Genomic DNA, 110,379 nt, shown 5'->3' on the forward strand with positions numbered 1-110,379 from the left:
CAAGACCATCACGCCTGACAGCGGCGGTGGTGGTGGTGTGGTGATTGACAAGCCGGGCGGCCCAGGCGGCCCCGTGCAGCCCACTGATACCCAGCCGCTGCGTTTCCGTATGGACATGGGGATCATCGTGGGCGGCACGCCCCAGGCCACATCGGGCTACGTGATCCTGGAGTCCGTGGGCACCTTCGCGGGCGTCGTGGCCGCTACAGACGCCATGAACACCGCAGCCGCTGCAGGCTACGTGCCTGCAGGCACCCGCGTGGGCGACACGCTCACCATCGCAGGCATGCCGATGCTGGTGGTGCAGACGCGCGAGCCCGCAGGCCAGCCGACCGAGCTGGACGCCAACTGGGTGCGCATGACCACCTTGATCTACCCCAGCTCCGGCAGTCCCTTGGGGGGCGCTGCCTGGGGCCTGCCTGCGTAAGACCCGAGAGCCACGCACATGACCACCACCTACACCCCCGCGCCCATCTCCATCAGCACCGACCCGGGCAGCAGCGCCTCCATCACCGAAGAGTGCACCACCACCGAGGACGGCCGCCTGATCGCCCTGCGCACCGTCACCGACAACGGTGCGGGCAGCTTTCTGGGCAGCATGGGCACCGTCAACTACACCACCAAGCAAGTGCAGCTCAAGGTGGTGACGTATGCGCGCACCACCGAGAGCTACAAAAGCGACCATGAGCAGCCCACGGATTTTGGGCAGTCGCTGGAGGGCGATGGCACCACCACCACCGCCCTCAAGGGCGCGCAGTACAGCACCGCCAGCGTGGGCGAAGAGCTGCTGGCGGGCAGCTCGGTGGTGGCGCGATATCGCGTGGGCGCATCCGTGCCCCGCCCGCACACGCAAAGCTACACACCCAGCTCCGTCAAGATTGACCTGTGCCCCTATACCAACCACCGCATCGTGCCGGGCAGCGTCCAGTTTCGGTGGATGGGGCAGGTGTACAGCGACTTTGAGGGCGTGATCTACCGGGGCCGCACCGACAGCACCCCCGGCATCGCCAGCGGCACCATCAGCTACGCGGCAGGCACAGCGCTCATGACCGACTATGTGGTGGGCGGCACCGGCCCCACCGACTTCCAGCTGCTGAGCCTGTGGACGCAGGCCATCCCCTGGTCCACCGCCTGCATCTTTTTCCGCACCCAGGCGGCGCCCATCAAGCCCACGGGCATGGTGCTGACGCTGCTGGACCTGGAGGGCAACGCGCTCACCGCCACGGGCGACCTCAGTGGCAACCTCATCGGCACCCATATGTGGGGCAAGTTCGACTACCAAACCGGCCTGGGCGAGCTGATGTTTGGCGACTTTGTGCTCGACAGCAGCCTGACCGCCGAACAAAAAGCAGAGTGGTGGTACGACCCCGCCGACGTGGGCGCCGTGCAGGCGGGCAAAATCTGGCGCCCCTGGCCCGTGGACCCCACCACGCTGCGCTACAACAGCGTGGCGTACCTTTACCTGCCGCTGGACGCGGACATCATCGGCCTGGACCCAGTTCGCCTGCCACCCGATGGCCGCGTGCCCATTTACCGCGTGGGCACCTATGTGGTCATCGGCCACACCGGCGTGGTGCCTGCCGCCACTTACACCGCAGGCCAGACCATCAACTGCGCCCGCGAGCGCCTGTCGCGTGTGTACCTGATCGGCGCCGATGGCCAGCTCATCCGCACGGGCTACGCGCTGGATCTTGATGCAGGCACCATCAGCGTCACAGACGTCACTGGCTGGGTGCAGCCCGTCACCGTCAAGCACCGCATCGAGCAGATGGCCCGCGTGGCTGATGTGCAAATTGACGGCACGCTCAAGCTCACCAAGCAACTGGCGCACGATTTCCCTGTGGGTAGCGTCGTCAGCAGCGCCATCATGGCGGGCAACCTGCGCGCCCGTGCCTTGCCCGTGTTCGACCAGCAAACCTGGGATGGCGTCACCTGGTCCGACGTCACGGTCGGCAACCCAGCGCCAGCGACTTACAACGACGGGGCCTTCCCGGTGGTGGTCACCAACAAAGGCGCCATCACCGAGCGCTTTGCACTGCGCGTGCTCACCGGCGGCACTGACGTGGAGGTGATCGGCGAGCACGTCGGCAACCTGGGCACCTTCAGCCGCAACACTGCCATTGCGCCTATCAACCCCATTTCTGGCGTGCCTTATTTCACGCTGGCCGCAGCGGGCTGGGGCGCTGGCTGGGTGCCGGGCAACACGCTGTTTTTGCCCACCGTGGGCACCTACTACCCCATGGCGGTCATCCGCGCCACGCAGCCCAGCGAGGCCATCGGCACCGACTACGCCTTTGAAATCACCGAGCGCGGCGATATCGACCGCGCACCCGTCAACCCCGTCATCTAACCCGCCACCATGATCTATACGTTTGACTCCGCAATGACGGGTGCACCCGTCCTCTCTGGCACTGCCGGTGCCCTGCGCGCCGTGTTCAAAGCCTGCCTGGTTGACGGCTTTGGCGCTGGTGCTGTGGCCACACTCACCGTGGCCTCGGGCATTGCCACTGCCACTTTTCCTGGGGCGCACCCGTACCGCATCGGCACAGTTTCGCAGTTCGGCGGGGCCACGCCAACGGGACTCAATGGGCAAAAGCGCATCCTCACCACCACCACCAACTCCGTCACGTTTGATGCCACCGGCATTGCAGACGGTACCGCTACCGGCACCATCACGCACAAGGTGGCGGCAGTGGGCTGGCAAGAGCTTTTTGCGGGCACCCTAACCAATGTGCTGTGCGTCAAACCCACCGTACCCGAGGCCACGGGCTGCGTGCTGCGCATTGACGACACCGGCACAACCAACGCCCGTGTGCGCGCCTTTGAGGCCATGACCGACGCATCGACCGGCACCGGCCCAACGCCCCTGGACAGCCAGCTCTCTGGCGGCCTGTTCTGGCCCAAGAGCGGCACTGCCAACAGCACGGCCCGCCCCTGGTACATGGTGGCCGATGAGCGTGGCTTCTACCTGGCAGTGTCCCCCCAGGGCACGAACCGCTACACGCTGCTGTATGCAGGCGATATCGCCAGCCTTAAAAGTGGCGACGCCTACGGCTATCTGCTCACCGGCAACCAGGCCGACCAGACGGCTTTGACCACGGTGCCCGATGGCTGCTGCGGCTGGTCGCACCGCAGCGCGCGCAATGGGGCGTACATGATGCGGTCGCACACGGCCATCGGGCAGTCCATCGCGGTGCAGCGCCTTGGCGCGCACCACAACGGCAGCACGGCAGACGTGTACGCGGGCACTGCGGGCTATTCGCTCGGCACGTACCCCAATGGCCCCAACAACGGCCTGATGACCGGTGTGCTGGAGCTGCACGCGCTGGGCATCCGGGGCACCTTGCCTGGTTTGCTGCACCCCGTCCAGGACTGCGGCAGTGCGTTTGCTACGGGGGCCATCGTGGACGGTACCGACGATCTTGCCGGGCGTCGGCTGATGGCCATCCGCACGGCACCACCGGATGGTGCCGTGGTTGCGGGCACGGCGTTCATCGACGTGACTGGTCCTTGGAGCCGCTGATGCCGTCGGCCACTCATTGGCGTGTGCGGGTCCAGTCCTCTGTGGGCGGTACATGGATCGTGTTCACCGAGGTTGCATTCTTGGATGCGGCGGGCAACGACTTGTCAGTTGGCGGCACGGCAATTGCCAGCTCGCAATACAGTGCAGCGTTTGCAGCTTCCAAAGCCTTTGACAAAGTGCTCAATTCTGGAAGCCGATGGTGTAACGTTGATAACCAGTTTCCAGCGTGGATCGGCTACGCCCACCCTGCTGCGGTGGACGTGGCCTTCGTGCGCATCTGGTGCGACTCGCTGACCAATATTGGCACGGCACAGTGCCCTCCGACCACATCTGCGGTCAGCCTTGAGTATTCGACCGACAGCGGGGCCACATGGATCAGCGCCGGTGTGAGTGTCCGCCATGAAGGCGCGTGGGTTGAAAGCGGTGTCGTACTGCTGAGCGCAGCCGCGTCGATCGCGGCGCCTCGTTTGTCAGCTGCGCAGGTGGCGGCATCTGCGCCGGTGCCGGGACATGAATGTCCGCGCGGGGTGAGGGTGAGTAGTGCGCGCGACATAGAGTTTGGTGGTGCTGGCACCATCTACGGCACCACCAAGACCAAAGGCACGCCCAACACCCCCACCCACGCCCGCGTAGTGCTGCTGCACCAGCGCAGCAAGCTGCCCGTGCGCGAGACGTGGAGCGACCCGACCACGGGCTACTTTGAGTTCCGGGGTATCGATGTCAATCAGCAGTTCCTGACGCTGGCAGAGGATGCTGACGGCACATACCGACCAGTGGCGGCCAACCGGCTCACGCCCGAGGTGCTGGCATGAGCGGAACCTGGCGCGTTGGCCCCGTGACAGCTCTGGCCCAGCTGCAGGCCACCATCGAGGCGGCTGATGCAGGCCCCGGCCCCAGCAAGATCCAGCTTTACACCACCGCGCGGCACACCGAGCTGGACGGCGCAGGGAGCGACACACCCCAGGCCGAGGTGGTGCTGGCCGTGCCGTGCGCGTCCATCGTGGATGGCGCCCTGGTGCTGCACGTGGCCAACCCCGACGGCACGTTGGTCACCGCTACGGGCCTGCCGCGCTGGGGCCTGTGGGTCAACGGTGCGGGCGCCATCGTGGCCGAGGGCAGCGTGACGGACGAAGCCAACGGCGGCGACTTCTGGGTAGCTGGCGGCGCCACGCCCCCCGGTGAAACCAGCCCACTGCTGCAGGCCGGTGGCCTGGTGCTGCTGGGCACTACATCGCTGACATGAGGGCCAGCGTGTGGCAAGTACCGATCTGCTCTTTGGCCAGCTACCCAACCCACCAGGTGGCCCGGTCGAGATCGTCTTTGGCGACGACAGCGGCCTGCCACCGGGCGCGGTCGAGCTGCTGGCCAGCGGCACCATCACCGGCCTGCGCGGGCACATCGTTGCCCGCGTTGTGGCCAAGCTGCGGGCGGCGGGCAGCATCACCGGTTTGCGTGGGCGCATCGGCGCGCTGTATGACGTCAACGTGGAGCGCCCCGTGGCCTCCACAGTCCGCTCGGGCTGGCAAGAGGCGCAGCCCCTGCGCGTCGGCACGCAGGTGCGCTACGAGCAGGCCAGGCCCGTGCATGCCCCTGTGCAGGTGGCGTGGCAAGACGGGCGCAGCCTGGGCGCCGTGCACCAGTCGCGCTGGCAGCAGGCCCAGCAGCTGCGGGCGCTGGTGCGCCAGCAAATGCAGCAGGCGCAGCCTGTGGGCAGCGCACCCACCTTGCAGCGGTTTGAGGATGCGGATCGCCTGCGCAGCATCGTCCTGCAGCGCATGCAGCAGGCACTGCCCGTGGCAGCGCCTCCCACGGCCCAGCGGTTTGAGGACGCCACCCGCCTGCGCCACCTGGTGCGCAGCAGCTTTGAACAAGGCCAGCGCCTGCAGGCTGCAGTCAGCGATAGCTTTGGCCGCGGAGTGCCGCTGTCGCGCGTCATCGCTGTGCGCTACGAGGAGGCCCGCAAGCCCCCGCCAGGCATCAGCAAGCCGGTGCAACCGCCTGCGGCGGACCCGTGCTATGTGCCCAGCCTGCCTGCGCACCTGGTCTTTGACGAGCTGGCAGACAGCAGCCAGCCGGTCAACCTGGTGTTCGTGTGCGAGCGGCATGGGCCGGGGCCGCAGCCGGGCGAAATCATCGTTGTCCCAGTTCGGAGGGCCTATATCGTGATCAACAGCATCACCCTGCACCGGGTGGACACGGGCGCCGAGCTGCACGCCTACAGCTTCAACATGTCGCTGGACTACCAGTCGTGGACGTGGGCCTGGAACGCATCGCTGCATGCAGATGCCGCGCCGCACCTGGGCCGCGACAGCGCGGGCGACCCGCCCGAGCTGGCCGTGTTCGTCAACGGCGTGGAGTTCCGCCTGCGGCTGGAGCGCAAGTCGCGGGACCGTCGTTTCAGCCCAACGCGCTGGGCGGTGTCTGGCCGGGGCAAGGCCTCGGTGCTGGGGTCTGACGACGCGCCCCGGCAGTCCTTCCGCAACACGACAGACCGCACGGCGCAGCAGCTCATGGCCGACGTGCTCACCGTCAACGGCGTGCCCATGGGCTGGACCATTGACTGGGGCCTGGACGACTGGCTGGTGCCTGCTGGCGCCTGGGCCATTCAGGGCAACTACATCGACGCCATCAATGACATCGCGGGCGCAGCGGGTGGGTACGTGCAGCCCCACAACACGGCGGCCACGCTGCGGGTGCTGCCGCGCTACCCCCTGGCGCCTTGGGAGTGGGGCAGCGTCACGTCATACGTGCAAATCCCCGACGACGCGGCCGAGGTGGAGGGCACCGAATACGTCGACAAGCCCGCCTACAACCGCGTTTTCATCGGCGGTATCGGCGCAGGCGTGTTTGGCCCCTTCACGCGGGCGGGCACAGCGGGCAACGTCATCGCGCCGCCTGTCAACCACGCGCTCATCACCCACCCTGATGTGCACCGCCAGCGCGGCATAGCCGAGCTGTCAGACACCGGCCGGCAGGAAATCATCACGCTCAACATGCAGGTGCTGCCTGAGTCTGGCGTCATCGTGCCGGGTCAGTTCGTTCGCTACCAGGGCGAGTCCACGGTGATGGGCATCGTGCGCAGCACCTCCATCGACTGGAGCCGCCCCCGGCTGCGCCAAACGCTGGAGGTTGAAACCCATGCCTAACGCCTACCGCGAATTCATGGCGCTGATGCCAGACCAGCCCCTGGAAGTGGGGGAAATCACATCCATCGCTGGGGGTGTGGCCCTCATCACGCTGCCAGGTGGTGGGGTGATCCAGGCCCGGGGCGATGGCACCGTAGGCCAGCGCGTGTTTGTGCGTGCTGGCGTTATCGAGGGCGAGGCGCCCACGCTCACGTACGTGACCGGCGAGGCGTGAGCCATGCAGATTTCACAACAACACGCCAGACGGAGGGAATGTGATTCAAGACGATTTCGGTAACTTGGTGGACCCCGCAACCGCAGCCACCATCCACGCCCGGCTGGACGATGGCGATGTGCGCTTTGCGCGCGTGGAGGCAGAGCAAAAAGCGTTGCGCCTGGAGCTGGAGACCAACACCACGGCGACCAAAGCCGTGAAGGCTGACACGGCAGAGCTGGTGGAGCTGTTTCAGTCGTTCAAAGGCGCCATCAAAGTCCTGAACTGGCTGGGCAAATTGGCAAAACCCATGGCTTACATCGTCGGCTTTGGTACCGCGTGCATGGGCTTCTGGGCAGCACTGAAAGGGCACAAATGAAAGACGCGATCCGCAAGCGGCTCATGCAGGCCGCACTCGCCATCACCATGGGCGCCGCTGGGGGCGTGGCCACGCACTACGCGGCGCAGCGGCCCAGCAATGCTGTGCTGTTGGCCATGGAGCTGGGCAGCTACTACGAAAGCAGCGGCCGGCACATCGGCACACCCTACATCGACAAGCTGGGCAAGGGCCAGCCGCTGACGGTGTGCAACGGCGTGACCGGCCCCGAGGTGGTGGCTGGCCGCACCTACTCGCGTGACGACTGCAAGCGGCTGGAGCTGCCCAAATACATCGAGGCCGAGCGCCTGGCCCGTGCCGCGCTCAAGCACTGGGATGCTTACAACGTCTGGGTGCGCGTGAGCCTTATCGACATGGTTTACAACCTCGGCCCCTCGGTGCTTGACGGCACGACGCTGGTGCGGCTGGGCAATGCGGGCGACCTGGTGGGCATGTGCCAGCAGATGCCCCGCTGGGTGCGCGGCACTGTCAACGGCCAATCGGTGGTGCTGCCTGGCCTGGTGGACCGCCGCGATGCCACCCGCGAGCTGTGCGCGGAGTGGGGCAGGGATGGGCATTTCAGCGCTGGCCTGATCGCGAGGGCGCAACCATGAGCCCGCTGCACATCCTCATCCTGATCAGCCTGGCCGCCAATGGCCTGCTGGGCTGGGTCTACCTGGGGCAGCGCGATGACACCGCTACCGCCCAGGCTGACCTGCGCGCCATGCAAAGCCAGCGCGACGGCATCCGCCAGGTGGCCAGCGAGTGCTCTGCGTCTGTGGACGATCTGCGCAAGCTGGCAGACCGCCGCTACATCGTGGCCGCGCCTGCCCGTGCGGCTGCAGCCAGCGCTGCGCAGGGCCACAACCAGCGGGCCGATGTGATCTTGTCCACGCCCGCGCCGGTACCTGGCGACGCGTGCGCCAGCGCGCAGGCCCGGGTGGATGACTGGCTCAAGGGGAGGGCGAAGCCATGAAAACCGCTATTGCATTGATAGCTGCTTGCGCTTTGTCGGCGTGCGGCACGGCTGGGAATCGTGTGGAAATCCAGCGCGTGAACGTGGCCGTGCCTGTGGCCTGCCAAGAGAAAGAACCCGCCCGCCCAGTCATGCCCACCGAGGCTTTGCGGCCTGGGGCGACTGTGGACCAGTTCACCCAGGCCGCCCAGGCAGAGATCGAGCGCCGCGAGGGTTACGAGGGCCTGCTGCGTACTGCGCTGGCTGCGTGCACGGCGCCCCTGGAAGCCGCGCCATCGCCAAAGGCCCAGTGATGCAGCCAGCCCGCACTGCCAAGGTGGTCCGCCAGCTCGCCCAACGCCAGCGCCGAGACCAGCGCGAGCTGGCCAGGGAGCTGCAGGAGCGGGCGCAGCGGCAAGCCATCCCGCGCCGGGATGACGGGCCGCCGCCTCGCGTTGATTGAACCAATAAAAAAGCCCTCGGATTGCGCCGAGGGCTTTTGATGCCAAGCAAATTACTTTGGCTTTGTCTTATTTGGCGCTTGCGTCAGTGCGGATGCCGCTACCGACTTTTGAGCTGGTGTGCTCTTCGGGTTGCTGAGGATCTTGCTGGCTGCGGATGCAACTTTTGCAGAGGTCTGTTCGTTGGATTTTGGGCTTGATGCCATGGCTAGGTTTCCTATGCTCCGTAGAGCGGTAATAACAAAAAACCAAGCAAGACCAACACAAATCATGGCAAGATCGCAGCTGTGAGGAAGAGATCTTTTTTGATCTGCCCCTACCCGGCTTGGAAACAGGTTGGGCGATCAAGCCACGGTTCCAGCCGTGGCTTTTTCGTTTGGTCTGTGCACACTATAAATGGTGTGCCGAGCAGGTTCAAGGCACTACCGGTAGTGTACCGCTGCAATTTGTTGCTATCTTCTGCTATCTGGGCATGGATCTACAGGGTATGCCCGCTTGGGGGCCGCGTCTGCGCTGATGCGCGTATGAATGGCCCTTTGTTGGCGCGCCCTGCGGGAGAGATTGCTTCTGAAAGCCTTTGTATTCAAGGCTTTGCAATGCTGTTTAAAAACACATACATGCTGCTTTGGTGCAACACCTGGCGCGAATAGGTTGGCGGGAGTTTTGGGGGCTAGAACGGCGCCGGCGATTCGATGACCTCCACCGGCCCAATCCCTCGGTACAGCATCTCGCCCGTGTGCTTCACGGTCACCGTCCAGCGGTCGGGCTCCACCTGCTCGACCAGGTAGGCCGCAGCCTCCAGCGGCAGCACCAGCTCGTCGGGCATGCCGCCATACCAAGTTGGTGTGCGCAGCAGAGTGGGGTAGGGGATCAGGTCTTGATGTGGGTCTTGTGCCATTGCTCACTCACTGAGGGTTCTTTGCCGGTGCGCTCTTCCACCGGCAGCTTCTTCATCCATTTCCGTGCATCAAACCTCGGCAGCGGTGGCGCCGCCGCATCGCTGCACGGCCGCACCAGCCACAGCTGTTCGTGTTCGTAGCTCCGCCCGCTGCTGGAGTCAACGATATGCCCCCGCAGCAGAAAGCCGTCGCCCACCACATCCACAAACTCCGGCTCAAAAAGAAGCATCAGGGTGATCGGGTGCGACACCCATTCACCTAGCAGATCCACGCGCCGCACGGTGCGCCTCGCCGCGCACTGATCGTGGGACATGTGACTCATGCGCAGCAGCCCACGCGATGGCTCGGGCCATTCGTCGGGGCGCAGGCGTAGGCCTTGGGATCGGAGGGGGATGACTTCGCATAACACTGTGTAAATATACAGCTTTTTGGTTGTCGGGTGTACAGTGTTGGCATGTGCAATCGCTACACCCCTCCAGCCTTGGCAGGGATTGAACGCGAATGGGCTATCGGAAGCCGCAACCCCACGCGATGGTGGGACGCGGTGTTGTTCCCCAGGGGGCAGGGGCCGTTTCTGCGTCGCGCCCATGACGATCCTGCGTACTCCCGCGAGCTGGTGGTGGGGCAATGGGGCCTGATCCCCTGGTTTGCCAAAGAGGCCAGACTGCCCTACCAGACCAACAACGCCCGCAGCGAAGAGCTGGCGGCCAAGGCCAGCTACAAACAGCCCTGGGCGCGCGGGCAGCGCTGCATCGTCCCTGCGGCTGACTTCGATGAGCCCAATTGGGAGTCAGGCAAAAACGTGTGGTGGCGATTCCGTCGCGCCGATGGTCGCCCTTGGGGTCTGGCAGGCCTGTGGAACACGTGGGCCGACAAGGCCACGGGCGAGGTGCATGAAAGCTACACCATGCTGACCATCAACGCCGACGCCCACCCGCTGATGCGCAGGATGCACAAGCCAGACCCTAAGCTGGCCGCCGACAAGCAGGACAAGCGCAGCGTGATTCCTATCGAGCCGGCGGACTATGACCAGTGGCTGGCTGGTACTCAGCAGGAGGCAGCTGAGCTTCTGCGGCTCGCGCCGGTGGGTGTTTTTGACGCAGCGCCGGTAGCGTGAGGCTGCATCAGTGCTACATGCCAAATCGTGAAACTGGTAAGCGCTTGATTTAAAAGACAAAGTTCGCACTGTTTGTCCAGTCCATCATGGGGGCGACGGACATGCGCCAGGGGCTCAGGGTGGTTTCCACGGGCAAACAGCAAAGGCGGGGAGGGAAGGTTCTGCAGCAGAGCGGCCCCTCTGGTCGGGGGCGCTGCGGGGCTGCAGGTGCGAGCCCAGGATTATCCCACTGGCTGCGCAATAGGTGTCGCAGGAGGTTTTTGAGTCAAAACAGGTGCAGGCGCTAGTGCTGATTGCGCTGCGTGCTATCAATAATGAAGTGCAAGGGCCGAGGTGTCTGGCCCAGCGGACGTACTGTGAACGGTCGCTACCCCATCCAACCGTCCTAACCCAGGTCGCGCAACCCGTATTTCCGCACGATCGCGGCCCGCTGGCGCGGGTCGATGTTGATGTGAGCGGCATCGTGGCCCACTTGGGCCAGCAGGCGCGGGTCCATCACGCGGCGCCACAGGGGCGGCACATAGGCCAGCGTGAACATGCCGAAGTAGCCGATGGGCAGCTGTGGCACATCGTCAAAGTGGCGCAGCGACTGGTAGCGGCGCAGAGGGTGGGCATGGTGGTCGGAGTGCCGCTGCAGATGGAACAGGGCCCAGTTGGAGAACACATGGTTGCTGTTCCACGAATGCTGGGGGCGGCAAGGTTCGTAGCGGCCGCTGGCGTCCTTGCGGCGCAGCAGCCCGTAGTGCTCGACATAGTTGGCCGAGGTCAGCTGAAAGTTGGCCCAGAACGACGCCGCGAGCAAAAACGGCAGGATCGCCACACCCAGCCACAGCGCCAGCCCGGCCCACAGCAGCGCCGTGACGAGCGCGGGCTGCAGTATCTCGTTGTGCCACGACAGCAGCGGCAGGTGCTGGCGGGTCAGACGGTCTTTCTCCAGCGCCCAGGCGCGGCGTGCGGCGCCGGGCATCTCGCGCAGCACAAAGCGGTAGATGGACTCGCCCATGCGCGACGAAGCCGGGTCGGCCGGGGTGGCCACGTCGCGGTGGTGGCCCCGGTTGTGTTCGATGAAGAAGTGCCCATAGGCCGTGGGCGCCAGCACCAGCTTGGCCAGCCAGCGCTCCAGCGCCGTGTTCTTGTGACCCAGCTCATGCCCCAGGTTGATGCAGAACCCGCCCACCGTGCCCGTGGTCAGCACCATCGCCAGCACGCCGTGCCAGGGCAATGGCTTTGTGGATACCCACCAGGCGCTGAAGATGAAGGCGGCCCACAGCACCGGCACCAGCAGAAAGGTGATGCGGCGGTAGTACCGGTCGTTTTCCAATGCAGGCACGGCGGATTCGGGCGGGTTGCTCTGGTCCACGCCCAGCAGCCAGTCCAGCAACGGGGCGACGAGGTAGAAAAACGCCACCGGCGCCCACAGCGACAGTGGATTGCCCGTCCAGGCCATCAACGCCGGGCCTACGCCCACGGTGCAGGGCACCACCAGGGACAGCAGCCATGCGTACCGCTTGCGGTCGCGGTAGGGCGGGGTGGTGGGCAATAGGGTTGGCAGCATGGGGCGGCAGCGACAACGCGGACCTGCTGGTGGCGCATTCTGGACCGGTGGAGATCCAACGCCAGTTTTATTTGGCATGGCGCCTTTAGAGGGCAAGCCAGGATACGGCCAGTTTTAGCTCATAAGCGTTTTGGCTATTAAGAATTCATTTTTTATGCCGGATTTTGCCGCGCGTGGCAGTCGGCGTTACTGAGAGCCTCCGGCAGTCGCTCTACCAGCCGCTCTCTTCATTGGCCTTCCGGGCCCCCCGGGCTCCGCTTCCTGCGCACGGGTTTGGGTGACGGCTGGAACTGCGCCATCAGCGCGCGAAGGGTATCCGCTTCCGCCTTGTGCTGCGACACGTCCCGAAGGGCCTGTTGCAGTGCTGCACTTTGCTCTTGGCCAATTCTGACGCTCTCGGCCGATGCGGCCTTGGCATTGTCCAGTTCCGACGCCATCCGAGAAGCTGCGGCACTCATGTCGATCAGCTTTGCCTGGTGGTTTCGTTCGGCCTCGGCCAACTTGGTGCGCATTTGTTCCAGCTGCTTTTCTGAATGGCTTCGTGCCGTGCGCTCCTGGTCGATTTCCCGAAGAGCTCTGCGCTCCGCCTCAGTTGCCCGCTGGGCGGCATCTGCGATGGCCTGGCGCCCCTTGTCCAACTCGGCGCTGAAGTGCTGACGGCTCTTGGCCTGCTCCAGCTTCAGTTCGTCGATCTGGCGCTGCAGTGCGTCGGCCCGGGCAGTCGTTGCTGCGTGTATGCGCCTCTCCCGCTCCAACTCCGAGTCTAGACTTTGGGCGCGGGCCTCCAACTCGCCTATCCGGCCCGCAGCGGCCTGAATTTGGACTTCAAGCTGCGCGTTCAGCTGCAGCGCATGCTCCAGGCTGGCCAAGGCGCCCTGGGCTTCGGCTCGCGCCTCTACGCGTACGGCAGCTAGCTCTGTTCGTGCCAGCTCGGTGGCTTGGCCCCACAACTCGCTGACCACCTGGCCTGCAGCCTGCTTCAGGGTGTCTGGGAGGTCGGGATGATCGATTTCCACGCGGGCCTTGCTTCGAAGGTCCTCCCAGAAATTGGCCAGGGCCTCGGCGGGAGCGCTCATGGACCCTTTGCGCACATGCTGGTAGAGCTTGCTCGCAGTGGGCGTGATGCCATATCGGAAAAACAGCAGCGCGCACACCTCGCGGTACAGCGTTTTGGTGTCGCTGAATCGTGCCCGCAGGGCCTCTACTTCGGTCTGGATCTCTGATTCTTCGCTCATCAATAAATAATACAACGTATAACGTATAAATTGATGAGCTTATTTCTAATCTCTAGACATAATTACTCTAATGTCCATAGAATTTGCCGCATGACTGATTTGGCTGTCCTAGCGTTGAATTCTGGTGGTCTGGTGCCCTTGGCTGGCATGGTGCTGCCCTCCCATTTGTCCGGGGAGCGCGGCCGAAATCGGGCCTCAGGGCTCCCCCAGGTGGCGGCCGACGACGACCGTGCGGCAGTTTTGGCCTGGCTTGAGCGGTACCAGGACTCGCCGGCGACGCTCTCCAGCTATCGCAAGGAGGCCGAGAGGCTGCTGCTTTGGTGCGTGCACCAGCACGGCAAGGCCATGTCCGATCTGACCCACGAGGACTTCCTGGCGTTCGAGCGTTTTCTCGCAGACCCCCAACCAGCCGGTCGATGGATCATGCAGGTCGCACAGAAGGCCCCCCGGGCGTCACCCCACTGGCGCCCGTTTGCAAAGCCCTTGGACCGGCAGAGCCAGCGCCAGGCGCTGTCCATACTCAACGGCCTTTTCAACTGGCTCGTCCAAGCTGGGTATCTGGCGGGCAATCCTCTTGCGCTCAGGCGCCGCAAATCCATAGCGCGGCCAGCCAAAACAAGCCGATTCCTACCCCATGAACACTGGGCGCAGGTGCGCGCGACCATCGAGGCGTTGCCCGCAAATACACCTCGCCTTGCCAAGCAGGCGGCCCGATACCGCTGGCTCTTTTCCCTGCTCTATATCGGTGGTCTACGCATCTCGGAGGTCTGCACCAACTCAATGGGAGATTTCTACTGGCGTCGAGGTGCGGATGGCCGTGAACGCTGGTGGCTGGATGTCTGTGGCAAGGGAGAAAAGACACGTCTCGTGCCGGCAACCGACGAGCTGGTGTCAGAGCTGATGCGCTACCGAAAGGCCAACGAACTCGCACCGCTGCCGCGCGAAGGGGAAAATCTGCCGCTGCTGATTCCCATCATCGGAGCCTCCCGCTCGATGTCGCGAAGCTCCGTGCATGAATTGGTCAAGGATGTGTTTCGCGAAACCGCAACCCGCCTTCGGGAGCTTGGACCGGAGCACGAGGGCGCGGCCTTGCATGTGGAACAAGCGTCTGCACACTGGCTCAGGCACACGGCAGGCACACACCAAAGCCACAGCATGGACCTCAAGGCCGTGCGAGACAACTTGGGGCATGCAAACATCTCCACGACCAGCATCTATTTGCACACAGAAGATGATGTGCGCCATGACCAGACCTCGAGTGCCCACAGAGTGGGATGGTCGGTGTCCTGAAGGATTAACAGGCATCGGCATCTGGCTGGCGGCTCGCCGCCTGCACCAGAGCAAGTTCGTCTGGCCGACACCAGGCGATGAGCAGTGGCAACTGGAGCCCGATCAGCTCCAGGCCCTGGTCCTGGGTCTGCCCTGGCAGCGCATGGGAAGCGCCGGCATCATCACCGTGGTCTGAAGCTGGCGTGCAATCCGTGGATCTGCGCATGACAGCGCAGTGCCACCGATCAAACTCTTCCTGCGAACGCCCTGCGCACCGCAACTGCCGCCGCCAATTGCGCGCCTTGCCCTTGCAACAGGCCGTCACGCGCCTTCAGGTAGCTGCGCCGCGTATCAAGTACCGTGTTGATATCCACCAACCCTGCGTTAAACAGTCGCTCGCTTTTGGATAGTGCTGCGGCGCCGGCAGTCTGCGTGCTCTCCAACGCTGAGACACCGTCGCTTGCCGCCGCAAGTTGGACCACTGCCGTCTCGGCGTCCGCAAGCGCACTGAGCATCGCCTTTTCATACGCAAGCATTGCTTCCTGAGCCTTGCCCTCGTGAATTTCGATGTTGGCGCGGATGCGGCCACCGTCAAAAATGGGCAGTGAAAGGGCCATGCCGTAACCAACGACTGTCGTTGGCGACGCGCTACCACTGCCAACACGCAAGCGTTCCTTGCCACCCGACCAATCGAGTGCGATACGCGGATACAGGTCGCGCTTGGCCACCCCCAGACGAGCGACGGCGGCTTCAACAGCGCGGGCAGGACCCCGAACATCAGGGCGCCGCTCTAACAGCTCTATCGGCAGCACTACGGCTGGCATCCCTGTAGCCGCGTTGTCAGTTGCGGGGAAAGTCAAGCCAACTGGGGGGTGTGGGGCGCCAAGCAGCACAGCCATTTGTCGCAGCCTTACTTCATGTGCCCCTTTCAGTTGAGCCGCGTTGGCTCGCTCCTGACCTAGCTCCGCCGTCAGCCTGTCGATGTCCAGTTTGCTGATCTGTCCCGCTTCAAAGCGTCGACGGGTGACATCGGTCAGACGCTCCAAAGTTGCGATGCCATAGTGCGCCACCGCTTGTCTTTGCGCGAGGGATCGAGCATCGAAGTAGGAGGTCATAACCTCAGCCGCAATAGCCACCCGCATTGCTTGCCGGGTCAGTTCCGCGCCCTCGGCATCTTTTTCGGCTGCAAGGCTGGCTAAGCCTTTGTCGCCGAAGATGTCCGGTTCCCAGCTCGCGCGAAGCCCGGCACGGGCCTGAGTGGTTTTCGGATCAGCACTCGAATCTCGGCCGCGTTGCAGGCCGGCCCCCAGACCCAACTGCGGATAGTGATCGGCCTGGACCGTGTCAACCAGGGCCCGGGCCTGCGCTACACGGGTTGCGGCGATACGCAGATCGGTGTTGGCAAGCAAGGCAGATTCGACCAGCGCATTCAGTTCTGTGTTCCCGAAGTCTTTCCACCAAGCGGTCGCGGCCAACGGTTTGCTGCCTGAGTCTCCTTTTGCCTCGAAGCTCCACGCCTCGGGAGTGACTGCAGGCATTGGTGGTGCGACCAATGGCGCATGCGAGCACCCTCCCAGTAGCGCCAGCGCAGCGATTGCAATCAGTGTTCTGTGTTTTTTGATGATGAAGGACATAGGACAGTTCAGGTGTTGACGTTGAATAGTTGAAACTGTACTATACGTGCAGTATAGTTTCAACCACTCAATCATCGATATGCCCAATTCATCCCAGCGCAGCAGCGGCAAGCAACGGCTCATTGAAGCCGCAGCCGAGATAGTTTCGACACAAGGTGTTCAGCAATTGACGCTGGAGGGCGTCGCGGCCGCCGCTGGCATCACCAAGGGCGGGCTGATCTACCACTTCAAAACCAAAGACGATTTGCTGGCAGCACTTGTGCAATCCATGATTGACGAGTGGGACCAACGCACCCGCGCCAAGGCATCTGAGAGCGGCAGCAACAGCAGCGCCATGTTGCTGGCTCTCATCAATGACACGTTCGATATGCAGCCGAGCGAAAAGCAGCTGATGCGCAATCTGCTGGCCGCCGCTTCAAGCTACCCCCATCTGTTGGGGCCTGTACGCGAGCTGTATGACCGCACCTACAGGGATTTCGCTGGATCGAGTGCGCAGACCGGCATTGCTCTGGTGATCACTGCAGCCATAGACGGTATCTCGCTGCTTGAGCTCCTGGACTTCCATCATTTCAGCGAGGACCAGCGCAAAGCCATGCGCAAGGCGCTTCAGACGCTGGCCAAAGATCTCACCTAACCCCTGCCCCTGTATCCACATGCAATCCTCGACCTATGCGACCGCAGCCCTCGCCTTGCTGGCTGCAATCATCACCGGCTGCTCCCGGACACCGCCTCCTTCCCAAGCAGCGCCTCGCCCCGTCAAGGTGGAGGTCATCGCCAGCGGTGAAGCGCGAACGGGAGAATCGTTCATCGGAACACTGCGCGCGCGCCAACGTGCCGAACTCGGCTTCGAGTCGGCTGGGCGCATCAGCGCCATCCTTGTCGATGTGGGAGACCGCGTACGTTCGGGGCAGGTGCTGGCCCGCCTCGACGAATCGCCCGCGCTGCGGCGCATTGAGAAGGCCCAGGCTGATCGCACTTCAGCTGTCGCGGCGCTGGCTGAGCGTACAACCCAACTGCGGCAGAACGAGTCGCTTGCCAAAGACCAGATCATTTCCGCTCCCACGCTGGAGTCCGTCCAAACCCAGTATCGCATCGCCCAAAGCCAGCTTCAGGCGGCTGAAGCCGCGTTGGCGCTGGCGCAACGGGAGCTGGCCTTGTCGCGTATTACCGCGCCGTTCGACGGCGTGATCGTGGCACGCAATGCCCAGCCCTACGCCGACATCAGTGCGGGTCTGCCTGTTTTCCAACTCGAAGCAGGTCGCTCCCTAGAGGTTGTCGCCATGCTCCCGGAGCGAGTGGCAGCGCGCATTGCGCCAGGGCAGTTTGCGCAGGCGACTGCCTCCCAAACCGATCAACCAGCCGAAGCAATGCAGCTGAAGCTGGACCGAATTTCCAGCCGCAATGAGAGCGGTTCGCTGGTGCAGGCAGTCTTTCGCTTTATCGAGACTGCGCCTGCTCTTCGCAGCGGCGCCATGGTTTCAGTCGAGCTACCCGCAATTGCAAGCAGAGGATTGTCGGTACCCGCTGCAGCATTGTTGCCAGGCGTCGATCCCGGCCAAGGCAGCGTCTTCGTGCTGGAAAACTCCAGACTGGTGGGACGCGCTGTGCAACTCGGCGATGGGTTGCTGCCCGATGGACGCATCCCCCTTAAATCCGGGTTGAGCGCTGGTGAACGGGTGGTAGTTGCAGGAGTCTCCTTCCTGAGCGATGGCCAGGCCGCTGTCGAGCACACGGCCACGACCCTGCTTCACGGAGCAAAGCCATGAAGATCACCGAATCGGCCTTGGGCTCAAGTCGACTCACGTTGTTCGTCGCGGTGCTGGTACTGGTCGCAGGCGTCTTTGCATTCCTGCGCTTTCCGTCCCAGGAGGAGCCGTCGACCACCATTCGCGACGCGATGATTTTTGTCTCCAACCCCGGGCTGCCAGTCGAGCGGATGGAGCAACTGGTTGCGCGACCACTTGAGCAGCGTTTGCGTGAGCTTCCAGAGCTAAAGCATGTGGTCAGCACGGTGCGTACCGGTACGGTCATTGTGCAAGTCACGATACAAGAGAGCTACCCCGACCTGGCGCCGATCTGGCAAAAAGTGAGGGCAAAGGTCGCTGAGGTATCACCTCAGTTCCCCAGCGGCACCTTCCCACCGGTCATCAACGATGATTTCGGCCGCGTGGCAGTGGCCTCGATTGCGGTGACCGCGCCAGGCTTCACCATGAGCGAGATGCGGGAGCCGCTCAAACGATTGCGTGATCGGCTCTATGAACTGCCCGGTGTGCAGAACATCAGCTTTCACGGACTGCAGGATGAGCGTGTCTACCTCGAGTTCGATCAGGCTCGCCTGGCCGGCCTTGGCCTGGCTGCACCGGCCTTGCTGCAGCAATTGCAGCAACAAAACGTCGTGCTGTCCGGTGGTCAGATGGTGATGAGTGGGATCAATAGCGCGCTGGTGGCATCGGGCGAAATTCGGTCGCTCCAAGCGCTGAGGGAATTCGTCCTCAGCGTGCCTGATCGCCATGGTCGCTCTGAGAACACGATTCGTCTGGGCGATATTGCGCAAATCAAGGTGCTGCCTGCCGACCCGCCAGATTCCGCCGCCGTCTATCAGGGTGCGCCGGCGGTGGTGCTTGGTGTGTCGATGCGCTCAGGCCAGAATATCCAAGCATTCGGACGCAGTCTGAAGGCGCGAGTCAGCGAGCTCCAGCAGCAACTACCCGCAGGCTTCACGCTCGACTACGTCACCTTCCAGGCCGACGTCGTGGAACGCGAAATGGGCAAGATGAACCAGGTGATGGGAGAGACCATCGTGATCGTGATGGCGGTGGTCGTGCTTTTCCTTGGCTGGCGCGCCGGCGTCATCGTTGGCAGCATCGTGCCGCTGACCATCCTGGGCACCTTGATCGCCATGCAGTTCCTGCACATCGAGCTACACAGCGTTTCGATGGCTGCGATCATCATCGCACTGGGCCTGCTGGTGGACAACGGTATCGTGATTGCCGAAGACATCGAACGCCGAATGGTGGCAGGTGAGGCGCGGCGCGAGGCCTGCATCCAGGCCGGCAAGTCGCTGGCGATCCCGTTGCTCACGTCCTCGCTAGTGATCATCTTTGCGTTTTCCCCCTTCTTCTTCGGCGACACCTCGATCAACGAGTATCTCCGCCCCCTGGTAGTGGTGCTGGCTCTCGCTTTGCTGGGTTCCTGGCTCTTGTGCCTGACGGTGACCCCGCTGCTGTGCTACTACTTTTTGAAAGTCTCACCTCACGCAACACACGAAGCCAATTCCGAGACCCGCTTCTACCGCATCTACCGCCGCGCCATCAACTTGGTCCTTGATCACAAGCTCGCATTCTTCGGCGCCATGGCCGTTCTCCTTACGCTTGCAATGTTGTTGCTATCGACGGTGCCTGCGGGATTCCTTCCGAAATCAGACCGCCCTCAATACCAGGTCTCCATCGAGCTGCAACCTGGTAGCGATTCACGCACCACGCTGGCCAAGGTTCAAGAGATCAGCCGCTGGCTGTCTGACAAGCAGGTCAATCCAGAGGTCACCACCAGCATCGGCTATGTCGCCGATGGCGGACCACGCATCATCCTGGGGCTGAATCCACCGCTTCCTGCCTCGCACATTGGTTACTTCACGGTGGGCGTAACCTCCAAGAACGAGCTCGACACCATGATTGCGCGCACGCGCGACTATCTATCGCAGACCTATCCTGAGGTCCGAGGCGAGGTGAAGCGGTTCTCCCTGGGGTCCAGTGATTCGGGCACGGTGGCGTACCGCATCTTCGGCCCTGACGAAACGGTGCTCAAGGGATTGGGTGAACAGATCAAGGGAGAACTGCGCAAGGTGGCAGGTGTCGTCGGTGTACGCGACGACTGGAACAACCGCGTTCCGCGTGTCGACGTGCAGATCGACCAGGCCAAAGCACGCCGACTCGGGGTGACCAGTGAAGACATCGCCAATTCGCTGGCAGCCCGGTTCTCTGGCGTTGATGTCTCCATGCTGCGCGATGGCGACACGCTCGTGCCTGTGGTGGTCCGTGGCACTGCGGCCCAGCGGCAGCAAACGCAAGACGTAGCCAATACGCTGGTGTATCCAGCAGGGGCCACGCCGGTGCCGCTGTCGGCCGTCGCTCAAGTGTCCATAGGCTCGGAGCCTTCGGTCATCCGGCGGCGAGATCTTTCTCGCACGCTGACGGTGGAGGGACGCAGCGAGACAGAAACCGCCCAGCAGGTTGTTGATCGATTGGCCCCGGTCATCGCCGGACTGAAAATGCCGCCAGGTTACAGCATTGAACTCGGAGCGGAAATCGAAGAGGCCGCAGAAGCCAATGCGGCGCTCAGTGAGTACCTTCCCCATGCGGGTATCGCCATGCTGATACTGTTCATCTGGCAGTTTGGATCTTTCCGAAAACTGATGCTGATACTGTCCATCATTCCGTTCACGCTGATCGGGGTGGCACCGGCGCTGAAGCTGGCTGGCGAGCCCTTGGGCTTCATGGCGAACTTTGGCCTGCTTTCGCTTGCCGGCATCATCGTCAACAACGCTGTCTTGCTGCTGGAACGCATCGAAGCCGAACTCCACGCAGGGCGCAGTTCGAGAGACGCCGTCATCACTTCGGCCGTTCAACGATTGCGGCCGATCGTGATGACCAAGCTGACCTGCGTGGCCGGCCTGGTGCCACTGCTGCTGTTTGGCGGCCCCCTCTGGTCGGGCATGGCAATCACCATCATCGGTGGCCTGGCGCTGGGCACCCTGGTCACGCTCGGGATGGTTCCCGCTTTATATGAGCTGCTGTTCGATAGCCGTTTATCGCGGTGGCTGGACCGAAAGTACGAGTCTCAAGCCACGCCGGCACCCATCTGAACGTCACTTGCTGCCTTTCAAAACTCGATGCGAAAGAACATGCCTGGTACCAGGGGCATTGCACATTATCACCAGACAAATTGCACCATGAACATTTACCTTTATCTCACCGCGGCCATCGTTCTCGAGGTCATTGCAACGTCCTTCCTGAAGGCATCTGACGGGTTCACCAATCTCTGGCCAAGTCTGGCTACGGCGCTAGGTTATGCCGGATCCTTCTACTGTCTCTCATTGACGCTCAAGGTCATGCCGGTTGGCATCGTGTATGCACTGTGGTCCGGCGCTGGCATCGTGCTTACCGCCATTGTTGCCTGGATCGTTTTCAAACAGCGGCTTGATGCTGCAGCAATCGGTGGCATGGCCCTAATCGTTTCTGGAGTCATCGTGATCAACGTCTTTTCAAAAAGTAGTCCCCACTAAATTTGAAAGCCGCATACAGCCGAAGCATGGCGACAACTCAAGATTGCTTGGTCGGGCGGGATGCGACAGTTAGGCATCGGAATACCACACCACGAACGCGCCTATCCATAACCCGGCCGCCAAGCAAACGAAAGGAAGAACTGGATGGACAAGATGGAAAGCCCAAATCACACGAAATGGGACTGTAAGTACCACCTTGTATTCATACCGAAATGTCGAAAAAAGACGCTGTACCTGAAGTTGCGAAAGCACTTCGGGGAGGTTTTAGGACATTGGCGCGTCAAAAGGAGAGCCAGACGGAAGAGAGGCATCTGATGCCGGACCATATGCACATGATTGTGGGGGGGATTCGCCATGGCGAGCATTGAACGGACTGCGTACCCTCGATTTCCTCGAATACTGACGCTCAAAGACCTGCGAGCGTCGTTCACTCCGAAGCCCGAGGAGATTGAATGGGCGCAGCAACAGTCACGCACTGCGCAACGTCGCTTGGCATTGTTGGTGCTGCTCAAATGCTTTGAGTTCCTGCGCCACTTCCCCGCGATCGATGCGATTCCAGCCGAGGTCATCGAGCATGTTTCCGCAACGCTGGGCATCGCCCCGACTGACAAGATCGAATTTGCTTCGCTCGCCACGCTGTATCGCCACCACAAAGCGATTCGAGAACTGCTCGGTGTGAAGCCCTACACCGACGGGCAAACACGAGCGCTGGCTATCCAGATAGCCCAACAGGTCGCCAGTGTCGTGGAGACCCGCGTTGACATCATCAACATCACCGTTGAGGAGTTGGTGCGGCTGGGTTACGAGCTTCCGGTGTTCCGCACGCTCGACGAAATCTCTGAACAAGCCCACTCGGCTGCGGAGGCCGCATTGAACGAGCGAATCAACCAGCGCCTGAGTTCGGCCCAACGAACATGGCTTGACCGATTGCTGGAGTCGGAATTGCCGGCAAGGCGAACTCTGTACAACCAGATCAAGAAATCGGCAAAAAAAGCCTCACGCAAGCATCTCGATTTGCTGTTGGACCAGTTGACATGGCTTGAGTCCCTGCCTGACAGCGATGCGCTGCTCGATGGCGTTCCGGTTACCAAGCTCAACTACATGGCTGGCATGGCATCGGCGCTCGATGCGGGCGACATGAAGGACTTGCTGCCCGCCAAGCGCTACACATTGATCCTGGCATTGATCCGACAGATGCGTGTGAGGGCCCGCGACGATGTGGCTGAAATGTTCATTCGCCGCATCGGAGCCATCCACAAGACCGCAAGAGAGGAGCTGCAGGTGATCCAGGCGCGCCAACGCGAGCTGAGTGAAGAACTCGTCGCCACGCTGGAGCAGGTGCTGGAGATCCTCGCAGAAAACCTGGATGACGCCAGTACCGGGCAGCGCGTTCGAGATCTGCTCGCTCCGCACGGCAACCTGGAACAACTGACCATGGACTGTGAGGCCATCCGAGTGTGGAGCGGGGGAAACCATCTGCCGCTGGTCTGGAAGGCGTTCAGCAGTTGGCGTGCGGCGATGTTCCGAATGGCGAAGGCGTTGCGCTTTGAGGCAGCTACTCAGGACCGCAGTCTGCTGGATGCCCTGCAGGTCGTTCTGGCCAACGATCATCGCAAGGTGGAGTGGATCGAGGATGACCTGGCGCTTGCGTTCGCCTCCGAGCGCTGGCGCAAGCTGGTGCGTCGTTCGCATGGTCTGGGGCATCCGACGAACCGCCGCTACCTCGAGGTGTGCGTGTTCAGCTATTTGTGTGGGGATCTTCGTTCTGGCGATGTGTGCATCGAAGGCTCAGAGTCATTTGCCGACTACCGCTTGCAACTGCTGCCCTGGAAGGAGTGCGAAGCGCTGCTGCCAACGTATTGCGACCGGATTGGGATACCCGCCAATGCGGGTGATTTCGTAGACGGGCTCAAGCAATTGCTCACCGAGACGGCCAAAAAGATCGATGACGAGTTTCCGCAACATGCAGGAGACGTGATGATCGGAGTCAACGGCGAACCGACCCTGCGGCGTGTTGTTGCACGCGAAGTGCCGGCCTCTGCCATCGCACTGCACGCCGCCATCGAAAATCGCACAGCCCCTCGCAACCTGCTGGATGTTCTCGCCAACATCGAGCACTGGACAGGATTCACCCGCAACTTTGGGCCGCAGTCCGGCGACGATCCCAAACTTCGCAACGCACGCGAGCGCTACTTGCTCACCGTGTTCGCCATGGGCTGCAACCTGGGACCCAACCAGGCAGCGCGTCATCTGTCCAACGGTGTGACACCACATCAACTGTCCTATGCCAACCAGCGGCACATGAGCCTGGACCAGTTGGACAACGCCTGCCGGGATCTGACCGAACTTTATCTGCGGCTTGAGCTACCCAAGCTGTGGGGCGAAGGCAAAAAGGTCGCGGCAGATGGCACCCAGCACGACTTCTACGATCAGAACCTGCTGGTGGGCATGCATTTCCGGTATCGGCGCATGGGGGCGGTGGCCTACCGGCACGTCGCCGACAACTACATCGCGGTGTTTCGGCACTTCATACCACCAGGGGTTCTTGAGGCTGTCTACGTCATCGAGGGCCTGATGAAGGCAGGCTTGAGTGTTCAGGCCGATACGGTGTACTCAGACACCCATGGTCAATCGGAAACGGTATTCGCCTTCACGCATCTGGCCGGCATTCAATTGATGCCGCGCATTCGGAACTGGAAGGATCTGCGCTTCTATCGCCCCGAGAAGGGGATGCGGTTACGGCATATTGACCGCTTGTTCAGCGACGTCGTGGACTGGAAGCTCATCCACGACCATTGGCGAGATCTGATGCAGGTATCGATATCGATTCAGGCTGGAAAAATCGCTTCACCGATGCTGTTGCGCAAGCTCAGCCAGGAAGGGCGTCACAACCGACTGTTTGCTGCGGCACGCGAACTTGGCCGCGTACTGCGCACGATCTACCTGCTGCGCTGGATTTCCAGCAAGGAAATGAGACAGGAGGTAAGCGCAACGACCAACAAGATCGAGTCGTACCATGCATTCACGAAATGGCTGGACTTCGGCGGCGACGTGATCAATGAGAACGATCCGAACGAGCAGCAAAAGCGGGTGCGCTTCATCGACCTCGTTGCCTCATCGGTGATCCTGCAAAACACGGTGGACATGATGCGGGTGTTGCAGGAAATGTACGCAGATGGGGAGCCCGTTTCTGCGGCCGATGTTGAGTACCTGAGTCCGTACATGACCTCGGGTATCAAGCGGTTTGGCAACTATCACCTCGACCTGAAGCGGCCCCCGGAGCCCTGGGTCAAGGAATCACAGTTTCGTGAGGCGGCCAAGCGTGCACGAGCTGCGGCAGCTGCAGTGGCAGCGGAGGGGCAGCGAGCCGGCCAAAAGGGAGCAGGAGCATGAGCGATCCAGAAACCACCGTCCTCACGGCCTATGGTCGGCTGGACAGGGCGGCACTGACACAGCTACAGAGCACCTACGACACCTCAAAACTGCTGCACGCAGTCGAACAGCTAGACAGAGTTGTGGGCAACGCACGGGGCCAGGACGGTCTTCGGGACGTACTGCTGCGGCTCCACGGAATGGCGCACGCTGTGGTCAACGGGGCGGGTTTGTCAGGCTCTGCTGACGAAGAGAGCTTGCCTGAACTGGCGCTTGAAGCAACGTCAGAGATTCGTCAAACAATCGCTACGCTGCAAGGCTGGGTGAAGCTGATTGAACCGCTGGAAACACTACAGGCAACCCATTGAGTTTCGATTTGAAATAAGGGGGCCATTTGACATAACCAAAAGGCTTATGAGTCAAAACTGGCTTTATCCCGGCTTGCCCTCCTTTACTCCGGCACTTGGAGCAAAAATGGCTGGTAGCGATAGCGATGATTGCCCTGAGTGCTATGAAATTGGGAGTAATCTGCAGGGGCGCATGCGAGCTGCGGCGGCTCCACTTTGCCTTGCGTCAAGGCGGGATATTGGCACCATCAGCGATACTCGCGGCGCTCTCGATGCCTGTGGAGCCAAGCGCCCACTGCCTGTGTCAGCGCCCCGGGCGCCGTTCTGTCACCCGTTTTCCCATGCACCACACCATTTTTGACACACCGGTTGTCAACACGCTCCTGCGCGCTTTTTCCCGCTTCACCCTGCGCATCACCGGCTGGAAGGTCGAGGGCGCCTTGCCAGCCCATGCCGCCAAAAGCGTGCTGATCGCCGCACCGCATACCAGCAACTGGGACTTGCCGTACACGCTGATGCTGGCGTTCTCGCTGCGCCTGCGCGTGTACTGGATGGGCAAGCACAGCCTGTTCAAGGCGCCCTTTGGCGGGGTGATGCGCTGGCTGGGGGGCATCCCGGTGGACCGCAGCCAGGCCAACAACCTGGTCGCCAGCTCGGCCCAGGCCATGCGCGATGCCGACGGACCCATGCAGCTCATCGTGCCGCCCGAGGGCACGCGGGGCAAGACGCGGCACTGGAAGACGGGCTTTTACTTCATCGCCCAGCAGGCGGGCGTGCCCATCGTGCTCGCGTTTGTGGACTATGGCCGCAAGGTCGGCGGCCTGGGCCCGGTGTTTGAGCCCACGGGCGATGTGGATCGTGACATGGCGCGCATCAAGGCGTTTTATGCGCCGATCCGGGGTAAGAACCCGACGCAGTTCGAGGCCTGATTCACTGATTGTGAAAATAGCCACTATCGCTTGATAGATAAGCGCTGGTAGCTTCAGTATCCATAGCATTCAGCGTTTGATTTTGAGCGCGCTGGTGGCTTTTGGCGCAGCGTACGGCAGGGCTGCCGAGCAAGGGCCGCCCCGCCGCGCTGGCAGCGTCCCCCGTCCCGAATCGCGCAGCGAGCCGAGAAAAGGGGGAAGCGGCGTAAGCCGCTCAGGGGGATGTCACCCTACCTGTCGTCGGTCGATCTTGCGGCTGAGCACGATGCTGGTCTGCGTCTGGTGCACGCCCTCCAGCTGGCCGACCTTGTCGAGCAGGGTGTCGAGCTGCTCGTGGCTGGCGCAGCGCAAGAACACCAGGTAGTCAAACGGCCCGCTCACGGCCGACACCTCTTCAACCTCGGGCATGGCTTCCAGCGCGCGCAGCACGGCGGGCGCTGCCTTGGGCAGCACGCTGATGCTGCACCAGGCCCGCACGGTGGTGGCGTCAAGCCGCGTACCCAGCCGCACCCCGTAGCCCGCGACCACGCCCGATCGCTCCAGCCGCGCAATCCGCGCCACCACGGTGGTGCGGGCCAGGCCAAGCTTGCGCGCCAGCGTGGCCGTGCCCTCGCGCGCATTGGCCTGCAGCAGGCTGAGCAGTTGCCGGTCGGTGTCATCCAGGGCCTGGGTCATGCGCATTTCCTAAAAAAGTCATAACGCCCATCATATTCGCCGTTATGGCAAACCAAAGAACAGCTTTCGACGTTTTGAACGCTACACGTTGACAGCGCTGTTGCCTAGCATCAAGGCATCCACAACACCTCTCCGCCATGTGCGGAGAGCACTACCGGGAGCACTGCCATGACCACCTTCGACATTTCCTCGCACTCCACCTCACGCCGCCCCATCACCATCCTGGGGGCGGGCCACATCGGCTTCGCCATGGCGCTCTTGCTGCAGCGGTCGGGCGACTACGACATCCTGGTGGTAGACCGCGATCCGGTGCGGCTGGCCGAGGTGGCAACTCTGGGTATTTCCACCCGATTGGCCGCAGACGACGCGAGCCTGCAGGCCGCCATCGACGGCCGTTTTGCCGTGCTGAACGCATTGCCCTTCCACCGCGCTGTGTCCGTAGCCACGTTGTGCGCCAGCGCAGGCGTGCATTACTTTGACCTGACCGAGGACGTGGCCAGCACCCAGGCCATCCGCACCCTCGCCGGGAACGCCCACAGCGTGCTCATGCCCCAGTGTGGCCTGGCGCCGGGCTTCATCGGTATCGTGGGCAATGACCTGGCCCGACGTTTTGACACCCTGCACACGCTGCGCATGCGCGTGGGGGCGCTGCCCCGCTACCCACAGGGTGCCCTGCGCTACAACCTGACCTGGAGCACCGAGGGCCTCATCAACGAGTACTGCAACCCCTGCGAAGCCATTGTGGACGGCGTGCGCACCACGGTGCCCGCGCTGGAGGGGCTGGAAACCTTTGCGCTGGACGGCGTGGAGTACGAGGCCTTCAACACCTCGGGCGGGCTGGGCACGCTGACAGAAACCTTGGCGGGCAAGGCGCGGCAGGTGGACTACCAGTCCATCCGCTACCCGGGCCACAACGCCATCCTCAAGCTGTTACTCAATGACCTGCGCCTGCGGGACCGGCGCGATCTGCTCAAGGACATTCTGGAAACCGCCATCCCCACCACGGACCAGGACGTGATCGTGGTGTTTGCCACCGCATCAGGCCTCAAGGGCGGGCGGCTGGTGCAGGACTCGTACTCGGCCCGTATCGTGGGCACGCAAGTGGCTGGGCATACGCTGAGCGCCATCCAGCTCACCACGGCCGCAGGCATCTGCACGGCGCTGGACCTGGTGTCGCAAGGCAAGTTGCCGCAGCAGGGCTTTGTCGGGCAGGAGTCCGTGGCGCTTGCGGACTTTCTGGCCAACCGTTTTGGTTCCGCCTACGCCCGGGAGGGCGAGCTGGTGTTGTAAGAAGCAAGCCGAGGCTCAGCGCCCCGGCTTCTGGTACATGCCCTCAATGGCTTCGGCAAAGTGCGCCATCAGGTTGTTGCGCTTGAGCTTGAGCGTGGGCGTCATGAAGGTGTTTTCAATCGTCCAAGGCGTGAGCGTCAGGTGCACCGTGCGCGGCACGGCATAGCGGGCAAAGCTGGCGGTGTTCTTTTCGATGCGCGCCAGCACGGCACGGTGCACACTGGGATGGTTCAAGCTGTCCGCCGCCTGGGGGTTCAGGCCCAGGTCGGCGGCCAGGCGCTGCCACTCGCCTGCGTTCAGCACGGCCACGCAGGCGATGAAGGGGCGGTTTTCGCCCACCACAAAGGCTTGTTCCAGCAACGGGTCGGCCAGCAGGGCCAGTTCCAGGTCGCCAGGGGGCACCTTTTCACCGGTCGAGGTGACGATGATTTCCTTGATGCGGCCCTTGATGTAAATGCGGCCGTTCACGATGTCGGCCTGGTCGCCCGTGCCCAGCCAGCCGTCGGTGCTCAGGATGCGCGCGGTGTCCTCCTGCCGCTTCCAGTAGCCCTTCATCACGATGGGGCCACGCACCTGCAGCTCGTGGTTGTCGCCAATGCGCACCTCCACACCGGGCAGGGCCTTGCCCACGCAGGCGGGGTCGTTGTCGTCCAGTGCGTTGACCGACACCACGGGTGCGGTCTCGGTCATGCCGTAGCCCTGAATGAGCGGCAGCCCCAGACCCAGAAAACACTTGGCAATGGTGGGCGACAGCGGGGCGCCGCCACTCACCGCCACACGCACGCGGCCGCCAAACTGGGCCAGCAAGGGTTTGGCCACCAGGGCCTGTAGCACCGGCCAGGGCAGGGCGGCCATCCAGCCTGCAGCCTGGGGGCTGGCATCGGGCGTGGGGGCCGGCAGGCGCTGTGCGGCACAAAACCGGGCCCAGCCCCTGTTCTGCGCGGCTTCGTAGAGCTGCATCTTCCACGGGGTGGGCGATAGCTTTTCGATCAGCTTGGCGTGGATGCGCTCGTAAATGCGCGGCACCGACACCAGCACAGTGGGGCGTATGGTTTTCAGGTCTTCCGCCAGCTGGGCGACAGAACGGGCATAGGCCACACAACTGCCCGCCGCAATCGGCAGGTAGTAGCCGCCCGTGCGTTCAAAGGTGTGCGACAGCGGCAGGAACGACAGGAACACGTCGTCCACCGTGGGAGCAATGCGCTCCAGCACGGCTTTCACGTCGCTGACCACGTTGCGATGGGTCAGCATCACGCCCTTGGGTTTGCCGGTGGTGCCTGAGGTGTAGACGATGGCGGCCAGGTCATCGGCCTGCGGGCCCATGCCGGTTGTAGGTGTGCCCGTTTGCGCCGCCCCCGTCAGCCATTGCGCGAGCGAGCCCACGGCCGGGCTGTCGATAGACGCCGGTGTGGGCTTGAAAGCGTCGTCGTCATCGGTAATGACCACGGCGCGCAGGGCTGGGAACGGCGTGCCCACGGCGCGGATCTTTTCCCACTGCTCGGCCTGGCTCACGATGAGCATCGAGGCCTCGCAGTCGGCCAGGATGTAGGCGATGCTGCCCGGGTTGTCGATGGCGTGCAGCGGCACGGGCACGCCACCAGTGGCCAGCGTGGCCTGGTCGGCGCACATGGCATGCAGGCCGTTGGGCAGCAAGATGGCCACGCGCGCGGCCGGTGGCAGCTGCATGGCGGCGAGGGCTTGGGCCCAGGTGTTCACGCGCTCTGCGGTCTGCGCCCAGGTGAGGCTGGCCCACGCCTGGCGGGAGGAGTCAAACGCACGGTAGGCCTCGGCCTGGGGAGTACGGGCGGCGCGGTAGGCCAGGAGCTGGGGCAGCGTTTGCACGCTGGCGATATCGGCGGGGGTAGAGGTCATCAAACTCGGCGGTGGAGGCTGCTGTGGCGTGCGGCGCCACGGCCTCGGTGGAAACCCGGGGGATGATAACGAGCGCAACCTGGGCCGGCCCGTGTGCGATCACCCCATGTGTTGCAAATGGTGCGTTCCTGTTTGCGGAATGATCGTGGCCGCGTGGGTGCATGCCAGCACGGCCCGCAGCACCTCAGGTCGCCGCTTCCAGCCCCTGCGCAAAGTGCGCCTGCATGGCCTTGACCGTGGCCTTGGCGTCGCGCGCCACCATGGCGGCCAGGATGGCGCGGTGCTCGCCCAGCGAATCTTCGATGCGCCCTTGCTTGAACAGCGAGTTGTGGCGGTTGAGCTTCATCACCTTGCGCAGGTCGGCCACCATCTGGCTGCGCCAGCGGTTGTCGGCCATCTCCAGCAGGTGCATGTGAAAGCGCTCGTTGATGGCAAAGAACTTTTCGCGGTCTGCCACGGCGGCTTCCAGCTCGGCGTGCAGGTCCTGCAGGGTCTTTAACTGGGCGTCGGTGGCGCGCTCGGCCACCACGCCTGCGGCGTCGCTTTCCAGCAGGCTGAGCAGGTGGTACACGTCGCGCAGGTCTTTCTCGCTCATCTCGGTCACATAGGCGCCACGGCGCACCTTCATCGTGACCAGGCCTTCGGCGGCCAGCACCTTCAGTGCCTCACGCAGCGGTGTGCGGCTGATGCCGAATTCCTCGGCAATCTTGAGCTCGTCGATCCAACTGCCGGGCTCCAGCTCGCGGCGGAAGATGCGCTGGCGCAATTGCTCGGCCACTTCTTCGTAGAGCGCGCGGGGAGTGAGGGTGAGGGCAGACATGGGGCGGATTGTAAGCTGCACGGAATATTTTGAATCAATAATTATGAATGATGTAAACTCGCCGCCACACCACAGCACCCGTGCGGTCACCGCCTGTGCGCCGTGTTGGACGCCCCCATGCCATCTTCGGAGTAGCTTTTGCCATGAGTGACAAACCCACCAACAACGCCCCAGAGTTCGCCGCGTCTTCGCTGGAAGCCTGGGCCAAGGCCGCAGCCAAGTCGGCACCGGGGGGCGATGTCAGCGCCCTCAACTGGGTCACGCCCGATGGCATCACCGTCAAACCGCTGTACACCGCCGAAGACACGGCCAGCCTGCCTTATGCCAACACGCTGCCGGGTTTTGAACCCTACCTGCGCGGCCCGCAGGCCACCATGTATGCCGTGCGGCCGTGGACGATCCGCCAGTACGCTGGTTTTTCGACCGCCGAAGAATCCAACGCCTTCTACCGCAAGGCCCTGGCCGCAGGCGGGCAGGGCGTTTCGGTGGCGTTTGACCTGGCCACGCACCGGGGCTACGACAGCGACCACCCCCGCGTGACGGGCGACGTGGGCAAGGCGGGCGTCGCGATTGATTCGGTCGAGGACATGAAGATCCTGTTCGACCAGATTCCGCTTGATAAGGTGTCTGTGTCCATGACCATGAACGGCGCGGTGCTGCCCGTGCTGGCTGGCTACGTGGTGGCGGCGGAAGAGCAGGGCGTCTCGCAAGACAAGCTCAGCGGAACCATTCAGAACGATATTCTGAAAGAGTTCATGGTGCGCAACACCTACATCTACCCGCCCAAGCCGTCGATGAAGATCATTGGCGACATCATCGAGTACACGGCCAAGAACATGCCGAAGTTCAACTCGATCTCGATCAGCGGCTACCACATGCAGGAAGCCGGGGCCAACCAGGCGCTGGAACTGGCCTTCACCCTGGCCGATGGCAAGGAATATGTGAAGACCGCCATCGCCAAGGGCATGGACGTGGACGAATTCGCCGGGCGCCTCTCCTTCTTCTGGGCCATCGGCATGAACTTCTACCTCGAAGTCGCCAAGATGCGCGCCGCGCGCCTGCTGTGGTGCCGCATCATGAAGGCCACCGGCGCCAAGAACCCCAAGAGCCTGATGCTGCGCACGCACTGCCAGACCAGCGGCTGGAGCTTGACCGAGCAAGACCCCTACAACAACGTGGTGCGCACCACCATCGAGGCCATGGCGGCCGTGTTTGGCGGCACGCAGAGCCTGCACACCAACAGCTTTGACGAAGCGATTGCGCTGCCCACCGAGTTCAGCGCTCGCATCGCGCGCAACACGCAGCTCATCATCCAGGAAGAGACCCACATCACCAACGTGATCGACCCCTGGGCCGGCAGCTACATGATGGAGAAGCTGACCCAGGACATGGCCGACGCTGCCTGGAAGATCATTGAAGAGGTCGAAGCCATGGGCGGCATGACCCAGGCCGTGGACAGCGGCTGGGCCAAGCTCAAGATCGAGGCCGCCGCCGCCGAGAAGCAGGCGCGCATCGACAGCGGCAAAGATGTGATCGTCGGCGTGAACAAGTACAAGCTCGCCAAGGAAGACCCGGTCGATATTCTGCAGATCGACAACGTGAAGGTGCGCGAGGGGCAGATCGAGCGGCTGAAAAACATCCGGGCAAAACGCGATCCAGTGCTTGTCCAGCAAGCGTTGGATGCTCTCACTTCTGCAGCAGAAAGCGGCGAGGGCAACCTGCTGCATCTGTCCATCCAGGCCGTGCGCCTGCGCGCCACGGTGGGGGAGGTGAGCGATGCGCTCGAAAAAGTCTTTGGGCGCCACCGCGCCGATACACAAAAGGTGACCGGTGTGTATGCAGCTGCCTATGACTCGGCCGAAGGCTGGGACAAACTCAAGACCGAAATCAACGCGTTTGCCGAAGAGCAGGGGCGCCGCCCCCGCGTGATGATCGCCAAGCTGGGCCAGGACGGCCACGACCGGGGCGCCAAGGTGGTGGCCACCGCGTTCGCCGACCTGGGGTTCGACGTGGACATGGGTCCGCTGTTCCAGACGCCCGAGGAATGCGCCCGCCAGGCCATCGAGAACGACGTGCACGCCGTGGGCGTGAGCACGCTGGCCGCCGGCCACAAGACGCTGGTGCCCGCCATCATCCAGTCGCTCAAGGAGCAGGGGGCGGACGACATCATCGTGTTCGTGGGCGGGGTGATTCCGGCCCAGGACTACGACTTTCTGTACGAGGCCGGTGTGAAGGGCGTGTACGGGCCCGGTACGCCGATTCCGGCGAGTGCGAAGGATGTGCTGGAGCAGATTCGCAAGGCGGTGGCGTGACACCTGCGGCGCTTCTTGACGGGGTGGTGCAGGGCACGGCGGCGGTGCAACGCCGCGCCATGTCCAAAGCCATCACGCTGCTCGAATCGACGCGGGTGGACCACCGCGCCCAGGCCGACGAGCTGCTGACCCAGCTGCTCCCGCACACCGGCGAGGCCTTCCGCCTCGGCATCAGCGGCGTGCCCGGCGTGGGCAAATCCACCTTCATCGAAGCCCTGGGCCTGTACTTGATCGGCCAGGGCCACCGCGTGGCCGTGCTCACCATCGACCCCTCCAGCACCGTCTCGGGCGGCTCCATCCTGGGCGACAAGACGCGCATGGAACACCTGTCGGTGCACGAAAAGGCGTACATCCGCCCCAGCCCGTCCAGCGGCACGCTGGGCGGCGTGGCCGAGAAGACCCGCGAGGCCATGCTGGTCTGCGAGGCGGCGGGTTACGACGTGGTGATCGTCGAGACCGTGGGCGTGGGCCAGAGCGAGATCGCGGTGGCTGGCATGACGGACATGTTCGTGCTGATGCAGCTGCCCAACGCGGGCGACGACCTGCAGGCCATCAAGAAGGGCGTGATGGAGATAGCGGACCTGGTGGTCATCAACAAGGCCGACATCGACAAGAACGCTGCCACGCGCGCCGAGGCGCAGATCACGTCGAGCCTGCGCCTGCTCAGCCAACACGGCAACCCCGAGAACGCGCACCACGACGAAACGCTGTGGCACCCGAAGGTCGTGCAGATCAGCGCGCTGCTGGGGCAGGGCGTGGACAGCTTCTGGGCTGCCGTCACGCAGTTCCGCCAGCTGCAAACCGCCAACGGCCGCCTGGCCACGCGGCGCGAAAAGCAGGCGCTGGCCTGGATGTGGGAGCGCATCGACGCAGGCCTCAAGCTCGCGTTTCGCCAGCACCCTCAGGTCAAAGAGCTGCTGCCCCAGATGCAGGCCGACGTGGCCGCGGGGCGCATCGCGGCATCCACAGCAGCACGAAATCTGCTGCTAGCGCAATCCAGTCAAGCGCAAGCAGCTATCAAATAAATAGTAAACCAACCACCGAATTCACCAAAGGACGACCATGCAAGACATCCTGGATCAACTGGAGAAAAAGCGTGCGCTGGCACGCCTGGGCGGCGGGCAAAAGCGCATCGATGCGCAGCACGCCAAGGGCAAGCTCACGGCGCGCGAGCGCATCGAGCTGCTGCTGGACGACGGCACGTTCGAGGAATGGGACATGTTCGTCGAGCACCGCTGCACCGACTTTGGCATGGAGGACAACAAGATCCCCGGCGACGGTGTGGTGACGGGCTACGGCATGATCAACGGCCGCTTGGTGTTCGTGTTCAGCCAGGACTTCACGGTGTTTGGCGGTGCGCTGTCGGAAACCCATGCCGAGAAGATCTGCAAGGTGATGGACCAGGCCATGAAGGTCGGTGCGCCGGTCATTGGCCTCAACGACTCGGGCGGCGCGCGCATCCAGGAAGGCGTGGCGTCCCTGGGCGGTTATGCCGACGTGTTCCAGAAGAACGTGCTGGCCAGCGGCGTGATTCCGCAGATCAGCATGATCATGGGCCCGAGCGCCGGTGGCGCCGTGTACTCGCCCGCCATGACCGACTTCATCTTCATGGTGAAGGACAGCTCATACATGTTCGTGACCGGCCCCGAAGTCGTGAAGACCGTGACGCACGAAGAAGTCACGGCCGAAGAACTGGGCGGCGCCGTGACCCACACCACCAAGAGCGGTGTGGCCGACATGGCGTTTGAGAACGACGTGGAGGCGCTGATGATGCTGCGCCGCCTGTACAACTACCTGCCGCTCAACAACCGCGAAAAAGCCCCGGTGCGTCCCAGCAACGACCCGGCCGACCGCATGGACCTGAGCCTGGACACCCTGGTGCCCGAGAACCCCAACAAGCCCTACGACATGAAGGAGCTGATCCTCAAGACGGTGGACGATGGGGACTTCTTCGAGCTGCAGCCCGAGTACGCCAAGAACATCCTCATCGGCTTTGCCCGCATGGAAGGCCAGACCGTGGGCATCGTGGCCAACCAGCCGCTGGTGCTGGCGGGCTGCCTGGACATCAAGAGTTCCATCAAGGCCGCGCGTTTTGTGCGCTTTTGCGATGCGTTCAACATCCCCGTGGTCACGTTTGTGGACGTGCCCGGCTTCATGCCTGGCACCAGCCAGGAGTACGGCGGCATCATCAAACACGGCGCCAAACTGCTGTACGCCTATGCCGAGTGCACCGTGCCCAAGATCACCGTCATCACCCGCAAGGCCTACGGCGGTGCGTACGACGTGATGAGCTCCAAGCACCTGCGCGGCGACGTGAACCTGGCCTGGCCCAACGCCGAGATTGCGGTGATGGGTGCCAAGGGCGCGGTGGAGATCATCTTCCGCGAGGACAAGAACGACCCGGTGAAGCTGGCCGCGCGTGAGGCGGAATACAAGCAGCGTTTTGCCAACCCGTTTGTGGCCGGTGCACGCGGCTTTATCGACGATGTGATCCTGCCGCACGAGACACGCAAGCGCATCTGCCGCTCATTGGTGATGCTGCGCGACAAGAAGCTCGAAAACCCGTGGCGCAAGCACGGGAACATCCCACTGTGAGCGGACAAGGAGCATAAGAACATGTTTACGAAAATCCTGATCGCCAACCGTGGCGAAAACGGCCGCGCAGCGGACGTTTCGACAAATCGCCTGACGCAGACCGCGCAGCGGGCTGCTACACGCCACCCCATCGCCTGAGGAGATAAGAGAATGTTTACAAAAATCCTGATTGCGAACCGGGGCGAAATTGCGTGTAGGGTCATCGCTACTGCCCGCAAGATGGGCATCAAGACAGTGGCCGTCTATTCCGACGCCGACAAGGAAGCCCGCCACGTCAAGCTGGCCGACGAGGCCGTGCATATTGGCGCCGCGCCCTCGCGCGAGTCCTACCTGCTGGCCGACAAGATCATTGCGGCCTGCAAGCAGACTGGTGCACAGGCCGTGCACCCTGGTTATGGCTTCCTCTCCGAAAACGAAGCCTTTGCCAAGCGCTGCGAGGACGAAGGCATTGCCTTCATCGGCCCCAAGGCGCACTCGATTGCGGCCATGGGCGACAAGATCGCCTCAAAGAAGCTGGCGAATGAGGCCAAGGTCAACACCATTCCCGGCTACAACGACGCCATCAGCGGCCCCGAGCAAGCGGTGGAGATTGCCAAGGGCATCGGCTACCCCGTGATGATCAAGGCCTCGGCCGGCGGTGGTGGCAAGGGCCTGCGCGTGGCCTACAACGACAAGGAAGCGTTTGAAGGCTTTGCCAGCTGCCAGAACGAGGCCCGCAACAGCTTTGGCGACGACCGCATCTTCATTGAGAAGTTTGTGCAGGAGCCGCGCCACATCGAGATCCAGGTGCTGGGCGACAGCCATGGCAACGTGATCTACCTGAACGAGCGCGAGTGCTCCATCCAGCGCCGCCATCAGAAGGTTATCGAAGAGGCGCCGTCGCCTTTCATCAGCGACGCCACCCGCAAGGCCATGGGCGAGCAAGCGGTGCAACTGGCCAAGGCCGTGAAGTACCAGAGCGCGGGCACGGTGGAGTTCGTGGTCGGCAAGGACCAGGACTTCTACTTCCTGGAGATGAACACCCGCCTGCAGGTGGAGCACCCGGTGACGGAGTGCATCACCGGCCTTGACCTGGTGGAGCTGATGATCCGCGTGGCGGCGGGCGAGAAGCTGCCGCTGACCCAAGCCGACGTGAAGCGCGACGGCTGGGCCATTGAGTGCCGCATCAACGCCGAAGACCCGTTCCGCAACTTTTTGCCGTCCACCGGCCGCCTGGTGCGCTTTCAGCCGCCGGAGGAGTCGATGTTCCAGTCCGATACGACCAAAAAATTGGGCGTGCGGGTGGACACGGGCGTGTACGAGGGTGGCGAGATCCCCATGTACTACGACTCGATGATCGCCAAGCTCATCGTGCACGGCACGGACCGCAACGATGCGATTGCCAAGATGCGCGCGGCGCTGAACGGCTTTGTGATTCGCGGTATCAGCAGCAACATCCCGTTCCAGGCCGCGTTGCTGGCGCACCCCAAGTTCGTGACGGGCGACTTCAACACCGGCTTCATCGCCGAGAACTACGGCAAGGGCTTCCACGCCGAAGATGTGCCGCACAGCGACCCGCTGTTCCTGGTGGCGCTGGCCGCGTTCATGAACCGCCGTTACCGCGCGCGCGCCTCGGGCATCAGCGGCCAGCTGGCCGGCCACGAGGTGAAGGTGGGCGAGCAGTTTGTGGTGGTGACGCTGGGCGCCGAAGGGCAGAACCAGCACCACGAGGTGACGGTGTCCGACTTTGAAGACAAATCGGGCTCCAGCGCAATCAGCGTGGGCGGTAATAGCTATCAGATCAGTAGCGCCGCCACGCTGGGCCAGATCCGCGTGCAGGGCGCATGCAACGGCCAGGGCTTCACCGCCCAGGTGGAGCGGGGCGTGGGCAAGAACCCGCTGGCGCTGCGCATTGCGCACAACGGCACGCAGGTCGAAGCACTGGTCCTGTCGCCACTGGGAGCGAAGCTGCACAAGCTGATGCCCTTCAAGGCGCCGCCAGACCTATCCAAGTTCCTGCTATCGCCCATGCCCGGTTTGCTGGTGGATGTGGCGGTGCAGCCCGGCCAGAAGGTGCAGGCGGGTGAGAAGCTGGCGGTGATCGAAGCCATGAAGATGGAGAACATCCTCTTCGCCGCGCAGGACGGCGTGGTGGGCAAGATCGTGGCGGGCAAGGGCGAGTCGCTGGCGGTCGATCAGGTGATCCTGGAATTCCGGTGATCCCCAGGGCCTGACAGCCCATCCGGAGGGGCCTTGCGCCCCTTTTTTAGTCTTTTTGGCCGCTAGCGATAGAGGAATATGCGTTGGCAGCTATCAAATCAGGAGTAATCATGAGCACGACCCCACGCCCCTTCAAGGTCCTGGGCATCCAGCAAGTCGCCATTGGCGGCACCGACAAGCAGCGGATGAAGACGCTGTGGGTGGACATGCTGGGCCTGGAGCAGACCGGCACCTTCCAGAGCGAGCGCGAGAACGTGGACGAAGACATCCTGGCCATGGGCAAGGGCGCCTTCAAGGTGGAGGTGGACATCATGCAGCCGCTGGACATCGAGAAAAAGCCAGCCGTGCACACCACGCCGCTCAACCACATCGGTCTGTGGATTGACGACCTGCCCAAGGCCGTGGAATGGCTCACTGCCAAGGGCGTGCGCTTTGCCCCCGGTGGCATCCGCAAGGGCGCTGCGGGCTACGACATCACGTTTTTGCACCCCAAGAGCAATGACGAGTTTCCGATTGCCGGTGAGGGCGTGCTGATCGAGCTGGTGCAGGCCCCGGCGGATGTGATTGCGGCGCTGGGCTGAACGGCGCGATCATCAACTCCCGTGTATTCCGTGTTTTCTCTGCAGCGTGCGCTTCGGGTCGGCACCAGGGTGTGTGCCGCGCTCGTGTTGGCGCTGGCAGGGCAAGGGGCCGGAGCCGCAGGCGGCACCGGCGCCTATCCGCTCGATTGGGGCAGGGCGGGGGAAACCTTGCAGTACCGGTCCTGCGGCTGCGCAGACCGCTGCTGGGTGGCGGAAGTGAAACACCAGCGGTCTCGCAAGACGCTGGCCACGCTGCGTTGCGACTGCGAACGCCTGTTTGCCCGGGTCGGCACGAGCGGCCCGGAGGTAGAGCGCAGCCCCACCTGCTCTGCAATGGACGATGGGGACAATAAGCCCCGCGCCATCCGCGAGGCGCTGGAGCAGATGCTGGGGCGCTGAACCGCGCGGCGTCCATGACCTGGCACGTCATGGTCGCCAACCCCGACGGGGGCTACAACAGCGGCACCTTGTCTTTGGTGTCGCCTGCCCATGAAAAAAATTGCTTCTCTGGCCCTGCTGCTCGCAGGTGCCATCCACCTGATTCCGTTGCTAGGCGTGTTCGGCGCAGCGCAACTGGCCAGCCTCTACGGCACGACCCCTTCTGATCCGAACACCCTCATCCTGTTGCGCCACCGTGCCGTACTGTTTGGCATTGTGGGTGGCATCTGCATGGGGGCGGCGTTCAAGCCTGCCGACCAGTGGCTGGGGCTGACTGTGGGCGCGGTCAGTGTTCTCTCGTTCCTGCTGCTGGCGTGGTCCACCGGCGGCTTCAACACACATTTGCAGCGCGTTGTGGTGGCTGACGGGCTGGCTTTGGCGTGCCTGGTTGCGGGCGCTGTGGCCAGAGCGCGGTCCGAGCCGGGCCCGGCCCGCATCTAACTTGGTCTAACTTCGGGCCGCGCAAGCGGGCCCCTGCTGCAAGATGAAAGCCAAAGCCGCCCGTTGGAAGCATGTTGCGCGGGCGGTTTTTGCCGCTGTTTGAACGTGCGCTCTACAGCGGCCAACGGCCGCCTTTTTCTGCGTTTTTGTCCGGAAAGATCGGGGCAGTTGTGGGCCTAGAAACAGTGGCACCTTTTGTGACCATGTTGAGGGCAATTGCACCAAAATCTCCTTCAAAATCATGGTGATAGCGACGCAGGGCGGCTCTTTAGAACACCGTGATGTGGCGCTTTGTGTGATCACTGATGCAATCCCGGGTGCTTGCAGCAGCAGGCTCTCGAAAGGAATCCACCCATGGCCAATGCAACCCTCTCCGCCCCCCAGCCCATCCAGATCCATCGCCCCGTCCCTGCGCCGGCCGTGCAGGGTGAGTGGTCGGTCGAGGCCATTCAGGCGCTGCTCGACAAGCCCTTGATGGACCTGCTGTTTGAGGCGCAAACCGTGCACCGCCAGCACTGGCCTGCGGGCGACATCGAGCTGGCCACGCTGCTGTCGGTGAAAACCGGCGGCTGCCCTGAAAACTGCGGCTACTGCCCGCAGGCGGCCGAGTTCGACACCGGCGTGAAAGCCGAAAAACTCATGGAAGTGGAGGAGGTGGTGCGTGCCGCCCAGGCCGCCAAGGACGCTGGCGCCACGCGCTTTTGCATGGGCGCCGCGTGGCGTGCGCCCAAGGACCGCGACATTGAAAAAGTCAGCGCCCTGATTGGTGCCGTGAAAGGCCTGGGCTTGCAGACCTGCGCCACGCTGGGCATGCTCGAATCGCACCAGGCGCAGGCGCTCAAAAACGCCGGGCTGGACTACTACAACCACAACCTGGACACCGCGCCCGAGTACTACACCGATGTGGTCAGCACCCGCGCCTACCAGGACCGGCTGGACACGCTGCAGAACGTGCGCAACGCAGGCATCAGCGTGTGCTGCGGCGGCATTGTGGGCATGGGCGAGGCGCCGGTACACCGTGCGGGCCTGATTGCGCAGCTGGCCAACTTGCAGCCGTACCCTGAGTCGGTGCCCATCAACAGCCTGGTGCGCGTGCCCGGCACACCGTTGGCCGACAGCGAACCCATCGACCCATTTGACTTCGTGCGCGTGATTGCGGTGGCCCGCATCACCATGCCCAAGGCGCGCGTGCGCCTGTCGGCCGGGCGCCAGCAGATGGGTGAAGCGGTGCAGGCGCTGTGCTTCATGGCCGGGGCCAATTCCATTTTTTATGGCGACAAGCTGCTGGTGACGGGCAACCCCGATGTGGATGCCGATGTGCAACTGCTGGCCAAGCTGGGGCTGAACGGGCACCGCACAACGACCAGCACCCTGGACGGGCACAGCCACAGCGCTTGAGGCCCCCCCGCGCAGGGCACAGCCACTCAAAGCGGCTCTTCGCGCGAAGTCAGTTCGATGCGTTCCATGGGCAGATCGGCGGCCAGGCGGTCCACCTCGGCCAGCCGCGCGGGTTCGGCGTCGGCAAATTGCTGGGCGATGCGCCGGAACTCCTCGGACAAGGTCAGGAAGGCATCGACCATGTCGGGGTCGAAGTGGCTGCCCCGGCCGTCGCGGATTATCTCTACCGCCTGCTCGTGGGAGTAGGCGGGCTTGTAGACGCGTTCGGAGATCAGTGCGTCATACACATCGGCCACGGCCATCAGACGCGCAGACAGCGGGATGGTGTTGCCCACCAGGCCCTCAGGGTAGCCTGAGCCGTCCCATTTCTCCTGGTGACTGTAGGCGATCTCCTTGGCGTACCGGAAGAACGGGTTGTCCAGCGTAGTTCCTGTCTCGGCAGCAATGATGGCGTCGCGCCCCAGGGTGGTGTGCGTCTTCATGATCTCGAACTCTTCCGGCGTGAGCTTGCCGGGCTTGAGCAGGATGCGATCGGGAATGCCCACCTTGCCAATGTCGTGCAGCGGGGCGGACTTGAAGATGGTTTCGATGGCGGCGTCGGTCAGCTCGTCCTTGAAGCGCGGATGGTTCTGCAGGTGGCGGGCCAGCGTCTCCATGTAGTGCTGTGTGCGCCGGATGTGGTTGCCGGTTTCGTTGTCGCGCGTTTCGGCCAGCGAGGCCATGGCGCGAATGGTGGCGTCCTGCAGCTCTGCCATGGCGCGCGTGCGGTTGGCGACCTCTTGCTCCAGAAAATGGTTGTGCTGGGCCAGAAAGTCGCGCGCGCGCTTGAGCTGCAGGTGGTTGCGCACCCGTGCCATCACGATGGCGGGGTTGATGGGCTTGGTGATGTAGTCCACCGCGCCCAGCTCCAGGCCAATGCTTTCGTCCTCGGCCGCGCTCATGGCGGTGAGAAAGATCACGGGGATGTCTTCGGTGTCGGGGTTGAACTGCAGGCGGCGCAGCACCTCGTAGCCGTCCATGTCCGGCATCATGATGTCCAGCAGGATCAGGTCGGGCTTGCTGTCGCCTGCCACGATCTGCAGCGCACGTTCACCACTGGGCGCCAGTTTGACCTTGTAGTCAGTGCGCAGGAGGTCGCTCATCAGCGAGAGGTTGTCGGGCGTGTCGTCTACGACCAGCACCGTGCATTTGCCGCTGGGTGCGAATGGGCTATTCATGAACCGGGTCCTCCTTGTAATCATGGTGTGCGATGGGGGCCTGCCGCAGTATGGCCAGTGCCTCCACAAAGTCATAGCTGTCCAGCGACCGCTTCATCTGGCCATACGCGGGCCCGAGCAGGGCTTGCAGGGCGGGCGCGGAGTCCTTGAAGATTTCGATGGCGTCGGAGTCGTCGTCGGACAGCAGGGCGTCGAGCTGCGCCACCAGCGCATGCGCGGCCGATGCGTCGATCTGCAGGTCAGAAGCAGTGTCGGTGCTCGCAACTTCCTCTGCGGACAGGGCTTGCTGCAGCGCCATGACCAGTGCCCTGCACGCCGCTTCCACGGGCTCCAGCAATGGCTCTATCAGTTCGGGTGATGCCTTCTGCGCAATGGATTCTTCCGCCCGTTGCGCCAGGGCAGCGAGTGCAGTGGCGCCGATGGTGCCGGCCGTGCCTTTGAGCGTGTGCATGGCGCGCTGGGCTTCGTCGTGCTGCCCGGCGGCCAGGGCCGTGCGCGTGGCCTGTACGGCATGTGCCTGCCCCGCCACGAACTTGCGCAGCAGGCCCTCGTACGCGGGGCGTTTGTCCAGCACGCGCCGCAGGCCGGCGGTCACATCCAGCCCTGGGATGCGGCGCAATGCGTCATCGGCAGAAGGCGCGGGGGCAGGGTGGGGTGGAGCTTGCGGGCTCTCGGCGTCACCCGCTGGCTGCCCTTGAAGTTCGGCGTTGAGGCGGTCTGTTTCATTCGCGCCGGTGGCCCGTGGGGCGATCCATTGCAGCAGGGCGGCAAACAGTTCGTCCGGGTCGATGGGTTTGGCCAAGTGGCCGTTCATGCCTGCCTCCAGGCACAGGTCACGGTCCCGGCTCATGGCGTTAGCCGTCATGGCCAGCACGGGCAGCTGGGCCCAGGCGGGGTTCTGGCGCAGGTGCCGGGTGGCGGTCAGGCCGTCCATCACGGGCATTTGCATGTCCATCAGCACCAGGTCGTAAGGGGTCTGGGCGAGCATGTCCAGTGCCACCTGCCCGTTCTGGGCCACATCCACGACCAAGCCCGCGCCGCTCAGCAGCTCGGCACCCACCTGCTGGTTCAGGTCGTTGTCGTCCACCAGCAGCACCCGTGCGCCCGCAATGGCAGAAAGGTGTGCGGCGCGCCGAGGTGCCTGTGCGGCACGCCTGTCGGACGACCGCGCCTGTCCACCCAGTGCCTGCATGGCTGCATCAAACAGTTGCGAGGGGCTGACGGGCTTGGACAGCATCAGTTGCAGCCCGGCGCGTTCCAGTTCGCTTTGCACATCGTCGCGGCCTGCAGCGGTCACGATGACCGTGTGGGGTGGGTGCTGCAGCTGGGCGAGCGCGCGGTGGGTGTCAAACCCGTCCATGCCGGGCATCTTCCAGTCCACAAACGCGATCTCGCAGGGGCGGCCGGCCTGTTCGGCAGCGCGGGCCTGGGCCACGGCCTCCTCTCCCGAAGAGGCCGTAGTGACCGTAAAGCTCATGCGGGCCAGCATCTCGCCCAGGATGTGCCGGGCCTGCTCGCTGTCGTCCACCACCAAGACATGCCGCCCGCGCAGGTCGGGCGTGGGCAGCAGGGGCGCATGGCTTGGGTTGCCCAGTCCCAGACGGGCAGTAAACCAGAAGGTGCTGCCCACCCCGGGCTGGCTTTGCACGCCCACTTCGCCCCCCATCAGCCCGGCCAGCTTCTTGGAGATGGCCAACCCCAGCCCGGTGCCGCCGTATTTGCGCGTGGTGGAGGTGTCCGCCTGCTCGAACGACCGGAACAGCCGTGACTGCTGCTCGGGCGTCAGGCCGATGCCGGTGTCCTGCACCTCAAAGCGCAGCAACACGCCGGTGTCGTCGCGCTCTGTTTCGGTGACGCGCACGATGATTTCCCCCGTGTCGGTGAACTTGACCGCGTTGTTGGCGTAGTTCACCAGGATCTGCCCCAGGCGCAGCGGATCGCCGCGCAGGTCATCGGGCAGGGCCGGGTCCACATCGAACAGCAGCTCCAGGCCCTTGTGGGCGCATTTGTCGCTGACCAGATTGGCCACGTTGTCCAGCACGCCGCGCAGGTCAAAGTCCACGACCTCCACTTCGAGCTTGCCGGCTTCGATCTTGCTGAAGTCCAGGATGTCGTTGATCAGGCCCAGCAAGTGCTGGCCAGAGCGCTGGATCTTTTCCACATAGTCGCGCTGGCGCGGCGTGAGGTCAGTGCCCAAGGCCAGGTGGCTCATGCCGATCACCGCGTTCATCGGGGTGCGGATCTCGTGGCTCATGTTGGCCAGGAAGTCCGACTTCATCTGCGATGCTTCCTCCGCGCGGGCGCGGGCAATCTCCAGCTCGTCCTCGTGTTCGCGCAGGGCCGCGTTGACCTTTTGCAGTTCCACCGTGCGCTCGGCCACGCGCGCTTCCAGCACCTCCTCGTTGCGCTTGAGGGCATCGACCAGCTCGTTCTGCGCTGCCATGGCCTGGGCCGTGGCCTTTTCGCGCTGCAAGAACTGCCGCGCCATGGCAAAAGCGAGCAAAAAGGTGAGCAGCGCCTGGAAGGCGGTGAGCCCGGTGGTCAACAAGGTCTGGTGCTTGACCTCGGCGTTGCGCGAGTCGCCCAGCAGGGCCGACACGCGCGAAGCGCTGAGCGACAGCTCTTGCACCGTCTCGCGCAAGCCATCCAGCTCGATGCGCAGGCGCCGCATGTTGGTCTGGCTGGAGGTGGCGTCCACACTGGCGCCAAAGTAGCTGTCGCCCGCTGCCACAAACCGCTGCAGGGCGGCCAGCGCAGTGCTGTAAATGGGCTCGTCCTGCATCAGCGTGCGCGAGGTGCCGCTTTCCAGCGCGCTGAACCGGCTCAGGAACAGGTCGTAGCGCAGCTCCAGCTTGTCCATCGTGATGCTGGTGGGGTCCAGCTCGAACTGGTGCAGCGCGTGGTCCAGCTTTTCATACTCCACATTGAGCTGCAAGAACGACCACAGCGCATTCACATCGCCGCGCCGCATCACGGCTTCCACACTGCGGTACTGGCTGTATTGCACCGCCGCTATGGCCACGTAGGCCAACACCAGCCCCGCAATGATGAGCCGCAGGATGTGTTGGCTGCGCAGCATACGGGTGGGCCGGGGCGCGGAGGGCGACTACCGGATGTGCAGTGCGTTGAGCTGCCAGGCTGCCCGGTTGTAATACAGCTCGCTGCGCAACTCGGCCTTGGTATCAAACGGGTAAACGATGAACAGCGGGCCTTTTTCGCGGATGGGCATGGGCCGGTTGTTCATCAGGCGCGCCACGATCACGTCGTGTTTGGTGGCGTCGTCTGCCGGGATCTCGGTCTTGTAGTCATTGAGGGCCACTGCCGTGATCTTGGTGCCCTTGGCACCCACTGCTGCCAGCACATCGCGGAGCAGGGGGCCTGTGAAAGTGACGGCGCTGGGGTACCAGGGGGTCTGGGTGGAGAAGCTGTGCTGCGGCAGCTTCTCCAGCATCTTCATGTCGAACTGCGCCTGCGGGCCCCGGTTGGTCTGCGTGATGGCGCCGTCGATGGTGAGGATGACAGGGCCGGTGGGTGGCTCCAGTGCCTGCACGTTGCTCGCGGCCAGCAATGCCGCGCAGATGACCCCTGCGGCCCATGCCTTGGACAACACCCGTTCCAACCCATAACGACGATGAGATTGCATGGACACCCCCTCCTGTTTTGGTAACAGTCTCGCGGATAGATGCCCAAAATGTAAACCGATTTATCACCATCGGTTTGACGGATGACCCGCCGGGGTGTCGAGCGTGCGACGGCAGCGGACGGGTGGCGGGGCTGCTGCGTCAGGCTGCGGCGGGCGCGCTGGCGGCAGCCATGGTGTCCCAGGCCTTCAGGGCCTCAGCCGTGTACATGAGTGCCGGGCCACCGCCCATGTAAACGCACACGGCCAACATTTCTTCCAGCTCTGCGCGGGTGGCACCGAGCTTTTGCAGTGCCTTGACATGAAAACCAATGCACCCGGAGCAGCGCTGGGTGACCCCAATGGCCAGGGCAATCAGCTCCTTGTGCTTGCTGGTCAACGCACCTTCCGCCATGGAAGCCTGCGCAAGCTGCGCGAAGCCCCGCATGGCGTCTGGCTGGGCCTTGCGGAAGGTGGCCAGGCTTTCGTTGATGCCCTGGATCAGGCTGGTGTGGTCGAACGTACTCATGGAATGGTTCCTTGCTGGGGCCTTGAGGGCGCCGGACTCTGCGCGTGCCGGCGCCTGCCGGCGGTTTATTTCTTCATGGGACAGGTGTTGATGCCAAGCAGCGTGTAAGCCGGGCAGAAGCGAAACAGGCCGGTGGCCAGTGGTACCACGCCCAGCCATCCCCACCAGCCCACCGTGCCGGTGGCAGCCAGTGCAATAAGGACCAGGCCTGCCAAGACGCGCAGCACGCGGTCCACGGTTCCTACGTTGATGTTCATGATGATTTCCTTGCTCTGAGGTTGCGGCCCGGGATGGGCCTTGCTTGCACAAGCGCAGCGAACGCGGAATACGCTCGCTGCCCGGTCAGTCGAATGAGGGGGACGCAGGCGCCGCGACAGGCTTGCCTGCAGCCACCCAGGCGTCAAAGCCGCCGGCGATGGACTGCACCTGCAGATAGCCCATGTCGTGCATGGCGCGCGCGGCCAGTGCGGCACGGCCGCTGGTCTTGCAGTACAGCACCACCTTGAGGTCACGCGCGCTGAGTTCGGGTGTGCTGCTGAGGCGGAACTCCAGCACCCCGCGCGATGCGTGAATCGCGCCCGGGATGTGTCCTGCCTGGTATTCGTCGGCCTCTCGCACATCGATCAGCACGTCGGCGGTGCGGATGGCTTCGTCTGCCTGGTCCAGTGGGACCTCCTGTACCAGGGCCTTGGCGGCGGTGACGAGATCGTGGGCTGTTTTCATGTGTGCGTTCCTGCAGTGGGTGTGGCGGTACGGATGTGGCAGTTGTGTCACAGCGCGTTGACAGGAATCTTGAGATAGGTCACGCCATTGGCTTCCGGCGGTGGCATTTCCCCTGCGCGGATGTTGACCTGCACCGAAGGCAGGATCAGCACGGGCATTTCCAGCGTCGCGTCGCGCTGGGTGCGCAGCGCCACAAAGGCTTCCTCGCTTATCCCGTCGTGCACATGGATGTTCTTGGCCCGCTGGTCGGCAACGGTGGTTTGCCACGCCACGGCGCGCCCTGCCGGGGGGTAGTCGTGGCACATGAACAGGCGGGTTTCCGCCGGCAGGCTGAGCAATTTGCGCACCGATTGGTACAGCGTGTGGGCATTGCCGCCGGGGAAGTCGCAGCGCGCTGTGCCCACGTCGGGCATGAACAGGGTGTCTCCCACAAACACGGCATCACCGACCTGATAGGCCATGCATGCGGGGGTATGGCCGGGCACTGCCAGCGCCTGGGCCTCCAGTTGGCCGATGTGGAAGACCTCGTTGTCGTGCAGCAGCTGGTCGAATTGGCTGCCATCCGGACGGAACTCGGGCTCCAGATGAAAGACTTTCTTGAACACGTCCTGCACCTGCGTGATGGACGCGCCAATGGCGATTTTTCCGCCCAGCTTGTCGCGAAGGTAGTGCGCGGCCGACAGATGGTCTGCATGGGCATGGGTTTCCAGAATCCATTGCACCGTCAATCCCTGACCTTGCACAAACGCGATGATCTTGTCGGCAGACCGTGTGCGGGTGCGGCCCGACTTCGGGTCGTAGTCCAGCACCGAATCCACCACCGCGCAGTGGCCGCCAGGCTGATCGAACACCACATAGCTCACCGTCCAGGTGGCGTCATCAAAGAAGGCTTCTATCTGGGGTTTCATCGAAGGGCTCCGTATTTAATTTCGATATTTATAGTTTATTGACATATATATTGTTAGTCAATAGAATATCAACATCGAATTTGAAAAGGAGCGCGCCACCATGCACGCAGAAGCACAAATGGACCTGGAAGCCTTGCGCAGGTCAGCCGACAGCGCTTGCCGCTTGATGAAGGTTTTGTCCAACCCCGACCGCCTCCTGCTGCTGTGCCAGCTGACGCAGGGCGAAAAGCGGGTGGGCGAACTGGAGGAGTTGGTGGGCATCTCCCAGCCCACCTTGTCCCAACAGCTGGGCGTATTGCGCGAGGAGGGCCTCGTCAACACCCGCCGCGAAGGCAAAAACATCTATTACGAGATCGCCAGCCCCCAGGCCCTGGCGGTGATGAACGTTCTGTTTGAACAATTTTGTGGCCCTGCCCAGGAGAGCAAACCATGCTGATCGATTGGACCCATTTCACCCCTTGGGCTGCCCTAGCCGGTGGCGTTTTGCTGGGCCTTGCCTCGGCGCTTTTTGTGCTCCTCAACGGGCGCATCCTGGGCATCAGCGGCATTGTGGGCGGGCTGCTGCGTCCCCGCGCGGGCGACATGGGCTGGCGCCTGGCTTTTGTGCTGGGCATGTTGGTGGCGCCTGGCCTTTACTGGCTGGTGGTCGGCCCCACGCAGCCGCGCATTGATGCGACCTGGGGCATGGTGGTGATCGCCGGCCTGCTGGTGGGTGTCGGCACACGTTACGGGTCGGGCTGCACCAGCGGCCACGGCGTGTGCGGACTCTCGCGCATGTCGCCCCGTTCCTTGGTGGCCACCCTGGCCTTCATGGGGGCAGGGTTCGTCACCGTCTTCCTCATCCGGCACGCGCTGGCCTGAACGCATCCCCATTCATCGGAGCATTGATCGCTATGAAAAATCGTATTTCGGAGTTTGTGGTGGGCCTGATTTTCGGACTGGGCCTGATCGTCTCGGGCATGACCGACCCGGGCAAGGTGCTGGGCTTTCTGGATCTGGCCGGCTTGTGGGATCCATCGCTGGCGTTTGTGATGGGCGGAGCCATTGCGGTGGGCGTCTTTGCCTTCGCCGTGGCCAAGAGGCGGACCACAAGCTTTCTGGGCGGCGCCATGCACTTGCCCACGTCGCGCGACATTGATCGCCGTCTGGTCGTCGGAAGCCTCATCTTTGGCGCGGGCTGGGGCATTGCCGGGTTTTGCCCGGGCCCAGCCATTGTTTCGGCGGGTGCGGGCCAGCCCAAAGCCATTGTGTTTGTGATTGCCATGGTGGCGGGCATGTGGCTGTTTGAACTGGCCGAACGCATGTCCCACGGTACCGCAACCACACAGACCGGAGGCCGCTGATATGCCGCTGCAAATCATTGCCCTGACCCCTGACTTCGCTGTGTCGCCGCAGCTGGCCACCACGGACTTTGCCGCTTTGGCCCAGCAGGGCTTCAAGACCATCATCAACAACCGGCCCGACGGGGAGGGCGGTGGCGCACAGCCCACCAGCCCTGAAATGGAGCGCGCTGCCACCGTGGCGGGGCTGCACTACGTGTATCTGCCGGTGGTCAGCGGCTGTATCACGCCGGAACAGGTGGAGGCCATGCACAAGGTCTTGATCACTGCCCCCAAGCCCACGTTGGCGTTTTGCCGTTCAGGCGCCCGGTCTGCACAGCTGTTTGGGCTGGCGCAGGACTTGGACGCCGAAGCGTCCTAATCACCCGGAAACCCTCATGAACTTCATTCCCGGCTGGGTCCGCAACTACCAGAAGTCCTGGCTCTCCGGCGACATGGTCGCCGGTGTGATCGTGACGGTGATGTTGATCCCGCAGAGCCTGGCCTACGCGCTGCTGGCGGGCTTGCCGCCCGAAGTGGGCTTGTACGCCAGCATCCTGCCGATCATTGCCTATGCCGCGCTGGGGTCCAGCATGACGCTGGCCGTGGGCCCGGTGGCGGTGGCTTCGCTCATGACGGCGAGCGCCCTGCAGCCCCTGGCCGCCGCTGGCTCGCCCGACTACGTGGCGCTGGCCATGCTGCTGTCGCTGCTGTCCGGGGGCATGTTGCTGCTGTTTGGGGTGTTGCGGCTGGGTTTTCTGGCCCATTTTCTGAGCCATCCGGTCATCAGCGGCTTTATCTCTGGCTCGGCTGTGCTCATTGCTGTGGGGCAGGTCAAGCACCTGCTAGGCGTGAAGGCGGGCGGCACCGATGTCTTGGATACCGTGGTTCAGCTGGTCCACGCCGCGCCTGGCACCAACCTCGTCACACTGGGTATTGGTGCGGGCAGCGTGTTGTTTCTGGTGCTGGCGCGCAAATCTTTGTCCCCATGGCTGGTTCGCCTGGGTGCCAGTCCGCGCCTGGCGGATATCGCATCCAAGCTGGCGCCCATGCTCGCTGTGATGGTGTCCACCGCCTTGGTCGCCGCCATGCGCTGGGACCAGACGGCGGGGGTCAGCATTGTGGGCACGGTTCCCCAAGGCCTGCCGCAGCTCGGGTTGCTGGCGGTTTCGATGGCATCTGTGGGCTCGCTGTGGTTGCCTGCGCTGTTGATCTCGCTGGTGGGCTTTGTGGAAAGCGTGTCGGTGGCACAATCGCTGGCGCTCAAGCGTCAGCAGCGCATTCAGCCCAACCGGGAACTCCTGGGCCTGGGGGCTGCCAACGTTGCCAGTGCACTATCGGGTGGTTTCCCCGTCACGGGCGGCTTTGCGCGCTCGGTCGTCAATTTTGCGGCCGGGGCCAATACGCCTCTGGCAGGTGTCATTTCTGCAGTGCTGATGGGTGTGGTGATTGCCGCACTGACGGGGCTGTTTCACTATCTTCCCCATGCCGTGCTGGCAGCCACCATCATCGTGGCAGTCGTGTCCCTGATCGATGTGGAGACACTGCGCGAGGCCTGGCACTACGACAAGGCCGACGCCATGGCCTTGCTGGCCACTGCAGGAGGTGTGGTCGCTTTTGGCGTGGAAGTCGGCATTTTGATGGGAGTGGCGTTGTCGCTCGGCACATTGGTGTGGCGCAGCAGCCATCCGCACATTGCGGTGGTGGGGCGCGTGCCAGGCACGGAGCACTTTCGCAACGTGACCCGTCACTCGGTGACCACAGAGTCCGGCCTGATTGCGGTGCGTGTGGATGAAAGCCTGTATTTCGCCAATTCGGACGCTTTGCTGGACCGTGTGGAGGAATTGGTAGCCGCTCAACCGGATACGCGCCACGTGCTTCTGGTGTGCTCAGCCATCAACCAGATCGACACGACGGCATTGGGCGTACTGACCGATCTGGAGCGAAGCCTGGCCCAGCGAGGGGCGGCGTTATTGCTGTCCGAGGTGAAAGGACCCGTGCTTGACCGTTTGCGGGGCACAGAACTTGGCCAGCGGTTGGAAGGACGCATTTTTTTGAGCACCCATGCTGCGTTTGAATACGCAAGGCGGGCTGGCAGCATGGTGGGTCGGTACGGGGATCCGGCGGCGGCTATCTAGTGCAGCGAGGGATGGGGTACGTTGAAACGGAGCACCGATCTGCAGAGGCTCCTTGGAAAGCAAATTTAGTATTTTACATAATATACATCGTATCTACTAAATGGTGAGTCCCACGACTGTATCTCATCGCTCAATCTGGACGCTCTGGCCTCTGTCATCCGTCCATGCCGCTACCATCATCGCCCATGACACTGCCCACACAAACCCCCTCCACATCTCACATCCACTTCGGCCTTCGTGATCGCGTCTGTATCGTCACCGGCGGTGCCCAGGGCATTGGCGAGGCCTGCATCCGCCGTTTTGCGGCCGAAGGCGCCAAGCTGGTGATCGTGGATGTGGACGATGCGCGTGGCCAAGCGCTAGCGAAGGAGCTGAACGCGCTGTATGTTCGCTGCGATGTGGGCGATAAATCGCAGGTAGATGCGCTGGTGGCCCAGACCCTGGCCGCCCACGGGCGCATCGACGTGCTGGTTAACAACGCCGGTATCTTCCGCGCGGCAGATTTTCTGGAGGTAACCGAGGCCGACTTTGACGCCGTGTTGCGGGTCAATCTCAAGGGCTCGTTCCTGGTCGGTCAGGCGGTGGCGCGGGCGATGGTTGCTTCGGGTGGCGGCGCCATCGTCAATATGAGTTCAGTCAACGGCGTACTGACCATTCCCAACATCTCCAGCTACAACGTGAGCAAAGGCGGCGTGAACCAGCTCACGCGCGTGATGGCGCTAGCGTTGGCCGACAAGAACATCCGCGTGAACGCGGTGGCTCCAGGCACCATCGCCACCGAACTGGCCGCCAAGGCGGTGCTGACCAGCGATGAGGCCAAGAACAAGATCATGAGCCGCACGCCCATGAAGCGGCTGGGCGAGCCGTCCGAGATTGCCGATGTGGTGGCCTGGCTGGCGAGCGACGCGGCGAGCTATGTGACCGGAGAGATCGTGACCGTGGACGGCGGGCGCATGACGCTCAACTACACCGTGCCGGTCTGACGCACTTTCGACCACTCCTGTTTTGATAGCTTCCAGCGCATGATCCACTAGCGCTAGCGGCTATTTTTATGACTTTCAGACCTGTGGCATGCGCTGCAGCAGCCCTGAGGTGCTGCGCGGCCAGCCGACCGGGCCGAACCAGGCGCCGCCAGCAATCGCCCAGGCGTTGACCAGGCCGTACAGCACCAGCGCTGCCCCCTGCGCAGCAAACACGGCAGCCAGTCCACCGCCCCAGCGTAGTGCCAGCCAGCCGCCGGTGACGGCCACCGCCAGGCGCACGATGTTGCCGATCACGGGCCAGAGCAGGCGCCCTGCCCCTTGCGAGGCAAAGTACAGCACCAGTCCCAGGCCAAAAAACCCGTACACCGGACCGACGGTGCGCAGATACAGCGCACCCGCCTCCAGCATGGCGGGGTCGCTATTGAACAGTGACAGCCACGCACTGGGCAAGGCCGCCGCCCAAAGGCCAATCGCTTCGGCCATCACAAACGCCATGGCCGCGCCGATCCAGGTGGCGCGCAAGGCGCGCTCGCGCTGGCCGGCGCCGATGCAGGTGCCCACCATGGCCACCAGCGGTGCGCCCAGGCCAAACACCAGCGGAACCAGCAGGTATTCCAGCCGCGACGCGGTGCCGTATCCCGCAATGGCCGCCGTGCCAAAGCCGCCCACCAGTGCGGTGGTCACGCCAATCGCCAGGTTGGTGGCAACGGTAGAGACCGTGCCCACCAGGCCCACCCGCAGGATGTCCTTGAACAACGCCCAGCGAAACCGGATGTGCGCCAGCGAAGGCCGCAGCAGGCTGCGCGGCGACCACAGATACGCTGCCAGCACCACGCTGCCGATGAGGTAGTACGCCATCAGCGCAATGGCGCCCCCGGCAATGCCCAGGCCGGGCATAGGGCCCCAGCCAAAGATGAACAGCGGCGACAGCGGCACCAGCACAAACGCACCCAGTACCGTGACATACGCCGGCACAGCCATGTTGCCCGTGCCCCGGATCACGGCCGACAGCGTGTTGAACAACCAGACCAGAAACGCGCCCGCAAACACCCAGTTGGAATAGACCAGCGCCGCATCCAGCGCGCCGCCCGTGCCGCCCATGCGGGTGTAGAGCCAGCGCCCTCCTCCCACCACGCCCATGGTAAAAACGAGCGAAAACACTGCCGCAATGGCCAGCGCGTGCAGCACCAGCGCGTCCGCATCGTCCCGTCGCCGCGCGCCCAGGGCTCGGGCAATGGCTGACGCAATGCCGCCGCCCATAGCGCCTGCCGAGGTCATCTGCATCAGCATGACCACGGGGAACACCAGGGCCATGCCTGCCAGCGCGTCCGTGCCCAGCTTGCCGACAAAGTAGGTCTCGATGAGGCCGACGCCCGCCTGCGCCAGCATCACCAGCACGTTGGGCGCGGCCAGCCGCAGCAAGGTGGGCGCGATGGGCGCCTCCAGCAGCATGCGGGTGCGTGGGTTCAGTGCCTCGGACACGTCAGGCCCCTGCCCCACCGGCTGCAGGCTTGCGTGGCACGACGATGCGCACGGTAGTCAGCTGCAGCACATCGCCGTGCTGGTTGCGCGTCTCGCTGCGCACAGTGACCATGCCACGGTCGGGCTTGGATTTGGAGGGCTGGATCTGCACCACCTCGCTCACCACATGCAGCACATCGGTGGCGCGCGTGGGCCGGGGCCAAGTAAGCTCGCCGCCTGCGCCGATGATGCCACCCGCAATCGGCAGGCCGCTGGTCACCTGCAAGCGCATGGTCACGGCCGCCGTGTGCCAGCCGCTGGCAGCCAAGCCCCCAAACAAAGTGTCACGGGCTGCGGCGTCGTCCAGGTGAAAGGGCTGCGGGTCGAACTGCGCGGCAAACGCGGTGATCTGCGCCTCGTCCATGGCGTGTTCGCCGCTGGTGAACTGGTCGCCCACCGACAAGTCTTCCAGGTAGATCGGGGGCTTTGTGATTGTCGAGGCGTGGCTGGCCGGAGACTGCGTCATGTCGATGGCTTTCTTGGAGAGGGGGTGTTGGTTCGCTCAGGCGGCCGTGGCGGCGGGCCGGGCCAGGCGTGCTTCACGGATCGGCAGGTTGACCAGCGCTGCGCCCAGGGCCAGCACGATGTCGATGTACCAGACCCAGTCATAGCTGCCGGTGGCCTGGAACACGCTGCCGCCCAGGTAGGCACCCAGGAAGCCGCCCATCTGGTGCGACAGCATCACGATGCCAAACAACATCGCCATGTTGGCCGTGCCAAACATCTTGGCGACCAGTCCGGCTGTGGGGGGTACCGTGGACAGGAACGTGATGCCCATGACGGCGGCGAAGATCAGCACCACAGCGGGCGTCTTGGGGGCAAACAGAAAGATCAGCACTGCGAGGCCGCGCACCGCATACAGCAGCGACAGCAGCGACTTCATGCGCCAGCGCCCCACCGCCCAGCCCATGGCCAGGCTGCCCACAATGTTGAACAGCCCGATCACCGCCAGCGACCAGCCCCCTACTTCGGGCGCCAACCCGCACGCTGCAATCACGCCGGGCAAGTGCGTGGCCAGGAACGCCACGTGAAAGCCGCACACCAGAAAACCCGCCGCCAGATAGCGGTAGCTGGGCGTGGCCAGCGCCTGGGCAATGGCCTCGCGCGCGGTCAGCGCCTTCTGGCCGGACGCCGCAGCCGCCTGCGCCGCCAGGGCGTTGGAGTTGCCCTTGAGCACCCACACCGCCGGCAGCGCCAGCAGCACCAGCACGCCCAGCCACTGCATGGCGCTGGCCCAGCCCACCGCGGCGGTCAGGCTGATGGCAATGGGCGCCATCACAAACTGCCCGAACGAGCCGCCCGCGTTGACGATGCCGCTGGCCAGCCCGCGCTTTTGCAGCGGCACCAGCCGCGCAGTGGCCGCCATCAGCACGGACGGCCCGGCCATGCCCGCGCCGCCGGCAGCCAACACGCCAATCGCAAAGATCAGCCCAGCCGTGGTGGTCATGTACGGTGTGATGAACGTGCCCAGCGCCACCAGCGCTACGCCCAACAGGATGACGCGGCCCGTGCCGATGCGGTCGGCCACCGCCCCGGCAAACGGCTGGGTCAGGCCCCACCACAGCTGCCCAAACGCAAACGCCAGGCTGATGCTGCCAATGCCCAATCCGGTGGAGGTGTTGAGCGCGGACAGAAACAGGCCCATGGTCTGGCGTGTGCCCATCGTCATCGCAAAGGTGCCTGCTGCGGCCAGCAGCACCAGCCACAGGGCCAGTGGCGCGGCAGACCTGGCTGCGGTTTGAGGTGTCGTGTTATTCGTCATGCCCTGCCTCCTGCGTTGGCAGCGCTGCCAGCAAATCGAGTGAGTCGTCCACCAGTGCATGCAGCGCCATCACGCGTTCCACACCCAGCGCTTCATTCAGCGCAAGTTGCGCGGCCTTCCAGTGGCGCTGCGCCTCCGCGCGTTTGTCGCGGCCTGCATCGGTGATGTGCACCAGACGGCTGCGTGCGTCCGTGCCTGCCTTCAGCGTCACCCAGCCGGCATCGACCAGCGGGCGCAGATTGCGCGTCAGCGTGGAAGCATCCATCTTCATTTCCGTGGCGAGATCGCCGGGGCGGATCGGGCCCAGCTTGAGCACATGGGACAGCAGCGAGTACTGCGTGGTCTTGAGCCCGCACTTCGCCATTTCGGCGTCGTAGTGGTTGGCGACGCGGCGCATCAGCTGGCGCAGCTTGAAGTTGGTGCAGCCCTGCGGCAGCACGGGGGCCAGGGTGGACGGTTCGGCTTGCATGCATTTAATTGTATCTGCAATAATTGCATATGCAATCTAAAAGTTTCGCCCCCATCAACAACCCGGACACACCATGACCTCTAACAATCACCTCGAACACTGGCTGGCGCAGGAGCGCGACATCCTCGCCACGCTGGATGCAGGCCCTGGCCCTGGCGTGGCCACCCGCGACCAGATTGCCCACCTGAACGGCCTGCAGCAAATGCAGGCCATGCTGCGCGGCGAGCTGCCCTACGCGGCCATTGCCAAGACGCTGGACTTCTTGATCGTCGAAGTGGGCGAAGGCATCGCCATCTTCCAGGGCACACCTCGTGCAGAGCACTTGAACCCCATGGGCACGGTACACGGCGGCTGGTTTGCCACCCTGCTCGACTCCGCCCTGGGCTGCTCCATCCACACCCGCATGGAGCCCGGGCGCGGCTACACCACGGCCGAGCTGGGCATCAACCTGGTCAGGGCGATCACGCCCAAGGTGCAGCGGGTGCGTGCCGAGGGCCGCGTGATCCACTGCGGGCGCCAGCTGGCCACGGCCGAGGCGCGCCTGGTAGGGCCAGACGGCACGCTGTACGCCCACGCCACCACCACCTGCCTGGTTTTTGACTTGCCTGCACAATCGAAGGGATGAAATTCCTCCACACGATGCTGCGCGTTGGCAATCTTCAACGCTCGATTGATTTCTATACCAAGGTACTGGGCATGCAACTGCTGCGCCAATCCGAGAACCCCGAGTACAAATACTCGCTGGCCTTTCTAGGTTTTGAGGGCGGTAACCCCGGCCAGGCCGAGATCGAGCTGACCTACAACTGGGGTGTGGAAAGCTACGACATGGGCACGGCCTACGGCCACATTGCCCTGGGTGTGCCCGATGCGTATGCAGCGTGCGAGAAGATCAAGGCGGCGGGCGGCAACGTGACGCGCGAACCCGGCCCGGTCAAGGGCGGCACCACGGTGATCGCGTTTGTGACCGACCCCGATGGCTACAAGATCGAGTTGATCCAGCGCGCTGAAGGCGCAGGCGGCCAGGGGCTGCGGTAACTTTTACTATCAAATAGATAGCTGCTTGCGCATGTTCCACTAGCGCAAGCAGCCATTTAGACAACAAAAAACCCGGCACTGCCGGGTTTTTTGTTGGGGACACAGGCAGCGCTTACAGTGCGCCCAGCGTCACTTCCACACGGCGTGCTTCGGCGTTGCTGCCGGTTGCGGTGGTTTCTTCGGGCTTCTTCAGCTCGACCTTGTCTTCCGTCACGCCCAAGGCCTTGAGCGCTTCGGCCACGGCCACTGCGCGTTGCTTGGCCAGTTCAGCGTTCAGGGCGGCGTCGCCCGTCGCGTCATGGAAGCCGGAAATGACAGCCTTCTTGCCTTCGGCCACGCCCTTGACCACATCGGCCAGAGCTTCGTTGGCGCCTGCGGCCAGTTCGGCCTTGGCGGTGGCAAAGTAGAACTTCACCACACCGTTTTCAACGCGCACGCTGGCAACATCTTCTTCGACGGCAACCGGCGCGGCCGGAGCAGCGTCCACAACCACCGCTGCGGGCTGTGCCGGGGCCTTGGCACCCAGACGCTTGACCACCACGGTGCCCACCACCACGGAGATCACCAACGCAATCAGTGCAAAGAGAAAACCGAGGGCAAAACGTTCTTGGCTATCGTCGTCAGAGCTGGACATGAAGGGATCCCTGTAGTGATGAAAAAAGTGGTTGGCCGGCCCTGAAGAGAATGCGAAAACAAGGCCCTGGCCGATTGCAGCAAAGCTTTCGATTGTAGAGTGAAGCCATGACGAATCTGCCCGCCCCACTGCGAGACCCGGCGCCCATGCTGGAGCATGCCCTCCAGGAATGGGGCGGCCATCAGGACCTGTGGATCTTTGGCTATGGCTCGCTCATCTGGCGGCCGGATTTTGACTATGCCGAGCGCCGCCCGGCCAAGGTCCACGGCTGGCACCGGGCGCTGAAGATGTGGAGCCGTATCAACCGGGGCACGCCCGAGTGCCCGGGCCTGGTGTTCGGCATGCTGTCGGGCGGCAGCTGTCGGGGCATGGTGTTCCGCATAGACAAGGCCCACGCGCGGCAGGTGATGATCAACCTGTGGCAGCGCGAGATGCCTACCGCCGTGTACGACCCGCGCTGGCTCACCTGCCAGACACCCCAGGGGCCGGTGAGTGCTCTGGCGTTCACCCTGTCGCGCAAAAGCCCCAACCACACCGGCGAGCTGCCCGACCATGAATACCGGCGCATCTTTGATGAGGCCTGCGGGCGCTACGGCACCACGCGGGACTACGCCCAGGCCACTTATGACGAGTTGCGAAAGCACGGCATCCATGACCGGGCTCTGGCCCGGTTGATCGCACTGGCCCAAAAAGAGTCATAGTGCACATTTTTCTGGACTCGCGGGCAGTGGCTTGCGAGACTGCGTCTTTGTATCGGGTTCAATCCCGCGTTCATTCATTCGCACCGAGGAGTTTGAGTCATGAAGATTCGTTTTGCTTTTGCACTGTGTTCCCTGGCGGCTGTGGCGCTGGTGGGTTGCGCCTCCCATCTGTCCGGCAACCGCGCCACCGCCAAGCTGGAGCCCACCCGTGGCAATACCGCCAACGGCACGGTCACGTTCGTGCAGACGGGTGATGGCGTGCAGGTGTCTGGCGAGGTGCGTGGACTCAAGCCGGGCGCAGAGCATGGCTTTCACATCCACGAAAAGGGTGACTGCAGCAGCGGCGACGGCATGAGCACCGGCGGACATTTCAACCCCACGGCCAAACCCCACGGTGCCCACGGCGCTGCTGAACACCACACCGGCGACCTGCCCAGCCTCAAGGCCGACAAGTACGGCGTGGCCGCGTTCAGCTTTGTGTCGAAATCCATCAGTGTGGGCGGTCCGACCACCGACATCGTCGGCAAAGGCCTGATCGTTCACCGCGACCCCGACGATTACCAGACCCAGCCCACCGGCAACGCAGGCCCGCGCCTGGCCTGTGCGGTGATCGCGTCCAAGTAAAGGAAAGGGAAAGGGAAAGGGAAAGCGGCCTTCGCCGTCGCTACCTGCGCGTCGCCAGCAACCGCGCGGCGCGCTCCAGGTCTTGCACGGTGTCTATGTCGGTCACCGTGCCTTCGTCATCCACCTCCACCTGCCGTACCCTGCCCTGCTGCGCCTGCGCACGCACCACACGGGCGGCGCCCTGCTCGCCGGTCAGCGCCAGCAGGCTGGGTAAACATGCGGCAGCAAATCCCACAGGGTGACCGCGCTCGCCCTTGTACACCGGCATGGCAACGGCGCAGTCCGGGTCTGCCAGCGCGGCGGCCATGGTGCATAACGTCTCCGGGCGGATCAGCGGCAAATCTCCAGGCAATACCAGCCAGCCGGGCGCATCGGCCGTGGCTCGCACTGCGGCGGCAATGGAATCGCCCATGCCTGGGTGGCCTGCGTCTTCCAGGTGCCAAGGCAGGCCGCTGGCGCGCACGGCATCCAGGGTGTGCTCCAGCACGGTTTTTGCCCCCAAGGGCGCACGCAGCTTGTGCACCGCACCGCCGGATGCGGCAAAACGCGCTCCCCGGCCCGAGGCCAGCACCAGAACGACGGGGAGCGAGGTTGGTTGGAGCATGGGGTTGCGCTTGAACAGGTACCGGGGACCGGCGGCTGCGGCTTGCAGTCGGCGCGATTCTAGGGCCGCCATCCGCGCATCAAGTCGTCAGAAAGCGCCACTCCCTGCCGTGAAATCCGCGTGCTGCGCCGCCATGCCGTGCAGCATACCCACCAGGGGCCGCAGGTCGTCCCGACGACTGTGCAGTGCGTAGCCGAGCGAGCCCAGGGGCACCGGGCTGTCCAGCGGCTGCAGCACGCCCCGTTCGCACAGGGCTTGCGCCCAGCCCTCGGGCAGCAAGCCAATGCCGCTGCCCTGTGCCAGCAAGCCCACAATCGCGCCCCAGTGGTTGCACACCAGTCGGTGCGCGGGGCGTGCATCGGCCTGTCGCAGCCAGTCGTCGATGAGGTGCGTTACCCCCGAGCCCTGAGGCAGCGTCACCAGCGCGTGCGACTGCACGGCCTCGGCATCCATCTGGTGCAAGTCGCGTGCCACGCCAGGGCCTGCGCACCAGGCAAAGCGCGCATGCGCCAACGGCACTGACGTCAGCGCGCTGCGGCTGGCGGGGCCTGCAATCACGGCCACGTCCAGCTCGCCCTTGTCCAGCCGCTCCGCCAGAGCCGCGCCCACATCCACATGCACAGACACTTCCAGCGCCGGGTGCGCCGCCGCCAGGGCTGAGACCAAAAGAGGCAGCCAGGTGATTGCCGTCAGTTCGCCTACCCCCAGCCGGCAGGGGCCGCGCAGGCCGGCGGTACTGCCCATCTCTTGCTGCAAACGGTCTGCCTGCTGCAGCAACCCACCCGCCAGCGGCAGCAACCGTGTGCCCGCCTCCGTCAACGCGGCGCGGTGACCGGCGCGGTCAAACAGCACCTGGCCCAGCGAGGCCTCCAACTCGGCAATCCGCTTGGACAGGGACGACACCGACAGGTGCACCCGCTCGGCCGCCATGGCAAAGCTGCTGCAGGTGGCGGCCCAGTAGAAAGCTTCGAGCTGTTTGAGGGTCATGTCGTGAAGTTGTTTCTAATTTGGCAAACAAATGATTCGCAATAAATTCGCTTTCTTGATTATTGCGGTTTCAGGACACTGCTTTCCAGCCCCCGTCTGCTTTTGCCTGAAACCACGCCATGTCCACCCCCTCCTCCGCCCCCCAACCGCCCTCCGCCAACGCCTGGGGCGCTTTCAACGGCACGCGCCGCAGCGGCCGCACGGCCGATCTGTTGTCGCTGGACGACTTTGAAGCCGCCGCCCGCCGCGTGCTGCCGCGCCCCATCTTTGGCTACGTGGCCGGTGCTGCCGAGGACAACCAGGCATTGGACGACAACCGCCAAGCGTTCCGCGAGATCGCCCTCGTCCCCCGCGTGCTGCGCAACGTGGCCGAGCGTGACCAGGGCGTGACCCTGTTCGGCCAGCGCTACGCCAGCCCCTTCGGGATCGCGCCCATGGGCATCGCGGCGCTGTCGGCCTACCGGGGCGACATCGTGCTGGCCCGTGCGGCGGCAGCGGCGGGCATCCCGGCCGTGCAGAGCGGCAGCTCCCTCATCCGGCTGGAAGAAGTGATGGCCGCCGCCCCCGGCACCTGGTTCCAGGCCTACCTGCCCGGCACACCCGAACGCATCGACGCCTTGTTATGGCGCGTGATCGCGGCAGGCGTGCAGACCCTGGTGGTGACGGTGGACATCCCCGTGGCCGGCAACCGCGAGAACAACATCCGCGCGGGCTTCTCCACCCCACTGCGCCCCAGCCTGCGCCTGGCGTGGGACGGCATGGTGCGCCCGCGCTGGCTGGCGGGCACGCTGCTGCGCACGCTGGCACGCCACGGCATGCCACATTTTGAAAACTCGTTTGCCGAGCGCGGCGCGCCCATCCTGTCGTCGCGTGTGCAGCGCGACTTTGCCGCGCGCGACCACTTTGACTGGAGTCACATCGCCCACATCCGCCGCCAGTGGCGCGGCCCGCTGGTGGTCAAGGGCATCCTTAGCCCACAAGACGCCGCCCTCGCCCGCCAGCATGGAGTGGACGGCATCATCGTCAGCAACCACGGCGGCCGCCAGCTTGACGGTGCCGTGGCCCCGCTGCGCGTGCTGCCTGCGATTGTCGAGCAGGCGGGCAGCGGCATGACGGTGATGCTGGATGGCGGCATCCGCCGGGGCACTGACGTGATCAAGGCCCTGGCACTTGGCGCGCAGGCGGTGTTTGTAGGGCGGCCCTTTAACTACGCCGCTGCAGTGGACGGCGAGGCAGGCGTAACAGCGGCCATCGATCTATTGCGCGCCGAGGTGGACCGCAACCTGGCCATGCTGGGCGCCACCACCTGCGCGGCGCTAGGGCCAGAGCATCTCATGGACCGCCGAGCACCGTAGAGGACTGCGGCGCACGCTTCTCGGCGAGTGTCTGATCAAGCTGGGGAGCAAAGTGCAATCAGCGCAGTTTGAAATGAAGTGAAGGCAGCGCCGCCAACACGCCTTAGTCGATCACTTCAAAATTCATAGCTGTCAGCGCTTATCCAAAAAGCGCTAGTAGCACTTTTCATTCAATAGGGTTGGTCTGCAGCGTCACGGACAGCCTCAGGCTGATTTCGAACTTTCACTCGACCACCATTGGCAGGCAGTTTTTGACCCGAACCGTTCCGGTTGCCGTGCACCATGGAACTGGCATGGGCGGCTCTTCAGTTAAAGTCCTCGCCCCGCGGGTGATTTTTGGCCGCTTCGTGCACCCCCGTGACTCGGTTTGAAAACAAAATCTGCGACTTTGGGTGGCACGTCGGCTGATGTAGCCGTGCAAACCGCACCTCGCGGAGATAGAAGAAATATGCTGCTAACCGATATAACCGTCGAGCACACTTTGGTGTCCAAAAAGGATGGCGTTCGTCAGACTTTCTTGCTGCATCCTTTTACCGATACACAGCGCGATTCACTGGGAAAATTCGAGCTCGTCCGTGACGTCAGCCAGCCCGGACTCAAAGACGCAAAACGCTCCACCTTCGTATCGTTTCACCAATTGGCGGAGCTGTATGCAAAAGGCCTGCTCGAAGAATTTGGGTTTTCCGTTCGCATGTGTCCGGGTAAAGGCACCTACCCTGCCAAGCTTCCAGCCAAAAAGATACTGCCCACCAGCATCAAGCCCGGCTCTTCGTTCGATCTGGCAGTGCAAAAGGTGGATATTTCCAAACCGGCCACGCGCGAATTGAGAACGGCCTTACTTCGCGCCAACGTCCAAATTTCAGTGTGACGGCACTGATCGATAAAGGAGCCACTGTGAACCCACCCGTTGCGCATGCAGAACTGATTGCCACATTCAAGCGGGCCGAGGCAGATGCCGCTCACAAGTTCGGATTGATCCAAGCGGCAGCGAATAAAGGCCCCAAGGCAATACAAGCCGCCGCCGAAACAGCGGCAAAGGCGGCAAAACGCAGGGACTCTTTTGCGAAAAAGCTGGGCGATCTAGGGGTGGACCTAAAGTATTGAGCGCCGCCAAGCACATGGCGCAACACCCATCATTGGCGACCGCGCACAACGGGCGATGATCGTCAAAATCATCTCCGCCACATAAAACAGAATCGGCCACGGGTCCTGCCCCGATTTGCATGCTTTTCAAGCACGGCAATTGAAGCGTCTTCATTTTCCGGATTACAAAGGCGTTGAGAGAGATTGGAGACCGCTATAGGCTGATTGCGGAAGTTCGACACCTGCAAGCTAGACATCTGCACGAAAGGTGATAGCAGTCATTCGCGAACGGTTCGGCTTAGAGAAGCGTACCGACGTTTAGACGTTACCCTCCCGAACCTATGAGCCCATCTGACACAACGTGACATACGCCCCTTACCTCTGCTATACCCACCCCGTTTGCCGATTCACAACGCGAACTGCGGACCGACGCCGCAACAATCGAGCGAGCAAGGAGCGCAAAACAGAATGAGCGATTGGGATTTTCTTCACGACATGCACGACCGTGGATACAGCGCCGACGACATAGCGGATGCTGCGGCCTGCGGCTATGCACCTTGGGAAGCCAAGTACATCGACCGACAGTGGGCCGAGGAACAACTTGAGGGTGAGCCAGAGGACACTGCCGCCTCGATTCAACCTGTACGAAGCAGGGAGGGCTTTCCGTTCAGTATCCTGGAGCAGACGGAAATCTTCCAAGACTTGGTCGACTGCGCCGAGCGGCATTTCGAGAATACCGGCCGATACCTTCAGGTGTGGGGCGAACTGGGAGAAATCTACGCAGAGATCAAGTTCGGTCTTCGCCGCCATGCGACCCACGCGCCAGGCTCTGACGGCACGATTGACGGCAAGCGGGTTGAGGTGAAGACCATCTCACCCGAAAAGGCCAGCGACCACGTAATGGTCAAGAGCCAAGGCAACTTTGAGAAGCTGCTAATCATCCGGATTGATCGGCACTTCCAGTTCCAAGGCAAGCTCATCGACCGCAGCCAGTTGAGTGGCGGCGCGGGCAAGTACCTCAAGGGTCGACTTCCCTGACGCTGTGACTGGAGTCGAGAAAGATGCCTTTCCGGTAGATGATGGGCGATTTGCAGTCGCTCGTTTCCGCACGACAGAAAAACGGCTTACGCTGCATTGCAGCCATTTCCCTGCCGCTTGAAGTAGGCCGAAAGCTGCGCGCCAAAACACAGCTAGAGCAATGCTATGGGGGACACCTAACTTGAAGCAGATGGATAGGTCATAAAAAAAGCGCCGGGCTTTTCCAACCCCGGCGCTCTCATTCCAGCAAGCTTTATCAAGCCAGCTTGAACGGCAGCTCGCGTGGCGTCTTGCCCGTGATCTGCGCGATGGCATTGGCAAACGCCGGCGCCAGCGGCGGCAATCCAGGCTCACCCATGCCCTTCGGCGGATCGGCGCTGGGTACGATGTGCACCGTCACCTGTGGCATGTCGGTGATGCGGGGCACGGCGTAGTCGCCGAAGTTGCTCTGCTCCACCACACCGTCCTTGAGCGTGATGGCGGCACCGGGCAGGCAGGTGCCCAGGCCCATCAGCGCGGCTCCTTGCACCTGGGCTTCCACGCTCTTGGGGTTGACCACCAGGTTGCAGTGCACGCCGGCGGTAATGCTGTGCAGCTTGGGCGTGCCGTCTTTGACGGACGCCTCGACCACATAGGCCACCACCGACTCGAACGATTCGTGCACCGCCACGCCCCAGGCGCGGCCGGCGGCCAGCTTCTTCTTGCCGTAGCCCGACTGGGCGACGGCCAGTTGCAGGGCCGCCTTGTGGCGCGGGTGCTTGTCGCCCATCAGTGCCAGGCGGTAGGCCACGGGGTCTTGCTTGGTGGCGCGGGCCACTTCGTCGATCAGCGTCTCCATGGCATAGGCCGTGTGGGTGGAGCCCACGCTGCGCCACCACAGCACCGGTACGTTCACGTCCGGGTGGTGCACCGACAGCTTCATGGGTACGTCGTAGGGCTCTTTCATGCCTTCGATGGCCGTGGCGTCGATGCCGTTCTTGATCATGAAGGCCTCGAACGGCGAGCCCTTGGTGATGGACTGGCCGACGATGGTGTGGTCCCACGCCAGGATCTTGCCCTTGGCGTCAAAGCCGATCTCGGCGCGGTGCACGTGCATGGGGCGGTAGTAGCCGCCCTTGATGTCGTCCTCGCGGCTCCACAGCGTGCGCACCGGCGCGGTGATGCCCGCAGTGCGCGCGGCTTTGGCCACGCCGCAGGCCTCCACCACGTAGTCGCTGGTGGGAATGGCACGGCGGCCAAAGCCGCCACCGGCCATCTGCGTGTTGACCTTGACGTTCTGCGGCTGCAGGCCCAGCGTCTTGGCGGCGGCCATCGCGTCCAGGCCGGGCATCTGGGTGCCCATCCAGAGTTCGGCCTTGTCACCATCCAGCTTCACGGTGCAGTTGAGCGGCTCCATGGGCGCGTGCGCCAGGTACGGGAAGACGAACTCGGCACTGATCTTGTGGGGTGCGCCCGCCAGCGGCGCCATGTCGGCCTGCATGGCCACGTTGCCCGGCTTGGCGGCCAGTTCGCGGTACTGTGCCAGCAGCGCAGTGGTGTCGGGCTTGGTGACCGCGCTGGTGTCCCATTCCACCTTCAGCGCGTCGCGGCCCTGCTTGGCAGGCCAGTAGCCGTCGGCCACGATGGCAATGCCCTCGCCGCCCCGGTCGGTGGGCACGCGCAGCACGGCCTTTACGCCCTTGATGGCTTTGGCGGTGCTGTCGTCCAGCGACTTCACTTTGCCGCCAAACACGGGCGGGCGGGCCACCACGGCCGTCAGCATGCCGGGCAGGCGTACGTCGATGCCGTAGTCCTGCTGGCCGCTCGACTTGGCCTTGGCATCCAGGCGCCCGGTGGGCTTGCCGATCAGGCGGAACTGCTTGGGGTCCTTCAAGGTGACCTTTTCGGGCACGGGCTGCTTCATGGCGGCTTCGGCCAACTGGCCGTAGCCCAGCTTCTTGCCGCCGGGGCCCACGACGAAGCCGTTGCTGGTGCGCAGGGCCGACGCGTCCACACCCCACTGCGCGGCAGCGGCCCCGACCAGCATGGCGCGGGTGCGTGCACCCAGCTCGCGGTACTGGGTGTACGAGTTTTTGATGGAGTTGGAGCCGCCCGTGAGGTGCATGCCAAACGCGGGGTCAGCATAGGCCGGGTTGGCGTCGCCGTGCACGCTGCGCACCTTGCTCCAGTCGGCATCCAGTTCCTCGGCCAGGATCATGGGCAGGCCGGTCTGCACGCCCTGGCCGAAGTCAAGCCGGTTGATGGTGACAGTGACGGTGCCATCGGCATCAATGCGCACAAAGGCCGAGGGCTGCTCGTGCGGCTTGAGGCCTGTGGGTGCCGCAGCCGCCGCGCCCTGCGCAGCAGACACCAGCGGAAACGCGCCCAGCGCAAAGCCCGAGGCCGCAGACACCTTGAGGAAGGTACGGCGCGCCACGCCGTCCGACGCATTCAATGCTTCCGAATTGATAGCGCCTTGCGCTTTATCCACTAGCGCTTGGAGGTGTTTTGGCATGAAATGCTGTGCCTGGCCCTGCAGGGCATGGGGTTCGAAGTGCATGGTGATCTCCTTCAATCAGGCCAGGGTCTTGGCAGCGTCGTGGATGGCGGCGCGGATGCGCACGTAGGTGCCGCAGCGGCACACGTTGCCGGCCATGGCAGCGTCGATGTCGGCATCGGTGGGCTTTTTCTTGCCCTTGAGCAGCGCGGTGGCGCTCATGATCTGGCCGCTCTGGCAGTAGCCGCACTGGGCCACGTCGTGCTTGACCCAGGCAGCGTGCACGGCCTTGCCCACCTTGTCATCAGCGGCAATGGCTTCAATGGTGGTGATCTTCTGGCCTGCCGCCGCCGAGATGGGCGTGATGCAGGACCGCACCGGCGCGCCGTTCAGGTGCACGGTGCACGCACCGCACAGCGCCTGGCCGCAGCCAAACTTGGTGCCGGTCATGCCCAGCGTGTCGCGCAGGGCCCAGAGGATGGGGGTGGATTCGTCGGCATCCACGGCCGTGTCTTTGCCGTTGATATTGAGGGTGGACATCGTGGGACTCCTTGGGATGAAGGTCAGCGCTCAAAAGCACAGCGCAATCGGTAGGGCGGCGCGGGCAGACATCAAGCCGCTTTGTTGTTTTAAGAGAATAACTATTCGATTAAACCGCAAAATTCGAGTTTCTGCAGCGGCACGATTTACGCCTTGATGGCGTCCCAGCACAGGCCAAACGCCATTTGGTGCACGGCCTCATCGTCGGGCAGCACCTGGGTGCGGATCAGGTTGCCGGTCTCCCGCACCGAGCCCACCAGGCTGGCCGTGAGCAGCGGAATGGGCACGGCTTTGAGGATCTCCTGCTGCTGGCCTTCCTCCATCAGCGCAAAAAAGCCTGCCATCAGCCGGGTCGAAAATTCGCGGTTGCCCTGTGTGAACCAGGGCGAGTTGTAGTACTGCTCCTGGAACACCACTTCGGCGTACTGGTCCAGCCGATGGCGCAGCAGGTTGCCCCAGGCGCGGCGCACCCGTGCGCGGTAGGGCATGCCAGGTTCTATGCCGTCCATGATGCGCGCGGCGGTGACGGTCTTGGCGTCCTGGTACAGCTGGCTGATGAGTTCGTCCTTGGACGGGTAGTACACGTACAGCGTGCTTGTGGCCACGCCCGCTGCCCGGGCAATGTCGGCCAGGGTCAGGCCGCTCAGGCCCCGCTGGGCTACCAGTTCAAAGGTGGCCTGGGCGATGGCGCGCTGTTTTTCGTCGTCTTTGGGTTTCATCGGAACCAAGAATATAAACGAACATAAATTCGACCACTACCAAAGCCCGCGCGCATGACTACGGCGCCCTGCCCTAACGCAAAGAGCCATGGTACGAGGGATGCACAATCGTGGCCATGACCACGAACTCCATCGCCGACCTCCGCAAGAGCTACGAGCGCGCCGAACTCAACGAAGACGCCTCGCACGCTGCCCCCCTGCAGCAGTTTGACCAGTGGCTCAAGGAAGCCATCAGCGCCGAAGTGCCCGAGCCCAACGCCATGACTTTGGCCACCGTGGGCAGCGACCTGCGTCCCAGCACCCGCATCGTGCTCATCAAGGGCTATGACGAGCGCGGCATCGTCTGGTTCACCAACTACGACAGCCGCAAGGGCCGGCAGATTGCCGGCAACCCTTATGCCGCCCTGCAGTTCCACTGGGTGGAGCTGGAGCGTGTGGTGCGCATCGAAGGCGTGGTGGAGAAGGTCAGCGACGAGGAAAGCGACGAATACTTCCACAGCCGCCCGCTCGACTCCCGCATCGGCGCCTGGGCCAGTCCGCAAAGCCAGGTCATTTCAGGCCGCAGCGTGCTGGTGGCCAATGCGGCCAAGTACGGTGCGCAATTCATGCTGAAACCGCCCCGCCCGCCGCACTGGGGCGGCTACCGCCTCAAGCCCGACCAGTGGGAGTTCTGGCAGGGGCGCAAGAGCCGGCTGCATGACCGGCTGCGCTACCGGCTGGACGCAGGCGAATGGGTGCGGGAGCGGCTGGCGCCCTGACCTGAACCTGGGCCCTGGGTCGCTGGCTCAGCCCGCGACCCACCGCGTGACCGCCAAAATCACCAACGGCATGGTGACCAAACCCATGGCGGTGGACACCGCCACGCTGGCCGTCACCTCTTCCTCTGCCACGCGGTAGCGCTGCGAGAACAAAAACACGTTGGCCCCCACGGGCAGCGATGCTGCGACGATCATCACGGCCAGCGGCATGCCCGACAGGCCCAGCGCCCAGCCCATGCTGGCCAGCACCAGCGGGTGCACCACACATTTCACCAGCGCAATGCGCAGCGCGGCCTTGAACTGGTGGCCGACCTTGGTGAATGCCAGCGTTACCCCCACCAGCAACAGCGCAATCGGCCCCAGCGCCTGGCCCAGCAGTTGCAGGGGCTTGCCCACTACCTCGGGCACCACCAGCCCGGTCTGCGCAAACAGCAGGCCCGCAATGATGGGCAGCGGCACGGGGTGCACGATGCCGTTGCGGATGGCCTGCAGCACCGTGCGCCACATGGGCTGCTGCACCCCGCCCGGGCGCCCGGCATGTTCGCGTGCGGCCGCCAGCTCGAACACCACCGTGGCGGCCGTCAGCAGGATGAGCGAGTGCACCGAGATCAGGGTGAACAGCGTGACCAGCCCTGCCTCGCCAAACACCAGGCCCACCAGCGGCACACCGATCATCAGCGTGTTGCTGAAGGTGTTGGCCAGCGCCCGCGCGGCGCCCAGCGTGTTGAAACCCTGCACCGCCAGCGTGGCGGCATAGACCACACCAAACGCCACAAAGTAGATGCCCACGGGGCCGAAGTTGAGGTCTTCCAGGTGTACCGTGCTCATGGTACGGAACAGCAGCGCGGGCGTGAGCACCATGAACACGAGGTTGGCCAAGTCTTTGACGGACTCGGCACGTATCCAGCCACGCCGCCCCACATAAAAGCCGATGGCAATGAACAGGATGACGGGGATCAGCGAGGTGAAGACAGGAGAGTTCACGGAGAAAAGTGCGCCAGATCGGCAAGGGTGGGCGCCGATTGTCTCCCATCATCTCTGCCGATTCGGCGTGGTGCGCTCGCCGCACAGCCATTATTTGCTACATATTCAATAGCTATCAGCGCATATTCCACTAGCGCTTGGCGCCGATTCCTTTCAAATCCTCTGGCCTGCGCCCGCCGGGGGCGTATCTGCTGCGGCGCGCGGTGCGTCCGCCGACAGCAGGGCCAGCAGCCCTTGCAGCCCCTCCACCCGGTGGTCTGCCAGAGGCCAGGGCTCGACACCCGGCCGCACGGTCTGGACGGTGGTGGCTCCCAGCGCGCGCCCGGCCGCCAGCTCGGACAAGGGGTTGTCGCCCACCACCAGCATCTTGCGGGGCGTGCAACCCTCGCGGGCCAGGATCTGTTCAAAGAGGACCTGCTTGCCGTGCCCGGCATCGGTGGGTGGTGCGTCAATCGCGTCGATGAGGACTTGCTCGAACCAGGGGCGTATTCCCAGTGCATCGATCTTGCTGTCCTGCAGGCGCCGAAAGCCGCTGGTGACCAGGTAGCGCCGCAACGGAATGCGAGGCAGCAGGTCGATGTCGGCATAGCCCTGCAGCGGCGGCCTGGCCTTCATCTGGCTGAACTGCTGCCACCCGGCCGCACGCATCGCGGGAGTGAAATGGTGGCGCTGGGCCACCAGGTCGAACGCAGTGAACCAGCAAGCCTGCAGCGCCTGGTCCAGGGCCTGCGGGCTCAGTGCGCCCTGGTTGGCTTGCCGCACAGCCTCGAATGCGGGCTCGAACAAAGGGCCCACCGCCCGCGCATCCATCAGGCAGTTATCCAGGTCAAAAACAGCAACGGTGTAGTCCAGAGGCATGGCTCATCAAAAGGGGGTTAACAAAACGGTGTGGCGCATGCCGGGCGCATACAGGGCAAAAGCCGCGCACCTTTGAACAGGTTCTTATCCAGCCACCACGGATACGCCATGGTCTGCCAGTGTCAGGCTGACCGGGGCGCCCACATCCAGCGGCAACTCCACCAGGGGCGACACCACAAAAATGGCGCCCAGGGCGCTGGCAAACGTGTATTCCATGACGCTGCCCAGGTAGGTGCAGCGGATGACCCGCGCGGCCAGGCCTGCCGATGTGGCCGGGCCAATCACCCAGGCCTCCGGGCGCACGGCGATCTTGACCGGGCCTGTAGGCAGTGCGGCGGGTGACGGTACGCGCAGCGGGCCCAGCTGCGCATACCCGGTGCCTGCAGTGCTACCCGGGCTGGGCGCGTGGTTCTGGGCTGCGAACAGCATGGCCTCGCCCATGAAGCCGGCCACAAACTCGGACGTGGGTTGCTCGTACAGCGCACTGGGCGCGCCGCGTTGGGCGATGGCGCCCCGGTCCATCACCACGATCTGGTCGCTGACGGCCAGCGCTTCGGACTGGTCGTGGGTGACATAGGCCACAGTGAGCTTCAGGCGCTGCTGCAGGGCGCGAATCTCCTCGCGCATCGCACGGCGCAGGCGGGCATCCAGGTTGGACAGGGGTTCGTCGAACAGCAGCACGGCGGGCTCCAGCGCCAGCGCGCGGGCCAGCGCCACGCGCTGCTGCTGCCCGCCTGACAGCTCATGCGGCCTGCGCTGGTCCAGGCCGTGCAGGCCCACGGTGTCGAGCATGGCGCGGGCCTTTTCGCGCACCTGCTGGCTGCCCAGGCCCGAAAGGTGTAAGCCGTAGACCACGTTGTCGATGACGTTCATGTGCGGAAACAGCGCGTAGTTCTGGAACACCAGGCTCACATTGCGCTGCGCCGGGCCGAGGGGGGTCACATCCTGCCCGTCGATAAAGATGCGGCCCGATGTGGGTGATTCGAGCCCGGCAATCAGGCGCAGCGTGGTTGTCTTGCCGCAGCCCGACGGCCCGAGGATGGTGGTGAGCGTGCCGCGCGGCACGCTGAAGCTGATGTGGTCCACCACCAGCGGAGCGTCGGGCGATGAGCCGTACCGCTTGCTGACATCCCGGAACTCGATGCCATGCACGGTAGGTGTCTCGGAGGGGGGCGTCACGGGCATCTCATTCTTCCCAGGTCACGACGGCATCCACGCCGATGACCTGCCCCGCGTCCATGCGGTTGAACAGCGTGACCTGCGCGCCCATTGCCTCGGCAATCTGCCGGCAGATGGATAACCCCAGGCCCACCCCACCCTGCCCGGCCGAAAACGGCTGGAACAATCGCTGCCGCACAGCGTCGTCGATGCCAGGGCCCTCGTCCCACACCAGCACCTCGCGCCGCCCCGTGCTGTCGCGCAGCAGCACCCCCAGCCGCCCGTGGACGGGCGTGTGGTGGATGGCGTTGGCCAGCAGGTTGCGCATCAGTTCGCCCAGCAGCGCCGCGTCGCCGGGTGCCCACAGCGTGTCGGGGCCCTCCAGCGCAAAGTCAAGCCGCTTGGCCGCAATCAGTGGGGCCAGCTCCATCACGGCCTCGCGGGCAATCGCGTTCAGGTCCACGCTGGGCAACTCGCCCATGCGCTTGAGCTGCTCCACCTTGCTCAGGCTGAGCAACTGGTTGGCCAGGCCCGAGGCGCGGTCCACGGTGTGCAGCATCTGCTGCAGTGCATCGCCCACCAGCATGTCGCCTGCCATGGCGGCCTGCAGCTGGGTGCGCAGCACGGCCATGGGGGTGCGCAGCTGGTGGGTGGCATCGGCCAGAAAGCGCCGCTGCTCCTCAATCCAGCGGCTCTGGCTGTGTTGCAGCTCGGCAAAATGCTGCACGGCGGGCGCGAGTTCTGACGGGCCTTCGTAGATGCGGTCTGCCGTGCCCGCAACGTCGGTGCTCAGCGGCCGCATCAGCGACACATCGGCATGCCGCAGCCATCCCGACGCTGCCCGCGCCAGCAGCACCGCCACGGCGGTCATCGCCAGTGCCAGCAAAAGCACCCACCACAGGCCCGCGCCACCGCCCAGCAGGCTGCGCGCACCGGGCAGGCGCTCGCCCAGCGGGCGCGCCACCTGGCGCACCACGGGCGCAGCTGCAGCTTGCCCGCCCGTCGCCACGGTGGGCTGGTACAAGGTCACGGCCACCCGCACCAGCCGGTCGCCCACCTGCGCCAGGTAGAAGTGCACCGCACCCGGGTCACGTACCGCCTCGGTGGGGGGCACACGCGGCAGGTCGGCGCTGCCCGTCAGGCGTTCGCCGTCCAGATTGCTCTCGCGGTACCAGACGCCGGGCGCTGGCTGGGCAGACAACGATGTGGCCGGGTCTACTGATAGATCAGCAGGCCAATGCGCCAGCGCCTGGCGCAGGGCCTCGTCCTGCGCAGCGGCGTCCTGCTGCGCCTGGTAGGCCCATTGCACCGCGCAGATCACGGCCACCAGCGCCCACAGCGGCACCAACCAGCCCACCAGCAGCCACCGCTGCAACGAGCCGCCACGCGGCCTCCAAGGCCGCTGCTGCCACCAGCGCAGCGTCACCGGGCCACCCCGCCTTTGTCGGATTTTTCGGCTTTGTCCGTCTTGTGGGCGGCCATGCTGTCGGCGTCGCACAGCAGGTAGCCCACGCCGCGCAAGGTCACGATCTCGGCGTTGGTGCCCACCAGCTTCTTGCGCAGCCGGTGCACCACCACTTCCACCGCATCGGCTTGCACCTGCTCGTCCGTGTTGGCAAACACCTGCGTGCGCAGCTCTTCCTTGCTGACCACCCGATCCACGCGCGACATCAGCAGCCGCAGCAGTTCGGACTCCCGCTGCGACAGCTCCAGCGGCAAGGCATCGTTGTAGAACACGCCGCTGCCCGGCTCGCGGTACAGCGCCCCGCAGCGCAACTGCCCGTCGCGCCCCACGCGGCGCGTGAGGGCCCGCAGCCGCGCCACCAGTTCGTCCAGGTCAAACGGCTTGGCCAGGTAGTCGTCGGCTCCGGCCTCCAGACCCGCCACCCGGTCCGTGACCGCCGCGCGGGCCGTCAATGCCAGTACCGGCGTGGTGCTGCCGCCATCGCGCAGGCGCCGCAGCACCTCCAGCCCGTCCAGGCCCGGCAGCGACAGGTCGAGCGTGATCACGTCAAACGCGGTGCGCCGCGCGGCCGCCAGGGCCTCCTTGCCATCGGCACAGCACAACACCTCGAACCCACGCGCCACCAGGCTGCGGCTCAGGGCGCCAGCCAGATCAAAATCGTCCTCGACCAACAGCAGTTTCATCCCCCGATCATGCCGCCTGCGGCAGGCCCGGGCCACTGTGCTTCTACGGACGGGCGATGAAAGGGAAGCGAAAGGCGGGTTCGTCCTTCTGCGGCGGGCCGCTGTACAGTGAGGTCCAGCCTTTTGGAATCCGCCGCCATGAGATCACTTTTGACCCAGCCCGCGCTGTCAGGCACCTGCCGAAAGACCTTGCAACTGCTGGCGGCTGCACTGGCCCTGTGCACGGTGCTGCCCGCCCAGGCCTCGCAGTCCTTGCGCTGCAATGGTTCGCTGGTGGGCAAGGGAGACTCTCCGGTGACCCTGCTCCAGAAATGTGGTGACCCCATCTACCGCCAGGGCGTGTGCGTTTCCATGCTGCAGCTGGGCTGGGTGGTGACGCCCTACCGCCCGGGTAGCCCCGCTGCGGTGCTGGCCAACCAGTGTGTGCCCATGGAAGAGTGGACGTACGACCGGGGGCCTGGCACCTTTCTGGGGGTGGTTCGCATCTACAACGGCGCCATCGAATCCGTGCGCGACGGTGATCGCAGCAGGTAGCGGGGCCCGCTGGTCCTGTTGTCAAATGCGCTGGGGGGCGGTCAACCCTCAAGAAGTCGCGGCGATGACGATGCTGGATTCGTCAAAAACCGCCGTGGCCTGCTGGCCCGTTCGAACCTTGGCTCCTGCAGCAGCAAAGCCCACCAGCTGGATGCCGCTGGGCAGCTGCAGCACCACCTCCGGGGCTGCACCGCGAGCGACGCTTCGCACCACTCCGGCCATGGCATTGCCTGCGGGACTGGCCGGGTCCGGGGCCACCTGAACCGCTGTTGCCTTGCACAGCGCCAGCACACCCAGCCCAGCCTTCAAATCCAGCAACTGTGCGCTGACCCGGGTGATGGATGCGTGCAGCGCCTGCCCATCCGCCAGCAGCAGCTGCACACGCACCTGCCCGCCCACGGCCCGCACCTTGCCCACGGTGCAAGGAAACTGGTTGCGCATGCTGGTGCGCAGCGCCAGTGCAGCCCGGCCGGTCGCTGCGTCGTCGTCGCTGTGCAGTCGGCTCAGCACCTGCTGGCGCGCAGCGGCCAGCGCATGGGCGGCCTGCAGCACCCGCTGGCCGGCGGAGGTGAGCGCGGCCCCGCCGCCGCCGGTGCCGCCCACCACCTTCTCGACCAGCGGCACGCCGGCCAGGTTGGTCAGCGTCTCCAGCGCCTGCCAGGCGGCCTTGTAGCTCACGCCCGCGCCCCGCGCCGCCTCGGAAATGGAGCCCACCTCGCCGATGCGGCGCAGGATGTCGATGCGTTTGTCCGTGACCTCGTGGCCCAGCACATCGGCCAGGGGCAGGGAAGAATTGCTCATGCGGGCATGTTAACTGCGTGGTACGGACGTTTGCGGTACCGCTGTTCATCAGTGGAATAGCGAAGCAGCGGCCATGCTACAGTCCCGCTATTCCAATGAAGAATAGCGAGGTTGCCGTGAAGCGTTTCCTGTTGTCCCTGGCCGCCTCTTTGGCGATGGCGTTTTCAGCCCATGCGGGCGAGGTGTCGGTAGCCGTGGCGGCTAACTTCACGGCCCCGATGCAAAAGATTGCCCGCCTGTTCGAGCAGGACACCGGCCACAAGGCCACGCTGGCTTTTGGCTCCACCGGGCGGTTCTATGCGCAGATCAAGAACGGCGCGCCGTTTGACCTGCTGCTGTCCGCCGACGACGAAACCCCGACCAAGTTGGCCAAGGAAGGCCTGGCGGTCGATGCCAGCCGCTTCACCTACGCCATTGGCAAACTGGCTCTTTGGAGCAAGCAGCCCGGTCTGGTGGATGCCCAAGGCCAGGTGCTCAAATCCGGCAACTTCGACAAGATCGCGGTGGCCGACCCCAAGCTTGCGCCCTATGGAGCTGCCGCGGTGGAAGTGATGACCCAACTGGGCGTGCTGAACACCCTGCGGCCCAAATTTGTGCAGGGCGAGAACATTGCCCAGACCCATCAGTTCGTCGCCACCCAGAGTGCCCAGCTCGGCTTTGTCGCACTGTCGCAGGTGATGGCCGATGGCCGTCTGGTGGAGGGCTCGGTGTGGGCCGTCCCTGCAACGCTCTACTCCCCTCTGCGCCAGGACGCCGTGCTGCTGAATAGGGGCCAGGGCAACGCAGCAGCGGCCGCGTTGCTGCAATATCTCAAGGGTGACAAGGCGCGGGCGGTGATCCGTCGCTATGGCTACGAGCACTGAGATACTCACACCCATCCCCGCCACCGTCTTTTTTCTCCATGCCCCTGGGCCCTGAAGCACTGCAAGCCGTCTGGCTGACCCTGCAGCTCGCCACCCTCACCACCCTCGTGCTGCTGCTGATCGCCACGCCACTGGCGTGGTGGCTGTCGCAAACGCAGTCCTGGTGGAAGGGGCCGGTGGGCGCCTTTGTGACCCTGCCGCTGGTGCTGCCGCCTTCGGTGCTTGGCTTTTACCTGCTGGTGGCCATGGGGCCCGCCGGGCCGCTGGGGCAGTTCACGCAGGCCATGGGCTGGGGCCTGCTGTCGTTCACCTTCACGGGGTTGGTGATGGGCTCGGTGGTGTTTTCCATGCCATTTGCGGTGCAGCCGCTGCAGCACGCCTTTGAATCGATGGGCCGCCGCCCGATGGAGGTGGCCGCCACTTTGCGGGCCAGCCCGGTGGATGCGTTTTTCACGGTGGCCTTGCCGCAGGCCCGAACCGGCCTGCTCACCGCAGCCATCCTGAGTTTTGCCCACACGGTGGGGGAGTTTGGCGTGGTGCTGATGATTGGCGGCAACATCCCGGGCAAGACACGGGTGGTCTCCACCCAGATCTACGGCCATGTGGAGGCCATGGAATACGCCCAGGCGCACTGGCTGGCGGGCGGCATGGTGCTGTTCTCGTTCGTGGTGCTGCTGTGTCTGGCGCTGCTCAAGAACCGTGGCTCGCGGGTGCTGCCATGAGGGCGCCCGGCGACCTGCGCATCCGGCTCGCGCTGCCGCGTGCCGACTTTGAACTGGATGTGGACTTGCACCTGCCCGGCAGCGGCATCACGGTGCTGTTTGGCGCATCGGGATCGGGCAAGACCAGCGTGCTGCGCTGTGTGGCGGGGCTGGAGCGCGCACGCCCTGGCCTGGTGGCCGTGGACGGCGAGGTGTGGCAAGACGATGCCGCCCAGGTGTTTTGGCCCACACACCAGCGGGGGCTGGGCTATGTGTTCCAGGAGGCCAGCCTGTTCGAGCACCTCAACGTGCTGGGCAACCTGCGGTATGGCCTCAAGCGCGCCCGGTCTGCGCAGGCGGAGGCCACGCTGCAGGCTGCCATCGAGCTGCTGGGCATTGGCCGCCTGCTGCAGCGCCGGCCGGGTCAGCTCTCGGGCGGCGAGCGCCAGCGGGTGGCCATTGCCCGCGCCCTGGCAACCTCGCCCCGCCTGCTGCTGCTGGACGAACCCATGGCCGCCCTTGACCTGGCGCGGCGCCAGGAGATCATGCCCTGGCTGGAGCGCCTGCGCAATGAGCTGCACATCCCCATGCTGTATGTCACGCACTCCGCCGACGAACTGGCGCGGCTGGCCGACCACCTGGTAGTGCTGGACGGAGGCCAGGTAACGGCCGCCGGGCCGGTGGACCAGGTGCTGTCGTCCGTGCAACTGCCGGTGGTGCTCGGCGACGACGCGGGCGCGCTGCTGCGCGGCCAGGTGCTGGAGCGGGACACTACCTGGCACCTGGCGCGCGTGGGCTTTGCGGGTGGCGCCATGTGGCTGCGCGACAGCGGCCTACCCGTAGGCCAGCCAGTGCGGCTGCGAGTGCTGGCCCGCGACGTGAGCCTGACGGTGCAGGAGCCCATGCAGACCAGCATCCAGAACCACCTGCCCTGTGTGATCGACTCCATAGCACCCGACGCACACCCTTCGCAAGCGCTGGTGCGGCTGCGCTGTGGCGAGTCATTTTTGCTGGCGCGGGTCACCCACCGGTCCTTGCACGCGCTGGGCGTGGCGCCCGGCAGCGCGGTGTGGGCCCAGGTCAAATCGGTGGCGATTGTTCCCTGATCCAGCCACTAACCGCCGCAACCACGCCTGGATACGGCGCCTTACTGAAACACGCACACTCCGAGTGACTGACTTTTGGCCCGGTACATGGCAGTGTCTGCCGCGCGCAGGTAGTCGTCCACCGTCGCCAGCCTGGATGCGCTGCTGACCAACCCGATACTCGCGCCACTGATCACGGTGTGTTCGCCAATCACATAGGGTGCAGCAAGCGCGGTGGCAATCTGCTGGGCGCGCTGGCTGGCTTCGGCGGGGTCAATGGACTCCAACAGCACATTGAACTCGTCGCCGCTCATGCGGGCGACCAGATCCACCGACCGCACGCAGGATTCGAGCCTCCGCGCCACCTGTTGCAAGAGCTGGTCGCCCACATGGTGCCCGTAGCAGTCATTGACCGCCTTGAACCCGTTGAGGTCCAGCAGCAGCACGGCGAACATCGTGGCCCCACTGCGCGTGGGCACTCCATCCCCGTTCACCCCGTCGCCCTGGTGCAGCGTGATCAGTTGTGCAAGGCGGTCGCGGAACAACGGCCGACCAGGCAAGTTGGTCAGCGCATCGTAGGAGCTGCCACGCTCGGCCAGATCGCTCAACGAGCCCGCCATGCGCACCGCAACGCCGGCTTCGAATTCGGCAAGCCCGCGCCAATTGACCCACACCAGCCGCCCCGCTCCGTGGAACGCGCGGAAGTCCACCGAAAATTTCGCGCTGTTTCCAGACAGGTGCCTGCTGTAGGCCTCCTGTACGCGGGCGCGATCCTCGCGGTCAATCAGTTGCTCCAGAAAGCGCCAGCCGCCCTCGTACACATGGTCGCGGCTCCCCAGCCCGACGATCTGGAGAAAGCGCCCTGACACGTGCAGGGTGTCCGTGCGCAAGTCCCAATACCAGATGCCGTCATTGGAGCCGCGCGTCGCCAGCGAATAGCGGTTTTCGGAGCGCACTAAATCGATTTCGGTGTTCTTCTGCTGGGTGACGTCGATCATCAGGCCGATCATGCGGTTCGGCCGACCCGGCTCGACCACCGCGCGGCACAGGTCACGCACCCACACGACCTTGCCCGACTTGGCAATCAGCCGGTAGCTCATCTCGTAGGCATGGCTGTGCGTGGCGTTGTAAGCGGCATCGTCGATGCGCAGGGCCTCCTCCAGATCATCGGGATGCACATGCGCCCGCCAGAAGCCCGGGTCGGCCCGCCACTCCTCGACGGAGTAGCCAAACAAGCGTTCGACCTGCGGGCTCAGAAAGGTGTTGCCCACGCCGATTTCAGCCTCCCACACCACACCGTCAATGGTTTCCAGCAAGCGCAGAAAGCGCTGGCGCACCTCCACCAGCACCTGCTCGGTGACCTCGGTGATCTCGATCAGGACACCCTGGCGGCTGATCACCCGCTCTGCCGCATCCGTCTCGGGGTGGAACTGCAGACGCACCCAGCGGTAGTCCCCGTCGGCAAAGCGCAGGCGGAACACCGGCATGCCTGAGCGCATGGTGCCAATGTCATCGGGATGCACGAACTCCAGCAAAGACCGCCCGAGGGCCGCCTCAACCGAATGCCCGGTGAGCTTGTGCCACGCCGGGTTCAGATACGTGATCTCCCACAGCGCATCGGTCTGCACCACCGCCTCAGGGAGCAGTTGCAAAAGGTTTGCGGACGGCGCGGGAGTGGTGGGCATGCAGGGGTATCGCAAAACAGGTCAGAGACATGCAGGGCCGCGATGAACAAGTCCTTCACGTGTCGCGCAGCCGACTTGGGGCGGCCTGCCGGGCAGTCAATCCCGTTCCAGCATCGGGCGTGCGCGATCACGGGGACTCAGGCAACGGCGCCTTCACGAATCGAAAAATCAACCATGTGAACCAAGTATGGCATGCATCCAAGTCCTCCCTGGTCTGGCTGGTTAGGAGCCTGGAGGTTCGCGAGCCAGCAACGCCCTCCCCCGCGCTGGCTCACGCACGTCACGACGGCATCAACCGTCAGAACGCCACCTTCACCCCCAGCGTGATGTTGCGGCCCATCAGCGGCGCAGCGGTCTTGATGAACGAGGTGTGTGCATAGGCCAGGCGGTCCGTCAGGTTGTTGGCCTTCAGGTACACCTGCCAGGGCGTGCCGCTGCTGAACTGGCCGTTGTAGCTTACGCCAAGGTTCAGCATGCCGTAGCCGGGCGTGGCGGTTTCAAAGTCGGCCACGCGGTTCTGGCGGGCCACCTGCACCCATTCAACCTGCCCTTCCCACGCCTGCCAGTTGGCATCTAGGCGGATACCTGCGCGAGTGGCCGGGATGCGCGGCAGCAGGCCACCGCCGTCCAACTTGGCGCGCACGGTGTCACCAAACAAAGTGATGCCCAGATTGCGCGTGAGGCGCTGGCGCACCTGGCCTTCAATCCCGGTGAAGGTGGCGTCGGCCTGGCTGTACTGCAGCAGCTGCAGGCCGTCCAGCTCGTCCAGGGTGCGGCCATAGATGTAGTTGTTGATGCGGTTGCGGAAGATGCTCACGCCGAAGGTGGTGTCGCCACTGGTCTTCTTCAGGCTGACATCGATGTTCTGCGAGATTTCGGAGCGCAGGTTGGCATTGCCGCGTTCATAGGTGCTGGTGGCCATGTGCAGGCCTTGGGCGTACAGCTCTTCGGCCGACGGGGCACGGCTGGCGCGGGTGAACGAGGTGCCCACCTGGTAGCCGGGCGTGAACTTCCACACTGCGCCCAGCGATGCCGAGGTGCCGTTGTGGCTGCGCTCGATGCCGCTGGTCTGGGCCTCGGCCGTCTGGCGGTCGTGGCGCAGGGCGGCTTCAAAGCGCCAGTCGTTCCAGCGGTACTCCTCCAGCACGAAGAGGCCTGTCTTGCGGGTCACGGTGGGCTGCACATAGGCCTCCTCGCCCTCGGCGCTGAACTTGCGCTGCGAGGTCTGCAGGCCGATCACGCCCTTGAAGCCGCCGATGGGCTCGTGTTGCAGCTCCACGCGTGTGTCGTAGGCCTTGTTCTTGAAGGTGGTGCTGATGGCGCCGTCTTCGACTTCGTCGTGTTTGTAGTCGGTGACACCTGCCCGCAGCCGCAGTGCCGAGAAGCCCGCAAACGGGTTGCGCAGCTCGCCCCGCACGTCAAAGCGTTCGCTACGCAGGTCCACCACCGGCACATCGCCTGCCGCAGCGTCATGGTCGTGGTCATGGCCGTCGGTTTCGTCGTCCGCATGGGCGCCGCAGTGCAGGTGGTCGCCATGGGTGTGGCAGCCGTCAAAGCTGTGGTTGTGACCAGGCAGGCCGTATTTGGCGGTCTGGCGGGTGTAGGCCGCCCCCAGGTAGCCCTGGTCGCCCACCCACGACAGGCCCACGCTGCCAGTGTCCGTGCGGTTGAAGCTGCCCAGCACCTTGCTGCCGCCCGACCAGCCCTTGCCCACGCGGTAGTCGCCCGCGTCCCGCGCCACGCCCTCTACGTGCACGGCCACGTTGCCCGCACCGCCGGTCAGCGAGAAGGCCCCAGCGCCCTCGCCCGCCCCCGAGTTGGCGCGCAGCTCGGCACTGCCTTCGTAGCCCTTTTGCGGAATGGCGGTGGGCACCTTGCCGTCCAGCACGTTGACCACGCCACCCACGGCGCCGTTGCCATAGACCAGGGCCGACGGGCCGCGCAGCACCTCGATCTGCGTGGCCAGCAGCGGTTCGGACACCACGGCGTGGTCGGGACTGATGGTGGAGGCGTCATGCAGCTCGGCGCCATCGCTCAGCACCTTGACGCGCGGGCCGTCCATGCCGCGGATGATGGGGCGGCTGGCACCGGTGCCAAAGTGGTTGCTGGTGATGCCGGGCTCGCTGTTCAGTGTTTCGCCCAGCGTGGCCTCGCGGCGGCGCACCAGTTCATCGCCTTCCAGCACGGTGGCGGGGGTGGTCATGTCGCTGGCGCCCAATTGCAGGCCGCTGGCCGACACGGTGACAGCGGGCAGGCTGGGTGCGGCGTCCGCCGCGGCAGCGGGCACGGGCGCAGTCTGCGCCTGGGTGGCAACGCTGGTGCCCGACAGCGCCAGCAGGGTTGCCAGAGCCACGGGGTGGAGGGCCGGACGGGCGCAGCGAGAAACAAAGCGGTGGGTAGAAAAGGTGTGGGTCATGGTGGTGGCCTGCAACAAGGCATGCGCGGCGCTGGCGGTGCCAGCGCGCCTGCGCATGCCGACCCGCGCCCTGGGCGCGAGTTGATGAATAAAAACCGCTGCAAGCGCTAGTGAAATATGCGCCAGCAGCTATGAAAACAGGAGTAAAGATGGGCGCGCCGTGGTACGGCCGCTGGCAGCTGCCAGCCACGCCTGCGTATTGCGGCCTGCAGACCGCACCCCTCGCCAGCAGGCACAACACCGCCGCGTTGCCCTGCAAGGCACACAGCGGGTACGCCGACTGAGAAGGTGGGGCTAGGGACCCTCTGCACAAATCAGCGCGCCGTGTGCATCAGCGGGCTCGGGCGGTCTGCCGCGTTGCAAATACTCGCAATAGCTACCGCTATTGCTGCGTTTTGCGCCTTGCAGCCCTTCCCGATCCGCTGCGCACACTTGCCGCTTGATTCGTGCAGAGGGTCCCTAGAGGTGCGCTGCGCGTCAGGCGGCCGGCGGGCCGCGCGCGTGGAACAGCGCAATATGGGGTGTGCTCGCTCGCCCCGCCGCGTGTATGGCGGGCGGCAGGGGCGCATCGGCCGCAGGCAGCGCCAGCGGGGCAGCATGCAATGCGTCGCCCAGCGCCAGCTGGTCGAGCAACAGGCAGTCCACCGGCGCGTGGTGGGCCAGCAGATACGGCAGCCACAGACTGTGGCCCGGTGCGGCAGCGGGCTGCGCAGTGCGGACCGGGTCCCACGCCGACTGCGCGGGCAGCGACGACGGCGCGGCCAGCAGCCCGGCATGGGCCTGGTCCAGCGCGCCCCCGTGCACCACCTGATGCAGCCGCCCCAGCGTGGGCACGACCACCAGGGCCAGCAGCAGCCACGCCAACGCCACGCGCCGCACCACCGCGCTGCGCAGGGCGGCGGATGGCAGGTACTGGGGGCGAAGAAGCGCGTGGGTCACGTCAGGAACGAAAGGGAAAAGGATTGCGGCAGAGGCTGCAGCGCTAAAAGCCGTGGATTATTTCACCGGCACCGCGTCCACCACGCGGTAGTACAGGCCATATTGGTCATTAGGGAGCACGGTGAACTTGCCCTCCACCACCACGGGCTCCAGCGAATAGCGCACGGGCGTCTTGGCCTTGATTTCGACCATGCTCTCGGGCCCGCCCGGCGTGCAGAACGAGCAGGTCAGCGGCACGGAGGTGAGGATGAAGTGCGTCTGCGTCGGTTTGGCATCCAGCGGCACCATGAAGCCCTGGATGCGCTGCGTGGTCTTGTCCATGCCCTTCTGGGCGTCGTTGAACACGGGCAGGATGCCGTCCTTGGTGGTCTTCTTGCTCAAATCGGTCAGCACCGACCAGGGCACCACGTCGTTGCGCTGGGGCAGCGGGGCAATCGGGCTGTTGGGGCTGTGATACCCCGCACCCGACCCGGCTGGCACGGCAGTGCCCGCACCCGCAGGCAGGGGCGACGACAGCACCGGTGCTGCGGCCGCGCCTTCTTTGGCGCGCTCAAAAGCGCCCGGCGCGGGCTTGGTGGCGGCGCCTTGCTGCGCATGTGCACCGCCCGCCACAGCCAGCGCGGCGGCCAGACAAGCCAAGCGAGCCATTCGGCCGGTGATGGGCAAGGGGTTCAAGGTGCAGGACATGGCGGGGACTCCGGGCGAACCAACATCAAACAAACAGGCGCTCAGTGCGCGTGCTTCATGCCGCAGTATTTTCCGATGGCCAGGTTCCGGCATGCCGCCTGCAAATCTTTCTGGCACTGGTCGTGGCCCTTGCCGGATTCCAGGCACTTGGCGGCCGCCTCGTGCGCGGCGGCCATCGCACGGTGGCGGGCGATGTCTTCCTGAGTGTCCTTGTCGTTGTGGGCTTGGGCGTGGGCCAGGGCACCGGCGAGCAGCATGGGGGCCAGGGCGAGCGCGGAGATCAGGTGCTTCATGGTGGGTCCTTCCAGGTGATTCAGAGAATTGGGTCAAACAAAAACGGGGGTGTTCAACGGGACGGTCATGGCTGGCTGAGCAAGTCGGCCACATCGGTCCGGTAGGCCTGCATGGCCGGCAGCAGCGCGGCCAGCGCCGCCACGCCTGCGGCCAGCAGCGGCACCCCGCCTTCGGCGGGCAGCCAGATCCAGCCTGTCACCGGCAGCAAACCTTGCGCCTGCAAAGCCCAGCCCAAGGCCTGCGCCAGCCCGTGGCCCAGCAGCAGCCCCAGCATGGACGCGAGCGCGGCCAGCCACAGCGCCTCCCACAGCACCAGCCCGGCCACGCGGCCCGGGGGGGCGCCCAGCATGCGCAGCATGGCCAGGTCAGCGCGGCGCTCGCGCACGGCATTCCACAAGGCGATGAACACACTGAGCGCGGCCACGGCCAGCAGCACGCCGCCAAAGGCGCGCAGCACATCGGCCCCTACGCCCAGCAGGCGCAGCAGGCGTGTGACCTCGATGGCGGGCGCCGCCGCCTGCATCGATGTGCCGCCGTTGATCAGGCGCGGCAACGTGATGGCCGCCATGGGCGTGCGGTAGCGCACCAGCGCCACAGTCACCTCGCGCTCTTCCTTCAGAATTTCCAGGTCTTCGGCATCGTTGGCCGTGGCGGTCTCGTGCACCATCCAGACGGATTCGGTACTGGTCAGGATCAGCCGGTCCAGCACACAGCCGCAGGGCGCGAGCACGCCGCTCACGCGATAGGGGTGGTCGCCGTGCGCATGCCCTCCTCCACCCAGGCCATGGCTGCCGATGAAGGTGGCGCCGACCAGCGGCGCACCTGCGTGGCTGGCCTTGACAATGCCGCGCGCCACGCTGGCGCCCAGCACCGCGTCCATGGGCTGCTGCCACAGCGCGCCTTCGGCCAGCGTGGCCGCGTAGTGCGTGATGTAGTCCGGCGTGGTGCCCACGATGCGGAAGCCCTGGTAGCTGTCACCCAGGCTGAGCGGGATGACCTGCGCCACCAGTGGGTTCTTCTGCAGCGTCTGCACCTCTTGCAGCGGGATGTTGCCCGTGGGCACGTCGATGTGGAACACGCCCGCCAGGATCAGCTGCAAAGGGCTTCCCTTGGCGCCCACCACCAGGTCGATGCCGCTCAGGTCGCGCTCGAACGCCTTGTCGAGCTGCGTGGCCACCAGCAGCACCAGCGTGATGGCGGCCAGGCCCAGCGTGAGCACCAGCAGGTTGAGCACGGCCGCCAGCGGGCGGGACCAGAGGTAGTGCCAGGACAGGCGGGCGAGCTTGAATACTCCTGAATTCATAGCTGCTCAGGCATATTCAACCGGCGCTCTGGGCCGATTTCATTCAAATCGAGGGTCTGGACACCCGCCAGGGCGGACACCACACGCTGGTCATGCGTGGCTATCACCAGGCTGGCGTCGCAGGCCGCAGCACTCTGCTGCAGCAACGCCAGCGCATCCGCAGCTGCCTCGTCGTCCAGGCTGGCCGTGGGCTCATCGGCCAGCAGCACCTGCGGCGCCAGCAGCACGGCCCGCGCCAGCGCCACGCGCTGCGCCTGCCCGCCCGAAAGCTGATGCGGCTTGCGCGCGGCCAACTCGGAGACCCCCACCTGCGCCAGGGCGCGCTGGATCGCCGCATCGTCGCGCGGCAGCCCGGCCGCAAAGTACGCCAGCGCCAGGTTGTCCGCCACGGTGAGTGCGCTGCTGAGGTACAGCTTCTGCGGCAAAAAGCCAATGGTGCGGGCACGCCAGGCATCAATCTCGGCCCCACGCTGCGTGCCCAGCTGGGTGCCCGCCACAAACAGGTCACCCCCACTGGCACCGCGCAGCCCCGCCATCAGGGCCAGCCAGGTCGACTTGCCGGTGCCCGAGCGCCCCCGCAGCAGCAGCGTGCCGCCCTGGCGCAGATCCACATCCGGAAAGCGCAGCGGCGCCGCACCGCCTGCGGCATAGGTGTAGGACAGCCCCCGCGTGCGGATCATGCGGCGGCACCCTCAGCTGGGTGCGCACAGTCGGCACAGCGTCCGTGCACGGCAACGTCCACTGCCAGGCTCTCATGCCCTGCGGTGGCCAGCGCCTGCAGCACCTGCTGGAGGGCCTTTTGCACCTTGGCCGAACCCTGCGACAGGCGGAACTGGCGATGGCAGTCGTCGCATTCGAAGCGCGGTGCGGCACCCTCTTCGCCCTGCGGAGCCAGCGCGTAGCGCGTCACGCGTGCGGCATCCACCTGCTTGTGCAAGAGGCCAGCCCCGGCAAAGCGGTCAAGCATGCGGTACACCGTGACTTTGTTGACCGCAGCCCCTGCTTCGGCCAAGGCGACTTCGACCTCAGCCTCTGACAGGGCTGTGTTGGGCCGCGCCACATACAACTGTTCCAACGCGCGCGTGGCGCGGGTGGCCCGCATGCCTTCTGGCAAAACCCAGGCGCGGTGGGACGGCAGGGACGCTGCGGAGTGTCGAGGCGTGGGCATGGCTGTTGGGGAAAGAGGCGGGAGCAAGGGGCGGGCAAAGCAGGCACCCCAATAACGCAAACGAATTGCATTATGCCGGTGCTTTGCTGCCGCAGAGCGCAATCCCCCCAGGCAGGGCAGGCTATGACCAGAGCCGATAGAACCAGTAGCTGTCGTCGTTCTCCTGCACCCGCTTGACCAGTTCGCCGGGGCTGACGCCCGTCACGCGCCGTGCTTCGCGGCACAGGTGAGACTGGTCTGCATAACCCGCGCTTTGGGCCACATCCTGCCAGCGCGGTGGGTGGCCGGACCGTTCGCCCTGCAACCGAGCGCGCACAAGGGTGTCCTCGGCGCGCGAGAGCCAGCCAAGCCGGCGCAACGACTGGCCTGCCCAGACGCGCGCCAGTCGCTCCAAACTGCGCACGCTGTCGCCCAGCCCTTCCACAATGGCGTGGGCACGAAGGTCGCGCATCCACCGCACTGAGGCTGAGCCCTCCGATGCCGGTGCGTTTCGCAGTCGGTCGGCCTGCTTCACATGCTCTTCAAGCAACTCCATGCGCTGCTCATCCGAGGCCGCACTGCGCACCCGGTGGCACAGCACCCGCCATTGGGCGGGAAGCACTTCTTCTGCGGGCAGCAATCCATCCACCAGCGTGCTGATGTCCAGGCCCGTCATGCGATGGAACGCCTGCGGATGAAACACGACCCCAAAGGTGCGCACCGGCCCAGGGTTGCGCGTGACCAGCGGGCGGGACTGCGGACCCAGCAGCAGGGTGGCTGGCAACTGGCGCACGCCGCACAGGTCATCGCCCAGTTGTTCCGAAGTGCCCTCCAGGTACCAGGCGATGCCGCAGTAGACCGAGGCGGGGTACCGATTGGTCCGCCCGGCCGCGTCGGCATCGGCCGTGGTGTCTTTGGTGATGTAAGCACGGATGCTGCCAGCGCACGACAGCGGCGGCAGTGCGACGGAAGCAAAGGGGAGCGAGATCCTGGCGCGCATGGCGGCCGATCGTAAACAGTTTTTGATGGCTCGGCCATGGCGAAAACATTCAAGACACGGACAAAGCCAGATCGCAGAATCCGCCCACCATGACACCCACCCGCCCCACCATGCACTCCAATGCCATCTCTGCACCCCAGCCCCTCCTGGCTTCCGCTCAACCCAGCCACACCGCGTGGCTGTGTGGCATCTCTCGGGCCCGCCATCAATTGCTGGATGCAGGTGAGGTCTTCAAGGATGAGCTGGCGCTGGACATTCTGGGACCGGATGAGGCCAAGCGCGTCATTGAGGAGGTGGAGGGCAACGGCCCGCGTGGGCGCAGGCGTGAAGGTGGAAGCATTTCGCAGGCCATGCGGGGCGCTTTGGCTGCGCGAAGCCGCATTGCCGAAGACACGCTGGCTGAGGCCGTCGCTGCTGGCGCCACCCAATACGTGCTGCTGGGCGCCGGCCTTGACACCTTCGCCCTGCGCAACCGGTGGCCGCAGGGACTGGAGCGCGTGTTCGAAGTGGACCACCCCGCCACCCAGCTATGGAAGCGCCAATTGGAGGAGCGCGCCGGTCTCCGCATGCCTACCGCGGCAAGCTATGTGCCCGTGGATTTCGAGCAGCAAGACTTTGTAGCGCAATTGATGGCCCATGGCTGGCAGCCCGGCCACCGCACGGTGTTCTCGTGGCTGGGGGTGACGATGTACCTGGCGCCCGCTGCCGTCGAGGCCACCCTGGCACGGATTGGCGCGACGGCCGCGCCAGGAAGCATGGTGGTGTTCGACTATTTACGCCGCCCTGCGGCCCTGGATGTGCCCCGGCGCCTGGGTTTGCGGCTCATGGCGCGGCGGTTTCGCCGCATGGGCGAGCCCTGGCGCTGCTTTCTCGGAGACCAGGAACTGCAATCGCTGCTGTCGCGCCACGGCTTCGAAAAGCATGAATTCATTTCCCCGCGCATGCTGATGCGGACGCTGCTGGCGTCCCACACGCCCAGCCCGCTTCAGCGGGCGCTGGGCGGCATCATGGGCGGGGTGGCGCGCGTACAGGTCGCCGAACGCAGTCCCAGAGCCGCCGCGGCTGCGCAGCCTACTGGCCCTTCAGGTACTTCGCAAACGTTTTCCTGAACTTCTCCACCTTCGGCCCCACCACAAACGCGCAGTAGCCTGCGTTGGGGTTCTTTGCGAAATAGTCCTGGTGGTAGGCCTCGGCCGTGCTGTAGTTTGAAAGCGGCTTGACCTCGGTGGTGATGGGCGCGCCAAACAGCTTGTCTTGTGACATCTGGCGGATCATGGCGTTGGCGATCTCGCCGTGCTCGGGGTTGTCGTAGTAGATGCCGCTGCGGTACTGCGTGCCCACATCATTGCCCTGGCGGTTGAGCGTGGTCGGGTCGTGGGTGTGGAAGAAGATTTCCAGGATCTCCTCCAGGCTGATCTCGTCGGCATCGAACGTCAGTCGCACCACCTCGGCGTGGCCGGTGTCGCCCTGGCAGATCTGCTCATAGCTGGGGTTGATGGTGTGGCCGTTGGTGTAGCCGCTTTCCACATCGGTGATGCCGCGCACGCGGTCGAACACGGCTTCGGTGCACCAGAAGCAGCCGCCGCCGAGGGTGATGGTTTGTGGGTTGTGGGCCATGTGGGTCTCCATGCGGTTCGGGGGAAGAACGTTGGCGGCATGGTACGCGCCCTCACCCGCCGCAGTGCGGGCGGGGGCATTGGGTCTGTGCGGCTGGGCGGCTATTCCGTTTCCAAATCATCCGTGTCTAGGCGCGAAGCCGCAGACAGTGCTGTAGCACGGCAAGGCAAAGCACCAACGACACGGATGATTGAGAAGCGGAATTACTCGTACTGGCGTCCTTGGGCCATCAACTCAGGCGTGCCGATCAGCGCATTCAAGCCGTCAAAGTCCATCATCCGGTCCTTGAACGGCGCGGTGGTCTGGTGCGTGTGCAGGCTGGCGTAGTAGTCCTGCAGCGTGTGCGCCACCGCACGCGCCGTGCCGCCCGGGAAGATCACGATGCGAAAGCCGCGCCGCTGCAGCTCTTGCGCGCTCTGAATGGGTGTCTTGCCGCCTTCGACCATGTTGGCCAGCAGCGGGATGCGGTGGGCAAAGCGCTGGCAGGCTGCGTCCATTTGCTCGGGGGTGCGCAGGGCTTCGATGAAAAGCGCATCCACGCCACATTCCAGGTACACCTCCGCACGGTCGAATGCGGCGTCGATGCCCTCGACGGCCAGCGCGTCGGTGCGGGCCAGGATCAGCGTGTGGGCGCTGCGGCGCGCATCCAGCGCGGCCTTGAGCTTGCCGCACATCTCGCCCACAGGCACCACGGTCTTGCCGTCCAGGTGCCCGCAGCGCTTGGGAAAGCCCTGGTCCTCAATCTGGATCATGGCGGCGCCCGCGCGCTCAAAGCCGCGCACGGTGCGCTGGGTGTTGAGGGCGTTGCCAAAGCCGGTGTCGGCATCGACGATGACGGGCGTGCGCACGCGCTCGGTGATGCGGGCCAGGGTGTCTTCCACCTCTGTGTAGGTGGTCAGGCCTACGTCGGAGCGCCCCAGGCGCGTGTAGGCAATGGAGGCGCCCGAGAGGTACAGCGCCTCGAAGCCCGCCTGCTCGGCCACCAGGGCGCTCAGGGCGTCGTACACGCCGGGAGCCAGGATGGCGCGGGGTTCGTGCAGGCGTTCTTTCAACGATAAGGTGGTCATGTCTTCAAACTTTCTGGCGGATCAGTTCGGCCGCCGTGTTCGCAGCGATGTATCCACCGGCCACGGCGCTGAGCAGACCGTTGCCGGAGAGGTAGCCCCAGACCGCGTCGCCCGACACGCCACGGGCCGCACCGCCTGCAGCCAGCAGATTGGGAAATGGCTGGCCGTGCTGCCTGAGCACGCGGCACTGGGCGTCGATGTCCAGCCCGCCCTGGGTATGGAACAGCGCGCCCGTCACCTTGACGGCGCAGAACGGTGCCTGCAGCGGACGCGCAAATACGCGGCGGTTTTGGTCGTTTTGACCGCTAGCGCTAGTGATGCTTGCCAGAGTAGCTATCAATTTTGATTCTTCGCAGCCGATGGTGGCCGCCAGCGCCTGCACGCTGTCGCAGTGCTTGACGGCTCGTGCCGCCTCGGCATCGACAAAGTCTGGAAAGCCACGCGCCAGTGCGAGGATGGGCGCGTCGAACACGTTCCACGCCACGCCGCCCGGCTGCGCCAGCACATGCACCGAGGCCTCGGAGTAGCCCTGTGTCTCGTCATGAAAGCGCTCGCCCAGCGCATTGACCTGGATGCCACCTTCCATCATCAGCGCCCACGAGATGAGCGCACCCTGCGGAATGGCCCAGGAGCCATGGCCCTGGTAGCCGCCCAGGTCGGCCAGCCGAGCGCCCAACTCGCGACCCCAGGCAATGGCGCTGCCGTCGTTGCCGGTGTGTCCGGCAAACAGGGCATCGCGCATTTCGGGCAACAGCTCGCGCACCATGGCCGGGTTGCCGCCAAAGCCGTTGCAGGCCAGGATGAGTGCGTCGCAGGCCAGGTGCTCCAGCGTGCCGTCGGGCCGCTCGTAGCCCACGCCGATCATGCGCTGCTGGGCGTTGACCCACAGCTCGCGCACGGTGGCTTCGGTGATCAGCGGGATGTCGACCGCCGTCACCGCGTTGGCCAGGCGGCCCATCAGGCCCACGCCGGTTTTCTCGGGCGTGGCGTGCATGCGGCGCACGCTGTGGCCGGGGTACAAAAATCCATCGAGCACCTGCCACTGCAGGCCATGGCGGTCTTGCAGTGCATCGAGCGCCGGGCCGATGGCCTGGGCATAGGCCTGCACCAAATGGGGCGCTGCCCTGCCCTTGGCCTTGGCGCTGATGTCGGCGGCAAACCGCTCCGGGCTGTCATCAATGCCCGCCGCGCGCTGCGCCTGCGTGCCGGGCGCGGGGATAAAGCCAGATGAGAGGGCCGATGAGCCCAGCGGGGTGGCATCGCGCTCCAGCACCGCGCAGTCCACACCGGCGTCGTGCAGCATCAGCGCCGCAGTCAGCCCACAGGCGCCGCCGCCCACGATGAGCACAGGCACATGCGCGTCCTGCGCCACGGTGCCAGGCATGCGCTCGGCATGGCAGATGCGGGGCGTGCTCATGGGCGCATTCATGCGGAAGGGGCCGCCACAGCGGCAGTCACGGCGGCCGCAAAATCGGCGCAGGTCAGCACCTGGGCCACGTTGGCCATGTCGGCCACCGAGGTGTCGTGCACTGCCTGCTTGAAGGCCGCGCAGCCGTCGGACAGCACCAGCGTCTGGTAGTCGCGCATGTGCGCATCGCGCACCGTGCTGGCCACGCCCCCGTTGGTGACAATGCCACACACCGCCACGGTGGTGATGCCCGCGCGGCGCAGCACCCAGTCGAGCTGGGTGTTGAAGAAGGCCGAATACGCCACCTTGCACACCGACACGTCCACCCACGGTGCGATCTCGGCCACATGGGCCTGGCCCGGGCTGCCAGGCGCAAAGTCGCCACGGCGCAGGAACGGGCGCAAGGCCTTGAGGTGGGGCGAGACCATGGGTTCGCCCTGCGCGTCGGGCCACAGGGTGAACTGGCTGCCCACCACCATGCCGCCCGCCGCCTTCAGCGCCTTGGCCACCGCAGCCACCCGGGGCGGCAAGGCCTGGGCGGCTGCGCTCACGGCGCCGCCGCGTGCATAGGCGCCATCCGGCGCCAGAAAGTCGTTTTGCAGGTCGATGATGACCAGCGCCGTGTGGCGCGGGTCGATGGCGTCGTGGCTCATGCTCCGTCCCCCGCGTCGGCCCGCACCAGCAGATTGCCCAGCGGATCGACCGTGGCGCTGAAGCCAGGCTCCAGCCACACCGTGGTGTCGGGCTGCTCCAGGATGGCCGGGCCGTCGATGCGGGTGCCCACGGGCAGGTCCAGGCGTGCGTGGCGCGCGGCGTCCCACCAGCGGCCGGCGTGGAACACACGCTGCACACCCAGCGAGGGGTTCACCGTGGTGGTCTGCGGGGCCAGCACCGTCAGGTCAAACTTGGGGCGCACGCCCACGCGGGCGTAGCGCAGGTTCATCACCCGCACGGCAATGCCGTCAAGCACACGGCCAAAGGCGGCGCGGTAGGCGGCCTCGAACGCGGCGCGGATGCCGTCATGGCTTAACGCATCGGCCGCCACAGGCACCTGCACGGTGTGTGTCTGCCCGGCGTAAAGCATGTCGAGCGCGATGACCTCCTGCACTTCCACAAACTTCACGCCCGCAGAATCCAGCCGCTGCTGACAGGTGGCGGCCAGTGTGGCCACGCGCAGGCGCAGGTCCGCCACGTCCAGGTCGGCCAGGGGCTTGTTCAGCGTCTGTACCGCGTCGTGGCGCATGTCAGCCATCACGCAGCCCAGGGCCGAGGTCACGCCGGGGTAGCGCGGCACGATGCCGGTGCCCACACCCACCTCGCGCATCATGGCGCACACATGCAGCGCGCCGCCGCCGCCAAACGGCATATAGGCAAACTGGCGCGGGTCGTGCCCGCGCTCGATGGACACCACGCGCACGGCGCCCGCCATCTTGGCGTTGGCCACTGTGAGGATGGCTTCGGCGGCTGCCATCACATCCAGGCCCAGGGGCTTGGCCACGTGGGTCTCGATGGCGTCGCGCGACTTTTGTGCGTCCATGGCGGCCAGCAGACCACCGCCCAGGGGGCGGTCGGCAGCGATGCGGCCCAGCAGCACGTTGGCGTCAGTCACCGTGGGGCGCGTATTGCCCCGGCCATAGCAGGCCGGGCCGGGAATGCTGCCGGCCGACTCGGGGCCCACCTGCAGCATGCCGCTGGCGTCTACCGAGGCGATGGAGCCGCCGCCCGCGCCAATGGTCTCGATCTGGATCATGGGCGAGCGCACCACCATGCCAAATTCAATGGCCGTCTGAGCAGCCAGCGCCGCTTCGCCTTTGGCCACCAGCGACACGTCGAACGAGGTACCGCCCATGTCGCCCGTGATTACATCGGGAAAGCCTGCCGCACGCGCAATGGCCGCGCAGGCAATCACGCCCGCTGCGGGGCCCGAGAGCGCGGTGCGCACCGGCACATCGCACGCCGTCTGGCGCGACATCACGCCGCCGTTGCTCTGCACGATGAGCAGTTCGCCGCCAAAGCCCTGCGTTCGCAGGTCGCCCTCCAGCCGTTCCAGGTAGCTGCCCACCACGGGCTGCAGGGCGGCGTTGAGCGTGGCGGTGGAGCAGCGCTCAAACTCGCGGATTTCGGGCAGCACCTCGCTGGCGGCCGTCACATGCGGGTTGGGCCACACGCTGCGCACGGCGGCCACGGCGGCCTGCTCGTTGGCGGCGTTGGCGTAGGTGTTGATGAAGAACACGCAGACGGCCTCGCAGCCTGCGTCCAGCAGTGCGCGCGCCTGGGCCTTTACCTGTTCCACATCCACCGGTGTGTGCACCGTGCCATCGGCCAGCACGCGCTCGTCCACCTCAAGCCGCAAGTCGCGCGGCACGATGGGCTCGAAGCTGCCGCGCAGGCCCCAGGTCTGAGGCCGGTCGCGGCGGCGCATCTCCAGCACATCGCGGAAGCCGCGCGTGGTGATGATGCCGGTGCGCGCCACCTTGCGCTCCAGCAGCGCATTGGTGCCTACGGTGGTGCCGTGCACGATGGTGGCGATCTGCCCGGCCGAGTCGGCCACGCGCGCCACGCCGTTCATGAAGCCGCGCGCCTCCTCGCCCCGGGTGCTGGGCACCTTGACGATGCGGGCGCTGCCGTCGCGCTCGTCCAGCACGAACAGGTCGGTGAAGGTGCCCCCCACGTCCACGCCCACCACATAGGACGCCTCGCTCAAAGCCTTGTCCGAAACCTTGCCGCTGCTCATGCCTTGCCTTTCATTGCTTTCAGTGCGGTAGGGGCACTCACATAGCCCATCGCCAGATCCTTCTCACGCGCTGCCGCATCCCGCGCGGCCGGGGCACCGTAGCCACCACCACCGGGGGTCTCCAGGCGCACGCGTTCGCCCTGCTTCAGGCGGATGCCAATCATCTTGGAACGCATGGGTGGCTGCTTCCATTCACTATTGTTTTCATAGCTAAAGACGTTCATTGAACCGGCGCTACCGCCTGAAATGCCTTGGGGTGCGGCCTTGCCGCGCTCGCCAAAGATGAAGACCTCGGCGTCGTGCTCCAGCAGCTCGATTTCATAGATCGCACCCAGGCCGCCGCGGTGCTCGCCATCACCGCCCGAATCAGGGCGCAGTGCCCATTGCGTAAAGCGCACGGGGTACGCAGCCTCCAGAATTTCGAGCGGCGGGATGGTGGCGGTGGAGATGGGCGCGTTGCCGTGACTAAGGCCATCGCCATCGCTGTGCCCGCCGTGGCCGCCGCCGAAGAAGCTGAACATCACCCAGCGTTGGCCCTTGCGCGCAGCATCGGTGCGCAGCCCGGCGATGGACAGCGCGTTGATGGTGCCGTAGGCCTGGGCCATGGCGCGCTTCGGGTCAGCCTGCGCGGTGGCGCTGAAGATCACATCGATCATGCGCAGGATGGTCTCGGTGTAGCCCCCCACGGGCCGCGGGCGCGCGGCGCTGATGACCAGGCCCTCGGGAAGCACAAAGTCCACCGCATCGAGCACGCCCGCATTGGCGGGCACATCGGGGAACAAGTGCTTGAGCGCCACATAGCAAGCCGCAATGGCCGTGGCGCGCGAGATGTTGACCGGCCCCGCGCACTGCGGCGAGGTGCGCGAAAAGTCGAGCGTCAGGCGGTCGCCCTGCACCGTCATGTCGAGCGCAATGGTCAGTGGCTCGTCTTTCACGCCGTCGTTGTCCAGGATGTCGCTGAAGCTGTAGCGCCCGTCCGGCAGCGCCGCGATGTGCGACTGCATGAGCTTGACAGCGCGCGTGCGCAGCTCTCCCATAGCCTGCTGCACCTGGGCATCGCCGTACTGGTCCAGCAGGTCGTGCAGGCGGCGCTCGCCCAGGTCCAGCGCGGCCAACTGGCCGTTCAGGTCGCCCCACAGGCTGTCGGGCAGGCGGGTGTTGGCCTTGAGGATGGCGAGCACGTCGTCGTCGAACACACCGCCCCGCACGATGCGCACGGGCGGAATCTGCACCGCCTCTTGCCAGCACTCGGTGGCGGCCGGGTTGTAGTTGCCAGGCACGGCGCCGCCCACGTCGTGCCAATGCGCGGCCGATGCCAAGAAGCAAAACAGCTGGCCGTTGCGGAAGAACGGGCGTACCAGCTTGAAGTCGTTGGCGTGGGTGCCACCCTCGTAGGGGTCGTTGAACAACCAGGTGTCGCCGGCCGTGATGCCACCGCGCTCGCCCGCTGCGCGCATGGCAGCGCGCACGGCGAAAGCCATCGCCCCCACAAACACGGGCAGGCCCGATTTGCCCTGCACCAGCGTGTCGCCGGTGGTGGCGTCGTACAGGCCGTGGCAGGCGTCGTGCGCCTCGGCAATGATGGGATTGAACGCGCTGCGGTAGAGCGTGGCGTCCATCTCGTCGGCGATCTGTTCCAGCCGACCGCGCAGCACGGCCAAGGTGACCGGGTCCATGACTGGGTCCATGGGCGGCGGGGTGGGTGTGTGTTCAGCCATGCAGGGGCTCCTTGCCAAAGCGGGCGCGCAGCTGGTTCATCAGCCCACCGGCGCGCACCATGTCCAAAAGAAACGGGGGAATCGGATCGCAGGCCAGCACACGCCCCTGGGCGGTGGTGACCGACGGTGTTTGTTCGTTCAGGGTGATGCCCTCCCCTTCCCCGATGGCCTCGGCTTCGGGGCAGGTCAGCAGCAGCAGGCCCAGGTTGAACGCGTTGCGAAAGTAGAGGCCACTGAACGACGGCGCAATCACCGCCGCCACGCCCAGGCGCACCAGCACGGCAGCCGCCTGCTCGCGCGACGAGCCAATGCCAAAGTTGGGCCCGGCGACGATCACATCGCCCTTGCGCACGCCCGCCACAAAGTCGGGGCGTACGGATTCGAGGCAGTGGCGCGCCAGCACGTCGATGCCGTGCTTCATGGCGTGGCCGGGGGCCAGCACGTCGGTGTCGATGTCGGCACCCAGTTTCCAAACTCGTGCCCCCACGCTCCCCACTGCGTGTGGTTCGCTGCCCCCCGAGGGGGCCGGGCCTTGTTGGGGGCGGCCCGGCGCTGCGGCCATACGGTGTTCGCTCGTCATGCCAGCACTTCCCGGGGGTCAGTAATACAGCCACGCAGGGCCGAGGCCGCCACCGTGTAGGGCGAGGCCAGGTACACCTGCGCCGTGGGCGAGCCCATGCGGCCCTTGAAATTGCGTGCCGTGCTGGAGATGACGTTGGTGGCGTCGCCCACCGTGTCGCCATAGCCCGCGCAGGCGCCGCAGGTGGTGGGGAACAGTTCAGCCCCTGCGTCCTGCAGCACCTGCAGCACACCTTCGGCCTGGGCGGCGGCCTGGTCGCGCTGGCTGGCGGGCGCCACCATCAGGCGCACGCCGGCGGCCACTCGCTGGCCACGCAAGACGCTGGCGGCGGCGCGCAGGTCGTCCAGCTTGGCGCCGGTGCAGGCGCCGATGTAGGCCACGTCAATGCCCTGCCCTGCATGCTGCGCCACGGGCGCGGCGTTGGCGGGGCTGTGCGGGGCAGCGACCTGGGGCGTGAGGGTGGCGGCGTCGAAGGTGTGGCGTGTCAGGTCAGCGCCTTCGTCCGTGCGCCAGGCATCCAGGCCCTGCAGGTCTGCATCGGGCACACCCGCAGCCCGCAGCCAGTCGCGGGTGGTGTTGTCGGGGGCAATCAGCCCGGCCTGTGCGCCCAGCTCGGCGCTCATGTTGGAAAGGGTCATGCGCTCTTGCATGCCCAGCGCCTGCACAGCGGGGCCGGCAAATTCCACGGCCTGGTACTGGCCGCCGTTCATGCCAAAGCGGCCGATCATGTGCAGCATCATGTCCTTGGCTGTCACGCCTGCAGCCAGCTGGCCGCTCCAGTGCATCTGCAGGGTGTGGGGCACGCGCAGCCAGATTTCTCCGGTGACCACCACACCCAGCATCTCGGTGCTGCCGATGCCAAACATGTAGGCGCCAAACGCGCCGCCCGTGGGCGAATGCGAGTCGCCGCCCACGCAGAACATGCCGGGGCGGATGTGGCCGTGCTGGGGCACCACCACATGGCAGATGCCCTGGCCGTCGTACACATGGGGCAAATCCTGCTCGCGCGCCCAGTCGCGGGCGATGCGCACGATGCGGCGGGATTCGTCGTCGCGCTCGGGCAGGTAGTGGTCCATCACCAGGACCACGCGGCGCTTGTCCCAGATCTGGGCGCCCAGCTCTTCCAGCATGGGCTTGAGCCGGCGTGGGCCGGACGAGTCGTGGAACATGGCCAGATCGACGCGGCAATTGACGATCTCGCCGGGCGTGACGCTGTCGCGGCCACTGGCGCGGGCCACGAGCTTCTGCGCCAGCGTGCTCGGGGGGCTGAGTGGGAGGCTCATTCGGGCTTGGCTCCGGAAAACTGCACCACCTTGGCCCAGCGCGGGATCTCGGCCTGCACAAAGCGCGCAAACTCTTCGGGGCTGTTGCCCACGGGCACGGCGCCTTCGTGCTCCAGGCGCCGCTTCACATCGGGCGAGGCAATGGCCTGGCGCGCGGCGTCGCTGATGCGCTTGGCCAGCTCCGGGTTCATCTGCCCCGGGCCAAACAGACCGAACCACGCGCTGGACTCATAACCGGGCAACACCTCGGCAATCGCGGGCACATCGGGAAACGCAGGCAGGCGCTGCGCACTGGTCACCCCCAGCGCCTTGAGCTTGCCTGCGCGGATTTGCGCCTGGGCGTTACCCACGGCGGCAAACATCAGCTCCACCTGCCCGGCCAGCACATCCTGCAGCGCGGGCGCGGTGCCCCGGTACGGAATGTTCACGATGTAGGCACCCGACTGCATCTTGAACGCGTCCCCCGCCAGGTGCAGGGACGAGCCCACGGCGCCGATGGCAAAGTTGAGCTTGCCAGGCTTGGCCTTGGCCAGGGCAATCAGCTCCCGCACATCCTTGGCGGGCACGGCGGGGTTGGCCACCAGCACCGAGGGCGAGGTCGCGACACAGGTCAGCGGCGTGAAGTCCTTGATGGGGTCGAACGGTAGCGTCTTGTACAGGCTGGCGTTGATTGCATGGCTGGTGAAGCTCATCAGCAGGGTATTGCCGTCGGGCGCGGCCTTGGCCACCGCGTCGGCCGCGATGTTGCCGCCCGCGCCAGGCCGGTTCTCGACAATGACGGTGCGGCCCAGCAAGCGGCCCATTTCGATGGCCAGGGTGCGCGCCAGCGTGTCGGTGGAGCCACCGGCCGGGGCACCCACCAGGATGCGGACGGGGGTGTTGCCTTGGGCCAGCGCGAGCGAGCCCTGCCACAGGGCGGGCGCGGCGCCCAAGGCAAGCAAGAGGTGACGGCGTGAAGTCATGGGGTGTGTCTCCAATCCTGTGGTTTTGTGACTTACGGGGTACGTGAAGGCATCACAGCCCCAGATAGGCGCGGCGCAGGTCGTCGCTGCGCAGCAAATCGGCGGGAGCGCCAGAGAAACGGATGCTTCCGTTTTCCATCACGTAGGCGCGGTCGGCAATTTCGAGGGACTGGCCCACGTTCTGCTCCACCAGCATTACCGCCAGGCCTGTGGAGCGCAACTGCCGGATCAGGCCGAACATCTCTTCGACCAGCAGCGGCGAAAGGCCCAGCGAAGGCTCGTCGAGGATGAGCAGGCGCGGCTCGGCCATCATTCCGCGGCCAATGGCCAGCATCTGCTGCTCGCCGCCGCTCATGGTGCCGGCGAGCTGCAGGGTGCGCTCCTTCAGGCGCGGGAAGGTGGCGAACACCTTGTCGATGTTCTCGGCGCGGCGCTCGCGCGCCCGGGTGAAGCTGCCGAGCGCCAGGTTCTCCATCACGCTCAGGTTGGGGAATATCTTGCGGCCTTCGGGCACCTGGATCAGGCCCGCCTTGACGACCTCGGTGTAGTGGGCGCCGCTGAGGTCGGCCCCATCAAACGCCACCTTGCCCGCCCAGGCCTTGTAGATGCCGCAGACCACGTTGTTGAGCGTGGACTTGCCCGCGCCATTGCTGCCCAGCAGCGCCACAGTCTCGCCGGGCTGCACCTGCAGGTCTACGCCCCGCAGCACTTCCACGCGGCCGTAGCCGCCGCGCAGGCCGGTGATTTCCAGCAAGGGGGCGGTGCTCATGCGGCCTCCTGCGGTGCGGCGGCGCGCAAACGGGCGGCGGTGCCGTGGCCGAGGTAGGCCTCGATCACACGCTCGTCCGAGGTGACCTGCGCGGGGTTGCCCTGCGCAATGAGCTGGCCCTGGGCCAGCACCCACACATGCTCAGCCAGGTTCATCACCGCCTGCATGACGTGTTCGATCATCAACACGGTCACGCCACCATCGGCAATGCCGCGCACCACGGGAATCATCTCGGCAATCTCCTGGGGGTTGAGGCCAGCCAGCACTTCATCGAGCAGCAGCAGCCGCGGCCGGGTGGCCAGGGCGCGCGCCAGCTCCAGGCGCTTGCGGCCCGCCACCGTGAGGTCGGCTGCAGGTTTGTCCAGCTGCGGGGCCAGGCCCACACGGGCAGCGACTTCGCTGGCCAACTCCAGGGCGGCACGGCGATTGGGCTCTTTGAGGTGGGCGCCCACAGCAATGTTTTCACGCACGGTCTGCGCTGCGAAAGGCTGCACGATCTGGAACGTGCGCGTCATGCCCAGCCGGGCGTTGAGGTGCGGGGCCTGGCCCGTGATGTCCTGGCCCGCAAAGCGCACGGTGCCTGTGTCGGGCCGTACAAAACCTGACATCAGTGCAAAGAGCGTGGTCTTGCCTGCTCCATTGGGGCCGATCAGTGCGGTCAACGAGCCCTCAGGCACCGCCAGGCTCACGTTTTGCACGGCTTTCAGGCCGCCAAAGGATTTGCTCAGCCCGCTGAGCTGCAACAGGTCATTCGCCATGGCGGCCTCCCGAACGTTTCCACACCGCCACCACCGACTGCCCGATGCCCGCAATGCCACGGGGCAGGAACATCACGATGAGCACCAGCACCACGCCGTAAATCACCATGTTGATGCCCGGCAGCTGGCCGAACAGGTTGCGCGTGACGTCGGCCAGGATGTGCAGCACCAGCGCACCCAGCACAGGGCCCCACACAGTGCCAATGCCACCCACGATGGCCGCCACCAGGGCCTCCACCGACGTTACCGAACCGTAGGCAATGCCTGGGTCGATGTACTGGAACACCTGCACATAGAACGCCCCGGCTGCCCCCATGAAGCCGCCCGACAAGGCAATGGCGCCCATCTTCACGCCGAAGGGATTGACGCCGATGGCGCGCGCCGCGTCTTCGTTATCGCGCACGGCCTGCAGCCAGGCACCAAAGCGCGAGTTCTTGAGCCACCAGCTGACCAGCAGCGCCAGCGTGACCAGCGCCAGGATCAGGAAGACAAAGCCCTTGCGCGAGCCAAACTGCATGTTGGAGAGCGACTCCTTAAGCGGCAGCATCAGCCCCACGCCTGCGCCGGTGAAAGGAACCGACAGCGCCAGGATGCGAAACACCTCGGCAAAGGCCAGCGTGACCAGCGCAAAGTACGAGCCCTTGAGCCCGTAGCGGAACGACAGCCCGCCCACGAACAGCCCCACCAGCGCGCTACCAGCCACCGCCATGGGCAACGCAATCCAGGGGTTGATGCCCCCTTGCATCTGGGCAATGGCCTGGATGTAGGCGCCCGTTCCGAAGAACAGTGCGTGCCCGAACGAGAACTGACCGCCGAAGCCCCCGAGGATGTTCCACGCCTGCGCCAGCAGCGCCGCATACAGCGACATCATCACGAAATTGAGCAACACGCCAGAGTCGGAAAACGCTGCGATGGCCGCCACGACGACGGCAAACAATCCAATGCTTGCAAGCTGCTTCATGCCTTGGCTCCAAACAAGCCCTGCGGGCGGAACAGCAACACGGCGATGAAGATGGCAAAGATGCCGATCTGGCCCAGCGATTCACCCAGGTACAGGCCGCCCAGCGACTCCACGACGCCGATCAGCAGACCGCCCACCAGCGCGCCGGTAAAGCTGCCCATGCCTCCCAGCACCACGATGGTGAACGCGACCAGGACAAAGCCGCTGCCCACCTGCGGGTTCACGTAATACGCGGGGAGCAGAAAGCACGCGGCAGCGCCCAGGCAGGCCAGACCAATGCCAAAGCTCATGGCATACACATGGTCCACATTGATGCCCATGAGCTTGGCGCCGTGCTTCTCCTTGGCCACGGCGCGGATGGCGCGGCCCAGGTCGGTGCGGCCCACGATCCACAGCAGCACGGCCGACACCACCAGCGCACCAGCAAAGGCGACCAGCTTGGGCAAGGCGATCATGGCCGGACCCACCGCCACGGTGGTGAGGGTGTAGGCCGTGTCGATGGTGCGTGTGTCGGATTTGAAGAACAACAGCGCGAGGTTTTCCATCACGATGGAAATGCCCAGCGTGACGAGCAGGATGTTTTCGTCCTTGCCATGGCTGGCGCGGTTGATGACCAGGCGCTGCAGCGCATAACCCAGGGCGAACATACCCGGCACCAGGATGGGCAGCGCCAGGTAAGGGTCCAGCCCGAAGTGCTGCTTGAGCAGGTACACCGCGTACAGCGCCAGCATCAGCGACGCGCCATGCGCGAAGTTGATGATGTGCAGCACGCCATAAATCAGCGTGAGCCCGAGCGCGATGAGGGCATACACCGCGCCCGTGGTCAGGCCGTTGAGGACCGACGGAAAGAGGATGCTGAGGTCGAACATGGAGGGAATGGACGCCATTCAGGCAAAGGCGCGGCCTGGCGCCTCGGTATGAGGCGCCCCGCAGCCCCTGCGATCAGGGCTGAAAAGTGGTGGGTGTCAGGCCTTCAGCGGGAACAGCGGGTCCGCTTCGCGGTAGTCGCGCGGGATGATGACCTTGATGTCCTTGTTCAGCACCTGGGTCATGAGCGGCTGGGCGCCCTGGTTCTGCCCGGCCACGAACTTGGTGGGGCCGTACGGCATGATGTGATCGGCAAAGGTGCTCTTTTCCAGTGCGTCGATCAGCGCCGCGCGGTCTGCCGACTTGGCACGCTCCAGCGCATCGGCCAGCAGCCACATCGAGGTGTAAGTCATGAACAGCTCGTAGCTGAAGAACAGGCCCTTGGCCTCGACGCGCTTCTTGAGGTCCTGCGCGCGCTTGTCCTTGGGGTTGAACCAGTGGTTGCAGTCGATGATGCCGTTGGCTGCGTCCGGAAACTCCTTGACGAACTTGTAGCTCGACGCCGCACCGCCCAGCACCGAATAGATGGCCTTGGGCGTGACCTTTTGCTGCTGCATGGTGCGCACCAGCAGCGCGTATTCGTTGTAGTAGTTGGCGGGGATGACGATGTCCGGGTTCACCGCCTTCATGCGCAGCACGATGTTATTGAAATCGCGCGTGGGATTGGCGTGCTTGATGACCTCCTTGACTTCGTAGCCGTAGCCCGGCAGTTCGCGCGACAGCAGCTGGGCAGTGCCCGAGCCAAACAGCGATTCCTCGTGGATGATCATCACCGTCTTGGCGGGCTTGCCGGCTGCGGTGTTCAGCACATGCAGGTTGGCCATGGCGGTTTCAGTGCACTTCTTGTAGCCCGGGCCAAAACGGAAGGTGTTCTTCAGACCCCGTTCCACGATCTGGTCGGCCACACCCACGTCCACGATGTGCGGCAGGTTGTATTTGGCGGCGGCCTGCGTGGTGGCCAGGCAGATGGCCGAGGCAAACGCCCCCACCACGGCTGAAACGCCCGCTTCATTCATCTTCTCGACCTCGGCGGCACCGGCCTGGGGCTGCGACTGCGCGTCGCCCAGCAGCGCTTCGAGCTTGGCACCGCCCAGGGCCTTGATGCCGCCCGCCTTGTTGATGTCCTCGATGGCCAACATCGCGCCTTCACGGCATTGCTGGCCCGAATAGGCCAGTGCCCCGGTCACGGGGTGCAGCACCCCCACCTTGACGGACTTGGCCTGGGCACCGCCCACCAGTGGGAAGGCCAGTGCCGACGCGGCGGCAGCCGACTGGGTCATGAAATGGCGGCGAGTACTCATGGGCATTCTCCTGGCAGGTAGGTAGGGTTGAGGTGGGGGATGGAATTCAGTGAAACTGGGCCGACAGCTCTTTGCTGACCCAGACCTTGGCATCGATGCTGCCCACGCGGGACAGCTGCATTTCATATTCGTAGCGGTCTGGCCGGTACAACCCGTGCAGCCATTGCACCGGGCGCTCCTGGTCGTCGTAAATGAGGCGGCGCACGGCCAGCAGCGCCGATCCCACCGAGACATCCAGGTGCCTGGCCACCACGGCATCGGCCAGCTTGGCCGAAATGGTCTGGTGCGCGCGGCCTACCTTGACGCCGGATTCTTCAAGCAGCACCAGAATGGGTTTGCGTGCCAGCTCACGCCGCCCAAACTGGCGCGCTATGTCGGCAGGGACATAGGTGGTGATATGCGACAGCGGCCCCTCTTTGGTGCTACGAACGCGCACCGCTTTTTGCACGGCATCGCCGACTGCGATGTTCAGCGCCCCGGCCACCGCGCGGGACGCGGTAACGGTATCCACATCCAGCACCTTGACGGAGGTGCGTAGGCCCATGCTGACCAGGTTCTCCAGCAGGCCGGTCAGGTGCGCCCGGCTGTTTTCGCCGTCGCCACCTGCGTCGTTTGCGTGGGTCGCAGCGGGGGGGACCGGCCGGGTGCCCCGGCCGGGCTCGCGGGAGATCATGCCCTCGCCCTCCAGCAGCTCCAGCGCGCGGCGCACCGTGACACGCGCCACAGCGAACTGCCGCATCAGCGCCAGCTCGCCCGGCAAGCCATCGGCAAACCGGCCTTCCTGCAACTGCTCGCGCAGCACCAGATAGATCTGGTGGTACTTGGGGAGTGGCAGGTTTATGGACGGCATGGAAGTCATATTAGGAATAGTTCTAATGTCCTGTCAATAAGACATTTAGGAGTGAAATTTGCCATGCTGAGGACATTTGCGTTGCCGGTGCACAGCACCGAGTGCACGCAACCGCCGTGCCAGCCAACGGCGCTTCGACACCCAACACGCGCCTTTTTTGGCGGCACAGGGCACGGCCGCATTGACGCTCCTACAGGCATTGGCTACATTACTAACCAGTCAGTCATTAAAAATAGCCGGTTTGACCACTCCCCCCCCAACCTCCACTGCTACGACCAGCACCAAACGCGAGCGCCGCAAGGAAGCCCGCCCGGGAGAGCTGCTGGAGGCCGCACTCGACCTGTTTGTCGAGAAGGGGTTTGCCGCCACACGGGTGGACGAGGTGGCGGCGCGCGCCGGAGTGTCCAAAGGCACGCTGTTTCTGTACTTCCCCAGCAAGGAAGAACTCTTCAAGGCGGTGGTGCGCGAGAACATCGCCGGGCGCTTTGCCGAATGGAACAACGAGCTGGAAAGCTTCGTGGGCACCACCAGCGAGGTGCTGCGGTATTGCTATCAGGTCTGGTGGGAGCGCATCGGCGCCACCAAGGCATCCGGCATCACCAAGCTGATGCTGAGCGAAGCACAAAACTTCCCCGAAATCGCCCAGTTCTATCAGCAAGAGGTCATCCTTCCCGGCCAGGCGCTGGTCCGCCGCATCCTGGAGCGGGGCATTGCCCGGGGCGAGTTCCGCCCGGTGAACCTGGACTACGCGGTGTACCTGGTGCTGGCGCCCATGATCTTTTTGACGCTGTGGAAACACTCGCTGGGCGCCTGCGTGCCCGACTCGATGGAGATGACGCCCGAGCAGTACATCGAGACCCAGGCGGACAACATCCTCCACGGCCTGTGTGTGCGCGCTGAGGCATCCGCCGGCACAAGCGCCTGTCACGATCCGTCGGCTGGCGCACAGCCCTCCCCCTCTTCTCTCCCCCCCTCCTCCAAGCGCTCGCGCACCTCCTGACCATGAAACGCTGGATTCCCTGGATGGCTGCGGCCATCGTTGTCGTGCTGCTCGGCGGCGGCGTGTGGCGGGCCATGGCGGCGCGGCAGGCGCAGCAAAAGGCCTTGGCCGAGGCATCTACCCAGCGCGCCGAGGCACCGCTGCAACTGGCTGCCGATGAGGTGGTCACCGTGCAGTCGTCCCAGCTCTCCTTGGGGGTGCCGGTGTCGGGCTCTTTGCGGGCGGTGGACTCGGCCATGGTGAAGGCCCGTGTGGCGGGCGAACTGCAGGGCCTGACCTTGCGCGAGGGCGATACCGTCAAGGCGGGCCAGGAAGTGGCACGAATCGACCCCACCGAAGCCCGCGCTCGACTGCGCCAGGCCCAGCAGCAAGCCGATGCCGCCAAGTCGCAGGTGGACATCAACCAGCGGCAGTACAACAACAACCGCGCGCTGGTGGACCAGGGCTTTATCTCCGTCACCGCGCTGGTCACTTCGCAGGCCAGCCTGGAGGCCGCCCAGTCCAGCTACCAGGCCGCTGTGTCGGCTGCTGACGTGGCGCGCAAGGCGCTGGAGGACACCGTGCTCAAGAGCCCGATCAGCGGCCTGGTCGCGCAGCGCCTTGCCCAGCCGGGCGAGCGGGTGCCGGTAGACGCCCGCATCATTGAAGTGGTGGACCTGTCCCGCCTGGAACTCGAAGCCCTGCTCACCCCCGCCGATTCGCTGGCCGTGCGTGTGGGCCAGAAGGCCCAACTGACGGTGGAAGGCGCTGCAACCCCGGTGCAAGCCACGGTGGTGCGCATCAACCCAAGCGCCCAGACGGGCAGCCGCACGGTGCCGGTCTATCTGCGGGTAGACCAACCGGCCCAAACCGCCAGCCTGCGCCAGGGCCTGTTTGTGCAAGGCCTGTTGACCACCGGCAGCGCCCAGGTGTTGACCATGCCTCTGGACGCCGTGCGCACCGACAAGCCCGCCCCCTACCTGCAGACCATCAAGGACGGCCGCGTGGCCTATGCACCGGTGCAGACCGGCGCCCGCGCCGTGGTCAACGGACAGACCCTGGTGGCGGTGGATGGCGTGCCCGTGGGCACCACCGTCATTGCGGGCCGCATGGGCTCGCTGCGCGAAGGCACGCCCGTGACCGCAGCGCAGGCCGCTGTCGCGTCCCAGGCCTCCGCGCCTGCACCCGCTCCCGCTGCCTCGCGCACGACACCCTGAGCGGGCTGACGCGCCATGTGGTTCACCAAAGTCAGCCTCAAAAACCCCGTGTTCGCCACGATGGTGATGCTCGCCATCGTCGTGCTGGGCCTGTTCTCGTACCAGCGCCTCAAGGTCGATCAGTTCCCCAATATCGACTTCCCTGTGGTAGTGGTCACCGTGGACTACCCCGGTGCATCGCCTGAAATCGTCGAGAGCGAGGTCACCAAGAAGATCGAAGAAGGCGTCAACTCGATTGCCGGCATCAACGCCCTCACCTCCCGCAGCTACGAGGGCACGGCAGTCGTCATCATCGAATTCCAGCTGCACATCGACGGCCGCAAGGCCGCTGAAGACGTGCGTGAAAAGGTGGCCACCGTGCGCCCCCTGCTGCGCACCGAGGTCAAAGAGCCGCGCGTGCTGCGCTTTGACCCCGCCAGCCGCGCCGTGTGGTCCCTGGCCGTGTTGCCTGACGAAAAGTCGGACCGCAGCGCGGTGGAGTTGACCACCTGGGCCGAACAGATCCTGAAAAAACGCCTGGAGAACGTGCGTGGCGTCGGCGCGGTGAACCTGGTGGGCGCCACCAAGCGCGAAATCAATATCTACCTGAATCCGCAGGCCCTGGAGGCCTTTGGCGTGACGCCCGACCAGGTGGCCAATGCCGTGCGCAACGAGAACCAGGACCTGCCCGTGGGCGCGATCCGGTCGCTGGCGCAGGAGCGCGTGGTGCAGATCGACGCGCGCATGGAGCGGCCCGAGGACTTCGGCAAGATCATCGTCGCCCGCAAGAACGGAGCGCCGGTGCGCCTGGACCAGGTCGCCCGCGTGAACGACGGCGCGCAAGAGGTGGAAAGCCTGGCTCTCTACAACGGTCAGCGCACGCTGCTGCTGTCGGTGCAAAAGTCGCAGGGCGAGAACACCATCGAGGTGGTCGATGGCCTGAATGCCGCCGTGGTGGAACTGAAGAGCCAGCTGCCGCCCGGCGTGCGGCTCGAAACCATTGGCGACAGTGCCCGCCCCATCCGCGTGGCAGTGAACAACGTGCGCCAGACGCTGATCGAGGGGGCCATCCTCACGGTGCTCATCGTGTTTTTGTTCCTGAACTCCTGGCGCTCCACTGTGATCACCGGGCTGACGCTGCCGATTGCGCTGATCGGCACGTTCCTGTTCATGAACATGTTCGGCTTCACCATCAACATGATCACGCTGATGGCATTGAGCCTGTGCGTGGGCCTGCTGATCGACGACGCCATCGTGGTGCGCGAGAACATCGTGCGCCATGTGCAGATGGGCAAAGGCGCTTACGCGGCCGCCATGGACGGCACGCAGGAGATCGGCCTGGCGGTGCTGGCCACCACACTGTCCATCGTGGCGGTGTTCATGCCCATCGGCTTCATGGGCGGCATCATCGGCAAGTTCTTCCACGAGTTCGGCATCACCATCGTTGCGGCGGTGATGATCTCGATGTTCGTCAGCTTCACGCTCGACCCCATGCTGTCGAGCGTGTGGCACGACCCCAGCATCCATGCGCACGGCCAAAAGACGGCGCCCGTCACCTTCTACGACAAGACCATTGGCCGCGTCACCGGCTGGTTTGATCGCGCCACCGATGCGCTGGCCGAGGGCTACCAGCACATCCTGCGCTGGTCGCTGGTGCACAAGCTGGCCACCATGGTGATCGCGCTGGCGGTGTTCGTGTTGAGCGTGGTCATGGTGCCGCTGCTGGGCACCGAGTTCGTGCCCAAGGCCGACTTTTCGGAAACCACGCTGAACTTCTACACCCCTGTGGGTTCTTCGCTCGAAGCCACCGAAGCCAAGGCCAAACAGGTGGAAGCCATCCTGCGTGAGATGCCCGAGGTGCGCTACACGCTGTCCACCATCAACACCGGCAACGCCCAGGGCAAGATGTACGCCAGCATTTATGTGCGGCTGGTGGACCGCAAGGACCGCAGCCGCAGTGTGGACCAGATGTCCGACGTGCTGCGCGAACGCCTCAAGACCGTGCCCGGCATCACCGTGACCCACGTGGGGCTGCTGGATGCAGTGGGCGGACAGAAGCAGGTGGAGTTCTCGCTGCAGGGGCCTGACCTGCGCGAACTGGAGCGTCTGACCAAAATCGTTACAGAGAAGATCCGCGGCATCCCGGGTCTGGTGGACCTGGACACCAGTGCCAAGCCCGACAAGCCCGTGATTGCGCTGGATGTGAAGCGCGAAGTGGCGTCAGACCTGGGGCTGTCGGTGGCGCCCATGGCGGCGTCGCTGCGCACGCTGGTGGCAGGCACCACCGTGGGTAACTGGCGCGCACCCGACGACCAGACCTATGACGTGAACGTGCGCCTGGCGCCCGAGGCCCGCACCACCCCGGCCGACCTGGAACGCCTGCCCTTTGCCCTGGCCGCCACCGACGGCACGACCCGCATCGTGCGCCTGAACCAGGTCGCCAGCGTCACCGAATCCACCGGCGCCAACCAGATCAACCGGCGCGACCTGACCCGCGAAGTGGCGGTAAACGCCAACGTGTCCCAGCGCTCGGCCGGTGAAGTGTCGAACGACATCAAGAAGGCGCTGGAGACCGTGACCTTCCCGCCGGGCTATCGCTACCAGTTTGGCGGCTCCACGAAGAACATGGCCGAATCGTTTGGCTACGCCATCTCGGCGCTGGCCATGGCCATCATCTTCATCTACATGATCCTGGCCAGCCAGTTCAAGAGCTTCCTGCAGCCGCTGGCGCTCATGACCTCGCTGCCACTCACGCTGATCGGTGTGGTGCTGGCGCTGCTGATGTTCCGCTCCACGCTGTCGATGTTTTCCATCATTGGCGTGGTGATGCTGATGGGCCTGGTGACCAAGAACGCCATCTTGTTGGTGGACTTTGCGATCCGCGCTCGCGAGGAGCATGTGAACGACCAGGGCCAGACCGTGCCCGGACTGCCCCGCGCCGATGCCCTGCTGCTGGCCGCGCGCGTGCGGCTGCGCCCCATCCTCATGACCACGCTGGCCATGATCTTCGGCATGGTGCCCCTGGCGTTTGCGCTGTCCGAAGGCTCGGAACAGCGCGCGCCCATGGGCCAGGCGGTGATTGGCGGCGTGATTACTTCTTCCCTGTTGACCCTGGTGGTGGTGCCGGTGGTGTATTGCTACATGGACGACTTGGCCCAGTGGGCCCTTCGCAAGATGGGACGCGCCCCGGCAGCGCCTAAAATCGAAGGTTTGTCCTGATCGTCCCGATCGGCCTTGCATCTGCCCCACGGAGAAATCCCATGAACCTGCCCCTGAACACGTCCGCCAACATCAGCGACCCCGTCGCCCAGGCCCGCTACAACATGATCGAGCAGCAGATCCGCCCCTGGAACGTGCTCGATGCCGACGTGCTGGACCTGCTGGCCGTGGTGCGCCGCGAAGACTTTGTGCCCCCGGCCTACCGCAGCATGGCCTTCATGGACATTGAAGTCCCGCTGCTGGGCAATGACGCCGAAGAGGCCGTCCGCAAGGGCCACAGCATGCTGCAGCCCCGCGTGGAGGCGCGCATTCTGCAAGACCTGCGGGTTTTGCCCACCGACCGCGTGCTCGAAATCGGCGCCGGCTCGGGCTACATGGCCGCCCTGCTGGCCGCGCGCGCAGAGCGCGTGGTGTCGCTCGAAATCGACCCCGAGCTGGCCGAAATGGCCCGTGAGAACCTGCGCGATGCCGGCGTGCAAAACGCCGACGTGCGCCAGGGCGACGGTGCCCGCGATGCGATCCCGGACGGCCCGTTCGACGTGATCGTGCTCAGCGGCTCCGTGGCTGAGGTGCCCAGCCACCTGCTGGCCCTGCTGCGTGACGGTGGCCGACTGGGCGCCATCGTGGGCAGCGAGCCCGTGATGCGTTTCACCGTTACCCGCCGCACCGGCGACCGCTTTGAGACCACGTCGCCGTGGGACACCATCGCGCCGCGCCTGGTGAACTTCCCCGAGCCCTCTGGCTTCACGTTCTGACCCCCTGCCCTTCGGTTGTCTTCGGAGTTTTGCATGATCGATCACGTCCGCCCCGCCCAGCTGTCTGCCTGGTTTGCCTCCGCGCCGGAAGGCAGCC

111 protein-coding genes and 1 pseudogene (2 of these 112 running past the window's edge) are annotated in these 110,379 nt (G+C 64.8%); 57 read left to right on the top strand and 55 right to left on the bottom strand.

Going from position 1 to position 110,379, the window contains the following annotated elements; all coding sequences use genetic code 11:
• The 11 genes in view from ACODSU_RS04035 to ACODSU_RS04085 are tightly spaced (at most 40 nt apart) and all read left to right on the top strand, a layout consistent with a single transcriptional unit that may run on beyond the window.
• Positions 1-427, top strand: partial view of a hypothetical protein gene (locus ACODSU_RS04035; RefSeq protein ID WP_488840293.1) — the end only. Its footprint begins 1,580 nt before the window's first position; the window shows 427 of its 2,007 coding nt (coding positions 1,581-2,007); the start codon falls outside the window, past its left edge; it ends in the stop codon at positions 425-427.
• 18 nt (positions 428-445) lie between these two features.
• Complete coding sequence (locus ACODSU_RS04040; RefSeq protein ID WP_488840295.1) at positions 446-2,350, top strand: hypothetical protein; 1,905 nt, start codon at positions 446-448, stop codon at positions 2,348-2,350.
• A 9-nt stretch (positions 2,351-2,359) separates the two neighbouring features.
• Positions 2,360-3,523: a hypothetical protein gene (locus ACODSU_RS04045; protein ID WP_488840297.1), complete on the top strand. Its 1,164-nt coding sequence runs from the start codon at positions 2,360-2,362 to the stop codon at positions 3,521-3,523.
• Complete coding sequence (locus tag ACODSU_RS04050; protein WP_488840299.1) at positions 3,523-4,335, top strand: hypothetical protein; 813 nt, start codon at positions 3,523-3,525, stop codon at positions 4,333-4,335. Before ACODSU_RS04045 ends, ACODSU_RS04050 begins: the two co-directional genes overlap by 1 nt.
• Positions 4,332-4,766: a hypothetical protein gene (locus ACODSU_RS04055; RefSeq protein ID WP_488840300.1), complete on the top strand. Its 435-nt coding sequence runs from the start codon at positions 4,332-4,334 to the stop codon at positions 4,764-4,766. The genes ACODSU_RS04050 and ACODSU_RS04055 overlap by 4 nt, the downstream gene beginning before the upstream one ends.
• Positions 4,767-4,776: 10 nt before the next feature.
• Complete coding sequence (locus tag ACODSU_RS04060) at positions 4,777-6,669, top strand: hypothetical protein (protein ID WP_488840302.1); 1,893 nt, start codon at positions 4,777-4,779, stop codon at positions 6,667-6,669.
• The gene (locus ACODSU_RS04065; RefSeq protein WP_488840304.1) at positions 6,662-6,883 is read left to right on the top strand and encodes a hypothetical protein; all 222 of its coding nucleotides are present in this window, start codon (positions 6,662-6,664) and stop codon (positions 6,881-6,883) included. The genes ACODSU_RS04060 and ACODSU_RS04065 overlap by 8 nt, the downstream gene beginning before the upstream one ends.
• Before the next feature lie 40 nt (positions 6,884-6,923).
• Positions 6,924-7,241: a hypothetical protein gene (locus ACODSU_RS04070; RefSeq protein ID WP_488840306.1), complete on the top strand. Its 318-nt coding sequence runs from the start codon at positions 6,924-6,926 to the stop codon at positions 7,239-7,241.
• On the top strand, positions 7,238-7,852 hold the full coding sequence (locus ACODSU_RS04075) for a lysozyme (protein ID WP_488840308.1): 615 nt from the start codon (positions 7,238-7,240) through the stop codon (positions 7,850-7,852). Before ACODSU_RS04070 ends, ACODSU_RS04075 begins: the two co-directional genes overlap by 4 nt.
• Entirely contained in the window at positions 7,849-8,214 is a 366-nt protein-coding gene (locus tag ACODSU_RS04080; protein ID WP_488840310.1) for a hypothetical protein, read from the top strand. The genes ACODSU_RS04075 and ACODSU_RS04080 overlap by 4 nt, the downstream gene beginning before the upstream one ends.
• Entirely contained in the window at positions 8,211-8,507 is a 297-nt protein-coding gene (locus ACODSU_RS04085; protein WP_488840312.1) for a hypothetical protein, read from the top strand. The genes ACODSU_RS04080 and ACODSU_RS04085 overlap by 4 nt, the downstream gene beginning before the upstream one ends.
• A gap of 817 nt (positions 8,508-9,324) precedes the next feature.
• Here ACODSU_RS04085 and ACODSU_RS04090 read toward each other — a convergent pair.
• Together ACODSU_RS04090 and ACODSU_RS04095 are read right to left on the bottom strand one after the other, a co-directional pair.
• Positions 9,325-9,552, bottom strand: a complete 228-nt coding sequence (locus ACODSU_RS04090) for a hypothetical protein (protein ID WP_488840314.1) — start codon at positions 9,550-9,552, stop codon at positions 9,325-9,327.
• Positions 9,525-9,866, bottom strand: coding sequence for a hypothetical protein (locus ACODSU_RS04095; RefSeq protein ID WP_488840316.1), 342 nt, complete (start codon positions 9,864-9,866; stop codon positions 9,525-9,527). The genes ACODSU_RS04090 and ACODSU_RS04095 overlap by 28 nt, the downstream gene beginning before the upstream one ends.
• Positions 9,867-10,007: 141 nt before the next feature.
• On the opposite strand from ACODSU_RS04095, the gene ACODSU_RS04100 reads away from it, so the two are divergent.
• Positions 10,008-10,670 carry an SOS response-associated peptidase gene (locus ACODSU_RS04100; RefSeq protein ID WP_488840318.1) on the top strand — a complete coding sequence of 221 codons (663 nt, stop codon included), beginning with the start codon at positions 10,008-10,010 and terminating at the stop codon, positions 10,668-10,670.
• Between the two features lie 385 nt (positions 10,671-11,055).
• On the opposite strand, the gene ACODSU_RS04105 is transcribed toward ACODSU_RS04100, so the two are convergent.
• Both ACODSU_RS04105 and ACODSU_RS04110 read right to left on the bottom strand, forming a co-directional pair.
• The gene (locus ACODSU_RS04105) at positions 11,056-12,225 is read right to left on the bottom strand and encodes an alkane 1-monooxygenase (RefSeq protein WP_488840320.1); all 1,170 of its coding nucleotides are present in this window, start codon (positions 12,223-12,225) and stop codon (positions 11,056-11,058) included.
• Positions 12,226-12,452: 227 nt separating this feature from the next.
• Entirely contained in the window at positions 12,453-13,460 is a 1,008-nt protein-coding gene (locus ACODSU_RS04110) for a DNA-binding protein (protein ID WP_219165071.1), read from the bottom strand.
• 90 nt (positions 13,461-13,550) lie between these two features.
• On the opposite strand from ACODSU_RS04110, the gene ACODSU_RS04115 reads away from it, so the two are divergent.
• Together ACODSU_RS04115 and tnpB are read left to right on the top strand one after the other, a co-directional pair.
• Positions 13,551-14,750, top strand: coding sequence for a tyrosine-type recombinase/integrase (locus tag ACODSU_RS04115; protein WP_245911765.1), 1,200 nt, complete (start codon positions 13,551-13,553; stop codon positions 14,748-14,750).
• Positions 14,704-14,925 (top strand): IS66 family insertion sequence element accessory protein TnpB, encoded by a 222-nt coding sequence (gene tnpB / locus ACODSU_RS04120; RefSeq protein ID WP_170073130.1) that lies wholly within the window; start codon positions 14,704-14,706, stop codon positions 14,923-14,925. The genes ACODSU_RS04115 and tnpB overlap by 47 nt, the downstream gene beginning before the upstream one ends.
• 49 nt (positions 14,926-14,974) lie before the next feature.
• Here the strand turns inward: tnpB and ACODSU_RS04125 are convergent, their stop codons facing one another.
• Positions 14,975-16,363: an efflux transporter outer membrane subunit gene (locus ACODSU_RS04125; RefSeq protein WP_170073131.1), complete on the bottom strand. Its 1,389-nt coding sequence runs from the start codon at positions 16,361-16,363 to the stop codon at positions 14,975-14,977.
• 79 nt (positions 16,364-16,442) lie between these two features.
• On the opposite strand from ACODSU_RS04125, the gene ACODSU_RS04130 reads away from it, so the two are divergent.
• The 8 genes and pseudogenes from ACODSU_RS04130 (at position 16,443) to ACODSU_RS04165 (ending at position 26,292) form a co-directional block, all read left to right on the top strand.
• The gene (locus tag ACODSU_RS04130) at positions 16,443-16,997 is read left to right on the top strand and encodes a TetR/AcrR family transcriptional regulator (protein ID WP_105749572.1); all 555 of its coding nucleotides are present in this window, start codon (positions 16,443-16,445) and stop codon (positions 16,995-16,997) included.
• A gap of 19 nt (positions 16,998-17,016) precedes the next feature.
• Positions 17,017-18,129 (top strand): efflux RND transporter periplasmic adaptor subunit, encoded by a 1,113-nt coding sequence (locus tag ACODSU_RS04135; protein WP_105749573.1) that lies wholly within the window; start codon positions 17,017-17,019, stop codon positions 18,127-18,129.
• On the top strand, positions 18,126-21,224 hold the full coding sequence (locus ACODSU_RS04140) for an efflux RND transporter permease subunit (RefSeq protein WP_219165070.1): 3,099 nt from the start codon (positions 18,126-18,128) through the stop codon (positions 21,222-21,224). Before ACODSU_RS04135 ends, ACODSU_RS04140 begins: the two co-directional genes overlap by 4 nt.
• An 87-nt stretch (positions 21,225-21,311) precedes the next feature.
• A complete protein-coding gene (locus ACODSU_RS04145; RefSeq protein WP_219165068.1) occupies positions 21,312-21,644 on the top strand; it encodes a DMT family transporter in 333 nt (110 codons plus the stop codon).
• 144 nt (positions 21,645-21,788) lie between these two features.
• A pseudogene (tnpA, locus tag ACODSU_RS04150) lies at positions 21,789-21,979 on the top strand (IS200/IS605 family transposase); the annotation flags it as partial.
• Between the two features lie 19 nt (positions 21,980-21,998).
• On the top strand, positions 21,999-25,037 hold the full coding sequence (locus ACODSU_RS04155; protein ID WP_219165066.1) for a Tn3 family transposase: 3,039 nt from the start codon (positions 21,999-22,001) through the stop codon (positions 25,035-25,037).
• Positions 25,034-25,384, top strand: a complete 351-nt coding sequence (gene tnpC / locus ACODSU_RS04160) for a Tn3 family transposase post-transcriptional regulator TnpC (RefSeq protein WP_219165064.1) — start codon at positions 25,034-25,036, stop codon at positions 25,382-25,384. Before ACODSU_RS04155 ends, tnpC begins: the two co-directional genes overlap by 4 nt.
• 320 nt (positions 25,385-25,704) lie before the next feature.
• Positions 25,705-26,292 (top strand): lysophospholipid acyltransferase family protein, encoded by a 588-nt coding sequence (locus ACODSU_RS04165; RefSeq protein WP_056744927.1) that lies wholly within the window; start codon positions 25,705-25,707, stop codon positions 26,290-26,292.
• A gap of 225 nt (positions 26,293-26,517) precedes the next feature.
• On the opposite strand, the gene ACODSU_RS04170 is transcribed toward ACODSU_RS04165, so the two are convergent.
• Positions 26,518-26,967 carry an Lrp/AsnC family transcriptional regulator gene (locus ACODSU_RS04170; protein ID WP_056062663.1) on the bottom strand — a complete coding sequence of 150 codons (450 nt, stop codon included), beginning with the start codon at positions 26,965-26,967 and terminating at the stop codon, positions 26,518-26,520.
• A gap of 168 nt (positions 26,968-27,135) precedes the next feature.
• On the opposite strand from ACODSU_RS04170, the gene ACODSU_RS04175 reads away from it, so the two are divergent.
• A complete protein-coding gene (locus ACODSU_RS04175; RefSeq protein ID WP_488840323.1) occupies positions 27,136-28,257 on the top strand; it encodes a saccharopine dehydrogenase family protein in 1,122 nt (373 codons plus the stop codon).
• A gap of 15 nt (positions 28,258-28,272) precedes the next feature.
• Here the strand turns inward: ACODSU_RS04175 and ACODSU_RS04180 are convergent, their stop codons facing one another.
• Positions 28,273-30,129: an AMP-dependent synthetase/ligase gene (locus ACODSU_RS04180; RefSeq protein WP_488840325.1), complete on the bottom strand. Its 1,857-nt coding sequence runs from the start codon at positions 30,127-30,129 to the stop codon at positions 28,273-28,275.
• Between the two features lie 184 nt (positions 30,130-30,313).
• A complete protein-coding gene (locus tag ACODSU_RS04185; protein WP_015014137.1) occupies positions 30,314-30,949 on the bottom strand; it encodes a GntR family transcriptional regulator in 636 nt (211 codons plus the stop codon).
• A 143-nt stretch (positions 30,950-31,092) separates the two neighbouring features.
• Here ACODSU_RS04185 and scpA point away from each other — a divergent pair, with 143 nt between their 5' ends.
• The 8 genes from scpA to bioB all read left to right on the top strand — a co-directional run bounded on the left by scpA (position 31,093) and on the right by bioB (position 40,913).
• Complete coding sequence (scpA, locus tag ACODSU_RS04190) at positions 31,093-33,261, top strand: methylmalonyl-CoA mutase (protein WP_488840327.1); 2,169 nt, start codon at positions 31,093-31,095, stop codon at positions 33,259-33,261.
• Complete coding sequence (gene meaB, locus ACODSU_RS04195) at positions 33,258-34,286, top strand: methylmalonyl Co-A mutase-associated GTPase MeaB (RefSeq protein WP_488840329.1); 1,029 nt, start codon at positions 33,258-33,260, stop codon at positions 34,284-34,286. The genes scpA and meaB overlap by 4 nt, the downstream gene beginning before the upstream one ends.
• A 37-nt stretch (positions 34,287-34,323) precedes the next feature.
• The gene (locus tag ACODSU_RS04200) at positions 34,324-35,856 is read left to right on the top strand and encodes an acyl-CoA carboxylase subunit beta (RefSeq protein ID WP_056062687.1); all 1,533 of its coding nucleotides are present in this window, start codon (positions 34,324-34,326) and stop codon (positions 35,854-35,856) included.
• 150 nt (positions 35,857-36,006) lie between these two features.
• Complete coding sequence (locus tag ACODSU_RS04205; protein WP_488840332.1) at positions 36,007-38,055, top strand: acetyl-CoA carboxylase biotin carboxylase subunit; 2,049 nt, start codon at positions 36,007-36,009, stop codon at positions 38,053-38,055.
• A gap of 110 nt (positions 38,056-38,165) precedes the next feature.
• A complete protein-coding gene (locus ACODSU_RS04210; RefSeq protein WP_060987719.1) occupies positions 38,166-38,636 on the top strand; it encodes a VOC family protein in 471 nt (156 codons plus the stop codon).
• A 30-nt stretch (positions 38,637-38,666) separates the two neighbouring features.
• On the top strand, positions 38,667-39,035 hold the full coding sequence (locus ACODSU_RS04215; protein ID WP_488840334.1) for a hypothetical protein: 369 nt from the start codon (positions 38,667-38,669) through the stop codon (positions 39,033-39,035).
• Positions 39,036-39,125: 90 nt separating this feature from the next.
• The gene (locus tag ACODSU_RS04220; protein WP_488840336.1) at positions 39,126-39,515 is read left to right on the top strand and encodes a phosphopantetheine adenylyltransferase; all 390 of its coding nucleotides are present in this window, start codon (positions 39,126-39,128) and stop codon (positions 39,513-39,515) included.
• Between the two features lie 354 nt (positions 39,516-39,869).
• Positions 39,870-40,913 (top strand): biotin synthase BioB, encoded by a 1,044-nt coding sequence (gene bioB, locus ACODSU_RS04225; protein ID WP_488840338.1) that lies wholly within the window; start codon positions 39,870-39,872, stop codon positions 40,911-40,913.
• 26 nt (positions 40,914-40,939) lie between these two features.
• Here bioB and ACODSU_RS04230 read toward each other — a convergent pair whose 3' ends face one another.
• The 7 genes from ACODSU_RS04230 to ACODSU_RS04260 form a co-directional block, all read right to left on the bottom strand.
• Positions 40,940-42,130: a response regulator gene (locus tag ACODSU_RS04230; RefSeq protein ID WP_488840340.1), complete on the bottom strand. Its 1,191-nt coding sequence runs from the start codon at positions 42,128-42,130 to the stop codon at positions 40,940-40,942.
• Positions 42,123-45,209 (bottom strand): hybrid sensor histidine kinase/response regulator, encoded by a 3,087-nt coding sequence (locus ACODSU_RS04235; protein WP_488840342.1) that lies wholly within the window; start codon positions 45,207-45,209, stop codon positions 42,123-42,125. The genes ACODSU_RS04230 and ACODSU_RS04235 overlap by 8 nt, the downstream gene beginning before the upstream one ends.
• Before the next feature lie 27 nt (positions 45,210-45,236).
• On the bottom strand, positions 45,237-45,773 hold the full coding sequence (locus tag ACODSU_RS04240; RefSeq protein ID WP_015014126.1) for a putative pterin-binding protein: 537 nt from the start codon (positions 45,771-45,773) through the stop codon (positions 45,237-45,239).
• Between the two features lie 139 nt (positions 45,774-45,912).
• Positions 45,913-46,278 carry a carboxymuconolactone decarboxylase family protein gene (locus ACODSU_RS04245; RefSeq protein WP_015014125.1) on the bottom strand — a complete coding sequence of 122 codons (366 nt, stop codon included), beginning with the start codon at positions 46,276-46,278 and terminating at the stop codon, positions 45,913-45,915.
• A 65-nt stretch (positions 46,279-46,343) separates the two neighbouring features.
• Complete coding sequence (locus ACODSU_RS04250; RefSeq protein ID WP_015014124.1) at positions 46,344-46,535, bottom strand: YgaP family membrane protein; 192 nt, start codon at positions 46,533-46,535, stop codon at positions 46,344-46,346.
• Positions 46,536-46,620: 85 nt separating this feature from the next.
• A complete protein-coding gene (locus ACODSU_RS04255; protein WP_108498613.1) occupies positions 46,621-47,001 on the bottom strand; it encodes a rhodanese-like domain-containing protein in 381 nt (126 codons plus the stop codon).
• Positions 47,002-47,048: 47 nt separating this feature from the next.
• The gene (locus tag ACODSU_RS04260) at positions 47,049-47,909 is read right to left on the bottom strand and encodes an MBL fold metallo-hydrolase (protein ID WP_488840344.1); all 861 of its coding nucleotides are present in this window, start codon (positions 47,907-47,909) and stop codon (positions 47,049-47,051) included.
• 100 nt (positions 47,910-48,009) lie between these two features.
• Here ACODSU_RS04260 and ACODSU_RS04265 point away from each other — a divergent pair, with 100 nt between their 5' ends.
• The 6 genes from ACODSU_RS04265 (at position 48,010) to ACODSU_RS04290 (ending at position 52,349) form a co-directional block, all read left to right on the top strand.
• Positions 48,010-48,345, top strand: a complete 336-nt coding sequence (locus tag ACODSU_RS04265; RefSeq protein WP_060984746.1) for an ArsR/SmtB family transcription factor — start codon at positions 48,010-48,012, stop codon at positions 48,343-48,345.
• On the top strand, positions 48,339-48,770 hold the full coding sequence (locus tag ACODSU_RS04270; protein WP_488840347.1) for a YeeE/YedE family protein: 432 nt from the start codon (positions 48,339-48,341) through the stop codon (positions 48,768-48,770). The genes ACODSU_RS04265 and ACODSU_RS04270 overlap by 7 nt, the downstream gene beginning before the upstream one ends.
• A gap of 32 nt (positions 48,771-48,802) precedes the next feature.
• Positions 48,803-49,252, top strand: coding sequence for a DUF6691 family protein (locus tag ACODSU_RS04275; protein WP_488840349.1), 450 nt, complete (start codon positions 48,803-48,805; stop codon positions 49,250-49,252).
• A gap of 1 nt (position 49,253) precedes the next feature.
• A complete protein-coding gene (locus ACODSU_RS04280; protein ID WP_488840351.1) occupies positions 49,254-49,610 on the top strand; it encodes a protein tyrosine phosphatase family protein in 357 nt (118 codons plus the stop codon).
• A gap of 16 nt (positions 49,611-49,626) precedes the next feature.
• On the top strand, positions 49,627-51,366 hold the full coding sequence (locus tag ACODSU_RS04285) for a SulP family inorganic anion transporter (protein WP_488840352.1): 1,740 nt from the start codon (positions 49,627-49,629) through the stop codon (positions 51,364-51,366).
• 185 nt (positions 51,367-51,551) lie between these two features.
• Positions 51,552-52,349, top strand: a complete 798-nt coding sequence (locus ACODSU_RS04290; protein ID WP_488840353.1) for an SDR family NAD(P)-dependent oxidoreductase — start codon at positions 51,552-51,554, stop codon at positions 52,347-52,349.
• A gap of 75 nt (positions 52,350-52,424) precedes the next feature.
• Here ACODSU_RS04290 and ACODSU_RS04295 read toward each other — a convergent pair whose 3' ends face one another.
• The 4 genes from ACODSU_RS04295 to ACODSU_RS04310 are packed head-to-tail and all read right to left on the bottom strand — an operon-like array spanning position 52,425 to position 56,101.
• Positions 52,425-53,801 carry an MATE family efflux transporter gene (locus ACODSU_RS04295; RefSeq protein WP_488840548.1) on the bottom strand — a complete coding sequence of 459 codons (1,377 nt, stop codon included), beginning with the start codon at positions 53,799-53,801 and terminating at the stop codon, positions 52,425-52,427.
• 31 nt (positions 53,802-53,832) lie between these two features.
• Positions 53,833-54,336: a MaoC family dehydratase gene (locus ACODSU_RS04300; protein WP_422849592.1), complete on the bottom strand. Its 504-nt coding sequence runs from the start codon at positions 54,334-54,336 to the stop codon at positions 53,833-53,835.
• 36 nt (positions 54,337-54,372) lie between these two features.
• A complete protein-coding gene (locus tag ACODSU_RS04305; protein ID WP_488840355.1) occupies positions 54,373-55,632 on the bottom strand; it encodes an MFS transporter in 1,260 nt (419 codons plus the stop codon).
• Entirely contained in the window at positions 55,622-56,101 is a 480-nt protein-coding gene (locus tag ACODSU_RS04310) for a MarR family winged helix-turn-helix transcriptional regulator (protein WP_488840357.1), read from the bottom strand. The genes ACODSU_RS04305 and ACODSU_RS04310 overlap by 11 nt, the downstream gene beginning before the upstream one ends.
• A 73-nt stretch (positions 56,102-56,174) precedes the next feature.
• On the opposite strand from ACODSU_RS04310, the gene ACODSU_RS04315 reads away from it, so the two are divergent.
• Together ACODSU_RS04315 and gloA are read left to right on the top strand one after the other, a co-directional pair.
• A complete protein-coding gene (locus ACODSU_RS04315) occupies positions 56,175-56,726 on the top strand; it encodes a PaaI family thioesterase (RefSeq protein ID WP_422849595.1) in 552 nt (183 codons plus the stop codon).
• Positions 56,723-57,136 (top strand): lactoylglutathione lyase, encoded by a 414-nt coding sequence (gene gloA, locus ACODSU_RS04320; protein ID WP_015014110.1) that lies wholly within the window; start codon positions 56,723-56,725, stop codon positions 57,134-57,136. Before ACODSU_RS04315 ends, gloA begins: the two co-directional genes overlap by 4 nt.
• Positions 57,137-57,248: 112 nt before the next feature.
• On the opposite strand, the gene ACODSU_RS04325 is transcribed toward gloA, so the two are convergent.
• Positions 57,249-57,770 (bottom strand): OmpA family protein, encoded by a 522-nt coding sequence (locus ACODSU_RS04325; RefSeq protein ID WP_110958679.1) that lies wholly within the window; start codon positions 57,768-57,770, stop codon positions 57,249-57,251.
• Between the two features lie 107 nt (positions 57,771-57,877).
• Here ACODSU_RS04325 and ACODSU_RS04330 point away from each other — a divergent pair, with 107 nt between their 5' ends.
• Together ACODSU_RS04330 and ACODSU_RS04335 are read left to right on the top strand one after the other, a co-directional pair.
• Positions 57,878-58,471, top strand: coding sequence for a gamma-glutamylcyclotransferase (locus tag ACODSU_RS04330; RefSeq protein ID WP_488840360.1), 594 nt, complete (start codon positions 57,878-57,880; stop codon positions 58,469-58,471).
• Between the two features lie 99 nt (positions 58,472-58,570).
• The gene (locus ACODSU_RS04335; RefSeq protein ID WP_488840361.1) at positions 58,571-59,095 is read left to right on the top strand and encodes a superoxide dismutase family protein; all 525 of its coding nucleotides are present in this window, start codon (positions 58,571-58,573) and stop codon (positions 59,093-59,095) included.
• 40 nt (positions 59,096-59,135) lie between these two features.
• On the opposite strand, the gene ACODSU_RS04340 is transcribed toward ACODSU_RS04335, so the two are convergent.
• On the bottom strand, positions 59,136-59,699 hold the full coding sequence (locus ACODSU_RS04340; protein WP_488840363.1) for a nucleotidyltransferase family protein: 564 nt from the start codon (positions 59,697-59,699) through the stop codon (positions 59,136-59,138).
• Positions 59,700-59,786: 87 nt separating this feature from the next.
• On the bottom strand, positions 59,787-60,686 hold the full coding sequence (locus ACODSU_RS04345) for a LysR family transcriptional regulator (protein WP_488840365.1): 900 nt from the start codon (positions 60,684-60,686) through the stop codon (positions 59,787-59,789).
• A gap of 119 nt (positions 60,687-60,805) precedes the next feature.
• On the opposite strand from ACODSU_RS04345, the gene ACODSU_RS04350 reads away from it, so the two are divergent.
• The 4 genes from ACODSU_RS04350 (at position 60,806) to ACODSU_RS04365 (ending at position 64,162) form a co-directional block, all read left to right on the top strand.
• The gene (locus tag ACODSU_RS04350; protein WP_488840367.1) at positions 60,806-62,041 is read left to right on the top strand and encodes an alpha-hydroxy acid oxidase; all 1,236 of its coding nucleotides are present in this window, start codon (positions 60,806-60,808) and stop codon (positions 62,039-62,041) included.
• A 448-nt stretch (positions 62,042-62,489) separates the two neighbouring features.
• Positions 62,490-62,909: a hypothetical protein gene (locus ACODSU_RS04355; RefSeq protein WP_488840369.1), complete on the top strand. Its 420-nt coding sequence runs from the start codon at positions 62,490-62,492 to the stop codon at positions 62,907-62,909.
• 26 nt (positions 62,910-62,935) lie between these two features.
• Positions 62,936-63,145 (top strand): hypothetical protein, encoded by a 210-nt coding sequence (locus ACODSU_RS04360; RefSeq protein ID WP_488840371.1) that lies wholly within the window; start codon positions 62,936-62,938, stop codon positions 63,143-63,145.
• Between the two features lie 447 nt (positions 63,146-63,592).
• Complete coding sequence (locus ACODSU_RS04365) at positions 63,593-64,162, top strand: DUF6998 domain-containing protein (RefSeq protein WP_488840373.1); 570 nt, start codon at positions 63,593-63,595, stop codon at positions 64,160-64,162.
• A gap of 256 nt (positions 64,163-64,418) precedes the next feature.
• On the opposite strand, the gene ACODSU_RS04370 is transcribed toward ACODSU_RS04365, so the two are convergent.
• The 3 genes from ACODSU_RS04370 to ACODSU_RS04380 form a co-directional block, all read right to left on the bottom strand.
• Entirely contained in the window at positions 64,419-66,701 is a 2,283-nt protein-coding gene (locus ACODSU_RS04370) for a xanthine dehydrogenase family protein molybdopterin-binding subunit (RefSeq protein WP_488840375.1), read from the bottom strand.
• Between the two features lie 15 nt (positions 66,702-66,716).
• Positions 66,717-67,178, bottom strand: a complete 462-nt coding sequence (locus tag ACODSU_RS04375) for a (2Fe-2S)-binding protein (protein ID WP_488840377.1) — start codon at positions 67,176-67,178, stop codon at positions 66,717-66,719.
• 146 nt (positions 67,179-67,324) lie between these two features.
• Positions 67,325-67,897 (bottom strand): TetR/AcrR family transcriptional regulator, encoded by a 573-nt coding sequence (locus tag ACODSU_RS04380; RefSeq protein ID WP_015014099.1) that lies wholly within the window; start codon positions 67,895-67,897, stop codon positions 67,325-67,327.
• A 116-nt stretch (positions 67,898-68,013) separates the two neighbouring features.
• Here ACODSU_RS04380 and pdxH point away from each other — a divergent pair, with 116 nt between their 5' ends.
• A complete protein-coding gene (pdxH, locus tag ACODSU_RS04385; protein WP_209819643.1) occupies positions 68,014-68,655 on the top strand; it encodes a pyridoxamine 5'-phosphate oxidase in 642 nt (213 codons plus the stop codon).
• Between the two features lie 27 nt (positions 68,656-68,682).
• On the opposite strand, the gene ACODSU_RS04390 is transcribed toward pdxH, so the two are convergent.
• The 5 genes from ACODSU_RS04390 to ACODSU_RS04410 all read right to left on the bottom strand — a co-directional run bounded on the left by ACODSU_RS04390 (position 68,683) and on the right by ACODSU_RS04410 (position 73,803).
• A complete protein-coding gene (locus ACODSU_RS04390; RefSeq protein ID WP_209819642.1) occupies positions 68,683-69,639 on the bottom strand; it encodes an AEC family transporter in 957 nt (318 codons plus the stop codon).
• Between the two features lie 153 nt (positions 69,640-69,792).
• The gene (locus tag ACODSU_RS04395) at positions 69,793-70,497 is read right to left on the bottom strand and encodes an HAD family hydrolase (RefSeq protein WP_488840380.1); all 705 of its coding nucleotides are present in this window, start codon (positions 70,495-70,497) and stop codon (positions 69,793-69,795) included.
• 84 nt (positions 70,498-70,581) lie between these two features.
• Entirely contained in the window at positions 70,582-71,682 is a 1,101-nt protein-coding gene (locus ACODSU_RS04400; RefSeq protein WP_488840382.1) for an ABC transporter ATP-binding protein, read from the bottom strand.
• Between the two features lies 1 nt (position 71,683).
• Complete coding sequence (locus ACODSU_RS04405) at positions 71,684-73,081, bottom strand: sensor histidine kinase (RefSeq protein WP_488840384.1); 1,398 nt, start codon at positions 73,079-73,081, stop codon at positions 71,684-71,686.
• Entirely contained in the window at positions 73,078-73,803 is a 726-nt protein-coding gene (locus ACODSU_RS04410; RefSeq protein ID WP_056644518.1) for a response regulator transcription factor, read from the bottom strand. Before ACODSU_RS04410 ends, ACODSU_RS04405 begins: the two co-directional genes overlap by 4 nt.
• A 138-nt stretch (positions 73,804-73,941) precedes the next feature.
• On the opposite strand from ACODSU_RS04410, the gene ACODSU_RS04415 reads away from it, so the two are divergent.
• A complete protein-coding gene (locus ACODSU_RS04415) occupies positions 73,942-74,337 on the top strand; it encodes a DUF2845 domain-containing protein (RefSeq protein WP_295938784.1) in 396 nt (131 codons plus the stop codon).
• A gap of 48 nt (positions 74,338-74,385) precedes the next feature.
• Here ACODSU_RS04415 and ACODSU_RS04420 read toward each other — a convergent pair whose 3' ends face one another.
• On the bottom strand, positions 74,386-75,138 hold the full coding sequence (locus tag ACODSU_RS04420; RefSeq protein WP_488840387.1) for a TOBE domain-containing protein: 753 nt from the start codon (positions 75,136-75,138) through the stop codon (positions 74,386-74,388).
• A 95-nt stretch (positions 75,139-75,233) separates the two neighbouring features.
• Between ACODSU_RS04420 and modA the strand changes: the two genes are divergently transcribed.
• The 3 genes from modA to modC are packed head-to-tail and all read left to right on the top strand — an operon-like array spanning position 75,234 to position 77,808.
• A complete protein-coding gene (gene modA, locus ACODSU_RS04425; RefSeq protein ID WP_488840389.1) occupies positions 75,234-76,001 on the top strand; it encodes a molybdate ABC transporter substrate-binding protein in 768 nt (255 codons plus the stop codon).
• Positions 76,002-76,039: 38 nt separating this feature from the next.
• Positions 76,040-76,723 carry a molybdate ABC transporter permease subunit gene (gene modB, locus ACODSU_RS04430; RefSeq protein ID WP_488840391.1) on the top strand — a complete coding sequence of 228 codons (684 nt, stop codon included), beginning with the start codon at positions 76,040-76,042 and terminating at the stop codon, positions 76,721-76,723.
• Positions 76,720-77,808, top strand: coding sequence for a molybdenum ABC transporter ATP-binding protein (gene modC / locus ACODSU_RS04435; protein WP_488840393.1), 1,089 nt, complete (start codon positions 76,720-76,722; stop codon positions 77,806-77,808). Before modB ends, modC begins: the two co-directional genes overlap by 4 nt.
• 41 nt (positions 77,809-77,849) lie before the next feature.
• On the opposite strand, the gene ACODSU_RS04440 is transcribed toward modC, so the two are convergent.
• Both ACODSU_RS04440 and ACODSU_RS04445 read right to left on the bottom strand, forming a co-directional pair.
• A complete protein-coding gene (locus ACODSU_RS04440; RefSeq protein WP_488840395.1) occupies positions 77,850-79,472 on the bottom strand; it encodes a PAS domain-containing protein in 1,623 nt (540 codons plus the stop codon).
• A 298-nt stretch (positions 79,473-79,770) separates the two neighbouring features.
• The gene (locus tag ACODSU_RS04445; RefSeq protein WP_488840397.1) at positions 79,771-81,888 is read right to left on the bottom strand and encodes a TonB-dependent receptor domain-containing protein; all 2,118 of its coding nucleotides are present in this window, start codon (positions 81,886-81,888) and stop codon (positions 79,771-79,773) included.
• A gap of 131 nt (positions 81,889-82,019) precedes the next feature.
• Here ACODSU_RS04445 and ACODSU_RS04450 point away from each other — a divergent pair, with 131 nt between their 5' ends.
• Positions 82,020-82,172: a hypothetical protein gene (locus ACODSU_RS04450; RefSeq protein ID WP_488840399.1), complete on the top strand. Its 153-nt coding sequence runs from the start codon at positions 82,020-82,022 to the stop codon at positions 82,170-82,172.
• Positions 82,173-82,365: 193 nt separating this feature from the next.
• Here the strand turns inward: ACODSU_RS04450 and ACODSU_RS04455 are convergent, their stop codons facing one another.
• From ACODSU_RS04455 to ACODSU_RS04485, 7 genes are all read right to left on the bottom strand, one after another.
• Positions 82,366-82,827 (bottom strand): hypothetical protein, encoded by a 462-nt coding sequence (locus ACODSU_RS04455; protein WP_488840401.1) that lies wholly within the window; start codon positions 82,825-82,827, stop codon positions 82,366-82,368.
• A 57-nt stretch (positions 82,828-82,884) separates the two neighbouring features.
• The gene (locus tag ACODSU_RS04460) at positions 82,885-83,514 is read right to left on the bottom strand and encodes a DUF3299 domain-containing protein (protein WP_488840403.1); all 630 of its coding nucleotides are present in this window, start codon (positions 83,512-83,514) and stop codon (positions 82,885-82,887) included.
• A 41-nt stretch (positions 83,515-83,555) separates the two neighbouring features.
• The gene (locus ACODSU_RS04465) at positions 83,556-83,807 is read right to left on the bottom strand and encodes a hypothetical protein (protein WP_488840405.1); all 252 of its coding nucleotides are present in this window, start codon (positions 83,805-83,807) and stop codon (positions 83,556-83,558) included.
• Between the two features lie 65 nt (positions 83,808-83,872).
• Positions 83,873-85,111 (bottom strand): FtsX-like permease family protein, encoded by a 1,239-nt coding sequence (locus ACODSU_RS04470; protein ID WP_488840407.1) that lies wholly within the window; start codon positions 85,109-85,111, stop codon positions 83,873-83,875.
• Positions 85,108-85,791 (bottom strand): ABC transporter ATP-binding protein, encoded by a 684-nt coding sequence (locus ACODSU_RS04475; protein ID WP_488840409.1) that lies wholly within the window; start codon positions 85,789-85,791, stop codon positions 85,108-85,110. The genes ACODSU_RS04470 and ACODSU_RS04475 overlap by 4 nt, the downstream gene beginning before the upstream one ends.
• Positions 85,788-86,213, bottom strand: a complete 426-nt coding sequence (locus ACODSU_RS04480; protein WP_488840550.1) for a Fur family transcriptional regulator — start codon at positions 86,211-86,213, stop codon at positions 85,788-85,790. The genes ACODSU_RS04475 and ACODSU_RS04480 overlap by 4 nt, the downstream gene beginning before the upstream one ends.
• A 187-nt stretch (positions 86,214-86,400) precedes the next feature.
• The gene (locus ACODSU_RS04485; RefSeq protein ID WP_488840411.1) at positions 86,401-87,258 is read right to left on the bottom strand and encodes an AraC family transcriptional regulator; all 858 of its coding nucleotides are present in this window, start codon (positions 87,256-87,258) and stop codon (positions 86,401-86,403) included.
• A gap of 89 nt (positions 87,259-87,347) precedes the next feature.
• Between ACODSU_RS04485 and ACODSU_RS04490 the strand changes: the two genes are divergently transcribed.
• Complete coding sequence (locus tag ACODSU_RS04490) at positions 87,348-88,367, top strand: class I SAM-dependent methyltransferase (RefSeq protein ID WP_488840413.1); 1,020 nt, start codon at positions 87,348-87,350, stop codon at positions 88,365-88,367.
• On the opposite strand, the gene msrA is transcribed toward ACODSU_RS04490, so the two are convergent.
• From msrA to ACODSU_RS04565, 15 genes are all read right to left on the bottom strand, one after another.
• Positions 88,330-88,875, bottom strand: a complete 546-nt coding sequence (msrA, locus tag ACODSU_RS04495; protein ID WP_488840415.1) for a peptide-methionine (S)-S-oxide reductase MsrA — start codon at positions 88,873-88,875, stop codon at positions 88,330-88,332. The two genes, ACODSU_RS04490 and msrA, sit on opposite strands and share 38 nt — an antisense overlap.
• Positions 88,876-89,078: 203 nt before the next feature.
• Entirely contained in the window at positions 89,079-89,942 is an 864-nt protein-coding gene (locus ACODSU_RS04500; protein WP_488840417.1) for an isocitrate lyase/PEP mutase family protein, read from the bottom strand.
• A 4-nt stretch (positions 89,943-89,946) separates the two neighbouring features.
• Positions 89,947-91,359 carry an FAD-dependent oxidoreductase gene (locus ACODSU_RS04505; protein ID WP_488840419.1) on the bottom strand — a complete coding sequence of 471 codons (1,413 nt, stop codon included), beginning with the start codon at positions 91,357-91,359 and terminating at the stop codon, positions 89,947-89,949.
• 8 nt (positions 91,360-91,367) lie between these two features.
• The gene (locus tag ACODSU_RS04510) at positions 91,368-92,003 is read right to left on the bottom strand and encodes a cysteine hydrolase family protein (RefSeq protein WP_488840420.1); all 636 of its coding nucleotides are present in this window, start codon (positions 92,001-92,003) and stop codon (positions 91,368-91,370) included.
• Positions 92,000-94,084, bottom strand: coding sequence for a hydantoinase/oxoprolinase family protein (locus tag ACODSU_RS04515; RefSeq protein WP_488840422.1), 2,085 nt, complete (start codon positions 94,082-94,084; stop codon positions 92,000-92,002). The genes ACODSU_RS04510 and ACODSU_RS04515 overlap by 4 nt, the downstream gene beginning before the upstream one ends.
• The gene (locus ACODSU_RS04520; protein ID WP_488840424.1) at positions 94,081-95,802 is read right to left on the bottom strand and encodes a hydantoinase B/oxoprolinase family protein; all 1,722 of its coding nucleotides are present in this window, start codon (positions 95,800-95,802) and stop codon (positions 94,081-94,083) included. The genes ACODSU_RS04515 and ACODSU_RS04520 overlap by 4 nt, the downstream gene beginning before the upstream one ends.
• Positions 95,795-96,382: a LeuD/DmdB family oxidoreductase small subunit gene (locus ACODSU_RS04525; protein ID WP_488840426.1), complete on the bottom strand. Its 588-nt coding sequence runs from the start codon at positions 96,380-96,382 to the stop codon at positions 95,795-95,797. Before ACODSU_RS04525 ends, ACODSU_RS04520 begins: the two co-directional genes overlap by 8 nt.
• A complete protein-coding gene (locus ACODSU_RS04530; protein WP_488840433.1) occupies positions 96,379-97,665 on the bottom strand; it encodes a 3-isopropylmalate dehydratase large subunit in 1,287 nt (428 codons plus the stop codon). Before ACODSU_RS04530 ends, ACODSU_RS04525 begins: the two co-directional genes overlap by 4 nt.
• Positions 97,662-98,627, bottom strand: coding sequence for a tripartite tricarboxylate transporter substrate binding protein (locus ACODSU_RS04535; protein WP_488840435.1), 966 nt, complete (start codon positions 98,625-98,627; stop codon positions 97,662-97,664). Before ACODSU_RS04535 ends, ACODSU_RS04530 begins: the two co-directional genes overlap by 4 nt.
• A gap of 52 nt (positions 98,628-98,679) precedes the next feature.
• Complete coding sequence (locus ACODSU_RS04540; protein ID WP_056644463.1) at positions 98,680-99,396, bottom strand: ABC transporter ATP-binding protein; 717 nt, start codon at positions 99,394-99,396, stop codon at positions 98,680-98,682.
• Positions 99,393-100,154, bottom strand: coding sequence for an ABC transporter ATP-binding protein (locus ACODSU_RS04545; protein ID WP_110958648.1), 762 nt, complete (start codon positions 100,152-100,154; stop codon positions 99,393-99,395). Before ACODSU_RS04545 ends, ACODSU_RS04540 begins: the two co-directional genes overlap by 4 nt.
• A complete protein-coding gene (locus tag ACODSU_RS04550) occupies positions 100,144-101,115 on the bottom strand; it encodes a branched-chain amino acid ABC transporter permease (RefSeq protein ID WP_056644457.1) in 972 nt (323 codons plus the stop codon). Before ACODSU_RS04550 ends, ACODSU_RS04545 begins: the two co-directional genes overlap by 11 nt.
• Entirely contained in the window at positions 101,112-101,984 is an 873-nt protein-coding gene (locus ACODSU_RS04555) for a branched-chain amino acid ABC transporter permease (RefSeq protein ID WP_110959148.1), read from the bottom strand. The genes ACODSU_RS04550 and ACODSU_RS04555 overlap by 4 nt, the downstream gene beginning before the upstream one ends.
• Positions 101,985-102,080: 96 nt before the next feature.
• Complete coding sequence (locus tag ACODSU_RS04560) at positions 102,081-103,283, bottom strand: ABC transporter substrate-binding protein (protein ID WP_488840438.1); 1,203 nt, start codon at positions 103,281-103,283, stop codon at positions 102,081-102,083.
• 46 nt (positions 103,284-103,329) lie between these two features.
• Positions 103,330-104,142 (bottom strand): GntR family transcriptional regulator, encoded by an 813-nt coding sequence (locus ACODSU_RS04565; protein WP_488840440.1) that lies wholly within the window; start codon positions 104,140-104,142, stop codon positions 103,330-103,332.
• A gap of 232 nt (positions 104,143-104,374) precedes the next feature.
• On the opposite strand from ACODSU_RS04565, the gene ACODSU_RS04570 reads away from it, so the two are divergent.
• The 5 genes in view from ACODSU_RS04570 to ACODSU_RS04590 are tightly spaced (at most 41 nt apart) and all read left to right on the top strand, a layout consistent with a single transcriptional unit that may run on beyond the window.
• A complete protein-coding gene (locus ACODSU_RS04570) occupies positions 104,375-105,133 on the top strand; it encodes a TetR/AcrR family transcriptional regulator (RefSeq protein ID WP_476016719.1) in 759 nt (252 codons plus the stop codon).
• A gap of 2 nt (positions 105,134-105,135) precedes the next feature.
• A complete protein-coding gene (locus ACODSU_RS04575; protein ID WP_488840442.1) occupies positions 105,136-106,329 on the top strand; it encodes an efflux RND transporter periplasmic adaptor subunit in 1,194 nt (397 codons plus the stop codon).
• A 15-nt stretch (positions 106,330-106,344) separates the two neighbouring features.
• Positions 106,345-109,527 (top strand): efflux RND transporter permease subunit, encoded by a 3,183-nt coding sequence (locus tag ACODSU_RS04580; RefSeq protein ID WP_488840444.1) that lies wholly within the window; start codon positions 106,345-106,347, stop codon positions 109,525-109,527.
• A gap of 41 nt (positions 109,528-109,568) precedes the next feature.
• Positions 109,569-110,282 carry a protein-L-isoaspartate O-methyltransferase family protein gene (locus ACODSU_RS04585; RefSeq protein ID WP_422846711.1) on the top strand — a complete coding sequence of 238 codons (714 nt, stop codon included), beginning with the start codon at positions 109,569-109,571 and terminating at the stop codon, positions 110,280-110,282.
• A 33-nt stretch (positions 110,283-110,315) separates the two neighbouring features.
• Positions 110,316-110,379, top strand: the start of a protein-coding gene (locus tag ACODSU_RS04590; RefSeq protein ID WP_015014056.1) for a rhodanese-like domain-containing protein. It continues 278 nt past the right edge of the window; only the first 64 of its 342 coding nucleotides appear in the window; the start codon lies at positions 110,316-110,318; its stop codon lies beyond the right edge, outside the window.

The organism is Acidovorax sp. FG48, from assembly GCF_057809085.1.

Coding starts and splice junctions, on each gene's coding strand:
- ACODSU_RS04310 (WP_488840357.1), bottom strand. CDS start 56,101: ATGCAAGCCGAACCGTCCACCCTGGCCCCCGTGCTGCCGCAGGGCTGC.
- ACODSU_RS04445 (WP_488840397.1), bottom strand. CDS start 81,888: ATGACCCACACCTTTTCTACCCACCGCTTTGTTTCTCGCTGCGCCCGT.
- ACODSU_RS04200 (WP_056062687.1), top strand. CDS start 34,324: ATGCAAGACATCCTGGATCAACTGGAGAAAAAGCGTGCGCTGGCACGC.
- pdxH (WP_209819643.1), top strand. CDS start 68,014: ATGACCACGAACTCCATCGCCGACCTCCGCAAGAGCTACGAGCGCGCC.
- ACODSU_RS04280 (WP_488840351.1), top strand. CDS start 49,254: ATGCCGCTGCAAATCATTGCCCTGACCCCTGACTTCGCTGTGTCGCCG.
- ACODSU_RS04090 (WP_488840314.1), bottom strand. CDS start 9,552: ATGGCACAAGACCCACATCAAGACCTGATCCCCTACCCCACTCTGCTG.
- ACODSU_RS04265 (WP_060984746.1), top strand. CDS start 48,010: ATGCACGCAGAAGCACAAATGGACCTGGAAGCCTTGCGCAGGTCAGCC.
- ACODSU_RS04180 (WP_488840325.1), bottom strand. CDS start 30,129: ATGACCTCTACCCCCGCCGATATCGCCAGCGTGCAAACGCTGCCCCAG.
- ACODSU_RS04110 (WP_219165071.1), bottom strand. CDS start 13,460: ATGAGCGAAGAATCAGAGATCCAGACCGAAGTAGAGGCCCTGCGGGCA.
- ACODSU_RS04530 (WP_488840433.1), bottom strand. CDS start 97,665: ATGAGCCTCCCACTCAGCCCCCCGAGCACGCTGGCGCAGAAGCTCGTG.
- ACODSU_RS04535 (WP_488840435.1), bottom strand. CDS start 98,627: ATGACTTCACGCCGTCACCTCTTGCTTGCCTTGGGCGCCGCGCCCGCC.
- ACODSU_RS04100 (WP_488840318.1), top strand. CDS start 10,008: ATGTGCAATCGCTACACCCCTCCAGCCTTGGCAGGGATTGAACGCGAA.
- ACODSU_RS04575 (WP_488840442.1), top strand. CDS start 105,136: ATGAAACGCTGGATTCCCTGGATGGCTGCGGCCATCGTTGTCGTGCTG.
- ACODSU_RS04270 (WP_488840347.1), top strand. CDS start 48,339: ATGCTGATCGATTGGACCCATTTCACCCCTTGGGCTGCCCTAGCCGGT.
- ACODSU_RS04055 (WP_488840300.1), top strand. CDS start 4,332: ATGAGCGGAACCTGGCGCGTTGGCCCCGTGACAGCTCTGGCCCAGCTG.
- ACODSU_RS04555 (WP_110959148.1), bottom strand. CDS start 101,984: ATGTTCGACCTCAGCATCCTCTTTCCGTCGGTCCTCAACGGCCTGACC.
- ACODSU_RS04115 (WP_245911765.1), top strand. CDS start 13,551: ATGACTGATTTGGCTGTCCTAGCGTTGAATTCTGGTGGTCTGGTGCCC.
- modB (WP_488840391.1), top strand. CDS start 76,040: ATGCCCCTGGGCCCTGAAGCACTGCAAGCCGTCTGGCTGACCCTGCAG.
- ACODSU_RS04130 (WP_105749572.1), top strand. CDS start 16,443: ATGCCCAATTCATCCCAGCGCAGCAGCGGCAAGCAACGGCTCATTGAA.
- ACODSU_RS04550 (WP_056644457.1), bottom strand. CDS start 101,115: ATGAAGCAGCTTGCAAGCATTGGATTGTTTGCCGTCGTCGTGGCGGCC.
- ACODSU_RS04330 (WP_488840360.1), top strand. CDS start 57,878: ATGACGAATCTGCCCGCCCCACTGCGAGACCCGGCGCCCATGCTGGAG.
- ACODSU_RS04520 (WP_488840424.1), bottom strand. CDS start 95,802: ATGGCTGAACACACACCCACCCCGCCGCCCATGGACCCAGTCATGGAC.
- ACODSU_RS04345 (WP_488840365.1), bottom strand. CDS start 60,686: ATGACCCTCAAACAGCTCGAAGCTTTCTACTGGGCCGCCACCTGCAGC.
- ACODSU_RS04040 (WP_488840295.1), top strand. CDS start 446: ATGACCACCACCTACACCCCCGCGCCCATCTCCATCAGCACCGACCCG.
- ACODSU_RS04295 (WP_488840548.1), bottom strand. CDS start 53,801: ATGCTGCTGGAGGCGCCCATCGCGCCCACCTTGCTGCGGCTGGCCGCG.
- ACODSU_RS04145 (WP_219165068.1), top strand. CDS start 21,312: ATGAACATTTACCTTTATCTCACCGCGGCCATCGTTCTCGAGGTCATT.
- tnpB (WP_170073130.1), top strand. CDS start 14,704: ATGACCAGACCTCGAGTGCCCACAGAGTGGGATGGTCGGTGTCCTGAA.
- ACODSU_RS04220 (WP_488840336.1), top strand. CDS start 39,126: ATGAAAAAAATTGCTTCTCTGGCCCTGCTGCTCGCAGGTGCCATCCAC.
- ACODSU_RS04465 (WP_488840405.1), bottom strand. CDS start 83,807: ATGAAGCACCTGATCTCCGCGCTCGCCCTGGCCCCCATGCTGCTCGCC.
- ACODSU_RS04355 (WP_488840369.1), top strand. CDS start 62,490: ATGCTGCTAACCGATATAACCGTCGAGCACACTTTGGTGTCCAAAAAG.
- ACODSU_RS04285 (WP_488840352.1), top strand. CDS start 49,627: ATGAACTTCATTCCCGGCTGGGTCCGCAACTACCAGAAGTCCTGGCTC.
- ACODSU_RS04335 (WP_488840361.1), top strand. CDS start 58,571: ATGAAGATTCGTTTTGCTTTTGCACTGTGTTCCCTGGCGGCTGTGGCG.
- ACODSU_RS04245 (WP_015014125.1), bottom strand. CDS start 46,278: ATGAGTACGTTCGACCACACCAGCCTGATCCAGGGCATCAACGAAAGC.
- ACODSU_RS04325 (WP_110958679.1), bottom strand. CDS start 57,770: ATGTCCAGCTCTGACGACGATAGCCAAGAACGTTTTGCCCTCGGTTTT.
- ACODSU_RS04350 (WP_488840367.1), top strand. CDS start 60,806: ATGTCCACCCCCTCCTCCGCCCCCCAACCGCCCTCCGCCAACGCCTGG.
- ACODSU_RS04545 (WP_110958648.1), bottom strand. CDS start 100,154: ATGGCGAATGACCTGTTGCAGCTCAGCGGGCTGAGCAAATCCTTTGGC.
- ACODSU_RS04540 (WP_056644463.1), bottom strand. CDS start 99,396: ATGAGCACCGCCCCCTTGCTGGAAATCACCGGCCTGCGCGGCGGCTAC.
- ACODSU_RS04290 (WP_488840353.1), top strand. CDS start 51,552: ATGACACTGCCCACACAAACCCCCTCCACATCTCACATCCACTTCGGC.
- ACODSU_RS04560 (WP_488840438.1), bottom strand. CDS start 103,283: ATGAGTACTCGCCGCCATTTCATGACCCAGTCGGCTGCCGCCGCGTCG.
- ACODSU_RS04175 (WP_488840323.1), top strand. CDS start 27,136: ATGACCACCTTCGACATTTCCTCGCACTCCACCTCACGCCGCCCCATC.
- ACODSU_RS04505 (WP_488840419.1), bottom strand. CDS start 91,359: ATGAGCACGCCCCGCATCTGCCATGCCGAGCGCATGCCTGGCACCGTG.
- ACODSU_RS04490 (WP_488840413.1), top strand. CDS start 87,348: ATGACACCCACCCGCCCCACCATGCACTCCAATGCCATCTCTGCACCC.
- ACODSU_RS04205 (WP_488840332.1), top strand. CDS start 36,007: ATGTTTACAAAAATCCTGATTGCGAACCGGGGCGAAATTGCGTGTAGG.
- ACODSU_RS04255 (WP_108498613.1), bottom strand. CDS start 47,001: ATGAAAACAGCCCACGATCTCGTCACCGCCGCCAAGGCCCTGGTACAG.
- ACODSU_RS04440 (WP_488840395.1), bottom strand. CDS start 79,472: ATGCCCACCACTCCCGCGCCGTCCGCAAACCTTTTGCAACTGCTCCCT.
- ACODSU_RS04410 (WP_056644518.1), bottom strand. CDS start 73,803: ATGAAACTGCTGTTGGTCGAGGACGATTTTGATCTGGCTGGCGCCCTG.
- ACODSU_RS04315 (WP_422849595.1), top strand. CDS start 56,175: ATGACCTCTAACAATCACCTCGAACACTGGCTGGCGCAGGAGCGCGAC.
- gloA (WP_015014110.1), top strand. CDS start 56,723: ATGAAATTCCTCCACACGATGCTGCGCGTTGGCAATCTTCAACGCTCG.
- ACODSU_RS04500 (WP_488840417.1), bottom strand. CDS start 89,942: ATGACCACCTTATCGTTGAAAGAACGCCTGCACGAACCCCGCGCCATC.
- ACODSU_RS04065 (WP_488840304.1), top strand. CDS start 6,662: ATGCCTAACGCCTACCGCGAATTCATGGCGCTGATGCCAGACCAGCCC.
- ACODSU_RS04275 (WP_488840349.1), top strand. CDS start 48,803: ATGAAAAATCGTATTTCGGAGTTTGTGGTGGGCCTGATTTTCGGACTG.
- ACODSU_RS04580 (WP_488840444.1), top strand. CDS start 106,345: ATGTGGTTCACCAAAGTCAGCCTCAAAAACCCCGTGTTCGCCACGATG.
- ACODSU_RS04470 (WP_488840407.1), bottom strand. CDS start 85,111: ATGAATTCAGGAGTATTCAAGCTCGCCCGCCTGTCCTGGCACTACCTC.
- ACODSU_RS04045 (WP_488840297.1), top strand. CDS start 2,360: ATGATCTATACGTTTGACTCCGCAATGACGGGTGCACCCGTCCTCTCT.
- ACODSU_RS04565 (WP_488840440.1), bottom strand. CDS start 104,142: ATGACTTCCATGCCGTCCATAAACCTGCCACTCCCCAAGTACCACCAG.
- ACODSU_RS04305 (WP_488840355.1), bottom strand. CDS start 55,632: ATGACGAATAACACGACACCTCAAACCGCAGCCAGGTCTGCCGCGCCA.
- ACODSU_RS04235 (WP_488840342.1), bottom strand. CDS start 45,209: ATGCTGCGCAGCCAACACATCCTGCGGCTCATCATTGCGGGGCTGGTG.
- ACODSU_RS04480 (WP_488840550.1), bottom strand. CDS start 86,213: ATGCGGGCCACCCGCGCCACGCGCGCGTTGGAACAGTTGTATGTGGCG.
- ACODSU_RS04085 (WP_488840312.1), top strand. CDS start 8,211: ATGAAAACCGCTATTGCATTGATAGCTGCTTGCGCTTTGTCGGCGTGC.
- ACODSU_RS04240 (WP_015014126.1), bottom strand. CDS start 45,773: ATGCAATCTCATCGTCGTTATGGGTTGGAACGGGTGTTGTCCAAGGCA.
- scpA (WP_488840327.1), top strand. CDS start 31,093: ATGAGTGACAAACCCACCAACAACGCCCCAGAGTTCGCCGCGTCTTCG.
- ACODSU_RS04460 (WP_488840403.1), bottom strand. CDS start 83,514: ATGTCCTGCACCTTGAACCCCTTGCCCATCACCGGCCGAATGGCTCGC.
- ACODSU_RS04475 (WP_488840409.1), bottom strand. CDS start 85,791: ATGATCCGCACGCGGGGGCTGTCCTACACCTATGCCGCAGGCGGTGCG.
- msrA (WP_488840415.1), bottom strand. CDS start 88,875: ATGGCCCACAACCCACAAACCATCACCCTCGGCGGCGGCTGCTTCTGG.
- ACODSU_RS04585 (WP_422846711.1), top strand. CDS start 109,569: ATGAACCTGCCCCTGAACACGTCCGCCAACATCAGCGACCCCGTCGCC.
- ACODSU_RS04375 (WP_488840377.1), bottom strand. CDS start 67,178: ATGTCCACCCTCAATATCAACGGCAAAGACACGGCCGTGGATGCCGAC.
- bioB (WP_488840338.1), top strand. CDS start 39,870: ATGGCCAATGCAACCCTCTCCGCCCCCCAGCCCATCCAGATCCATCGC.
- ACODSU_RS04050 (WP_488840299.1), top strand. CDS start 3,523: ATGCCGTCGGCCACTCATTGGCGTGTGCGGGTCCAGTCCTCTGTGGGC.
- ACODSU_RS04300 (WP_422849592.1), bottom strand. CDS start 54,336: ATGACGCAGTCTCCGGCCAGCCACGCCTCGACAATCACAAAGCCCCCG.
- ACODSU_RS04075 (WP_488840308.1), top strand. CDS start 7,238: ATGAAAGACGCGATCCGCAAGCGGCTCATGCAGGCCGCACTCGCCATC.
- ACODSU_RS04365 (WP_488840373.1), top strand. CDS start 63,593: ATGAGCGATTGGGATTTTCTTCACGACATGCACGACCGTGGATACAGC.
- ACODSU_RS04210 (WP_060987719.1), top strand. CDS start 38,166: ATGAGCACGACCCCACGCCCCTTCAAGGTCCTGGGCATCCAGCAAGTC.
- ACODSU_RS04400 (WP_488840382.1), bottom strand. CDS start 71,682: ATGCCCGTGACGCCCCCCTCCGAGACACCTACCGTGCATGGCATCGAG.
- ACODSU_RS04250 (WP_015014124.1), bottom strand. CDS start 46,535: ATGAACATCAACGTAGGAACCGTGGACCGCGTGCTGCGCGTCTTGGCA.
- ACODSU_RS04260 (WP_488840344.1), bottom strand. CDS start 47,909: ATGAAACCCCAGATAGAAGCCTTCTTTGATGACGCCACCTGGACGGTG.
- ACODSU_RS04165 (WP_056744927.1), top strand. CDS start 25,705: ATGCACCACACCATTTTTGACACACCGGTTGTCAACACGCTCCTGCGC.
- modA (WP_488840389.1), top strand. CDS start 75,234: ATGAAGAATAGCGAGGTTGCCGTGAAGCGTTTCCTGTTGTCCCTGGCC.
- ACODSU_RS04485 (WP_488840411.1), bottom strand. CDS start 87,258: ATGCGCGCCAGGATCTCGCTCCCCTTTGCTTCCGTCGCACTGCCGCCG.
- ACODSU_RS04450 (WP_488840399.1), top strand. CDS start 82,020: ATGAAAACAGGAGTAAAGATGGGCGCGCCGTGGTACGGCCGCTGGCAG.
- ACODSU_RS04420 (WP_488840387.1), bottom strand. CDS start 75,138: ATGAGCAATTCTTCCCTGCCCCTGGCCGATGTGCTGGGCCACGAGGTC.
- ACODSU_RS04395 (WP_488840380.1), bottom strand. CDS start 70,497: ATGCCTCTGGACTACACCGTTGCTGTTTTTGACCTGGATAACTGCCTG.
- ACODSU_RS04140 (WP_219165070.1), top strand. CDS start 18,126: ATGAAGATCACCGAATCGGCCTTGGGCTCAAGTCGACTCACGTTGTTC.
- modC (WP_488840393.1), top strand. CDS start 76,720: ATGAGGGCGCCCGGCGACCTGCGCATCCGGCTCGCGCTGCCGCGTGCC.
- ACODSU_RS04170 (WP_056062663.1), bottom strand. CDS start 26,967: ATGACCCAGGCCCTGGATGACACCGACCGGCAACTGCTCAGCCTGCTG.
- ACODSU_RS04525 (WP_488840426.1), bottom strand. CDS start 96,382: ATGACGAGCGAACACCGTATGGCCGCAGCGCCGGGCCGCCCCCAACAA.
- tnpC (WP_219165064.1), top strand. CDS start 25,034: ATGAGCGATCCAGAAACCACCGTCCTCACGGCCTATGGTCGGCTGGAC.
- ACODSU_RS04125 (WP_170073131.1), bottom strand. CDS start 16,363: ATGTCCTTCATCATCAAAAAACACAGAACACTGATTGCAATCGCTGCG.
- ACODSU_RS04105 (WP_488840320.1), bottom strand. CDS start 12,225: ATGCTGCCAACCCTATTGCCCACCACCCCGCCCTACCGCGACCGCAAG.
- ACODSU_RS04340 (WP_488840363.1), bottom strand. CDS start 59,699: ATGCTCCAACCAACCTCGCTCCCCGTCGTTCTGGTGCTGGCCTCGGGC.
- ACODSU_RS04510 (WP_488840420.1), bottom strand. CDS start 92,003: ATGAGCCACGACGCCATCGACCCGCGCCACACGGCGCTGGTCATCATC.
- ACODSU_RS04095 (WP_488840316.1), bottom strand. CDS start 9,866: ATGTCCCACGATCAGTGCGCGGCGAGGCGCACCGTGCGGCGCGTGGAT.
- ACODSU_RS04515 (WP_488840422.1), bottom strand. CDS start 94,084: ATGAGCAGCGGCAAGGTTTCGGACAAGGCTTTGAGCGAGGCGTCCTAT.
- ACODSU_RS04155 (WP_219165066.1), top strand. CDS start 21,999: ATGGCGAGCATTGAACGGACTGCGTACCCTCGATTTCCTCGAATACTG.
- ACODSU_RS04080 (WP_488840310.1), top strand. CDS start 7,849: ATGAGCCCGCTGCACATCCTCATCCTGATCAGCCTGGCCGCCAATGGC.
- ACODSU_RS04230 (WP_488840340.1), bottom strand. CDS start 42,130: ATGAATAGCCCATTCGCACCCAGCGGCAAATGCACGGTGCTGGTCGTA.
- ACODSU_RS04380 (WP_015014099.1), bottom strand. CDS start 67,897: ATGAAACCCAAAGACGACGAAAAACAGCGCGCCATCGCCCAGGCCACC.
- ACODSU_RS04370 (WP_488840375.1), bottom strand. CDS start 66,701: ATGCACTTCGAACCCCATGCCCTGCAGGGCCAGGCACAGCATTTCATG.
- ACODSU_RS04415 (WP_295938784.1), top strand. CDS start 73,942: ATGAGATCACTTTTGACCCAGCCCGCGCTGTCAGGCACCTGCCGAAAG.
- ACODSU_RS04135 (WP_105749573.1), top strand. CDS start 17,017: ATGCAATCCTCGACCTATGCGACCGCAGCCCTCGCCTTGCTGGCTGCA.
- ACODSU_RS04185 (WP_015014137.1), bottom strand. CDS start 30,949: ATGTCTGCCCTCACCCTCACTCCCCGCGCGCTCTACGAAGAAGTGGCC.